The sequence below is a fragment of the Microbacterium sp. NPDC056057 genome (genome assembly GCF_042266945.1).
Classification (GTDB): Bacteria; Actinomycetota; Actinomycetes; order Actinomycetales; family Microbacteriaceae; genus Microbacterium; species Microbacterium trichothecenolyticum_C.
The window spans coordinates 1-115,343 of sequence record NZ_JBHJWS010000001.1; the positions used below are offsets into that span (position 1 = coordinate 1).

At 70.4% G+C, this 115,343-nt stretch carries 89 protein-coding genes, 4 tRNA genes and 1 pseudogene (1 of these 94 running past the window's edge); 39 read left to right on the forward strand and 55 right to left on the reverse strand.

All coding sequences use genetic code 11. The features are described 5' to 3' along the window. Positions 1-463: 463 nt before the first annotated feature. Positions 464-554 (reverse strand) — tRNA-Ser (locus ACFC1K_RS00005). A gap of 57 nt (positions 555-611) precedes the next feature. Then, the gene (locus ACFC1K_RS00010) at positions 612-1,469 is read right to left on the reverse strand and encodes an LLM class F420-dependent oxidoreductase (RefSeq protein ID WP_375869903.1); all 858 of its coding nucleotides are present in this window, start codon (positions 1,467-1,469) and stop codon (positions 612-614) included. A gap of 258 nt (positions 1,470-1,727) precedes the next feature. Here ACFC1K_RS00010 and ACFC1K_RS00015 point away from each other — a divergent pair, with 258 nt between their 5' ends. The 3 genes from ACFC1K_RS00015 to radA all read left to right on the forward strand — a co-directional run bounded on the left by ACFC1K_RS00015 (position 1,728) and on the right by radA (position 5,631). Next, complete coding sequence (locus ACFC1K_RS00015; protein WP_375871135.1) at positions 1,728-3,089, forward strand: MFS transporter; 1,362 nt, start codon at positions 1,728-1,730, stop codon at positions 3,087-3,089. A gap of 112 nt (positions 3,090-3,201) precedes the next feature. After that, entirely contained in the window at positions 3,202-4,155 is a 954-nt protein-coding gene (locus ACFC1K_RS00020) for an L-lactate dehydrogenase (RefSeq protein ID WP_310292893.1), read from the forward strand. A gap of 105 nt (positions 4,156-4,260) precedes the next feature. Beyond that, on the forward strand, positions 4,261-5,631 hold the full coding sequence (gene radA, locus ACFC1K_RS00025; RefSeq protein ID WP_375869904.1) for a DNA repair protein RadA: 1,371 nt from the start codon (positions 4,261-4,263) through the stop codon (positions 5,629-5,631). 187 nt (positions 5,632-5,818) lie between these two features. Here the strand turns inward: radA and ACFC1K_RS00030 are convergent, their stop codons facing one another. Genes ACFC1K_RS00030 through ACFC1K_RS00055 form a run of 6 tightly spaced genes read right to left on the reverse strand, consistent with a single transcriptional unit; the run spans position 5,819 to position 11,225 of the window. Next, a complete protein-coding gene (locus ACFC1K_RS00030) occupies positions 5,819-6,226 on the reverse strand; it encodes a dehydrogenase (RefSeq protein ID WP_310292891.1) in 408 nt (135 codons plus the stop codon). 45 nt (positions 6,227-6,271) lie between these two features. Further along, the gene (locus tag ACFC1K_RS00035; RefSeq protein ID WP_375869905.1) at positions 6,272-6,988 is read right to left on the reverse strand and encodes a FadR/GntR family transcriptional regulator; all 717 of its coding nucleotides are present in this window, start codon (positions 6,986-6,988) and stop codon (positions 6,272-6,274) included. Positions 6,989-6,997: 9 nt separating this feature from the next. Beyond that, the gene (locus tag ACFC1K_RS00040) at positions 6,998-7,771 is read right to left on the reverse strand and encodes a 3-oxoacyl-ACP reductase (RefSeq protein WP_310292887.1); all 774 of its coding nucleotides are present in this window, start codon (positions 7,769-7,771) and stop codon (positions 6,998-7,000) included. Between the two features lie 10 nt (positions 7,772-7,781). Next, on the reverse strand, positions 7,782-9,137 hold the full coding sequence (locus ACFC1K_RS00045; RefSeq protein WP_375869906.1) for an aldehyde dehydrogenase family protein: 1,356 nt from the start codon (positions 9,135-9,137) through the stop codon (positions 7,782-7,784). Further along, positions 9,134-9,856: a gamma-glutamyl-gamma-aminobutyrate hydrolase family protein gene (locus tag ACFC1K_RS00050; protein WP_375869907.1), complete on the reverse strand. Its 723-nt coding sequence runs from the start codon at positions 9,854-9,856 to the stop codon at positions 9,134-9,136. The genes ACFC1K_RS00045 and ACFC1K_RS00050 overlap by 4 nt, the downstream gene beginning before the upstream one ends. Before the next feature lie 7 nt (positions 9,857-9,863). Continuing rightward, the gene (locus ACFC1K_RS00055; RefSeq protein ID WP_375869908.1) at positions 9,864-11,225 is read right to left on the reverse strand and encodes a glutamine synthetase family protein; all 1,362 of its coding nucleotides are present in this window, start codon (positions 11,223-11,225) and stop codon (positions 9,864-9,866) included. 179 nt (positions 11,226-11,404) lie between these two features. Between ACFC1K_RS00055 and ACFC1K_RS00060 the strand changes: the two genes are divergently transcribed. Next, positions 11,405-12,964 (forward strand): amino acid permease, encoded by a 1,560-nt coding sequence (locus ACFC1K_RS00060; protein ID WP_375869909.1) that lies wholly within the window; start codon positions 11,405-11,407, stop codon positions 12,962-12,964. Between the two features lie 137 nt (positions 12,965-13,101). Here ACFC1K_RS00060 and ACFC1K_RS00065 read toward each other — a convergent pair whose 3' ends face one another. The 3 genes from ACFC1K_RS00065 to ACFC1K_RS00075 all read right to left on the reverse strand — a co-directional run bounded on the left by ACFC1K_RS00065 (position 13,102) and on the right by ACFC1K_RS00075 (position 16,999). Further along, positions 13,102-13,797, reverse strand: a complete 696-nt coding sequence (locus ACFC1K_RS00065) for a hypothetical protein (RefSeq protein ID WP_375869910.1) — start codon at positions 13,795-13,797, stop codon at positions 13,102-13,104. A gap of 78 nt (positions 13,798-13,875) precedes the next feature. Further along, entirely contained in the window at positions 13,876-14,379 is a 504-nt protein-coding gene (locus ACFC1K_RS00070) for an amino-acid N-acetyltransferase (RefSeq protein WP_375869911.1), read from the reverse strand. Between the two features lie 94 nt (positions 14,380-14,473). Continuing rightward, complete coding sequence (locus ACFC1K_RS00075; RefSeq protein ID WP_310292875.1) at positions 14,474-16,999, reverse strand: ATP-dependent Clp protease ATP-binding subunit; 2,526 nt, start codon at positions 16,997-16,999, stop codon at positions 14,474-14,476. 212 nt (positions 17,000-17,211) lie between these two features. Here ACFC1K_RS00075 and ACFC1K_RS00080 point away from each other — a divergent pair, with 212 nt between their 5' ends. Beyond that, positions 17,212-17,835, forward strand: a complete 624-nt coding sequence (locus ACFC1K_RS00080) for a hypothetical protein (RefSeq protein WP_375869912.1) — start codon at positions 17,212-17,214, stop codon at positions 17,833-17,835. After that, positions 17,832-18,062, forward strand: coding sequence for a helix-turn-helix domain-containing protein (locus ACFC1K_RS00085; protein WP_375869913.1), 231 nt, complete (start codon positions 17,832-17,834; stop codon positions 18,060-18,062). Before ACFC1K_RS00080 ends, ACFC1K_RS00085 begins: the two co-directional genes overlap by 4 nt. A 117-nt stretch (positions 18,063-18,179) precedes the next feature. Here ACFC1K_RS00085 and ACFC1K_RS00090 read toward each other — a convergent pair whose 3' ends face one another. From ACFC1K_RS00090 to ACFC1K_RS00105, 4 genes are all read right to left on the reverse strand, one after another. After that, the gene (locus ACFC1K_RS00090; RefSeq protein WP_375869914.1) at positions 18,180-18,935 is read right to left on the reverse strand and encodes an endonuclease domain-containing protein; all 756 of its coding nucleotides are present in this window, start codon (positions 18,933-18,935) and stop codon (positions 18,180-18,182) included. 589 nt (positions 18,936-19,524) lie between these two features. Next, positions 19,525-20,262 carry a hypothetical protein gene (locus tag ACFC1K_RS00095; protein WP_375869915.1) on the reverse strand — a complete coding sequence of 246 codons (738 nt, stop codon included), beginning with the start codon at positions 20,260-20,262 and terminating at the stop codon, positions 19,525-19,527. A 126-nt stretch (positions 20,263-20,388) separates the two neighbouring features. Next, on the reverse strand, positions 20,389-21,855 hold the full coding sequence (cls, locus tag ACFC1K_RS00100) for a cardiolipin synthase (RefSeq protein ID WP_310292864.1): 1,467 nt from the start codon (positions 21,853-21,855) through the stop codon (positions 20,389-20,391). 160 nt (positions 21,856-22,015) lie between these two features. Further along, positions 22,016-22,210 (reverse strand): hypothetical protein, encoded by a 195-nt coding sequence (locus ACFC1K_RS00105; RefSeq protein WP_056372494.1) that lies wholly within the window; start codon positions 22,208-22,210, stop codon positions 22,016-22,018. A gap of 189 nt (positions 22,211-22,399) precedes the next feature. Here ACFC1K_RS00105 and ACFC1K_RS00110 point away from each other — a divergent pair, with 189 nt between their 5' ends. Then, positions 22,400-23,707, forward strand: a complete 1,308-nt coding sequence (locus tag ACFC1K_RS00110; protein WP_375869916.1) for a DUF4192 family protein — start codon at positions 22,400-22,402, stop codon at positions 23,705-23,707. A gap of 29 nt (positions 23,708-23,736) precedes the next feature. Here ACFC1K_RS00110 and lysS read toward each other — a convergent pair whose 3' ends face one another. Beyond that, positions 23,737-25,251: a lysine--tRNA ligase gene (gene lysS, locus ACFC1K_RS00115; RefSeq protein ID WP_375869917.1), complete on the reverse strand. Its 1,515-nt coding sequence runs from the start codon at positions 25,249-25,251 to the stop codon at positions 23,737-23,739. 128 nt (positions 25,252-25,379) lie between these two features. Between lysS and ACFC1K_RS00120 the strand changes: the two genes are divergently transcribed. Further along, positions 25,380-26,612 carry an MFS transporter gene (locus tag ACFC1K_RS00120; protein WP_375869918.1) on the forward strand — a complete coding sequence of 411 codons (1,233 nt, stop codon included), beginning with the start codon at positions 25,380-25,382 and terminating at the stop codon, positions 26,610-26,612. 27 nt (positions 26,613-26,639) lie between these two features. Here the strand turns inward: ACFC1K_RS00120 and ACFC1K_RS00125 are convergent, their stop codons facing one another. Genes ACFC1K_RS00125 through ftsH form a run of 11 tightly spaced genes read right to left on the reverse strand, consistent with a single transcriptional unit; the run spans position 26,640 to position 36,252 of the window. Beyond that, a complete protein-coding gene (locus ACFC1K_RS00125; RefSeq protein WP_375869919.1) occupies positions 26,640-27,434 on the reverse strand; it encodes an MBL fold metallo-hydrolase in 795 nt (264 codons plus the stop codon). 28 nt (positions 27,435-27,462) lie between these two features. Then, the gene (gene panC, locus ACFC1K_RS00130; RefSeq protein WP_375869920.1) at positions 27,463-28,308 is read right to left on the reverse strand and encodes a pantoate--beta-alanine ligase; all 846 of its coding nucleotides are present in this window, start codon (positions 28,306-28,308) and stop codon (positions 27,463-27,465) included. Continuing rightward, positions 28,305-29,018 carry a DUF2520 domain-containing protein gene (locus ACFC1K_RS00135; RefSeq protein WP_310292849.1) on the reverse strand — a complete coding sequence of 238 codons (714 nt, stop codon included), beginning with the start codon at positions 29,016-29,018 and terminating at the stop codon, positions 28,305-28,307. The genes panC and ACFC1K_RS00135 overlap by 4 nt, the downstream gene beginning before the upstream one ends. Beyond that, entirely contained in the window at positions 29,015-30,859 is a 1,845-nt protein-coding gene (locus tag ACFC1K_RS00140) for a PH domain-containing protein (protein ID WP_375869921.1), read from the reverse strand. The genes ACFC1K_RS00135 and ACFC1K_RS00140 overlap by 4 nt, the downstream gene beginning before the upstream one ends. Beyond that, positions 30,856-31,434 (reverse strand): PH domain-containing protein, encoded by a 579-nt coding sequence (locus ACFC1K_RS00145; protein WP_375869922.1) that lies wholly within the window; start codon positions 31,432-31,434, stop codon positions 30,856-30,858. Before ACFC1K_RS00145 ends, ACFC1K_RS00140 begins: the two co-directional genes overlap by 4 nt. Continuing rightward, entirely contained in the window at positions 31,379-31,873 is a 495-nt protein-coding gene (locus tag ACFC1K_RS00150) for a DUF3180 domain-containing protein (protein WP_375869923.1), read from the reverse strand. Before ACFC1K_RS00150 ends, ACFC1K_RS00145 begins: the two co-directional genes overlap by 56 nt. Then, the gene (folK, locus tag ACFC1K_RS00155) at positions 31,870-32,427 is read right to left on the reverse strand and encodes a 2-amino-4-hydroxy-6-hydroxymethyldihydropteridine diphosphokinase (RefSeq protein ID WP_375869924.1); all 558 of its coding nucleotides are present in this window, start codon (positions 32,425-32,427) and stop codon (positions 31,870-31,872) included. Before folK ends, ACFC1K_RS00150 begins: the two co-directional genes overlap by 4 nt. Then, positions 32,424-32,819: a dihydroneopterin aldolase gene (folB, locus tag ACFC1K_RS00160; protein WP_375869925.1), complete on the reverse strand. Its 396-nt coding sequence runs from the start codon at positions 32,817-32,819 to the stop codon at positions 32,424-32,426. Before folB ends, folK begins: the two co-directional genes overlap by 4 nt. Beyond that, positions 32,819-33,646: a dihydropteroate synthase gene (gene folP / locus ACFC1K_RS00165; RefSeq protein WP_375869926.1), complete on the reverse strand. Its 828-nt coding sequence runs from the start codon at positions 33,644-33,646 to the stop codon at positions 32,819-32,821. Before folP ends, folB begins: the two co-directional genes overlap by 1 nt. After that, a complete protein-coding gene (gene folE / locus ACFC1K_RS00170; RefSeq protein ID WP_375869927.1) occupies positions 33,643-34,233 on the reverse strand; it encodes a GTP cyclohydrolase I in 591 nt (196 codons plus the stop codon). The genes folP and folE overlap by 4 nt, the downstream gene beginning before the upstream one ends. A 9-nt stretch (positions 34,234-34,242) precedes the next feature. Further along, a complete protein-coding gene (gene ftsH / locus ACFC1K_RS00175) occupies positions 34,243-36,252 on the reverse strand; it encodes an ATP-dependent zinc metalloprotease FtsH (RefSeq protein ID WP_375869928.1) in 2,010 nt (669 codons plus the stop codon). 187 nt (positions 36,253-36,439) lie between these two features. Between ftsH and ACFC1K_RS00180 the strand changes: the two genes are divergently transcribed. After that, entirely contained in the window at positions 36,440-37,480 is a 1,041-nt protein-coding gene (locus ACFC1K_RS00180) for a hypothetical protein (RefSeq protein ID WP_375869929.1), read from the forward strand. Positions 37,481-37,486: 6 nt separating this feature from the next. On the opposite strand, the gene hpt is transcribed toward ACFC1K_RS00180, so the two are convergent. Next, the gene (hpt, locus tag ACFC1K_RS00185; protein WP_056372524.1) at positions 37,487-38,038 is read right to left on the reverse strand and encodes a hypoxanthine phosphoribosyltransferase; all 552 of its coding nucleotides are present in this window, start codon (positions 38,036-38,038) and stop codon (positions 37,487-37,489) included. 23 nt (positions 38,039-38,061) lie between these two features. Next, on the reverse strand, positions 38,062-39,057 hold the full coding sequence (tilS, locus tag ACFC1K_RS00190) for a tRNA lysidine(34) synthetase TilS (protein ID WP_375869930.1): 996 nt from the start codon (positions 39,055-39,057) through the stop codon (positions 38,062-38,064). A 73-nt stretch (positions 39,058-39,130) separates the two neighbouring features. On the opposite strand from tilS, the gene ppa reads away from it, so the two are divergent. Continuing rightward, complete coding sequence (gene ppa, locus ACFC1K_RS00195) at positions 39,131-39,664, forward strand: inorganic diphosphatase (RefSeq protein ID WP_310292821.1); 534 nt, start codon at positions 39,131-39,133, stop codon at positions 39,662-39,664. A gap of 66 nt (positions 39,665-39,730) precedes the next feature. Here ppa and ACFC1K_RS00200 read toward each other — a convergent pair whose 3' ends face one another. Further along, on the reverse strand, positions 39,731-41,140 hold the full coding sequence (locus tag ACFC1K_RS00200) for a peptidoglycan DD-metalloendopeptidase family protein (RefSeq protein WP_310292819.1): 1,410 nt from the start codon (positions 41,138-41,140) through the stop codon (positions 39,731-39,733). 219 nt (positions 41,141-41,359) lie between these two features. On the opposite strand from ACFC1K_RS00200, the gene ACFC1K_RS00205 reads away from it, so the two are divergent. From ACFC1K_RS00205 to ACFC1K_RS00215, 3 genes are all read left to right on the forward strand, one after another. After that, a tRNA-Glu gene (locus ACFC1K_RS00205) sits at positions 41,360-41,432 on the forward strand. Between the two features lie 20 nt (positions 41,433-41,452). After that, positions 41,453-41,526: transfer RNA gene (locus tag ACFC1K_RS00210), tRNA-Asp, on the forward strand. 77 nt (positions 41,527-41,603) lie between these two features. Continuing rightward, positions 41,604-41,676 (forward strand) — tRNA-Phe (locus tag ACFC1K_RS00215). Positions 41,677-41,746: 70 nt separating this feature from the next. Here the strand turns inward: ACFC1K_RS00215 and ACFC1K_RS00220 are convergent. Continuing rightward, positions 41,747-42,304, reverse strand: coding sequence for a dihydrofolate reductase family protein (locus tag ACFC1K_RS00220; RefSeq protein ID WP_375869931.1), 558 nt, complete (start codon positions 42,302-42,304; stop codon positions 41,747-41,749). Positions 42,305-42,452: 148 nt separating this feature from the next. Here ACFC1K_RS00220 and ACFC1K_RS00225 point away from each other — a divergent pair, with 148 nt between their 5' ends. From ACFC1K_RS00225 to ACFC1K_RS00235, 3 genes are read left to right on the forward strand one after another with little or no spacing between them, the layout of a single operon-like run. Continuing rightward, on the forward strand, positions 42,453-42,929 hold the full coding sequence (locus ACFC1K_RS00225; RefSeq protein WP_375869932.1) for a DUF2975 domain-containing protein: 477 nt from the start codon (positions 42,453-42,455) through the stop codon (positions 42,927-42,929). Then, entirely contained in the window at positions 42,929-43,177 is a 249-nt protein-coding gene (locus ACFC1K_RS00230; protein WP_375869933.1) for a helix-turn-helix domain-containing protein, read from the forward strand. Before ACFC1K_RS00225 ends, ACFC1K_RS00230 begins: the two co-directional genes overlap by 1 nt. Beyond that, a complete protein-coding gene (locus ACFC1K_RS00235) occupies positions 43,174-47,007 on the forward strand; it encodes an SCO7613 C-terminal domain-containing membrane protein (RefSeq protein WP_375869934.1) in 3,834 nt (1,277 codons plus the stop codon). The genes ACFC1K_RS00230 and ACFC1K_RS00235 overlap by 4 nt, the downstream gene beginning before the upstream one ends. A 9-nt stretch (positions 47,008-47,016) precedes the next feature. Here ACFC1K_RS00235 and ACFC1K_RS00240 read toward each other — a convergent pair whose 3' ends face one another. Then, the gene (locus ACFC1K_RS00240) at positions 47,017-47,532 is read right to left on the reverse strand and encodes a glycine cleavage system protein R (protein WP_375869935.1); all 516 of its coding nucleotides are present in this window, start codon (positions 47,530-47,532) and stop codon (positions 47,017-47,019) included. A gap of 34 nt (positions 47,533-47,566) precedes the next feature. Beyond that, positions 47,567-48,223 (reverse strand): DUF305 domain-containing protein, encoded by a 657-nt coding sequence (locus tag ACFC1K_RS00245; RefSeq protein WP_375869936.1) that lies wholly within the window; start codon positions 48,221-48,223, stop codon positions 47,567-47,569. Positions 48,224-48,404: 181 nt separating this feature from the next. On the opposite strand from ACFC1K_RS00245, the gene ACFC1K_RS00250 reads away from it, so the two are divergent. Then, positions 48,405-50,207 carry an LVIVD repeat-containing protein gene (locus tag ACFC1K_RS00250; RefSeq protein WP_375869937.1) on the forward strand — a complete coding sequence of 601 codons (1,803 nt, stop codon included), beginning with the start codon at positions 48,405-48,407 and terminating at the stop codon, positions 50,205-50,207. Between the two features lie 88 nt (positions 50,208-50,295). Here ACFC1K_RS00250 and ACFC1K_RS00255 read toward each other — a convergent pair whose 3' ends face one another. Next, positions 50,296-50,655 carry a hypothetical protein gene (locus tag ACFC1K_RS00255; RefSeq protein WP_375869938.1) on the reverse strand — a complete coding sequence of 120 codons (360 nt, stop codon included), beginning with the start codon at positions 50,653-50,655 and terminating at the stop codon, positions 50,296-50,298. 148 nt (positions 50,656-50,803) lie between these two features. Here ACFC1K_RS00255 and ACFC1K_RS00260 point away from each other — a divergent pair, with 148 nt between their 5' ends. Together ACFC1K_RS00260 and ACFC1K_RS00265 are read left to right on the forward strand one after the other, a co-directional pair. After that, complete coding sequence (locus tag ACFC1K_RS00260; RefSeq protein WP_375869939.1) at positions 50,804-51,967, forward strand: polysaccharide deacetylase family protein; 1,164 nt, start codon at positions 50,804-50,806, stop codon at positions 51,965-51,967. A gap of 247 nt (positions 51,968-52,214) precedes the next feature. Next, the gene (locus ACFC1K_RS00265; protein ID WP_375869940.1) at positions 52,215-53,789 is read left to right on the forward strand and encodes a sugar transferase; all 1,575 of its coding nucleotides are present in this window, start codon (positions 52,215-52,217) and stop codon (positions 53,787-53,789) included. Between the two features lie 243 nt (positions 53,790-54,032). Here ACFC1K_RS00265 and ACFC1K_RS00270 read toward each other — a convergent pair whose 3' ends face one another. Both ACFC1K_RS00270 and ACFC1K_RS00275 read right to left on the reverse strand, forming a co-directional pair. After that, positions 54,033-55,583 carry a glycerophosphodiester phosphodiesterase gene (locus tag ACFC1K_RS00270; protein WP_375869941.1) on the reverse strand — a complete coding sequence of 517 codons (1,551 nt, stop codon included), beginning with the start codon at positions 55,581-55,583 and terminating at the stop codon, positions 54,033-54,035. 24 nt (positions 55,584-55,607) lie between these two features. Further along, entirely contained in the window at positions 55,608-61,625 is a 6,018-nt protein-coding gene (locus tag ACFC1K_RS00275; RefSeq protein ID WP_375869942.1) for a DNRLRE domain-containing protein, read from the reverse strand. Between the two features lie 503 nt (positions 61,626-62,128). Between ACFC1K_RS00275 and ACFC1K_RS00280 the strand changes: the two genes are divergently transcribed. Further along, positions 62,129-63,499, forward strand: coding sequence for a glycosyltransferase (locus ACFC1K_RS00280; RefSeq protein ID WP_375869943.1), 1,371 nt, complete (start codon positions 62,129-62,131; stop codon positions 63,497-63,499). 60 nt (positions 63,500-63,559) lie between these two features. Here ACFC1K_RS00280 and ACFC1K_RS00285 read toward each other — a convergent pair whose 3' ends face one another. Beyond that, positions 63,560-67,129: a LamG-like jellyroll fold domain-containing protein gene (locus ACFC1K_RS00285; protein WP_375869944.1), complete on the reverse strand. Its 3,570-nt coding sequence runs from the start codon at positions 67,127-67,129 to the stop codon at positions 63,560-63,562. 441 nt (positions 67,130-67,570) lie between these two features. Here ACFC1K_RS00285 and ACFC1K_RS00290 point away from each other — a divergent pair, with 441 nt between their 5' ends. Further along, positions 67,571-68,260: a CDP-alcohol phosphatidyltransferase family protein gene (locus ACFC1K_RS00290; RefSeq protein ID WP_375869945.1), complete on the forward strand. Its 690-nt coding sequence runs from the start codon at positions 67,571-67,573 to the stop codon at positions 68,258-68,260. A gap of 9 nt (positions 68,261-68,269) precedes the next feature. Here the strand turns inward: ACFC1K_RS00290 and ACFC1K_RS00295 are convergent, their stop codons facing one another. Both ACFC1K_RS00295 and ACFC1K_RS00300 read right to left on the reverse strand, forming a co-directional pair. Next, complete coding sequence (locus ACFC1K_RS00295) at positions 68,270-69,472, reverse strand: hypothetical protein (RefSeq protein WP_375869946.1); 1,203 nt, start codon at positions 69,470-69,472, stop codon at positions 68,270-68,272. Next, a complete protein-coding gene (locus tag ACFC1K_RS00300; protein ID WP_375869947.1) occupies positions 69,469-70,608 on the reverse strand; it encodes a glycosyltransferase family 4 protein in 1,140 nt (379 codons plus the stop codon). Before ACFC1K_RS00300 ends, ACFC1K_RS00295 begins: the two co-directional genes overlap by 4 nt. A gap of 117 nt (positions 70,609-70,725) precedes the next feature. Between ACFC1K_RS00300 and ACFC1K_RS00305 the strand changes: the two genes are divergently transcribed. Both ACFC1K_RS00305 and ACFC1K_RS00310 read left to right on the forward strand, forming a co-directional pair. Further along, entirely contained in the window at positions 70,726-71,280 is a 555-nt protein-coding gene (locus ACFC1K_RS00305; protein WP_375869948.1) for a DapH/DapD/GlmU-related protein, read from the forward strand. Continuing rightward, the gene (locus ACFC1K_RS00310) at positions 71,277-72,380 is read left to right on the forward strand and encodes a glycosyltransferase (RefSeq protein ID WP_375869949.1); all 1,104 of its coding nucleotides are present in this window, start codon (positions 71,277-71,279) and stop codon (positions 72,378-72,380) included. The genes ACFC1K_RS00305 and ACFC1K_RS00310 overlap by 4 nt, the downstream gene beginning before the upstream one ends. Here the strand turns inward: ACFC1K_RS00310 and ACFC1K_RS00315 are convergent. Beyond that, the gene (locus ACFC1K_RS00315) at positions 72,371-73,831 is read right to left on the reverse strand and encodes a hypothetical protein (protein ID WP_375869950.1); all 1,461 of its coding nucleotides are present in this window, start codon (positions 73,829-73,831) and stop codon (positions 72,371-72,373) included. The genes ACFC1K_RS00310 and ACFC1K_RS00315 overlap by 10 nt on opposite strands. Before the next feature lie 190 nt (positions 73,832-74,021). Between ACFC1K_RS00315 and ACFC1K_RS00320 the strand changes: the two genes are divergently transcribed. Both ACFC1K_RS00320 and ACFC1K_RS00325 read left to right on the forward strand, forming a co-directional pair. Then, on the forward strand, positions 74,022-75,656 hold the full coding sequence (locus tag ACFC1K_RS00320; RefSeq protein WP_375869951.1) for a polysaccharide biosynthesis tyrosine autokinase: 1,635 nt from the start codon (positions 74,022-74,024) through the stop codon (positions 75,654-75,656). Positions 75,657-75,665: 9 nt separating this feature from the next. Then, a complete protein-coding gene (locus ACFC1K_RS00325) occupies positions 75,666-76,229 on the forward strand; it encodes a hypothetical protein (protein ID WP_375869952.1) in 564 nt (187 codons plus the stop codon). 9 nt (positions 76,230-76,238) lie between these two features. On the opposite strand, the gene ACFC1K_RS00330 is transcribed toward ACFC1K_RS00325, so the two are convergent. Further along, positions 76,239-78,131, reverse strand: a complete 1,893-nt coding sequence (locus ACFC1K_RS00330; RefSeq protein ID WP_375869953.1) for an endo-1,3-alpha-glucanase family glycosylhydrolase — start codon at positions 78,129-78,131, stop codon at positions 76,239-76,241. A 375-nt stretch (positions 78,132-78,506) separates the two neighbouring features. On the opposite strand from ACFC1K_RS00330, the gene ACFC1K_RS00335 reads away from it, so the two are divergent. Next, positions 78,507-79,244: an SGNH/GDSL hydrolase family protein gene (locus tag ACFC1K_RS00335; protein WP_375869954.1), complete on the forward strand. Its 738-nt coding sequence runs from the start codon at positions 78,507-78,509 to the stop codon at positions 79,242-79,244. A 132-nt stretch (positions 79,245-79,376) separates the two neighbouring features. Continuing rightward, positions 79,377-79,850: an adenylyltransferase/cytidyltransferase family protein gene (locus tag ACFC1K_RS00340; RefSeq protein WP_310292758.1), complete on the forward strand. Its 474-nt coding sequence runs from the start codon at positions 79,377-79,379 to the stop codon at positions 79,848-79,850. A 38-nt stretch (positions 79,851-79,888) separates the two neighbouring features. Here the strand turns inward: ACFC1K_RS00340 and ACFC1K_RS00345 are convergent, their stop codons facing one another. Beyond that, entirely contained in the window at positions 79,889-81,037 is a 1,149-nt protein-coding gene (locus ACFC1K_RS00345; protein ID WP_375869955.1) for a glycosyltransferase, read from the reverse strand. Positions 81,038-81,196: 159 nt separating this feature from the next. On the opposite strand from ACFC1K_RS00345, the gene ACFC1K_RS00350 reads away from it, so the two are divergent. The 8 genes from ACFC1K_RS00350 (at position 81,197) to ACFC1K_RS00385 (ending at position 91,218) form a co-directional block, all read left to right on the forward strand. Further along, entirely contained in the window at positions 81,197-82,657 is a 1,461-nt protein-coding gene (locus tag ACFC1K_RS00350) for a M1 family metallopeptidase (RefSeq protein ID WP_375869956.1), read from the forward strand. A 57-nt stretch (positions 82,658-82,714) separates the two neighbouring features. Continuing rightward, a complete protein-coding gene (locus ACFC1K_RS00355) occupies positions 82,715-82,987 on the forward strand; it encodes a glutaredoxin domain-containing protein (RefSeq protein ID WP_375869957.1) in 273 nt (90 codons plus the stop codon). Positions 82,988-83,054: 67 nt separating this feature from the next. Next, the gene (kynA, locus tag ACFC1K_RS00360; protein WP_375869958.1) at positions 83,055-83,903 is read left to right on the forward strand and encodes a tryptophan 2,3-dioxygenase; all 849 of its coding nucleotides are present in this window, start codon (positions 83,055-83,057) and stop codon (positions 83,901-83,903) included. Continuing rightward, positions 83,903-84,883 carry a hypothetical protein gene (locus ACFC1K_RS00365; protein ID WP_375869959.1) on the forward strand — a complete coding sequence of 327 codons (981 nt, stop codon included), beginning with the start codon at positions 83,903-83,905 and terminating at the stop codon, positions 84,881-84,883. The genes kynA and ACFC1K_RS00365 overlap by 1 nt, the downstream gene beginning before the upstream one ends. Next, positions 84,870-86,135 (forward strand): kynureninase, encoded by a 1,266-nt coding sequence (locus ACFC1K_RS00370; RefSeq protein ID WP_375869960.1) that lies wholly within the window; start codon positions 84,870-84,872, stop codon positions 86,133-86,135. The genes ACFC1K_RS00365 and ACFC1K_RS00370 overlap by 14 nt, the downstream gene beginning before the upstream one ends. Positions 86,136-86,195: 60 nt before the next feature. Then, the gene (locus ACFC1K_RS00375; protein WP_375869961.1) at positions 86,196-87,716 is read left to right on the forward strand and encodes an MFS transporter; all 1,521 of its coding nucleotides are present in this window, start codon (positions 86,196-86,198) and stop codon (positions 87,714-87,716) included. A gap of 89 nt (positions 87,717-87,805) precedes the next feature. Further along, positions 87,806-89,575, forward strand: a complete 1,770-nt coding sequence (locus ACFC1K_RS00380; protein WP_375869962.1) for an aldehyde dehydrogenase family protein — start codon at positions 87,806-87,808, stop codon at positions 89,573-89,575. Further along, on the forward strand, positions 89,572-91,218 hold the full coding sequence (locus ACFC1K_RS00385) for a GMC family oxidoreductase (RefSeq protein ID WP_375869963.1): 1,647 nt from the start codon (positions 89,572-89,574) through the stop codon (positions 91,216-91,218). Before ACFC1K_RS00380 ends, ACFC1K_RS00385 begins: the two co-directional genes overlap by 4 nt. Positions 91,219-91,502: 284 nt before the next feature. On the opposite strand, the gene ACFC1K_RS00390 is transcribed toward ACFC1K_RS00385, so the two are convergent. Next, positions 91,503-92,747: an FAD-dependent monooxygenase gene (locus ACFC1K_RS00390; protein WP_375869964.1), complete on the reverse strand. Its 1,245-nt coding sequence runs from the start codon at positions 92,745-92,747 to the stop codon at positions 91,503-91,505. Positions 92,748-92,850: 103 nt separating this feature from the next. Here ACFC1K_RS00390 and ACFC1K_RS00395 point away from each other — a divergent pair, with 103 nt between their 5' ends. After that, entirely contained in the window at positions 92,851-93,456 is a 606-nt protein-coding gene (locus tag ACFC1K_RS00395; RefSeq protein WP_310287611.1) for a TetR family transcriptional regulator, read from the forward strand. A 367-nt stretch (positions 93,457-93,823) separates the two neighbouring features. On the opposite strand, the gene ACFC1K_RS00400 is transcribed toward ACFC1K_RS00395, so the two are convergent. The 3 genes and pseudogenes from ACFC1K_RS00400 to ACFC1K_RS00410 form a co-directional block, all read right to left on the reverse strand. Beyond that, positions 93,824-95,398 carry a DEAD/DEAH box helicase gene (locus ACFC1K_RS00400; protein ID WP_375869965.1) on the reverse strand — a complete coding sequence of 525 codons (1,575 nt, stop codon included), beginning with the start codon at positions 95,396-95,398 and terminating at the stop codon, positions 93,824-93,826. Between the two features lie 643 nt (positions 95,399-96,041). Beyond that, a pseudogene (pip, locus tag ACFC1K_RS00405) lies at positions 96,042-97,016 on the reverse strand (prolyl aminopeptidase); the annotation flags it as partial. After that, positions 97,013-97,882, reverse strand: coding sequence for a neutral zinc metallopeptidase (locus tag ACFC1K_RS00410; RefSeq protein WP_375869966.1), 870 nt, complete (start codon positions 97,880-97,882; stop codon positions 97,013-97,015). The gene ACFC1K_RS00410 and the pseudogene pip, both read right to left, overlap by 4 nt. Before the next feature lie 93 nt (positions 97,883-97,975). Between ACFC1K_RS00410 and ACFC1K_RS00415 the strand changes: the two genes are divergently transcribed. The 3 genes from ACFC1K_RS00415 (at position 97,976) to ACFC1K_RS00425 (ending at position 101,470) form a co-directional block, all read left to right on the forward strand. Further along, the gene (locus ACFC1K_RS00415; protein ID WP_375869967.1) at positions 97,976-98,998 is read left to right on the forward strand and encodes a malate dehydrogenase; all 1,023 of its coding nucleotides are present in this window, start codon (positions 97,976-97,978) and stop codon (positions 98,996-98,998) included. 54 nt (positions 98,999-99,052) lie between these two features. After that, the gene (locus tag ACFC1K_RS00420; RefSeq protein WP_375869968.1) at positions 99,053-100,825 is read left to right on the forward strand and encodes a cation:proton antiporter; all 1,773 of its coding nucleotides are present in this window, start codon (positions 99,053-99,055) and stop codon (positions 100,823-100,825) included. A gap of 153 nt (positions 100,826-100,978) precedes the next feature. Beyond that, complete coding sequence (locus tag ACFC1K_RS00425; protein WP_375869969.1) at positions 100,979-101,470, forward strand: recombinase family protein; 492 nt, start codon at positions 100,979-100,981, stop codon at positions 101,468-101,470. A 35-nt stretch (positions 101,471-101,505) separates the two neighbouring features. Here the strand turns inward: ACFC1K_RS00425 and ACFC1K_RS00430 are convergent, their stop codons facing one another. The 9 genes in view from ACFC1K_RS00430 to ACFC1K_RS00470 are tightly spaced (at most 38 nt apart) and all read right to left on the reverse strand, a layout consistent with a single transcriptional unit that may run on beyond the window. Beyond that, positions 101,506-102,258, reverse strand: a complete 753-nt coding sequence (locus ACFC1K_RS00430; protein WP_375869970.1) for a hypothetical protein — start codon at positions 102,256-102,258, stop codon at positions 101,506-101,508. Then, a complete protein-coding gene (locus ACFC1K_RS00435; RefSeq protein ID WP_375869971.1) occupies positions 102,246-103,871 on the reverse strand; it encodes a serine/threonine-protein kinase in 1,626 nt (541 codons plus the stop codon). The genes ACFC1K_RS00430 and ACFC1K_RS00435 overlap by 13 nt, the downstream gene beginning before the upstream one ends. Then, the gene (locus ACFC1K_RS00440) at positions 103,868-105,265 is read right to left on the reverse strand and encodes an FHA domain-containing protein (RefSeq protein ID WP_375869972.1); all 1,398 of its coding nucleotides are present in this window, start codon (positions 105,263-105,265) and stop codon (positions 103,868-103,870) included. Before ACFC1K_RS00440 ends, ACFC1K_RS00435 begins: the two co-directional genes overlap by 4 nt. Continuing rightward, positions 105,265-106,122, reverse strand: coding sequence for a PP2C family protein-serine/threonine phosphatase (locus ACFC1K_RS00445; RefSeq protein WP_375869973.1), 858 nt, complete (start codon positions 106,120-106,122; stop codon positions 105,265-105,267). The genes ACFC1K_RS00440 and ACFC1K_RS00445 overlap by 1 nt, the downstream gene beginning before the upstream one ends. Next, positions 106,119-107,351, reverse strand: a complete 1,233-nt coding sequence (locus tag ACFC1K_RS00450; RefSeq protein WP_375869974.1) for an RDD family protein — start codon at positions 107,349-107,351, stop codon at positions 106,119-106,121. Before ACFC1K_RS00450 ends, ACFC1K_RS00445 begins: the two co-directional genes overlap by 4 nt. After that, on the reverse strand, positions 107,348-109,876 hold the full coding sequence (locus tag ACFC1K_RS00455; protein WP_375869975.1) for a transglutaminaseTgpA domain-containing protein: 2,529 nt from the start codon (positions 109,874-109,876) through the stop codon (positions 107,348-107,350). Before ACFC1K_RS00455 ends, ACFC1K_RS00450 begins: the two co-directional genes overlap by 4 nt. Next, entirely contained in the window at positions 109,873-111,135 is a 1,263-nt protein-coding gene (locus ACFC1K_RS00460) for a DUF58 domain-containing protein (protein ID WP_375869976.1), read from the reverse strand. The genes ACFC1K_RS00455 and ACFC1K_RS00460 overlap by 4 nt, the downstream gene beginning before the upstream one ends. Next, on the reverse strand, positions 111,135-112,106 hold the full coding sequence (locus tag ACFC1K_RS00465) for an AAA family ATPase (protein WP_375869977.1): 972 nt from the start codon (positions 112,104-112,106) through the stop codon (positions 111,135-111,137). Before ACFC1K_RS00465 ends, ACFC1K_RS00460 begins: the two co-directional genes overlap by 1 nt. A gap of 38 nt (positions 112,107-112,144) precedes the next feature. Further along, a protein-coding gene (locus tag ACFC1K_RS00470) for an Ig-like domain-containing protein (RefSeq protein WP_375869978.1) crosses the window boundary here: on the reverse strand, positions 112,145-115,343 show its 3' portion. It continues 2,801 nt past the right edge of the window; the window shows 3,199 of its 6,000 coding nt (coding positions 2,802-6,000); the start codon falls outside the window, past its right edge; its stop codon occupies positions 112,145-112,147.

The following is a 115,343-nucleotide window of genomic DNA, read 5'->3' on the forward strand; positions in this document are numbered from 1 at the left end:
AAAAGACCCCCACCAACCAGCAAAACTGGTCGACAGAGAAAAAAATTGGCATTTGACAAGTGCACGCTGTTGAGTTCTCAAAGATCGGACGCACCCACGCTCCGGCTTCACAACCATCACCGCAGGGCAACTTCACTATCTTATCCCATCGAAGCTGTCCGTCAGACCGACCGGAGCGCTTCGAGCGGGAAACCCATCGTCCAGCACGCGGAGCGTCTTGGAGGTGATGGGGCGGTTCGTTACTTGAGGGGAGCCAGACCCTGAGGCCTTCCGCTCTACCCTTTGGGGCGAACAAGAAGACTCTACCCCGCGATTGCGCTTTCGTCCAAATCGACGTCCCAGACGGCTGCTCGGCCCCCGCGGAGACCCCGCGGAGACCCCGCCGGACGCCCGATCGCGTCGCGATGGAACCTGCCCCAAACGCAGATCAGCCCCGCACGAAGCGGGGCTGATCCGGTGAAGATGGCGGTGACGGTGGGATTTGAACCCACGGTAGGGGGTTACCCTACACAACTTTTCGAGAGTTGCACCTTCGGCCGCTCGGACACGTCACCGCCGACAAGCTTACGACACGTCGGCGGATGCTGCGAATCGAGCCCTCTCCCGCGGTCTCAGCCGAGTTCGATCGCCCCGCGGATCACGTCCACCACACGCTCCGGCTCGTCGATCCCGACGGCGAACACGTACGTCGCCGTGAAGCCGATGCCTGCGAGCGACTCCGCGATCCCCGCCAGGTCCGCAGGCGTCGACTCGGGCGTGATCGCCACCATCGCGGTCTTCTCGATGTCGTCGTAGTCACGTCCGACGTCGTCGCAATGGCCGCGGAGCACATCGAGCTTGTGCGTCGGCAGCTCGCCGCGCACGCCGAGGTTGCATGCATCCGCGTATTGCGCCACCAGCCGGAGGGTCTTCTTCTCGCCGCCACCGCCGATCAGCAGATACGGATGCGGGCGCGTGATGCTCTGCGGGGAGTTCAGCGTCCGCTCGATCTGCCAGATCGCACCTTCGTAGGGCTCGTCCGAGTCCGACCACATCTGCAGGCAGATCTGCAGCGTCTCCTCGAGCTCACGGAACCTTCGGCCGACCGGCGGGAACGGGAAGCCGAGCCCCCGGCACTCCTCCTCGTTCCACGCCGCGCCGAGCCCGAGGCCGAAGCGACCGCCCGACAGCACGTCGAGCGTCGTCACCTGCTTCGCCAGCAGGGCGGGGTGCCGGTAGATCACCCCGGTGACGAGGGCATGGAGCATCGCCTTCTCTGTGTGGGCGGCGATGAACCCGAGCGTCGCGTACGCCTCGAGCATCTCGTGCTCCACCGGGCCGAGACCGGGCAGTTGCCAGAAATGATCCATGACCGTGATGCGACGGATGCCGGCGTCCTCGGCATTGCGCACATGCCGGGCGAGCGCCGGGCCGAGCTGCGCGGCGCCGCTGCGCCAGGTGAAGTCCGCGATGTGAAGCCCGAAGTCCATCGGCATCTCCTGTTTCCGTCGACCGGATCGGCTGCATCGTCAGGCTAATCGCCGCCAGGGCCCCGAGGGCCGTCGGCGCGAATCCCCTTCGACAGGTCAACCGCGCTTCCACAGGACCGATCCACCCGAATTCTCCTGCAGAGGCCCGGTTGACCTGTCGAATCGGATGGCGCCGCCCCGGTGTCGCCGGGCAGGTCTAGCGTGGGGATCGTGACCGACGAGCACCCGGGCGAGGCGTCGACAGCCGTCACGGGCCGCATGGCCACGACGCAGCGGTATGTGCTGTGGATCGCGGTGCTCGCGTCGTTCGTGGCCTTCCTCGACGGCACGATCGTGAACGTCGCCCTGCCGGCGATCAGCGAGGAGCTCGGCGGCGGCATCACGACGCAGCAGTGGGTCGTCGACGCGTACCTCATCACCCTCGGTGCGCTGATCCTCGTGGCGGGATCCGTGAGCGATGCATACGGGCGGGTGCTGGTGCTGCGCATCGGGCTCATCGGGTTCGGCATCGCCTCCCTCGCGATCGCCGCCGCCCCGACCGCGGAGTTCCTCATCGTCGCGCGGGGGTTCCAGGGCGCGGCCGGTGCGTTCCTCGTGCCGAGCTCGCTCGCGCTCATCACGTCGAACTTCAGCGGCTCGGCGCAGAGCCGCGCCATCGGCATCTGGACCGCCATGACCACGTCCGCCATGATCGTCGGCCCGCTGCTCGGCGGCATCCTGGTCGACTTCGCATCGTGGCGGTGGGCCTTCCTCATCAACGTCGTCCCGATCGGCGTCACCCTCGTGCTGCTGGCGCGCGGCGGCTTCCGCGATACGCGGCATCCGGGTGCCTCGATCGACTGGGTCGGCGCGACGCTGTGCACCCTCGGTCTCGGCGGCATGGTCTATGCCCTCATCGAGCAGCCCAACCAGGGCTGGGGGTCCCCCGCGATCTGGCTGCCGCTCGTCCTCGGCGCGGTGCTGTTCATCGCTTTCGTGCTGCGCCAGCGCACGGTGCGGCATCCGATCCTGCCGCTCGATCTCTTCCGGGTGCGTAACTTCTGGACGGGCAACGTCGCGACCACCTTCATCTACGGGGCACTGGCCCTCAACGGACTCGTCGTGGTCGTGTACCTGCAGGAGGGCGCGGGACTCCCCGCGACGCTGGCCGGGCTGGCCAGCCTGCCGATGACGATCCTGATGATCCTCTTCAGCTCGCGCGTCGGGGCGCTCAGCGGGCGGTGGGGTCCGCGATTCTTCATGACCGTCGGACCGATCACGATGGGGATCGGCGCTCTGCTCCTCCTCACCGTCGGCACGGACTTCTCCTACTGGTGGCAGGTGCTGCCGAGCATGATCGTGATGGGCGCGGGCCTCGCGCTCACGGTGGCTCCGCTCACGTCGGCGATCCTCGGGGCGATCGGCCCCGAGCGCTCGGGCATCGCCTCCGCCGTCAACAACGCAGTGGCTCGCGTCGCAGGGCTGATCGCCATCGCCCTGCTCGCCACCATCGTCGGCGGCGCGCTCGACCTCGACGGCTTCCACCGGTCGGCCATCGTCACGGCGGTGCTGATGATCGCCGGCGGGATCACGTCGTTCTTCGGGATCCGGAATCCGCAGCGCTCACCCGACGAGGCATAGACCCGGCGATCCACGCTGGCTTGCAGCTGGGCCCACGCGGCCAGAGGCTCCGCGCGACGCGTCAGCGGCGCGTGGAGGAGCCGTGGGGACCGCTCACTGCAAGACTGGCCGCATGGCCGTCATCGAGAACTCGAAAGTCACCATCGTCGGAGCCGGCAGCGTCGGCTCGAGCGCCGCGTATGCCGCGCTCATCCGCGGTTCCGCCCGCCACGTCGCCCTCTACGACATCGCCACGCAGAAGGTCGAGGCCGAAGTCCTCGACCTCGCGCACGGCACGCAGTTCACCGGGACGAGCGACATCATCGGCGGCAGTGACCTGTCGGTGGTCGAGGGCTCGCACGTCGTCGTGATCACGGCAGGCGCCAAGCAGAACCCGGGTCAGACCCGCATCGAGCTCGCCGGCGTGAACGCCGGGATCATGAAGAAGATGATGCCGCAGCTGCTGAGCGTCGCACCGGACGCCGTCTACGTCATCGTCACCAACCCCTGCGACGTGCTCACGGTCCTCGCTCAGGAGGAGACCGGCCTGCCGCCCGAGCGCATCTTCGCGTCGGGCACCGTGCTCGACACGTCGCGTCTGCGCTGGAAGCTCGCCGAGCGCGCGGGCGTCTCGACCTCGAGCGTGCACGCGTACATCGTGGGCGAGCACGGCGACACCGAGTTTCCGCTGTGGTCGAAGGCGACGATCGGCACGGTCCCGATCCTCGAGTGGGTCACGCCCGCCGGCGACCGCATGTCGGTCGAGGAGCTCGACCAGATTGCGATCGACGTGCGCGACGCCGCCTACAAGGTGATCCAGGGCAAGGGCGCGACGAACTACGCGATCGGCCTGTCGAGCGCGCGCATCATCGAGGCCATCCTCAACGACGAGCGTGCGGTCATGCCCGTCTCGCCGGTGCTGCGCGACTTCCACGGCGTCGACGGCGTGGCGCTCTCGGTGCCGTCGGTCGTGAGCGCGGCCGGCGCCGTGCCGATCCGCGAAACGCAGTTCGATCACCAGGAGCTCGAACTGTTCCACGCCTCCGCCGCGGCACTGAAGGAGGTCGCCGACTCCCTGCGCGGCTGAGCCCGGCTGACACCGGCGGTTCGGATGCTGCGGGCCGCACGCATCAGCGACGGCACCCGCGCGGGGCTCTCGGGCGATGTCGCGGGCTGGACGTAGGCTCATCGCATGCCCGCTGCCCGACGCCCGACGCAGACAGCCCCCTACCGGTGCACCGAGTGCGGCTGGACCACGCTCAAGTGGGTGGGGCGCTGCGGCGAGTGCCAGCAGTGGGGCACCGTGGTCGAGGCCGCCGAGCAGACCGGCATCCTCCGCTCGGTGACTCCGGTCTCCCCCGGCGCCGGGCGCGCGGCGCAGCCGATCACGCGCATCGACACGTCCGACGCGCCGCGGCGAACCACCGGCGTCGGCGAGTTCGACCGCGTCCTCGGGGGCGGTCTCGTGCCGGGCGCCGCGATCCTGCTCTCGGGCGAACCGGGCGTCGGCAAGTCCACCCTGCTGCTCGAGGTCGCCGCGCAGTCGGCCCAGGCGGGGCGGCGCGTTCTCTATGCGAGCGCCGAGGAGTCCACCGCCCAGGTTCGGCTGCGGGCCGAGCGCACCGGCGCCCTCCACGACGAGCTGTACCTGGCGAGCGAGACCGACCTCGCGACGATCCTCGGGCACGTCGACGAGGTCAAGCCCGACCTGCTGATCGTCGACTCGGTGCAGACCGTGTCGTCCGCGATGTCGGAGGGCATGGCGGGGCATCCGTCGCAGGTGCGCGAGGTCGCCGCGACGCTCATCCGGGTCGCGAAGGATCGCGGACTGCCGACGATCATCGTCGGCCACGTCACGAAGGACGGCTCGATCGCAGGTCCTCGCATCCTCGAGCACCTGGTCGACGTGGTGTGCCAGTTCGAAGGCGATCGGCAGACGTCGCTCCGGTTCGTGCGCGCGCTCAAGAACCGCTTCGGGCCGACCGACGAAGTCGGATGCTTCGACATGACCGGCGCCGGCATCGCCGAGGTGCCCGACCCCAGTGCGCTGTTCCTCGGTCACGGCAGCACCGAGCCCGGCACGTGCGTGTCGATCGCGCTCGAGGGTCGCCGGGCGCTGCCCGTCGAGGTGCAGGCGCTCACGATCGACAGCAAGTCGGGCAACCCGCGGCGCATCGTGAACGGCGTCGATGCGGCGCGCGTCGCGACGGTGCTCGCGGTGCTCGAGAAGCGGATGAAGATCAAGACCTCCGACCAGGACGTCTACGTCTCGACCGTCGGCGGTGTGAGGTTCGCCGAACCCGCAGCGGATCTGGCCATCGCACTCGCGGTCGCGAGCGCGGTCGAGGGCTGGACGATCCCCCGGCACATCGCCGTCGTCGGCGAGCTGAGCCTGGCGGGCGAGGTGCGGCCCGTCACCCAGGCCGCGCAGCGGCGCAGCGAAGGCGCGCGTCTCGGCTATCGCGACGTCATCGACCACCGGTCGGGATCCCTCGGAGGCGCCGTCAGCGACGTGAGGGTGCGCTCGAAGGGCCGACCCGGCGAGGACATCCCCGAGTTCTGAGCCGCGGGCGACGCGCTCAGCGACCGGGAGGCCGCCGGCGTCGCCCAGGATCGGCGAGCCCCAGCACGATGGGGATCACCAGTCCGGCCGCGCAGACGATTCCGACGAGCAGGTACTCCACCCGGTGAGTCTGCCCCGCGGCGTCGCGCCCCCGCGGACTTTCGCGCGGAGTGTCCGACTTCCGCGATCAGGCGTCGAGCGCGGCGATGAGGTCGGTGGGCGAGGCCTGCAGCGGGTGCGGACCGGCGATGTCGAAGAAGACCGTGGTGATCTCGTCCTCGTGCGCGCCGAGGAAGGCGCGCAGCCACGTCGGCGACTGCAGCGCAACGCCCGGAGGCAGTGTCTCGGGCTTGTGGGCGGCGTCGCTGAACAGCAGCAGCGCGATGTCGCCGGTCTTCGCGTCGCGGTAGGTCCACACCTCGCCGACATCGAGCGGGTTGTCACGGTGACCGGGCCGCATCAGCGGCACGACGGTGGGGCCGTGACGCAGCGCGAAGGCGACCGCTGCCATGTCTTGCGTCTGGAGCGCGTCGCCGAGCTGAGGATTGCGGAAGTCCGCCGCTCCGGCCTTCTTCACGCGCTTCTTGCCTGCCACCCGTCCAGCGTAATCGCCCCGAAGTCACGGTGACGCGGCGGGCCGTCAGGCGAGGAAGCCGCGCAACAGGGCCTCGGAACCGGCGAGGTGTTCGAGGATGGCCGCTTCCGCAGCATCCGGTCGCCCCGCGAGGATCGCGGTCACGACGCGCTCGTGCTGCACGTTGGAGTGCTCGATGTTGCGTGGCAGCAGCGGGAAGGTGTCGAGCCACTCGTTCACGCGCGCCCGGTTCTCGGCGGCGAGCGCGACGAGCGACGGGATGGCGGCGAGCTCGGCGATCGTCAGGTGGAGCAGGGTGTCGAGCCGGCGATAGTCGGCTTCGGATGCCTCGGCCACGACCTCGTAGCGAGCCCACAGCTCGTCGCGGGCCGCGGCGTCGAGCGTGCGCCCGGCAGCGGCGCGGGCCGCGCCCGCCTCGAGCACGCGGCGAAGCCCCAGGACGTCCTCGAGCTCGGCGGCCGTGACGTCGCGCGGGTGCGGCGGCTGCGGCAGCGGGTCGGCGACGAACGTGCCGCCGTAGCGGCCCCGCCGGCGCACGAGGTAGCCGGTGTCGGCGAGCTCACGGATCGCCTCGCGCACCGTGTCGCGGCTCACGGCGTAGAGCACGGCGAGCTCACGCTCGGACGGGAGCGACTCCCCCGGCGCGACCACCCCCAGCCGGATCGTCTGCACCAGGCGCGCGACGGTGTCTTCGAGCGCGTTGCCCTCGCGCACCGGCCGGTAGACGGCCCTGCGCACCTCCTGCAGTGGGGCATCGGTCATGGCGAGACCTTACAGCGGGGTGACATACGCGTTCGTGATGCCGCCGTCGACGACGAACGTGCTCGCGGTGATGAACGACGCGTCGTCCGACGCCAGGAAGGCGACCGCGGCCGCGAGCTCCTCGGGCTCGGCGAAGCGACCCATCGGCACGTGCACGAGCCGGCGCTGCGCGCGCTCGGGGTCCTTCGCGAAGAGCTCCTGCAGCAGCGGGGTGTTCACCGGACCCGGGCACAGTGCGTTCACGCGCACGCCTTGCCGCGCGAACTGCACGCCGAGTTCGCGGGTCATCGCGAGCACGCCGCCCTTGGACGCGGTGTACGAGATCTGCGACGTCGCCGAACCGAGCAGCGCCACGAACGAGGCGGTGTTGATGATCGATCCCTTGCCCGCCGGCACCATGTGCCGCAGCGCCGCTCGCGAGCACAGGTACACGCTTTTGAGGTTGACGTCCTGCACGCGGTCCCACGCCGGCAGCTCGGTCGTCTCGATCGAGTCGTCGTCGGCGGGTGAGATGCCGGCGTTGTTGAAGGCGATGTCGAGGCGCCCGAGGTCGCCCGCGACCGAGTCGAAGAGCATGTTGACGGATGCCTCGTCCGCGACGTCCACGAGCCGGAACAGGCCGTCCACCTCCGCGGCGGCACGTTCGCCCGTCGCGGGGTCGAGGTCGGCGATCACGACGCGTGCGCCCTCGGCGGCGAACCGCCGTGCGGTCGCGAGGCCGATGCCGGATGCCCCGCCCGTGATGACGGCCACCCGGTCCTTGAGCCGCTGGGTCAGATCCATGCTTTTCCCTTCAGTCCGTCGCGAAGAAGACGTTCTTGGTCTCGGTGAAGTGCTCGGCGGCGTCGGGGCCCAGCTCGCGGCCGAGGCCCGAAGCCTTCATGCCGCCGAACGGGGTCCAGTACCGGACCGAGGAGTGCGAGTTGACCGAGAGCACGCCGCTCTTCACACCCCGTGAGACGCGCACGGCACGGCCGAGGTTCTCGGTCCAGATCGAGCCGGCGAGACCGTAGACCGTGTCGTTCGCGAGACGGATGGCATCGGCCTCGTCGTCGAACGGGAGCACCGCGACGACGGGTCCGAAGACCTCCTCACGTGCGATGCGGTCGGCGGGGCCGGCCAGCACCACGGTGGGCGCGAACCAGAAGCCGTCGCCGGACGGCGCCGACCCGCGGAACGCGACGTCCGCACCGTCGAGGAATCCCTCAACGGCGGAGCGATGCGAAGCCGAGATCAGCGGCCCCATCTCCGTCGCCTCGTCCGCGGGGTCGCCGACCCGCCAGGCCTGCACCGCGGGCTCGAGGAGCGCGAGGAACCTGTCGTACACCGACCGCTCGACCAGGATGCGGCTGCGGGCGCAGCAGTCCTGCCCGGCGTTGTCGAACACTGCCCCCGGCGCCGACGCCGCGGCCTTCTCGAGGTCGGCGTCGGCGAACACGATGTTGGCGCTCTTGCCGCCGAGCTCGAGGGTGACGGGCTTGAGCTCGCGCGCGCAGCCCGCCGCGACATCCGTCCCCACCGATGTCGAGCCGGTGAAGACGACCTTGCGCACCTCCGGGTGCGAGACGAATCGCTGCCCGACGACCGAGCCCGACCCGGTGACGACCTCGAACAGCCCCTCGGGCAGTCCGGCGAGAAGGGCGAGCTCCCCCAGCCGGATCGCCGTGAGCGGAGTCAGCTCGGCGGGCTTCAGCACGACGGCGTTGCCCGCGGCGAGCGCCGGAGCGAACCCCCATGACGCGATCGTCATCGGGAAGTTCCACGGCACGATGATGCCCACGACCCCGTACGGCTCGTGGAACGTCACGTCGAGCCCACCCGAGACCGGGATCTGCTGCCCCGACAGCCGCTCGGGCGCCCCGGCGTAGAAGTTCAGCACCTGTGCGACGTGCGACGCCTCCCAGCGGGCCGACCCGATGGGGTGACCGGAGTTCAGCACCTCCAGCTGCGCGAGCTCCTCGATGTGCGCCTCGACCACGCGCGCGAACGACCGCAGCGCGTCGGCGCGCGCGACGGGCGGCAGCGATGCCCACGAACGCTGCGCGACGACGGCGCGCGAGATCGCAGCATCCGTCTCGTCCACGCTCGCACGCGCGACCTCACGGATCGGCAGCGCGGTCGCCGGGTTGATGACGGTGAACACGCTCATGCGCTCGGCACTCCTCGCGATGCATAGACGGATGCCTCGGCCACGAGCCCCGCGAACAGCCGGCGGTCCTCCTGGTTCTGCTCGGGGTGCCACTGCACACCGAGCACGTAGCCCTCGCCGTCCGACTCGAACGCCTGCACGAGCCCGTCCGTGTGGGCGGTCGCGACAAGTCCGTCGCCGAGGCGGTCGACGCCCTGGTGGTGGTAGCTGTGCACCTCGAGTGCACCGGGTCCGACGAGCTCCGCCAGGCGCGACCCCTCGTCGACGATGACGTCGTTCGTCGCGAAGACGCCCCCGCCGACTCGGAACCGCTCGGTGCCGAGCGCCTCGGGCAGATGCTGATGCAGCGTACCGCCGCGCGCCACGTTCACGAGCTGCAGGCCGCGGCAGATCGCGAGGACCGGCAGGCGTCGCTCCTCCGCGCCGCGGAAGAGGGCGAGCTCCCACGCATCGCGATCGGGCCGGGCCTCGTCGGTGCGCGGATGCCGGTCGGCGCCGTACAGCTCCGGCTGCACGTCGAGCCCGCCGGTGAGGATCAGGCCGTCGAGTCCGTCGAGCACCGCGTCCGCCGCGATCTCGGGGTCCGGTTGCGGCGGCAGCAGCACGGCCACGCCGCCCGACGCCGTCACCGAGTCGAAGTAGACCTGCGGGAGGAACGCCGCGCGGACGTCCCATACGCCCTGCTTCGCCTGCTCGAGGTAGGTCGTCAGACCGATCACAGGCTTCTTAGAGCCGCTCGAAGCCACGGACCCTCTCCCAATCGGTCACGGCGGCGTCGTAGGTCTCGACCTCGATGCGCGCCTGGTTCAGGTAGTGCTCGACCATGTCGTCGCCGAACGCCGCCCGGGCGACGGCCGACTCGTCGAAGAGCAGCGCCGCTTCGCGCAGCGTGGTCGGCAGGTGCTCGACGCCGGCCGTGTAGGCATTGCCCTCCAGCCGGTCGGGCAACGGCAGCTCGTGCTCGATGCCGTGCAGGCCGCCCGCGATGATGGCGGCGATGCCGAGATACGGATTGACGTCGCCGCCCGGCACCCGGTTCTCGACGCGCAGCGACGAGCCGTGGCCGACCACGCGCAGCGCGCACGTGCGGTTGTCGACGCCCCACGCGACGCCGGTCGGGGCGAACGAGCCCTTCGCGAAGCGCTTGTACGAGTTGATGTTGGGCGCGTAGAGAAGCGTGAACTCTCGGAGGGTCGCCAGGACGCCGGCGATCCAGTGCTCCATGAGCGGGCTGAAGCCATGCGCGCCGTCGCCGGCCATGACGGGGTCCCCCGTCGCCGAGCGCACCGACAGGTGGATGTGGCAGCTGTTGCCCTCCCGCTCGTTGAATTTGGCCATGAACGTGAGCGATTTGCCGTGATGTCCCGCGATCGCCTTCGCGCCGTTCTTGTAGATCGCGTGCTGGTCCGCCGTCTGCTGCACCTCGGCGAACCGGAACGCGATCTCCTGCTGACCCAGGTTGCACTCGCCCTTGACGCCCTCGGTGTAGAAGCCGGCCCCGTCCATCGACAGCCGGATGTCGCGCAGGAGAGGTTCGAGGCGGCCCGAGGCGAGCAGGTCGTAGTCGACGTTGTAGTCGGTGGACGGTGTGAGATCGCGGTAGCCCTTGGCCCAGGCATCCCGATACGTGTCGTCGAAGACGATGAACTCGAGCTCCGTCCCGGAGAACGCCACGAGACCGCGGTCGGCGAGCCGCTCGCGCTGGCGGTTCAGGATTTCGCGCGGCGACTGCACCACCGGGTCGCCGTTCTCCCACGTGAGATCGGCCATGACCATCGCGGATCCGGGCAGCCACGGGACGCGTCGGAGGGTGGAGACGTCGGGCCGCAGCATCATGTCGCCGTAGCCGGTCTCCCAGCTCGACATCGCGTAGCCGTCGACGGTGTTCATGTCGACGTCCACCGACAGCAGGTAGTTGCACGCCTCCGCACCGTGCGGCAGCACCTCTTCCTGGAAGAGCCGCGCTGACACCCGCTTGCCGACCAGCCTGCCCTGGGCGTCGGCGAACGCGACGATGACGGTGTCGATGTCGCCCGCGGCGATCCCGGCGTCGAGATCGGAAACGCTGAGAGGGGCCTGGGCCGTCATGAGTCCTCCATTGGTGGGCCGCGCGTCCTTTTCACCCCGCCAAAGCCACCGTATCGGGCCTCGCGCGGGACGAAGTTGCTTCTAAAGGTAGACACGAAGTACCTTTCGCGCCATTCTCTTGCCAAGAGGCGATACATCCGTAGAATCGCGCGCGCTTTCCCGAGAGCGAGGAGCCCGTCATGTCAGATTCCCGATCCGTCGGCGGCGTCACCTACACGCAGGCCGGCAGCGAGTACTTCCAGAAACGCCAACTCACCCGGGCAGCCGGATTCTGGGGCCTGTGGGGCCTCGGTGTCGCGGCGGTCGTCTCGGGCGACTTCTCGGGCTGGAACTTCGGCCTCGGAGCCGCAGGCTGGGGCGGGCTGCTGGTCGCGACGCTGATCATCATCGTCATGTACTTCGGCATGCTCTTCTCGATCGGCGAGATGTCGGCGGCGCTCCCCCATACCGGCGGCGCGTACTCGTTCGCCCGATCGGCGATGGGCCCGTGGGGCGGCTTCATCACCGGCTTCGCCGAGACCATCGAGTACGTCTTCACCACGGGCGTGATCGTGCTCTTCTCCGCCGACTACCTGAACGGCATCTTCTCGATCCTCAGCGGCGGGGCGTTCGATCTGAAGGCGGCGGGACTCCAGTGGGTCTGGTGGATCGTCCTCTACGCGGTGTTCATCGGTCTCAACACGGCGGGGGCGGCGATCTCCTTCCGTTTCGCCGTCGTCGTGTCGATCCTGACCATCGGCATCCTCGTGCTCTTCGGCGTGCTCGCGTTCGCGAACGGCGCCGTCGACTTCTCCCGTGTGTGGGACATCGCGCCCGATGACTCCGTCGCCGGATCGTCGGAGTTCCTGCCCTTTGGCGGCATGGGCATCCTGTTCGCCCTCCCGTTCGCGATGTGGTTCTTCCTCGGGATCGAAGAGCTCCCCCTCGCGGCGGAAGAGGCGCACAACCCTCAGAAGGACATCCCCCGCGCGGGCATCTGGGGCCTCTTGACGCTCATCTTCACCGGCGCCATCGTGCTGTTCCTCAACCCGGCGGTCACCGGCTCGGCCGCGATCGCGGCGAGCGGCGAGCCGCTGCTCGACGGCTTCCGCGCGTTCCTGCCGCCCCAGCTGGCCGCGGTGCTCGCCCTGTTCGCCCTGATCGGCCTCCTCGCCTCGCTGCAGGGCATCATGTTCGCGTACGGACGCAACATGTACTCCCTGTCCCGCGCGGGCTACTATCCCAAGTTCCTGTCGCTCACCGGCAAGCGCCAGACGCCGTGGGTGGCTCTCCTCACGGGCGCGATCATCGGCTTCGTCGTACTGGTCGGCGTCGACCTCATCACGAAGGCCAACGAGGACATCGGCGCCGTCTCGAACGCGATCGTGCTCAACATCGCGGTGTGGGGCGCGGTCATCTCCTACCTGCTGCAGATGGTGTCGTACATCGTGCTCAAGGTGAAGCTGCCGAACGTCGCGCGCCCGTACCGCAGCCCGGTGGGCATCACGGGCGCCGCCATCGCCGGCGTCATCGCCCTCGCGACGTTCATCGGCCAGTTCATCAACCCCGGATACACCGCCGCGATCATCGCGATCGGGGTGCTCTACGTCATCGGCCTCGTCATCTTCGCCCTCGTCGGCCGCCACCGCCTCGTGCTCTCTCCGGAAGAGGAGTACGCGCTGTCAGGTGGCCAGCACCGCGACCCGCAGGCGGAGGGCTACGACGCGATGGAGAAGGAAGTCTTCGACAACAAGCCCTAGGTGTTCGGCCAAAACACCTTGTGCAGGGGAAGAGGAGCGGGGCGGCCTGGGGGACGCCCCGCTCCACTGCGTCACACGGACGATCTGGAAGACGGATGCTGCGGCCCGCGGCATCCGTTATCGGTCCGAGGTGCGCGTCAGTAGAGCAGGAACTGCTTCGGCTCGGTCGACGGGATGCCGCCGATCTCGACCGACAGGTGGTACGAGGCGCCCCCGCCGGGAGCCATCGGGCGGTTGCCGTCGGCGCAGGTGCCGACCGCGGAGCGCGTGCGATCCCACGAGAGGGCCGTCGCGCTCGACACCGTCTGCCCGGCGGCGATCAGCACGATCATGTCGCTGGGCTCGCTTTGGCAGTCGGTCGAGCGCCACCAGATGTCGTCGCCGCTCGTGACCGTGAACGACTGGGCGCTCGTGCCGACATTCATCGTGCAGTCGGGCCCGTTGTTGGTGAGCGTGATGGTGAACTGCGGCTGCTGGTCGCCCGCATAGGTGTCGGCGCTGGTGACCGGCTCGACCGTGATCTCGCTCGCAACACAGGGCTGCGCGGTGGGAGTGGCGCCGGGCGTGGGGGTCTGCCCTTCGACGACCGCGCCCTCGACGGCCCCGGTGTCTGTTCCCCCGGTCGTCGCCTGCGACGACGGCACCGGCAGAGACTCGGCCGTGTTCTTCGCCGGGGGCTTCTCGTCGGACGAGGTCGTCGCCGCCCCCGCCCACGGCTGCGCGATGAGCAGCCAGACCACGGCCGCGATGACCAGCAGCCCGACGATCAGCACGAGCCGCCGGCGACGGTAGACCGCCTTGGAAGGGCGACGTCGGGGGCTGGTGCCGGTCATGCTCAACAGGCTAACCGCGGGCGTCGCCATCTCCCGTCGGCGCGCCCCGGATGCCGCGACCCGGCGGTCGCGGCAGCGTCAGAGACGCTTGATCATGCGGGTGTTGCCGAGGGTGTTCGGCTTCACGTGCGCGAGGTCGAGGAACTCCGCGACGCCCTCGTCAGGAGAACGGATGAGCTGCGAGTAGACGTCGGGGTCGACGACCTGTTCGCCGATCTGCTCGAACCCGCGACGCGTGAAGAAGTCGACCTCGAACGTCAGGCAGAACAGGCGCGAGAGGCCGAGCGTGCGGGCGTTCGTCTCGAGGCGCTCGACGATCGCGCGGCCGACGCCGTGGTGCAGCCAGCCGTCGGCGACGATGAGAGTGCGGACCTCGCCGAGGTCCTCCCACATCACGTGCAGCGCGCCGCAGCCGATCAGGTCGCCGTTCGCATCCTCGGCGACGAGGAACTGCTGTGTCGCCTCGTAGAGCACCACGAGGTCCTTGCCGAGGAGGATCCGCCGCTGCACGAACGGCTCGAGGAGCGCCTGGATGCGGCGGACGTCGCTCGTGCGTGCGGGTCTGACCGTGAACTCTGCCACCCGTCCAGCGTAAGACCCTCCGCTCGCCGACGAACGCACCCATGAACGACGAAGAGCGGATGCCGCAGCATCCGCTCTTCGTTTCGATCAGGGGTTACGCGTTCGCAGCGAGATCCGGCGTCGCGGTGATCTCGCCGTTGTGGACGATGCCGACCGCGACCTTGTCGCCGCGCGGGCCGTGCTCGAACACGAACTCGCCGTTCTGCGCGTCGACCTTCACGTGGTCGCCCGCGTCGAGCTCGCCGTGCAGGATCTTCTCCGACAGGCGGTCCTCGACCTCACGCTGCATGGCGCGACGCAGCGGGCGGGCGCCGAGCGCGGGGTCGAAGCCGATGTCGATCAGCTTGTCCTTCGCGGCATCCGTCAGCTCGATCGTCATGTCGCGGTCGAGCAGTCGCTCGCCGAGGCGCTTCGTGAACAGACCCACGATCTGGCGCAGCTCGTCCTTGTCGAGCTGCGGGAAGACGATGATGTCGTCGACGCGGTTCAGGAACTCGGGCTTGAAGTTGCGCTTCAGCTCCTCGTTGACCTTGCCCTTCATCCGCTCGTAGGTCGTGCCGCTGTTGCCCTCGACCTGGAAGCCCACCGGGCCACCGGCGATCGCCGACGAACCGAGGTTCGTCGTCATGATGATCACCGTGTTCTTGAAGTCGATCACGCGGCCCTGACCGTCGGTCAGGCGACCCTCTTCGAGGATCTGCAGGAGCGAGTTGAAGATGTCGGGGTGGGCCTTCTCGATCTCGTCGAAGAGCACGACCGAGAACGGCTTGCGGCGCACCTTCTCGGTGAGCTGGCCGCCCTCTTCGAACCCGACGAACCCGGGAGGGGCGCCGAACAGACGCGAGACGGTGTGCTTCTCACCGAACTCCGACATGTCGAGCGAGATGAGCGCGTGCTCGTCGTCGAAGAGGAACTCGGCGAGCGCCTTGGCGAGCTCGGTCTTTCCGACGCCGGTGGGGCCGGCGAAGATGAACGAGCCCGACGGGCGCTTGGGGTCCTTGAGGCCCGCGCGCTGGCGGCGGATCGTCTTCGAGAGGGCGGCGATCGCCTCCTCCTGGCCGATGACGCGCTGGTGCAGCGCCTTCTCCATGAAGACGAGTCGGCTCGACTCCTCCTCGGTGAGCTTGAACACCGGGATGCCGGTCGCCTGGGCGAGCACCTCGGCGATCAGGCCCTCGTCGACGACCGCGTGAGACGCGACGTCACCCGAGCGCCACTGCTTCTCGAGGCGCAGACGCTCGGCGAGGAGGGACTTCTCCTCGTCGCGCAGCGATGCGGCCTTCTCGAAGTCCTGGTCCTCGGAGGCGCGCTCCTTGTCTTCACGGACCTTGGCGATCTTCTCGTCGAACTCGCGCAGCTCCGGCGGGCTCGACAGGATCGACAGACGCAGGCGGGCGCCGGCCTCGTCGATCAGGTCGATGGCCTTGTCGGGGAGGAACCGGTCCGAGATGTAGCGGTCGGCGAGGTTCGCCGCCGCGACGATCGCGCCGTCGGTGATCTGCACCTTGTGGTGCGCCTCGTAACGGTCGCGCAGCCCCTTCAGGATGTTGATCGCGTGGGGCAGGCTCGGCTCGGCGACCTGGATCGGCTGGAAGCGGCGCTCGAGCGCAGCATCCTTCTCGAAGTGCTTGCGGTACTCGTCGAGCGTGGTGGCACCGATCGTCTGGAGCTCGCCACGCGCGAGGAGCGGCTTCAGGATCGACGCGGCGTCGATCGCGCCCTCGGCGGCACCCGCACCCACGAGGGTGTGGATCTCGTCGATGAAGACGATGATGTCGCCACGCGTGCGGATCTCCTTCGTGACCTTCTTCAGGCGCTCCTCGAAGTCACCGCGGTAGCGGGAACCGGCGATCAGCGAACCGAGGTCGAGCGAGTAGAGCTGCTTGTCCTTGAGCGTCTCGGGCACGTCGCCCTTGACGATCGCCTGAGCGAGCCCTTCGACGACAGCGGTCTTGCCGACACCCGGCTCGCCGATCAGCACGGGGTTGTTCTTGGAGCGGCGCGACAGGATCTGCATCACGCGCTCGATCTCCTTTTCGCGCCCGATGACCGGGTCCAGCTTGTTGTCGCGCGCGGCCTGCGTGAGGTTGCGACCGAACTGGTCGAGCACCTGCGAGCCGCCCTGCGTGGTGCCCTGGGTCTGCTCGCCGGCGCCGCTCGCGACACCCGCGGGCTCCTTGCCCTGGTAACCCGACAGCAGCTGGATGACCTGCTGGCGCACCTTGTTGAGGTCTGCGCCGAGCTTGACGAGCACCTGGGCGGCGACGCCCTCGCCCTCACGGATGAGGCCGAGAAGGATGTGCTCGGTGCCGATGTAGTTGTGGCCGAGCTGCAGCGCCTCGCGGAGGCTGAGCTCGAGCACCTTCTTGGCGCGGGGTGTGAAGGGGATGTGGCCGGTCGGCTGCTGCTGCCCCTGGCCGATGATGTCCTGCACCTGCTCGCGCACGGCGTCGAGCGAGATGCCCAGGCTTTCGAGGGCCTTGGCGGCGACCCCTTCGCCCTCGTGGATGAGACCGAGCAGGATGTGCTCGGTGCCGATGTAGTTGTGGTTCAGCATCTTCGCCTCTTCCTGGGCGAGGACGACCACACGACGGGCACGGTCGGTGAATCTCTCGAACATCGTTCACTCCTCCAGGGCGGTGCGGGTCTGCTGAGCCCACCTCGCCTTACATCGAGGGTAGCCAGCGGGTCGGGAGCGCACGGCCGTGTTCGCCGTGGGCATAGCGAGCGGGGGCGGGCCTTGACCTGACACGGATGCCTTGCGGCGCAGCATCCGTCGGGTTTATCGTTTTTCGATAACAACGTTTATCGATATGCAACGAGGAGTCGAACATGATCGACAGCACGGTCGACACGCTTCCCGATCGCGCGGACCGCATCACGATGCGGGTCATCGGCGGACTGGCTGCCGCCATGGCCGTCGTGCTCGCCGCGGGTCAGGCGACCATCGTGGCGACCTTCGCGTGGGCCGACGCGGTGACCCTGTCGCTGCTCGCCGACCACTCGTTGCCCGTCGAGGGCGGTGAGGGCGTGAGCGAGGCCGCCGTCGAGACCGTCGCGCTCACCACCGACGCGCTCGCGGCGGGAACGCGTGCACTCTTCGCGGGCGGTGCCGCGCTGCTCGGCATCACGGCGGCGATCGTCGGGTTCGCACTGGCGCTGCTGATGTTCGCGACGGCCTCGGGCCGGCCGTTCCGCCCCGCGCTCTACCGGTTCAGCCTCGTGGCGGGACTGGTGCTCATCCTCGGGCCGCTGCTGGCGACGGCGCTCACGGGGTTCGCCTCGATGCAGGCGGCCTTCGAGCTGAACGCTGCCGTGAACGGCATCCTGGTCCCCGGGTTCGCCCTGTCGTCGTGGGGCCTCACGATCCCCGTCGTCGGCCTCGGTGTGATCGCCCTGGCGTATCTTCTGCGCCGGATGGAAGGCCTCCAGCGCGAGACAGCAGGTCTCGTATGACCCCCGCCGACGACGATGGCCCGTCCGGGGTCCACTGCCGGCTCGACGAGCTCCTCGAGGACCGTGGCATGACTCTCACGCGGCTCTCCGAGCTGGTGGGGGTGTCGGTGGTGAACCTCTCGATCCTGAAGAACGACCGCGCCCGCGCGATCCGCTACTCGACCCTCTCAGCGATCTGCCGGGCGCTCGATTGCGAGATCGGCGACCTGCTGGTGCGGGCGGATTGAGGATTCTGGCCGCCCACCGCCGCAGCATCCGTCCCCGCTCCGCAGTCACGTTTGGTCAGCTCCCGGTGGGGCGACCCGCCCGAAGCGACTGCGGAGCGGTGGTGGCGGAGGTCGCCGTCAGCGACGGTAACGGATTGCCGACCGCACGCGGCGGACGAGGCCCGCCCGACCGTCGAACACGTCGTTCCTCGTGACTCGGATCACGAACCAGCCGGCGCTGGCCAGCACCTCGTAGCGAGCGATGTCCTTCGCCCATTGCCCGGGATCGCGCAGATGATGCTCCCCCTCGTACTCGATGGCGATCCTCAGCTCGGGGTATGCGAGGTCGACGACTCCGATGAGTCCCCCGACGGAATCGAAAACCGCATGATTCAGCAGCGGCTCCGGCAGACCCGCGTCGACGATGATCAGCCTGCAGCGCGTCTCCATGCGCGACGCCGAACGGGTGCGCACATGGGGCAATGCCTCCCTCAACGCCCTGATGCCCACCCTGCGGCCAGACCGCACCGCCGATTCGAGCTCGGAGAGAGTGCCGAGCGGCTGCGCGTCCCCCGAGAACATCTGCTCGCGGACGACCCCGTCGGCGAGCGCCACGAGGTCATACTCGTCGCGCACGACCGCCGCCAGCATCACCCACGTGAATGCGGGACTCGTCAGCAGAACGCCGTGGGTTGCGTGATCGACGACCGCGACGCTTCGCTGCTTGACCTGGTGGCCGAGAACTCCGTCGTGCCGCGGATGCCGCAGCGGAGCCCGCACCGCGACGTCGAGCATCCGGGGACGTCCGAACGCATCGGTCAGGATGCGAGACGGGAGTGGCAGCTCCCACAACACCGCAGCGGTCACGTGCGAGAAGAACTGATTCGCGGGCATCACCCGCGCATAGAGGAGGGCACGTGCGCGAATGGCTGCGGTCGCCGCCTCCGCCTTGGACCGCGTTCCCGGCGACGCGGGGCCTGCGTCGCACACCACGCGGAGCCCGCGGAACGGCGTGTCGAGATCGAGAGCCCGTAGCCTCGACCTCGGGACACCGGCGCTCCTCGCCTCCGCGATCGTGAAGACCCTCCCGAGACCGTCCGGCAACGGCATTCTGCGCATGCCGCCCGATCCTGACCGCGCGGTCGCTCGCGGTGGCGCTCGGTTCAGCCTTCTGTGGACGACGGCACCGTTCGCCGCTCCTGGGGAGGAACCCCGCCTGCCGCTCCGCAGTCAGAAAGGGCCGGTCCGGAGCCTCGGAACGCACCAAAAGTGACTGCGGAACTAAAGGTGCCGGGCGCCGGCGTACTCGGCCCCGCCCACGGCGTTCCGCAGTCGGAAAGGGCGGGACCCGAGGCTCGGAACGCGCCAAAAGTGACCGCGGAGCAATGAGGCGAGCGGGCGCGAGGGGGCGGGCGAGGCGGCAGCAGGCGGGGAGGGCTGACTGAGGGATGGACGGATGCCGCGGCATCCGTCCATCCGCGGGTCAGTTGGGGTAGATCGGGATGCGGATGTTGTCGAACTCGCCGCCGGTGAGGATGGCGAAGGTCTCGGCGTCCTCGTCCTCGAGGCCGTTGACCGCCGTCACGACGCCGCGCGGGGCCATGTCCATGGTGCAGACCTGGTCGGCCGGCGGGGTCACGAAGGTCACGGTGACCTCGGTCGCGCTGGTCGGCTCGGTGTTCTCGATCGTGGGAGCGCACGAGGACGAGCCCCACGACAGGATCACGAACTGGCCGTCGACGTCGGTCCAGCCCGCACTCGGCAGGTAGTCGGTCTCGCCGCCCGCCTTCAGGCCTTCGACGCCGTCGAGGTCGGTGTCGCCGTGCCAGCCGTCGCCGGTCACCTCGATCTCGACGCCCTTCGCGGGGTCGACCCCGTCGGGAACGCCCACCAACGTCACGCGCGGCACGAGGTCGGCGGTGCACGCCTTGTCGCCCTCGGCGTCGACCAGCGTAACCTTCATCACGCCGTCTTCGAACGTCGCCTCCTCGGCGACCGGGATGCACGTCGAGCTGCCCTGGGTGACGATGCCGACCATGCGGCCGCCGTCGAGCCAGGCCGCGCCGACCTCCTGCTCGTTGCTGTCGTCGCTCTTGCCGGTCGCGGCCGGCGAGGGGGTGGTGCCGCCGCTGCCGGCGGGCGTCGCGCAGGCGGTCAGGAGTCCTGCGGTGAGCAGCGCCAGGCCGAGCCCGGCGAGCAATGAACGGGAGCGAACGGGCATGCGAGGCCTCCTGGAGTTCCGCGGACGCCATCCCCCGCGGCATCCGTCACCCATATCGTGTCGCAAAACGCCCCGGAATCTCAGCAGTCCGGTCACGTCAAGGTCACGATCCGCCGGGAGAACGCCTTACTGCAACGCCGAAGTCAGACGTGCGAGATTGTCGAGCACTGTCGAGCGCAGCGGCTGCTTCTCCCACTCCTCGAGCGTGAGCTCCCGCGAGAGCGAGCGGTACTTGTCTTCCACGATGCGCATCTGGCGCACGAACTCCTCGCCGCGCACCAGCATCGAGATCTCCATGTTGAGACCGAACGAGCGCATGTCCATGTTGCTCGAGCCGACGATGGCGACCTCGTCATCGATGGTGAGGCTCTTCGTGTGCAGGATGAACGGCTTCTTGTACATCCAGATCTTCACGCCCGCGCGCAGCAGCGCCTCGTAGTAGCTGCGCTGCGCATGGTAGACGATCGCCTGGTCGCCCTCCTCCGACACGAACAGCTCGACGTGGATGCCGCGCTGACACGCTGTCGTGATCGCCAGGAGCATCGCCTCGTCGGGCACGAAGTAGGGGCTCACCACGATGATCTTGCGCTGCGCCGCGTAGAGCAGACCGGCGAAGAGCTTGAGATTGTTCTGGAATTCGAAGCCCGGCCCGGAGGGGATGATCTGGCAGTCGAGATCGCCCGGCCCGCTGGTCACGTCGAACAGGTCGATCTGCTCGGTGAGCACTTCGTCGGTCTCGCTGTACCAGTCGCTCAAGAAGACCGCATTGACGGATGCCACGACCGGGCCTTCGATCCGCGCCATGAGGTCGACCCAGTGCAGGCCGCGCTTGATGTTCTTGCGCAGATTGTACGTCGAGGCTGTGACGTTCTGCGAGCCGGTGAACGCGACGCGTCCGTCGACGACGAGGAGCTTGCGGTGGTTGCGCAGGTCGGGCCGCTGGTACTTGCCGCGCAGCGGCTGCACCGGGAGCATGAGGTGCCACTGCGCGCCCATCCCGGTCAGGCGCTTGAGCGTGCGCTTGTAGAACGGCTTGCCGCGGTTCGCCCAGTGATCGAGCAGCACACGCACGGTCACCCCGCGCGCCGCCACCTCTTCGAGCGCGCGGAAGAAGTTGTCGGTCGCGGCATCCGCCTGGAGGATGTAGAACTCGACGTGCACGAACCGCTCGGCTTCGCGGATGGCGTCCGCCATCGCGTCGAGGCTCTCCTGGTAGTCGGGGATCAGGTGTGCGGCGTTGTCGCCCGCCAGGGGCATCGCTCCGAGATTGCGGTTGAGCGTCACGAGCGACGTGAACCAGCTCGGCGCGTGCGGGCGCAGCGTTCCGAAGTCCAGCGACGCGCTGGTGTCGTGGATGTAGTCGTTGATGCGCTCCTGCTTGCGACGGCGCTTGCGCGGAAGCCGCGGGTTCCCGATCAGCAGGAACAGGAAGACGCCGATGATCGGGATGAAGTAGATCGCCAGCAGCCACGCCATCGCCGCGGTCGGTCGGCGGTTGCGCGGAACCACGATGATCGCCGTGACGCGGATGACGATGTCGACGATGAAGACGAGCACCACCCACCACGTCGCGTCGAACGTGACGGTGATCATCGAGCGGAGCCTCTCCCCGGCGTCGGGCGGACCGACTCGATCGGGCACGCCGATCGAGCGGTGTGCCCCACACTATCGGGGGCGGCGGACGCGGCCCGCATCCGGGCGAGGTCGGCGGGTGCCGCGCGTGATCGGCCCGCGGCGTCGCCGCCGGCGCCGATCAGGCGTCGGTGGAGGCGGTGCCGGGCGCCACCGGCGGCAGCCCGCGCTTGGCGCGCTCTTCGGCCTCGATCTTCGCGTAGACACGACGCTCGGTGCGGTCGGCGCGGACGATGCTGCGCAGCACGAAGAAGAAGATCAGCGACACGAGGACGGTCGGCAGGAGCGTCCAGAGCGCCGCGACCCAGTAATCCATGTCTTCAAGGATACGCGGTGCGGGTATCGCCTCCTCCCCAGTGGCCTGGATGGTCGTCTGGTACGTGAAGTGTCCACAGGAGCGTCGAGGCTCCTCCCCCATTCCCGCCGCGGTGGGGATTTCGCGAGAACTCCACATCGGCCGAGACCGGCCCCGGGTATGCGCGACGATATCGCCAGAGTCGCCTTCATGACCCCCACCATCGTGAAAGCCGCGGATGCCGCGCAGTTCCTCTCCTTCGTCCCCCGCATGCTCGGCTACCACCCGACGCAGAGCCTCGTGGTGATCCCGTTCCACGGGGCCCGCAGCCTGGGCGCGATGCGCTTCGACCTCCCCGACGGCGACGAGGATGCCGTCGGCAGGATCGCCGCGACCGTCACGGGCATGGTGTGCCGGCTCCCCGAGGCCGATGCCGTCGCCGCGATCGCGTACACCGGAGCACGGTTCCAGGACGAAGGACGGATGCCGCATCGCGACCTCCTCGCCGCGCTCGAGCGCCGCGCGGATGCGTGCGGCCTGCGGGTCACCGATCTGCTGTGCGTCGGCGCCGACGGGTGGGGCTCGTTCCTCGACGCGGAGTGTCCCGCCACGGGGAGATCGCTCGGCGACCTGGAGTGGATCGGCTCCGGAGACATCCCGGAGCCGGACGGCGATCAGTCGACGGGCGCCGACCTGCCGGAGTGCTCGCCCGAGGAGCGGGAGCGGGTCGCGAAGGCGATGACGGCGCTCGACACGGCGGTGGCGGTGCTGTGCGGACCACAGGCGGACGGCGGGACTGCGGCGCGCACCGCGCGATCTGCCCGCACCGCGTGCGACGACGCGGTGACGGGCTCCGCCCGCGGAACGGAGGGCGCGACGAGCGCGGCGCTGCCGAGCGCGCGGGTGAGCGACCTCGGCCCCGTTCCGGCGCCGGTGTCGGGTGCGGCGGAGGCTGCGGCATCCGTTACCGACGAGGCAGCGCGGGTCGACCCGCAGGCGCTCGCGGCGGTCTGCCGGTTCGACGATCTGCCCGGGTTCTTCGAGGACGCCCTCGCACGGCCGCGCGATGCGGCGGACGCGTACGACGTCGCCGCCCTCGTGTGGTGCCTCGCGCGCCCGTCGCTGCGGGATGTCGCGCTCGTGCAGTGGAGCGGCAACCTGGCACAGGGCGACGAGGCGTTCGATGCGCAGCTGCGGTGGGAGTCGGGAGAGGAGTATCCGGCGCATCTCGCGATGCGCATGTGGGGAGAGGGCGACCGGCCGCAGGTGCCGCGGCTCGAGACCGCTCTGCAGCTGTCGCGTCGGGCCGCCGCCGTCGCGCCGCGGGACGCGCAGCCGGGTCCGCTCGCGATGTGCGCATGGCTGTCGTGGGCTCTCGGTCGCTCGACCCATGCGGCGGCATACGCGGACCGCGCGTGCGAGATCGAGCCCGAGCACGGGCTGTCGCAGATCGTGCTGTCGTTCGTGAACGCCGGGCACCTGCCGGACTGGGCGTTCCAGAGGGCGAGCGCCCGGTGATCCGCGCGCGGGAGGATCCCGCCGGCGGACTACTTGACGAGCGGGAAGAGGATCGTCTCGCGGATGCCGAGCCCGGTCACCGCCATGAGCAGCCGGTCGATGCCCATGCCCATGCCACCGGTCGGGGGCATGCCGTGCTCGAGCGCGCGCAGGAACTCCTCGTCGATCCGCATCGCCTCGAGGTCGCCCTTCGCGGCGAGCTTGGCCTGTTCGACGAAGCGCTCCCGCTGGATGACCGGGTCGATGAGCTCGGAGTAGCCGGTCGCGAGCTCGAAGCCGCGCACGTAGAGGTCCCACTTCTCCACGACGCCGGCGATCGAGCGGTGCTCGCGCACGAGCGGGCTCGTGTCGATCGGGAAGTCCATGACGAAGGTGGGGCGCACGAGGCCCGGCTTCACGAAGTGCTCCCACAGCTCTTCGACGAGCTTGCCGTGGATCGCGTGCGGCGGCAGGTCGACGCCCTCGGCCTCGGCGAGCGCGACCAGGTCCTCGAACGGCGTCTCGGGCGTGATCGAGCGGCCCGCCGCCTCCGACAGCGACTCGTACATCGACAGGCGGTCCCACTGTCCGCCCAGGTCGTACTCGGTGCCGTCTGCCCAGATCACCGTGGTCGAGCCCGAGATCGCGACGGCCGCGTTCTGGATCAGCTCCTGCGTGAGGTCGGCGATGCCGTTGTAGTCGCTGTACGCCTGGTACGCCTCGAGCATCGCGAACTCGGGGCTGTGGGTCGAGTCGGCGCCCTCGTTGCGGAAGTTGCGGTTGATCTCGAAGACGCGGTCGATGCCGCCGACCACGGCGCGCTTGAGGAACAGCTCGGGCGCGATGCGGAGGTACAGGTCGGTGTCGAACGCGTTGGAGTGCGTGATGAACGGGCGTGCCGACGCTCCACCGTGCTGCACCTGCAGCATCGGGGTCTCGACTTCGATGAAGTCGTGCGACGCGAACGTCTGTCGCAGGCTGGCGTTGACCTTCGCGCGTGCGAGGACCGTGTCGCGCGCGCGGTCGCGCACGATGAGGTCGAGGAAGCGGCTGCGGACGCGACTCTCTTCGCTGAGCTCGGAGTGCAGGTTCGGCAGCGGGAGCACGGCCTTCGACGCGATGCGCCACTGCGACACCATGATCGACAGCTCGCCGCGGCGGCTCGAGATGACCTCACCCGAGACGAAGACGTGGTCTCCGAGGTCGATGAGCTCCTTCCAGGCCTGCAGCGACTCGTCGCCGACGGCCGCGAGCGACACCATGGCCTGGATGCGGCTGCCGTCACCCGCCTGCAGCGAGGCGAAGCAGAGCTTTCCGGTGTTGCGGCTGAAGACGATGCGTCCGGCGACCGCGGCGGTCACGCCGGTCTCGGCGCCCGCCTCGAGGTCGGCGAACCGATCGCGCAGGGCCGGGATGGTGTCGGTGATCGGCAGGCTGACCGGGTAGGCCCCACCCGCGGCATCCGCACGCTCCGCGATCAGACGCTCGCGCTTGGCCAGCCGCACGGCCTTCTGCTCGAAGACTTCTTCTTCGGTCGGCTCGTCGGGCGCGGTCGCGTCGGTCACGGGGTGGGCTCCTCGGTGGGGTGTTCTCCGCAGAACGCGGACCCCCAAGTCTACCGAGGTGCTCAAGGGTGCGAGTAAGGTCGGGGCCGGTCCTTCGAACGCCCACCTCGACACGATCGGACGACGCGATGTCGCAAGCTCGTCGCACGATGTCGGATCTCGCCGGGTTCTGGGTCGTCGCGACCGCCTTCACGAGCGTCACCGCCTACGCCACGGTCCCGACGCCGCTGTACCCGCTGTACCAGGCGGCCGACGACTTCCCCGTTCCGGTCGTGACGTTCATCTTCGCCGCGTTCGCGGTGGGGGTCGTCTTCAGCCTGTTCCTGATCGGCCACATCAGCGACTGGGCGGGACGACGCCGGATGGCGGTGATCGCGGTCCTCGTCTCGGCGCTCGCAGCGGTCGTCTTCATCGTGTGGAACTCGGTCCCGGGCCTCATCGTCGCGCGATTCGTCGACGGCGTCAGCGTGGGCATGCTCAGCGCCGCGGCCACCGCTCACCTCGCCGAGCTGCGCGCGAGGGCGCGCCCCGCAGAGACCGCGGTCGTCGCGGCGTCGGTGGCCGGAGCCGCCAACCTCGGCGGACTCGCGCTCGGACCACTCGTGGGCGGCCTGTTCGCCGAGTTCGCCCCCGACCCCCTCGAGCTGCCGCACATCGTCTTCCTCGTGCTCTTCATCGCCGCGGCGTTCGTGCTGCGCCACGTGCCCGAGACGGTCGACACGTCGGCGCGGCATCCGGCCTACCGACCGCAGCGGCTCGCATTCCCCGCCGGATCCGGCGCGGCCTTCGCTGCGGCGGGCACCGGCGCGGCCGCCTCGTTCGCGCTGTTCGCGCTGTTCACGTCGCTGGCGCCGACATTCCTCCACGACACGTTCCACGTGTCCGACCACCTCGTGGACGGGGCCACCGTCTTCGCCGTCTTCGGCGCCGCAGCGCTCGCGCAGCTGCTGCTGGTCCGCGTCGCCCAGCGGGCGCAGCTCCTCATCGCCATGCTGTGCTTCGTCGTCGGACTCGTGTCCATCGCCGCGGGTGCCCTGATCCCCGCCCTCGCGCTGTTCATCACGGGCGGGATCGTCGCCGGGTCCGGCGCCGGCATCATGTTCCGCTCGGCGATCGCCGCGGCCGGGGCCCTCTCGGCGCCCGACCGCCGGGGCGAGACTCTCGCACTCCTCTTCCTCATCGCGTACGGGGGCCTCGTCGCACCGGTGCTGCTCGTCGGACTGAGCCTTCCCTTCGTGGGCGAGACGACAGTGCTCCTCGTCTTCTCCGCCGTCGTGCTCCTCGCGACGTTCGGCGCGGGTGTCGCGATGCGGCGTCACTCTCTCCCGGCACGCACGCAGTCGGACGACCGGGCAGGGTGATCCCGGCCGCAGCCTCCGCGGATCGCCTCAGGGCAGGTCGACCGCAACGCCGAGCGGCGCCCAGCGGATCCGTTCCCGCACCGGCCCCGGGGCGGCGTCGAAGACCGCCGCGGCGGCCTCCTCCTGCTGCGAGAAGTGGCTCCAACCCTCGACGTGGATCGGCACGGCCACGTCGGGCTGGGCGAGCCCGACGAGCTCGACCGCGTCGTCGGCGTCCATCGTGTACGAGAGCGGCCCGGTGCGGGGGAACTTCACCGCGCCGATGTGCACGAGCGCCACCTCAGGCCGCAGCCCGGTCGCCGCGCGCCGCAGGCCGCCGTACATCACGGTGTCGCCCGTCATCCACAGGCCGGGCCGTCCCGCGCCCCCGAGCGAGAGCGCGAACCCGACGACGGGTCCGACGATCGGCCCGGTGAGCGGAGCCCCGTGCCGGCAGGGGGTCGCGGTGACGAGGAGGTCGCGCTTGCCCTCGGCGGTCAGCGTGACGGCATCTCCGGCGGCGAGGCCTCGGGCGTCGGGATGCGCGCCGTCCTTCGTCAGCGCCTTCGCGCCCGCGACCGTGGTCAGCACGGTCCGCGCCGCCGACAGTCCCGCCCGACCCGCGTCGTCGAGGTTGTCGGCGTGATGATGGTGGCTCAGCAGCACCACGTCGACCGCGCCGATCTCCTCGAGCGGGATGGCGGGGCCGGTGGTCTTGCGCGATGACGTGCCCAGAGCGAAGGAGTACGTACGGCCGGGCGGGTCGAACGTGGGATCCGTGAGGATCCGCCAGCCTTCCCATTCGACGAGGGCGGTCGGACCGCCGATCCGTGTGACGCGCATGTCGCCTCCCAGCCCTCGTACCCGGGCGTCAGCCCAGGTAGATCTCGGCGTTGTCGATGAATCGGTGCCCCGCCACCGAGGCGGCGATGAGGGCGAGGGCGGGGCCGCTGCTGCCCTCGTCGACGGGGAGGAACGTCGCCGGGTCGACGACGCTCAGGTACTCGAGCCGGATCCGCGGCTCCCCCATCAGCGTCGACTGTGCGGCGGCGATGCATGCGTCGACGCCGCGGTCCGCGTTCGCTGCCGCCGCGTCGAGCGCAGCCGGAAGGAGCGCAGCGGCCACGAGGTCGCGGTCCTCGAGCATGCCGACCCGCGTCGACACCGGCAGGCCGTCGTCGCCCCGCACGGTATCGACGGTCGCCACCTCGACGTCGAAGAACAGGTCGCGGATCATGCGGCGCACGAGGAACACCCGCTGCCGGTCCCGGTCGCCGTACACGGCGACGTCGGGCCGGACGATATGGAACAGCTTGGCCTCGATCGTCAGGAGCCCGTCGAAGTAGAACGGGCGGGCACGCCCTTCGTACCGGAGGCCGAGGTCGCCCGCGGTCACCTTCGTCGTCGCCGCGCCGTCCGGGAGCAGCTCGCTCGCCTCCGGTGCGAACACGACGTCGACGCCGAGCGATTCGAGCAGGCGCTCGTCCTCGTCGGGGGTCCGGGGGTAGGCGGCGAACTCGGTCGGCGAGGCGAAGCGCAGCGGGTTGACGAACACCGATACGACGACGACGTCGGCCACCTCGCGCGCGCGGTGCACGAGATCGATGTGCCCGTCGTGGAGCGAGCCGATGCTGGAGATGAGCGCGATGCGCGCCCCTGGGGCGGCGGTGCGGACCTCGGCGAGCCGAGCGCGCAGCTCGTCGACGGTGCTGATCATCCTTGGATCGTAGCGGGGGGCTCGGCTCCGGGCCCGGAACCCGCCTCCGCCAGCGCGTGGTCGATGGTCGTGTGCGCGAGGGCCGACAGGAACGAGCCCGGGTGCGGCACGCCCGCTTCGGCGAGGAGGGTTGTCGCCTGCCGCACGATCGAGCGCGAGAAGTCGCGTGCCGTCGCGATCGCCTCGGCGTACGCGGGGCGAGCCGACTCGTCGACCACGACGGGCTCGCAGCCGAGCTCGACGGCCAGCGCCTGCGCGATCGGCAGCACCGGAGCGGGTGCGGTGACGGCGGCGTAGGCGCTCGCGAGCGCACGCAGATCCATCGATGTTCCGCTGAACTCGATCGCGGGGTGCACGGCGAGCGGGATCGCCCCCTTCGCGACGGCGGCCGACAGGATGCCGGTGCCGAAGGCCGGATCCGTGTGCAGCACGAGCTGCCCCGGCTGCCACGCGCCGACCTCCGCCAGACCGCCGACGAGTCCTTCGAGCTGGTCGTGCGGCACCGCGACGATCACCAGCTCGCTCCGGCGGGCGACCTCGGTGGCGTCCAGGACGGGAACCCCGGGCAGGATCGCCTCGACATGCTCGGGGTCGGAGCCCTGGGTGATCCCCACGAGCGCGTGCCCCGCTCCGGCGAGTGCCGCGCCCAGGACGGGGCCGACCCGGCCCGCGCCGATGATCCCGACGCCCAGGCGACCGTCGCGGCTCACGCGCGGTCCTCCCTCGGCTCGGGAGCGATCGTGTAGCCCGCAGGCGGCGGGGGCACGGATGCTGCCGCTTGAGCATCTGCACGGGCGGCAGGTGGAACGGCCGCCGCAGCGACGGGCACGTACGCCTCGGAGGCCGGGCCCACGGCGGCCTCAGCTGGGCCCACGCGCCCGGAGGCTCCGGGCGACGCGCCAGCGGCGCCTGGAGGGGGCGTGGGGACCATGTCGTCCTGGGCCCAGCGGTGGGTGCGGTCGGCCATCGCCGCGCGCACCGAACCGTGGGCGACGTCGTCGAACAGCGCCAGGGCGGCGTCGCGGTCGACGGCCGCGAGGAACGGCGAGACAGGGCCGGTGACGACGTGCGCGCGCACGTTGGTCACGCGCGTCGCCCGGTCGAGAGGGCCCTGGTGCAGTGCGAAGCTCTGCAGGCGTGCGAGCGGCAGGACCACGAGCTTGCGCCACACCACGCCGCGGCGCATCAGGAGCACGTCCTCGGTGAGGCGGAAGCCGTTGCGGCGGTACGAGAACGGCCGGATCCACCACGCGCGCTTCGGCGTGTTCGTGAAGGTGTCGTCGTCGGTCGGCCCGAACATGCCCTGCTGCACGATGAGCGCCCGCTCGTCGTCGGGCAGCGAGGGCTGGAGGAGGCGCAGCACCCGCTCGACGTCCGCCGCGGTGCCGACCGGCAGCACGGTCGTGAACTGATCCGTCGTGCTGTCGGCGGCGCTGCGGCCGGTGAGGCGGTTGATGCGGATCGTCCACCATCCGGCGGGGCGCCAGAAGACCCCCTGCGTCACCTCGACGGCATGCACCCGGCCGGGCGGGACGATCTCGGTGATCGTCGTGAAGAGTCCGAACGTGATGCGCACGCCGTCGGGCGTCGGCGCGATCGAGTAGCGCAGCGAGCGCACGATCGAGCGCACCCAGTACGCGCCGAAACCGATGATCGCCGGTACGAAGCCCAACAGCAGCCAGGTCACGCCCTGACTGACGCCGATCACGATGGCGACGATGGCGAACAGCAGTCCGAGCGTCGACGCGCTGAGGACATGGGATGCCACGAGCCGGCCGACCGGGATGTGCACGACGGATTCCCGCTCGGCCACCGGCGCCTCGGGCCCCTCGATGAGGCCCGTGATCTCGCGTCCGACGGTCTGGCTGAGGGAAGCCACCCTGCCGGACTGTCGCGGCGCGGCCGCACCGGCGGGGCCGGCGGCCATCGCGAGGCGGCGCCCCGACGCGAGACGGAGGATGTCGGCGCGGACCGCTTCGGCATTGGCGGTCGAGAGGTACTCGAGCTTGACGTTCGCGTCGGTGCCCGCGCCCACGACCTCGAGTTTGGCCATACCCAGCAGCCGCGCGATCATCGGCCGCGTGAGGTTGACGCCCTGCACGCGGTCGAGGGGCGCACGCCGCTGCGTGCGGAACAGGATGCCGCTGCGAACCTCGACGTCGTCGTCGGTGATGCGGAAGGTGTGGAAGCGCCACGACGTGTAGAACACCGTCACGAGAACGATGAGAACCGCGAGGACGGCGACGCCGGCCAGCACGTAGAGATTGTTCGCGATGATGAAGTCGATCGGGTCGCCGCCGACCTGCTCCCACTCCACGACCTCGTCCCCCACCCCGGGGGCGAGCCACGGCAGGAAGATGTACAGCAGCCGGTCGCGCAGGTTCGCGAAGATGATGCCGATGACGACGATGAGGAACAGTCCGCCGCGCAGCAGCGGGGTCAGCGGATGCAGACGATGCCACTCGCCGTCGCTCAGCGGTGATCGCACCAGCTGCGGCGGCGGCACGCCGGGGCCGGCAGGCGTCGGCTCAGCAGGGGGAACCGTGCTCATAGCCCTGTGCGCCGGCTCTCGGCGACCTCCACGAGGTGGTCGCGGAGCGTCTCGGCGGTGGACTGCGCCAGCCCCGGGATCACGACGCCGGTCGCGGCGGCGGCCGTCACGAACTTGAGCTGCGCGATGCCGAAGCCCCGGTCCAGCGGACCGTGCGTGATGTCGATGAGCTGCATGCGGCCGTAGGGCACAGCGACGAAGCGCTGCCACAGGATGCCGCGGCGGAAGACGAGATCGTCGTCGCGGAGCTGGTACCCGATCGCCCGCGCCTGGCGCGGAAGGATGGCGAGGGTCCACGCGAGGATCACGGTCATGATGCCGCCGGGGATCCACGCCCACAGCTGGTGCATCAGGAGCGTGAGCACGAGCGTCGCGGCGATGACCACGAGCAGGAACGACCCCGTCGAGATCAGCTGCACCGTCACGTACTTCGGCGAGATCTGGTGCCACACCCCGCCCGCGAGCGCGAGACGGTTCTCGGACCGCGGCTCGACGAGCCGCTCGAACTCCGGGGCCGACTCAGTGGTCGTGGATGCGGGGTTCGAGTCCGGAATCTTCTCCGGGCTGTTCGTCATCGTCGTCCTTCCGGATGGTGCACAGGTGCTCCGCGACCAGGCCCGCGGCGACCAGCAGGGCGCCGCACACGGTCGTCGCGATGACCGTTCCCAACGAGCCTAGCGAGGGCGTGACCGGCCGGGTCGACAGGAAGATCCACAGGCCTGCACCCAGGCCGCCGATCGCGGCGCCCACGATGCTGGACGCCTTCGCGAGCATCGCGATGCGCACGGCGCGGAACGGGTCGACCTTCGCCTGGGTGATGCCGTATGTGGCGCGACGGATCGGGATCGCCAGAGCGATCACGACCACCCCGAGCAGCACGAGGAGGATGGGCAGGGTCACCGCGGGAGTGAACGTGGGGCTTCCTGCCGAGGTCAGCAGCTGGTCCACGAGGAAGCCCGCCGCGACCCCGAGGACCGCGGCGATGATCAGCACGCCCGCACCCGTGCGCTTCATCGGCCCTCCGTCCGCAGCCGGCGCAGCGCCTCGTCGACCCGGCCGATGCCCGGGAGCACCGCGTCGGGATCGACGGCCAGCCAGGGCCCGAGAACGAAGTCGCGCTCGGCCGCGCGCGGATGCGGCAGCAGCAGGCGCGGATCGTCGCTGACGACGTCGCCGTAGGCGATCAGGTCGAGGTCGAGGGTGCGGTCCTCCCAGCCACCCTCGCGCGCGGAACGCGCACCCGACCGTACCCGGCCGTGCCGCTGCTCGATCGCGTGGAGGTAGCCGAGCAGCACCGAGGGCGCCAGGCGTGTGGTGAGGATCGCCACGGCGTTCAGGTACGCCGGGGCGGAGGCATCCGGTCCCTCCGGCTTCAGCGCGACCGACTCGATCGGCTCCGACACGCGGACCGCGTCGACGAGCGGCACGCGGGCGAGGTCCTTGATGGCCGCGGTCACCGTCTCGGCGCGGTCGCCGAGGTTGGCGCCGAGCGCCACGACGGCTTCGACCGCCTCCCGCGGATGACGTGCGGCGTCGCCGTCGAAGCCCTGCGCGAGTCGACGGTTCACGAGCCCACCGTCCACGCCGGCTCGACGGGGCGGCCGCGGCGGATGGTGACCGCCACATCGGAGAACGGAACCGTGATCGGGGCCTGCGGCTTGTGCACCGTGACCGCGACCATGCGCACGAGGTCGTACGTGAGGAGGTCGTCGGCGATGCGCGCCGCGACGCCCTCGATGAGGTTCAGCGGCTCGCCGCCGACCATCGCGACGATGCGCTCGGCGACCTCGCCGTAGTGCACGGTGTCGGCCACGTCGTCGGTCTCGGCCGCCTCGGCGGTGCTGAGGGACAGGGTCACGTCGACGACGAACTCCTGACCTTCTCGGCGCTCGTCCTCGAACACCCCGTGATACCCGTAGGCGCGCACGCCGGTGAGCGTGATCTCGTCGATGAAGTCCATCAGCCCTCCTGGCCGCCTGTTCGATCCGCACCGGCCCAGCGGTCGGCGACCACCAGAGCATCCCGTGTGGCGCCGACATCGTGTACGCGCACCGCCCACACGCCCGCCCGCGCCGCGAGGGCGCTTGTCACCGCCGTCGCCAGGTCGCGGCGGGCCTCGGAGGCGTCGGCGGGATCCTCCGCGAGCGCGTCCGCGAGGAACCGCTTGCGGCTGGTGCCGATCAGCACCCGCTGCCCCATCGCGACGAAGCGGTCGAGACCTCGCAAGGTCTGCCAGTTCTGCTCTCCGCGCTTGCCGAAGCCGATGCCGGGGTCGACGATGATCCGCGCGGGATCGATGCCCGCCTGCGCGGCGGCCTCGATCCTGGCGGTGAGTTCGCGCGTCACCTCGGCCACGACGTCGTCGTAGACGGCGCGCGCGTACATGTCGGCGGAATGGCCGCGCCAGTGCTGCAGCACCACGTCCGCGTCGGTCGGGGCGACGGCCGCCAGCATCCCGGGGTCGGCCATGCCTCCCGAGACGTCGTTCACGATCCGCGCGCCCGCCTGGACCGCCAGGGCGGCGGTCGAGGCGTTCATCGTGTCGATGCTGACGACGACCCCCGCATTCGAGAGGGCGCGCACGACGGGGATCACCCGCTCCTGCTCGACCTCCGGCGGCACGCGCTCAGCGCCCGGCCGGGTCGACTCACCGCCGATGTCGAGGATGTCCGCGCCCTGCGCCCGCAACAGCAGTCCGTGGGCGACGGCGGCCTCGGCATCCACGTACCGCCCGCCGTCGCTGAACGAATCGGGCGTCACATTGACGACGCCCATGATGAGGGTCATGAGCGGCCGGCCCCGATCAGCGCGACCAGCTCGGCGCGCGCGGCCGGTTCGGCGAGCTCCCCGCGGGCGGCGATCGTCACCGTCGAGGCATCCGGCTGGCGTCCGCCGCGCATCGTCACGCACTCGTGCGAGGCGTCGAGCACCACGAGCACGCCGCGGGCGTCGAGGGAACCGGCGATCACGTCGGCGATCTGCTCGCCCAGGCGCTCCTGCACCTGCGGCCGCGACGACAGGATGTCGACGACCTTGGGCAGTGCGCCGAGGCCGACGACCTGCTCGCCGGGGAGATAGGCGAGGTGCGCGTGCCCGCGGAAGGGCAGGAGGTGGTGCTCGCACACCGAGCGGAAGATGATGTCGCGCAGGATCACCGCTCCGGAGGGGAGCGTGTCGGGAGCGGGGCCGCGCGACACCGAGATCGTGTGCGCGAGCGGGGCGGCAGCATCCGCCCCCACTCCCGCGAAGAACTCGGCGTACGCGTCGGCGACCCGCTCGGGTGTCTGCTTCAGTCCGGGGCGATCGGGGTCTTCGCCGATCGCCTCGAGCAGCTCGCGCACGAGCGCGGCGACGCGCTCACGATCGACGGCCATAGGCCGAGCCTACGCGGTCGCCGGGCGCGCCTGTCCGGTGGGGCGCCGCTTGGTCGCCTTCTCGGCGGCCGGCAGCTCGTCGGCCTCGACGCTCGCGGCGAGTCCTGCCTCGCCGCGACGCTGCGGGACCTCGACGGGAGGCAGCTCCGAGACGGGGCGCTGCTCGCTCGACAGCCACTGCGGGCGCGGCGGGAGGCGCTTGACGTCCTTGAAGATCTCGGCGAGCTCGAGGTGGTCGAGCGTCTCCTTCTCGAGGAGTTCGAGCGCGAGCTTGTCGAGCACGTCGCGGTTGGCGTTGATGACCTCGTAGGCCTCGTTGTGCGCCTGCTCGATGAGGTCGCGCACCTGGACGTCGACCCGCTCGGCCACGCGCTCCGAGAACTCGCGCCCGTGGCCCATGTCGCGGCCCATGAAGACCTCGCCCGAGGACTGGCCGAGCTTGACAGGGCCGATGTCGCCGGTCATGCCGTACTCGGTAACCATCTTGCGGGCGATGTTCGTCGCCTTCTCGATGTCGTTGGAGGCGCCGGTGGTCGGGTCGTGGAACACGATCTCCTCCGCGACGCGCCCGCCCATCGCGTATGTGAGCTGGTCCTGCAGCTCGTTGCGCGTGACGGAGTACTTGTCGTCGAGCGGCAGCACCATCGTGTAGCCGAGGGCCTTGCCGCGCGGGAGGATCGTGACCTTCGTGACGGGGTCGGTGTGGTTCATCGCCGCCGCCGCGAGCGCGTGACCGCCCTCGTGGTACGCCGTGATGAGCTTCTCCTTGTCCTTCATCACGCGCGTGCGGCGCTGCGGGCCGGCGATCACGCGGTCGATGGCCTCGTCGAGGGCGCGGTTGTCGATCAGCTGGGCATTCGAGCGGGCGGTCAGGAGCGCGGCCTCGTTCAGCACGTTGGCGAGGTCGGCACCGGTGAAGCCGGGTGTCTTGCGGGCGACGACCTCGAGGTCGACGCCGTCCGCGAGCGGCTTGCCGCGGCCGTGCACCTCGAGGATCTTCGTGCGGCCCTTGAGGTCGGGGGCGTCGACGCCGATCTGACGGTCGAAGCGGCCGGGGCGCAGCAGCGCCGGGTCGAGGATGTCGGGGCGGTTCGTCGCCGCGATCACGATGACGTTGGCCTTGGGGTCGAACCCGTCCATCTCGACGAGCATCTGGTTGAGCGTCTGCTCCCGCTCGTCGTGACCGCCGCCCATGCCGGCGCCGCGGTGGCGGCCGACGGCGTCGATCTCGTCGATGAAGATGATGGCCGGCGCGTTCTCCTTGGCGTTGCTGAAGAGGTCGCGCACGCGGCTCGCGCCGACGCCGACGAACATCTCGACGAAGTCCGAACCCGAGATCGAGTAGAAGGGCACGCCCGCCTCACCCGCGACAGCGCGGGCGAGGAGCGTCTTGCCCGTTCCGGGAGGGCCGTACAGCAGCACGCCCTTCGGGATGCGGGCGCCGACCGCCTGGAACTTCGAGGGGTCCTTGAGGAAGTCCTTGATCTCTTCGAGCTCTTCGATCGCCTCATCGGAGCCCGCGACGTCCTGGAAGGTGACCTGCGGCATCTCCTTCGTCACGAGCTTCGCGCGCGACTTGCCGAACTGCATCACCTTGCTGCCGCCGCCCTGGGCGCTCGAGAGCAGGAACCAGAAGAGGAGGCCGAGCAGCAGGATCGGCAGGAGGAGCGAGATGAAGCCGTCGAACCATGTGGCACGCGGGACGGCGTCGTTGAAGCCGTCCTTGGGGTTCGCGTCGTTGATCGCGGTGACGACTTCGTCAGCGCGCGCCGACACGTAATAGAACTGCACGTCGGAGGCGCCCTCGTACTCCTTCGAGAGCTTCATGTCGACCCGCTGGTCGCCGTCGGTGTTGACGACCTCGGTGACCGTGTCGCCCGAGAGCAGCTCGAGACCCTCCTGCGTGGAGATCTGCTTCGCGCCGCCCAGGCTCGAGATGAGCGAGAAACCCACGATGAGGAAGACCCCGATCAGCAGGACGTAGAAGAGCGGGTTGCGGGTGATCTTCTTGAAGTCCATGGCGCGGGCGCGAGCCCGACCCCTTTCGTCGACATGCCGCCGCGGACGGGAAAACCCCCGTCGACGGTTGAATCAGGGTATCGCGCGATTCCTAGGCGCCGTCTGTGCATTCGCCCCGGGCGTAATCACAGTCCGCCCGATAGCGTGGGGGCGAAGCGCCGCACGAGCCCACGACGAGGAGGACCCCGTGCCCCGCATCCACCCCTCGCTCATCGTCCTCGCCGCAGCGGCCGTCGCCCTGACCGGCTGCGCGTCCGCTCCGCAGGTGCCGGCGCCCTCCGAGATCGTCGCCGAGATCTCGTGCGCGGGCATGGATCCCCTGGGCGGCGACCCCGGCGGAGCCGGCCCCATGCCCGATGACTTCGAGCCCGTCGCCGCCGTCCGCTGCGTGCCCTTCCAGACCGTCGAGGACGACGAGGGCATCTGGTCCGTCGTCCTCCGTGAGCGGCTCGAGGGCGATCTCACGGCGCTCCTGCGCGCTCAGGCCGAGCCCGACGACGCGCGCTCGCTGGGCCCGTGCGCGGCGATCGCCATGATCGCCCCGCAGATCTGGCTGACGGATGCTGCGGGCCGAGGCATCCGTCTCCGCTATCCGGCAGACGGCTGCAGCCAGCCGAAGCTCGACCTGATCGGCGACGCGCTGGCCGAGCTGGCCGTCGTGCAGACCGACGAGGAGCAGCGCACGCTCGCGCAGCCGCGCGCGGCGCTCGACGCCGGATGCGCGCCGACGTGGTCGGCCCGGCCGCTGCAGATCGCCTCGCCGGAGGATCTCGAGGAATGGGAGGGGACGCTCGACGCGCCCTCCCCCGCGCCGACGTCGACGGGCATCCAGACCGTGCCGTGGGCGTCGCCGCGGACGCCCGCACCCGGCGAGGTCGAGGCGCTCCGGCTCTGCGCGTACTCCACCGACGATGCCGCGAACCCCTCGGCGACGCCCGCGCCCGGCGCGACGACCTGGGCCACCATCGACGTGGAGGGCACCGCGTGGTTCACCGGCAGCCGTCGGCTCGACGCCGCCGAGACGCGCGCAGTGCTCGAGGCGGCAGCATCCGCTCAGCCGCTGCCGGAGCCGTGCGACGACGTCCCCGGTTCCCTGGTCGTGCTCGACGCGAACGATGAGGGGAAGGCGCCGATGACGGTGGAGCTGGACGGCTGCCGCCGGCTCATCGTCGACATGGTCTCGACGTACGCCGCGCCGCCCGCCCTCGTGGAGATGCTCGCGGGCTGAGCGGATTCAGGAGTAGACGTGCGGCGCGAGCACGGCCACGTCGCGCAGGTTGCGGTACTTCTCCGCATAGTCCAGGCCGTATCCGACGACGAACTCCGTCGGGATGTCGAAGCCGACGTACCGGCAGTGCACCTCGACCTTGGCGGCCTCGGGCTTGCGCAGCAGCGCGAAGACCTCGACGGATGCCGCACCACGGGCCGCGAAGTTCTCCAGCAGCCAGCTGAGGGTCAGACCCGAGTCGATGATGTCCTCGACGATGAGCACGTGCTTGCCGAGGATGTCGGTGTCGAGGTCCTTGCGGATCTGCACGACACCGCTGGACTTCGTGCCGGCGCCGTAGGACGAGACCGCCATCCAGTCCATCGTCACGTGCTTCTTGAGCGCGCGCGAGAAGTCGGCCATGACCATGATCGCGCCCTTGAGGACGCCGACCAGCAGAAGGTCTTCGTCGGCGTAGTCCTCGGCGACCTGCGCCGCGATCTCGTCGAGCTTGGCTCGGATCTCCTCCTCGGTGACGAGGACTTCGGTGATGTCGCTGGAAACGTCGGCCGCGCGCATGCGACGAGTCTAGAGGGGCACGCTCAACGGGCGGTGAACTCGACGCGCCCGCCGACGCGGCGTGCGCGGCAGCCGGGAAGGTCGATCGGGCCCTGACCCGACCAGTCCGTGACCAGGCGCGCCACCTCGAGCGTCTGCGTCCGCGTGAGGCTCTCGTGGAACTCGCTGGCCACGACGTGGCGGATGATCCGGTTGCGCAGCGCCGCCGGGTTGGCGGCGAGCGCCGCCGCCGACACCGAGATGCCGGCCTCGGCGTGCTCGACGATGTCCTCGATCGTCTCATCGATCATCTCGTCGAACGCCTCGGCGTCTTCGCGCAGCTGCGCTGCCGTGCGGGCGAGCGCCTCGGCGATCCCCGGGCCGAGTTCGGATTCGAGCACCGGCAGCACCGTCGCGCGCACGCGCACGCGCGCGAACCGCGGGTCGGCGTTGTGGGGATCGTCCCAGGGCTCGAGCGCCTCGGCCGCGCACGCGGTGCGGGTCGTGTCGCGGCGCACGCCCAGCAGCGGGCGCAGCAGCGGGATGCCCGCGAGGACGGATGCCTCGGCCATGCCCTGCAGGCTGGTCGCGCCCGCGCCGCGGGCGAGGCCGAGCAGCACCGTCTCAGCCTGGTCGTCGAGCGTGTGTCCGGTGAGGATCGCGGCCGCCCCGATCGCCCGGGCACCGTCCGCGAGGGCGCGGTAGCGCGCCTCGCGCGCGGCCGCCTCCGGACCGCCGGCTGCCCCGACCTCGACGCGCTCCACGCGGGCCTCGAGCCCGAGCGCCTCGGACGTCTTCGCGGCGGAGGCCGCAGCATCCGTCGATCCGTCCTGGAGGCCGTGGTCGACGGTCAGCGACGCGGCGCGGAGGCCGAGCTTCGGAGCCTCGAAGGCCGTCGCCGCGGCCAGCGCCAGGGAGTCCGCCCCACCCGACAGGGCCACGAGCACCGTCCCTCCGGGTTCGAGGTCGGCGAGCGCGCGGCGTACGGCGAGCCGCACCTCGGCGACGGCGGGGTCGAGTCCGGGTCTGCGCTCCTCCACCCGCCCACCGTACCCGCGACGCGCCGCGACTAGGCTGGTCGCGGCAATCCACAGTCTTCGAAGGAGCACCACTATGGGCGCGTACGACGCCGTCATCGAGATCCCGCGCGGCAGCCGCGTGAAGTACGAGGTCGACCACGGCACGGGCCGCGTCTTCCTCGACCGCATCCTCTACACGCCCATGGGCTACCCGACCAACTACGGGTTCTTCGAGAACACCCTCGGTGAGGACGGCGACCCGCTCGACGTGCTCGTGATCCTCGACGTCGACCTGGCTCCCGGCATCCTCGCCAGCGTCCGTCCCGTCGGCGTGCTCAAGATGAGCGACGAGGCCGGCGGCGACGACAAGGTCGTGGCCGTGCTCGCCAAGGACCCGCGCTGGGCGCACATCCAGGATGTCGGCGACATCTCCGAGTACCTGCAGAAGGAGATCACGCACTTCTTCGAGCACTACAAGGACCTCGAGCCCAACAAGTGGGTCAAGGTCGACGAGTGGGCGAACGCGGCGGAGGCCGAGCGTCTGGTCGACGAGGCGTTCGCGCGCTTCGCCCAGCACGAGGGCCAGACCGCGACCCAGGGCGAGGGCGTCGCGCCCAGCACGCTCTGACACGTCTTCACGCGAGAACCGGATGCCTCGGCATCCGGTTCTCGTCGTTTCCGGAGTGGATGCGGGTCAGACCGAGATGCCGCGATCGGCCATGAAGTAGATCGGGTTGACCGGGGAGCCGTTCACGTACGTCTCGAAGTGCACGTGGCAGCCGAACGAGTTGCCGGTGTTGCCCTCGCTCGCAATGAGCTGGCCGGCGTTGACCCACTGCCCGACGCCCACGAAGATGCCGCCGTTTCGGATGTGGCCGTAGCCCGAGCCGATGCCGCCGCCGTGGTCGATCTTGACGTAGTTGCCGTAGCCGCCGTTCCAGCCGGCGTACACGACGCGTCCGGCCGACGCGGCGTAGATGCCGGAGCCACAGCCCGCGGCGAGATCGACACCGTAGTGGAAGCCGCTGGAGCAGTAGCTGTTGCCGCACTGCACGGTACGCGGGCCGTAGCCGGAGCTGCGCCAGCCGGATGACGGACGGGCCCAGCCGGAGCCGACGACGGCTCCACCGCCGCCGCTGCCGCCACCTCCGCCGCCTCCGCCGCCCTGGTTCTGCTGGGCGAGGCGGTCGGCCTCTGCCTTCGCGGCGGCTGCAGCCGCCGCAGCGGCCGCGGCAGCCGCCGCGGCGCGGACGCGCTCACCCTCCTGGTAGTCCGCGACGGTCTTCGCCGTGGCGTCCTGCAGGGCTGCGAGCTGCGCCTCGAGCTCGCCGCGCTTGGCGTTCTGCGCGTCGAGGGCGGCCTGCGCCTCGTCGGCGGCCTTCTGCGCGGCGACCATCTTCTCTTCGGCGATCTTCTGCAGCCGGTCGCGCTCCGCGCGCTGCACACCCGCCTGGTCGCTGAGGCTCTGCGCGGAGTCGCGGGCGGTGACGGCCTGGGCGTACACGTCCTGGTTGCGCTGGACGAGCTTGTCCATCGTGCCCAGACGTGCCAGCAGGTCGTCGGCACCGGCAGCCGACCCCGCGAAGAACAGCTCGAGGGACGTGTCGTCGCCGCCGTTGCGGTACAACTGCGCCGCGACGCGGCCGGCCTTGTTCGCCGCGTCGATCGCGGCGGCGGCCTGCTCGTCGGCCTGCTGCTGCAGCTGGTCGGCGCGGAGCGCGGCGTCGAAGTACGCCTGCTGCGCGACGTAGAACTCGTCGGCCATCTGCTGCGCGACCTGCTGCTTCGCGGCGACGTCGGCTTCGAGCCCGGCGATGAGCTCTTGGATCTTGGTGATCTCGGCGGCCTTGGCCGCCTCGTTGTTCTTCGCGGCGACGACGTCGTCCCACGACGGGTAGTCGGCGGCGAATGCCGGGGCGACGAGCGGACCGAGCGTTCCGCCGGCTGCGCCGAGCGCGGCGACGCCGAGGATTCCGAGCCCGAGCGCGGTGCGCCGGTTCATCGAGGGCCACAGCCGCCGCTGCTCGCGAGCGGACGGCGCGCACCCGCAGTCCACGGAGGCGTCGTCGGACGCGGCCTGATCAGTGACGTTTTCGGGCTGCACCGGATCCCTCCCTCACGGCGTCAACTCGTTTCACACTAGCAACATCAGTAACATGTGCAACCCCCCAGAGGTGCACGGCGACCGCCGCCTCGGGAAGCGGTCACCCGGTCAGTGTGCGCCTCGCGAACGCGTTGCACAAGGGCGGCGCGCGCTCGATTCGCGTTTTCGCGAGGAGTTACGTATGCTTGGTCCTCGGCAGTGAGCCCCAAAGGTTCACCCGGCCCCATCGTTTAGCGGCCTAGGACGCCGCCCTTTCACGGCGGTAGCACGGGTTCGAATCCCGTTGGGGTCACTCCACAATTAAACAAGCATGGCCCTGTAGCGCAGTTGGTTAGCGTGCCGCCCTGTCACGGCGGAGGTCGCGGGTTCAAGTCCCGTCAGGGTCGCTCCGAGCGACGGGCCCTTTTTTCGAAGAGGGCCTTTCGTCTAGGACGCGGCAGGTCTTGTATGAGAGATGCCGTGCGGCTCTGTAGCTCAGTTGGTAGAGCGTTCGACTGAAAATCGAAAGGTCACCGGATCGATGCCGGTCGGAGCCACAAGGGTGATCGTTACAGTCACCCCAGGAACCCCCGCGTAGCTTCTACATCGCGGGGGTTTCGTCTTTCTTCAGCGCCTGACGCGGTAGCCGAGATACACCGACCCGTTCGCGAAGCGGCGCTCGTCGATGAGTTCCAGGTCGAGACGCAGCCCCTCGTCGAGGAAGCGGATGCCGCCCCCGACGATCGCAGGCGCGATCACGACGTGCACCTCGTCGAGCACGCCGGCGCGAGCGGCAACCGAGGCGAGCCGACCGCCGCCGATCGCGATCGGGGTGGCGGAGGCATCCATCATCCGTCTCACCTCGTCGGGCTCGAAGGACCTGCGCACCTCGGTGCGGCGGGTCGTGACGGAGTCGAGGGTCGACGAGTACACCACCTTGTCGAGGTCGCGCCACTGCAGCGCGAACTCGCGCTCCGCCGGCGGAAGGTCGTCGAGAGGGAAGTCTTCCCACGCCTTCATCACCTCGTAGACCCGACGCCCGTAGAGGTGCGTCTTCGCAGGGGCGAAGAGCTCGTTGACGAACGAGTGCACCTCGGCGTCGGGCGTGGCCCAGTCCCAGCGGCCGTCCGGACCGGCGATGTAGCCGTCGAGCGAGGCGGAGTTGAAGTAGATGAGCGAGCCCATGCGTCGGCACGCTACTCGGCACGCCGTTCGCGGGCCAGCGTCTTCGCGTTGCCAGCGAATCGTCAGCAACGACCACTTGCGGTCGGGACGGATGCTACGGCTATTGTTTCTCGATAGGTACATACCGTTTATCGATAGGCAGGTTGGCATGCAACGCACCACGATCGTCGTCCTGAAAGTCCTCATCGCGGCGCTGCTCGCGCTGCTGCTGTGCTGCCAGGTGTTCGTGGTCCCGGCCGTCGCCGCGCAGTCGGCGGTGCGCTACTCCGAGATCTCGTACTTCGAGGTCCCGGGCACGATCGTCGGCATCCTCTTCCTCCTGTGCGTGCAGGTGGTGCTCGTGTGCGTGTGGCGCCTGCTGTCGCTCGTCCGCGAAGACAGCATCTTCAGCGAGAGCGCGTTCCCCGACGTCGACGTCAGCCTGGCCGCGGTCGCGTTCGCGACGTTCCTCGTGCTCGTCGCGCTCATCGCACTGAGCCTCACGGGATTCATGACGCCGTCCATCACCCTGCTCCTGCTGCTCGGCGTCGTGGTCGGCGCCGGCCTGTCGCTCCTGATCGTGGTGCTCCGGGGCCTGCTGCGGAAGGCCTCGCAGCTCGAGCGCGACCTCTCGGAGGTGGTGTGATGCCGATCATCATCAACCTGGACGTGCAGCTGGCGAAGAAGAAGATGTCGGTCACCGACTTCGCCGCCGCGATCGACATCACCCCTGCGAACGTCTCGGTGCTCAAGAACGGCCGCGCGAAGGCGGTGCGTTTCACGACGCTCGACGCGATCTGCCGGGTGCTCGAATGCCAGCCCGGCGACATCCTCGAGTGGGTGCCCGACGACCACCCTGCCGCGATCGCCGCGGCGGCGGAGGGCGAGGCATGACCGCAGCGACCGCGGGGGGCAGAACGGCGCCGGCGTGGAGCTCGACGGCGATCGCCGAGCTGCTCGACGTCGTGCGCTGCGCGGTGTGCGGCTCGGGCATCGTCGCCGAGCGGCGCTGCCCCGCCTGCGGCGCGGACTTCCGCGGCGCGATCGGCCGCGATCTGTGGGCGGCGTCGCAGGACGCCGTCGATGCGCTCACAGCGCGACAGCTCGCGCTCGAGCGCGTGCCGATCGTCCCGGTCGAGGCACCGAGCGCCGCCGTCGCTGCGGAACCCGTCGTCGCCCACCACCCTCCGGCTCCGTCGGCGACACCCTCGCCGGCGGCGGGACCTTCCGCGACCGTGCAATCCGTGCTCGCGGTCGCGGGAGCCGGGCTCGTCGCGGTGGCCGCGGTGGTGTTCACGTTCTTCAACCCCGACCTCGCCGATCCGCTGCCGCGCGCGGCGATCATCGGAGCCATCGCCGCGGCGTTCCTCGGCGGATCGGCGTTCCTCGCGCGCCGCGGCCTGCGCTTCTCCGCCGAGGCGATCGGCGCCCTCGGCGTGGTGTTCCTGGCCCTCACCATCGCGACCGCGCTCGCGCTGCTTCCGTCCGGCCTGGACGGATGGATCTTCACCGCTCTGACGACGCTGGTCGCCGGCGGCGCCCTCGCCGGGCTCGCCCCGCGTGCCGGCATCCGCGCGTGGCTCTGGAGCGGTCTCGTGGCTCTGGCCTTCGTCCCGCTGATGCTCGGCCTCGCGACCCCTTCGGCGCTCGCGACGACAGCCGGCTGCCTGGCCTCCGCCGCCGCGGCGAGCGCCCTGGTCGCCTTCGCGTCCCGCGGGTCGGCCGGCTTCGCCCGCCCGCTCACCGCGGAAGTCGTGACCCTCACCGTGGTCCAGTTCGGCTTCGTGGCCGCCGCGCTCGTGACGGTGCGGGGAACGGATGCCTCCACCGGCGTCTCCCCCGCGTACCTCGCGAGCGCGGCCTTGGTCGCGATCGCCGCCCTGGCCGCGGCATCCTCCCGGCACCTCGCGGGAGCGCTGTGGAGCGGTGTCGCCGGTGCGGCGATCGTGGCTGCCGCGGCGGTGCTGCCCCTCACCGCGGCGGGTCTCGGCAACTGGCTTGCGGCGTTCCCCGTCGCCGCCGGCCTCGGGCTCGTCGTCGCGGGTGCGCTCAGCCCCCTGCATCGCGTGGTCGCGCGCGGTGCCTTCTTCGCCGGAGCCGTCGCGGTCGTCGCGGCCGTCGCCGCGATCCCGACGCTCACCGCCTTCCTGACGCTGGCGGGTGTCATCGCCAGCCCGAGCACCGCCCTCCCGTCGGCAACCGGGCTCGCGCTCACGGTGGGGCTGGCTGCCCTGGCCTTGTCGCTCGCGTCGTTCGCGGCGATCACGACCCCGCACGGCGTCGCACTCGCCGGTGCGGTCGGGGACGAGGCATCCGTCCCCCTTGCCCCCGGGTTCGGGGCGGACGCCGTGCCTTCGGGGCGCGCGCCGTACGCCCCGAGCGCACCCGATGCGCCCCGAATCCCGGACGCCGAAGCCGACCCGCTCGAGTCGTGGCGGCCGCCGGCCATCGGGACCCGGTGGCTCGGATTCCTCGGCGCGTGGTACGCGGTGCTCGCGTTCCTGACGGTGCTCGCGCTGCCGGACCCCGAGGTGTGGGCGCGCATCGCGATCGGGCTCGTCGCCGCTGTTGTCACCGGTGCCGTGTCGACGACGCGGCTGCGGGATGCCTCGGCCGCCGTCCGCATGCCGCTCGTGGTGGGTGCGCACGCGGCCGTCGCCTTCGCCGCGGTGCTGTCGTGGCGCGACGACGACCTCACGGTGTGGGCGGGCGCCGCCGTCGTCGCCACCCTCGGCGTGCTCGCGCTCACGGTCCCGCGTGCGGCGCGGTTCGTGCACGTGGGAGTCGGATTCGCTTACGCGCTGGTGGTGCTCGCGACGGCGCTCGCCCGTGCGGGCGCCGACCCGCTCGTGGTGGTCTGCCTCACCACCTGTGCCGCCGGCGCGGTCGCCATCTCGGTCACGTTCGCCCGGCGGGTTCCGTCGCGCGAGTGGTATGCCGTGCTCGTCGTGACGGCCGTGCCCTTCGCCATCGGCGTCCTGCAGGTGGTGTTCGAGCGCAGCGGCTGGACCGCCTTGTCGACCGCGGTGATCTTCTGCCTCGCGCTGACACTCGTCACGACGACGCGACCCGGGCTCGGCGTCGTCGTGCGCACGCTCGCCGCCGCGACCCTCGTGCCCGCCGTCGCGGTGGTCGCGGTGTGCCTCGGCGCGCAGCTGCTGCCGATGAGCGGCTCGCCGATCGTGCTCCCCGTCATCGCGGCGGTCGTCGCCGGCGTGCTGGCGTCGGCGGACCTCCTCGCCGCCGCGCTCTCGCGACGCCTGCCGGCGGCACACGTGCGAGCCGCCGGGCTCGCGGTCGAGGCATCCGCTCTCCTCACGGCGGTGATCGCCGTCGGGCTTTCACTGGTTCGCCCGTCGGCGGGGCTGCCGACCACGCTGCTCGTGCTCGTGATCCTGGGCATCGGGTTCGTCGCGACCGCCCTCTTCTCGCCGCGCCGCTACGCGTGGCCGCTCGCCGGCGCGGCATTCACGGGCGCCCTGTGGAGCGCGTGGGGCATCGTCGGCGTCACGGGCCTCGAGCCGTACCTGCTGCCGCCCGCCCTGGGCATCGCGATCGTCGCTGCCTGGCTGACCGCGCGCGGGCGTCCGGCGGTCGGCCTGTACTCCGTGGGCCTCGCCGTCGCGGTGGTCCCCGTGCTGATCGCGCTCGCGCTGGACGGCACGGATGCGGCGATGGCGGCCCTCGCGATCGACGCCGGCTTTCCCGCCCGGGCATACGCGCTCGTGGGCGCATCGTGGGCGTTGGTGGCAGCATCCGTCATCGTGTCCCGCGTGTCCGCGCCACGTGTGCGCCGCCTGCGACTGCTGCGCGCGCCGACGCTCGCGGTCGCGATCGCCGCGGCCGCTGCCGCGGCGGTGCAGGGAATGCGGTGGGGTACGGGGCTCGACGCCGCACCCACGGACCCGCTCATCGTCGCGGCGCTCGCGTTCGGACTCGTCGGCGCCGGGGCAGCGGCGAGCGCCGGACGATTGCTCCACGTCGGGGCGACGCCGGAGACGCCGCTCTCCCGGACGCGCTGGCTCGGCGCCCCCGCCGTGCTGATCCTCGGGGTCGCGGCGTGGCCGGCGATCGAGCGGGACTGGTTCGTCATCTGGACGATGTGGGCGCTGCTGCTGGCGCTGCTCACGCTCATGGTGGCCGTCGCCGCGCGCGGCCTTCGCGCGCCGACCGCGCTGCCACCGGTGTGGTTCCTGTTCGCGGTGTCGTTCACGACCGCGGTGGTCGCGTGGAGTCCTCGCGACCTGCGCGTCGAGTGGTTCTCGCTGCCGCTCGGGCTCTTCGTCCTCACGGCCGGGGCGCTCGCGCTGCGCCGGCCGGCACCGTTCGCGCCCCCGCGGTCGTTCGAGGCGTGGCCCGCCGGCTGGACCGGGTCGTGGCCGCTCCTCGCACCCGGGCTCGTGACGATGCTGAGCGCGTCGGTCGCGGCGACCTACACCGACCCGCGCACGTGGCGCGCGATCCTCGTGATGGCGATCGCACTGGTCGCGATCCTGGTGGGCGCCACCCGGCGCCTCGCGGCGCCGTTCCTCATCGGGATCGTCGTGCTGCCGGTCGAGAACGTGCTGGCGTTCATGGTGCAGATCGGCCGGGGCATCGAAGCGATGCCGTGGTGGATCACACTGTCGGTGGTGGGAGCGGTGCTGCTCATCATCGCGGTCGGCTACGAACGGAGGGCCGGCGACGGCACCGGGCTCGCGGCGCGGCTGCGCGACCTCGCCTGATCGGGCGGCTCAGGACCCGAAGGTGACGTCGACCTGTATCTCGGTCGCGAGCCGCTCGAGCTCCTGGGTGAGGGCGGCGAGATCGACGGATGCCGGGATCCGGGCCGTCACCGTCGCCTCGAAGAGCCGACCGCCGTACATGGCCGCCTCACGCGTCTCGGTGGTCATGCGGTCGATGCTGATGTCGTGGGAGCGCAGGACCGTCGTCATCTCCCTGACGATGCCCGGATGGTCGTTGCCGATCACCTGGAGGGTGAGCGGACGCATGGCGGCTGCCTCCGCGGAGGGCTCGGAGCCGGTGCTGACCGTGACGGACAGCAGCCCGTCGAGCACCGACAGCGACTCCCGGAGCTCGTCCGCGCGCGCCGGGAGGACGGAGACCTCGACGACCCCGGCGAACACCCCCGACAGCTCGGCGAGCTGGCTGTTCTCCCAGTTCCCGCCGTGGCGGTCGACCACATCGGCGACGGCCGCGACGAGACCGGCCCGATCGCCTCCGACAAGCGTGAGCACGAGGATCGTCATGGCTCACAGCGTACCCATGGGGCGTCCCGCGGGGTCAGCCGGATCGCTCGGCGAGCATCGAGGTCATGCGCGAGATCTCGATGCGCTGGTCGGAGTCGAAGTGGTTGGCGAGCTGCGCGAGCTCCGCCTCCGCACCGTCGGCGCTGCCGAAGAGCTCCGTGATCATCACGAGCGCACCCTGATGGTGCTGGATCATCGACTGCAGGAACAGCGTGTCGAAGTCCTCCCCCTCGGCGGCCTCGAGCGCCTCCATCTGCTCGGGGGTCAGCATCCCGGGCATGAGCGTGTGCTCGTCGTGCGCAGCATCCGGATCCCTCACCGGCTCGCCGCGGTTCTGCAGCCACGTCTCGAGCTGGACCATCTCGTCTTCCTGGCTGATCCGCATGCGCTCCGCGAGGAGACGGATGTCGCGGTCAGAGGTGCGGTCCTCGACGTACCCCGTCATCTCCAGCGCCTGTGCGTGGTGGTGCAGCATGTCGCGCACGAAGACGACGTCCGTCTGGGTGTGCGCTTCCGGCGTGACCTCGAGCTCCTCGCCCGGCGCGAGCGTACGGCCATCCTCGCCGGGCGCGCCCAGCTGGACGACGGGGGCAGTCGAGGTCGGGCGAGGTTCGGGCGGCGTCGCGGTGCATCCGGTGAGCGCGAGCGCGATGACGAGCACAACGCTCACCCGAGCGACGACTGGGGTCACAGAACGCTCCTCCGACACCGATGACGGGAACTGAAGTGCCCGAATCGATCCTAGCCAGGAGACATAGAAGACCGATAGATTCCGAGCATCGGCCTCCCCCAGGGCCTGGTTCGGGCACGCTGTCGTGCGCGGGCTCCTGCCGGAGGCATCCGTTTTCAGCGCAGTGAGAGGGGCACGTCCGATGAAGAACTCCCGATCCGCGCGATGGCGCAGACGCACGCTCGCCGCAGCAGGAGCCCTCCTGCTCGGTATGTCGGTGCTGACCGCCACCGCCGCATCCGCCGAGAGCGACCCCCGCGAGGGCGCCCCTCCCGGCTACCTCGATGTCCCAGAGATCACGAGCAACATCGAGCTGCTCGCGAGCCTCCCGCGCGTCGCGCCGTTCGACGCCCCTCCCGGCAACTTCGGCTTCGTCAACTCCGACCTCGCCTTCAGCGGCGACAACGCCATCGTCGGCAACTTCAACGGCTTCCAGGTGTACGACGTGTCGGATCCTGCGGCTCCCACGCTGCGCGCGTCGTTCGTGTGTCCGGGAGGCCAGGGCGACGTCTCGGTGTACGGGAACCTCCTGTTCATGTCGGTCGAGGAGACACGCGGCCGCATCGACTGCGGCACTCAGGGCGCCAGCGGTGCCGTGAACCTCGAGCGGTTCCGCGGCGTGCGCATCTTCGACATCACCGACATCGACCACCCGGTGCAGCTGTCCGGCGTGCAGACGTGCCGCGGCTCGCACACGCACACCCTGGTGACCGACCCCGACGACCCGGCGAACATATACATCTACAACTCGGGGACGTCGGGCGTCCGCCCGGCCGCGGAGCTCGCCGGCTGCGAGAACGTCTCGTCGAACACCCAGAACCCGGTCACCACCGGCAACCCCACGCAGTGGCGCATCGACGTCATCAAGGTGCCGCTGGCGGCACCCGGGACGGCGGCGGTCGTGAGCCAGCCGCGCATCTTCACCGATCCTGCGACGGGCGCCTACAACGGCCTGCAGAACACCCTCCAGGGCACGCTGCACCCGTCGGGCGCTGCGTACAGCCCGGTGCCCAACACCAACACGTGTCATGACATCACGGCGTACCCCGAGATCGGCCTGGCCGCCGGCGCCTGCCAGGGCAACGGCATCCTGCTCGACATCTCCGACCCGGCGAACCCGGTGCGACTGGACGCGGTCTCCGACCCGAACTTCTCGTACTGGCACTCGGCGACGTTCAACAACGACGGCACGAAGGTGATCTTCACCGACGAGTGGGGCGGCGGCACGTCGGCCCGCTGCCGCGCGACGGACAAGCCCGAGTGGGGCGCGGACGCCCTGTTCGACATCGTGGGCGGCAAGCTGCAGTTCGCGAGCTACTACAAGCTGCCCGCGGTGCAGACGGCGCAGGAGAACTGCGTCGCCCACAACGGGTCGATCGTGCCGGTGCCCGGTCGTGACGTCATGGTGCAGGCCTGGTACCAGGGCGGGCTGTCGGTGATCGACTTCACCGACACCAAGAACCCGAAGGAGATCGCGTATCTCGACCGGGGCCCGATCAACACGCCGAACCCCAACGGGCTCAACCTGGGCGGGTACTGGTCGACGTACTGGTACAACGGCAACGTCCTCGGCAGTGAGATCGCGCGCGGCTTCGAGACGCTCGGGCTCACGCCGAGCCAGTGGATGTCGGCCAACGAGATCGAGGCCGCCGGAGAGATCCACCAGGCCGAGTTCAACGCCCAGCTGCAGACGAGGCTCGAGCACGCACCGAGCTTCGCGGTGGTCGGGGCGTACGTCGATCAGGCGGAGCGCGCCGGGTCGCTGACACCGAAGGCGATCCAGCAGGTGCGCAAACACCTGGCGGAGGCCGAGGTGCTCTCGGGCGACGGCAGCGCGAACCGCGCGGTCGCCGCGCAGCTCGACAACGCCGCTCGCAAGTCTGGCGCCGCGCCCGGCTCCGACGTGGCCGAGTCGATCGCCGCCCTGAGGGCGCTGTACAGCTGACACGACGCCGATCGCAGTCCCGGTGCCCGGCGGTCTTCGGACCGTCGGGCACCGGTCGTCAGGGACGCCTCGGTGTGCGGCGCCGGTCTCAGCGCGGGACGAGCTCTGAAGTCACCGGGAACGGCAGCCGGAAGCGCTCGGGATCGGCGCCGACCGCGGATGCCGCGCCATACTCGTCCGCGACGACCGTGACGCCGCGGACGCTCGCCTCGGCGATCCGCACCGGTCGCTCGGTGCCGTCCGCGAGGCGAAGGGTCCATCGGTCGGCGAGATAGCCGATGCCGAGCTCTTCGAGCAGCTCCTCGGCGGCGAGCCACTCGAGGTCGCCGTCGGGTGTGCGCTCGCGGCCGAGCAGGTCGAAGACGCGGAAGCCGTCGCCGGAGGCCAGCATCCATCCCAGGATCTCGCCGTCGGCGCGGCGGTGTTCGAGCCAGTCCGCAGGCAGCATGGGAAACGAGCGTACCGACACCGACGCCGACAAGCGACGCGGATCATCCACAACCCGCGCCGTGGTCGGGCTGTCGGCCGCAGCATCCGGGTAGCATCCCCTTCAGAGATCGCACGTGGGGATGCGCGGTCCGGACGCGGGGAGTCGTATGGCCACCTTCGGCACACCTCCCGCCCGACGGCCGTCGGCGCGGGTGCGTCGCCGGCGCCTGTTCGCAGGCATTGCGGGCGTTGTCGTGCTGCTCGCCGTGATCGGCGGAACGGTCGCGGCGATCGGATTCGCACGCGCGGGCGCCGACGACCAGGAGACGGATGCCGCACCCGCCCCGAGCGCGTCGGCTGCGCCCACGCCCTCGCCGACGCCGCTGACGCCGGAAGAGCAGCTGCTCGCCTCCACCACCGACCCGGCGGCATGCGCGGTGAGCTTCACCGGCGACGGCATCGCCGACGCGCCCATGCTGCAGACGCAGGGCGCACTGTACGCAGGCTTGCCGATCCCGTCACGCGACGGGCTCGTGTTCGCGGGCTGGTACGCGACGCCGGCGGATGCCGCGGCCTTCGCGATCCCCGGACGCGTCAACGGCTCCGAACCCGTCGTGTGCGCCGATCAGCGCGTGACGCTGCACGGCGCGTGGATGAGTCCCGAGCAGAACGCGGCCGAGAACGCCCGCATCCCGATCCTGATGTACCACCAGTTCACCGCGAACCCCCAGGGCGAGAGCGGCTGGCTGCGCGGGAACTACGCCTACATCGGCGACTTCGACGCGCACATGAACCACATCGCGACGACGGGCTTCTATCTGCCGACGTGGGACGAGCTGTCGGCCTTCATCGACGGCCGCCTCTTCCTGCCGAACCACTCGGTGATCGTCACCGACGACGATGCCGATCAGACCTGGTTCGACCTCGCGGCGCCGGTGGTGGACAAGTACAAGGTGCTCACGACCTCGTTCATGATTACGGCCTACCGGCAGGATCCGCCGCCGAACGTCTACGTGCTGCGACGCTCGCACACGCACGACATGCACCGCGCGGGCGCGAACGGCGACGGGCTCATCACGAACCTCTCCGTGCCGGAGATCGTCGCCGACATGGAGGCGTCGTACGGCGTGCTCGGGGTCAAGGAGATCATGGCGTACCCGTTCGGGCACTACAACGACACCGCGAAAGAGGGGCTGCGCCAGGCCGGCTGGGAGATGGCCCGCACCATCGAGCCCGGCTACGTCACGATCGGCACCGACAAGCTCGCGCTGCCGACGGTGCGTATCAACTACGGCATGGGACTGGACGCGCTGATCAACCTCATCGGTTGACGCCCGCACACCACACCTGAGGCCCAATACCGGTTTCCCTTAAGGTGTGTCAAGTTTTCCGAGGAAAACTCTTCCGGTCAGGCCGTCGCCGCAGTACATTTACATCGCGCAGGGGGGCGCGGTACCCGAAACCAACGTTCCTCTCGACCCGACAACCCGGCCGGGTCTGCGCACTGGGGTTGGCCTGCACGACGATGTCGTCGTGCCGTCCGACGGGGAAGTACATGTCTGCTAAGGACGCGTCGTTGTGCGCGCGGTGGACCGCGGTCTGAAGCCGACCGCGATCAACGCGGCGCCCACGGGCGCCGGAGGAGTGACCCGAACGCTCCTCCGACGTCCACCCCTGACGCGCCCGATTCTCGACGCGCTTCCCGACGCGATCGCCCCTCGCGTACAGCCGTCGCTGGAGCGCCGCCATCTCTGGGAGCGGCGCTACCGGCGACGGTTGGTCGCGACCGATGCGGCGTGCGTCACCGCTGCGGCCATAGCCGCGATGGTCTTCGAGACACGCGAGGTCGTGCCCCTCGCCGCGCTCATCGAGCCGGCACGTATCGGAGCCTTCGTCGTCTGCGCCTGGATGATCCTGCTCTGGCTCGCCCGCACTCGCGAGCCTTCCGTACTCGGTGCGGGAGCGGCCGAATACATGCGAATCGGGCATGCCACGGGCTTCGCCTTCGGCATCCTGTCGACGGTGTTCATCCTCGCCCAGCTGCCGGGACTCCGCGCCCAGCTCATCGTCGCGCTGCCCTGCGGGCTCGTCGCCCTCGTGCTCAGCCGCCGATTGTGGCGCAAGTGGCTGATCCACGAGCGCGAGCGGGGCGAATGCGTCTCGCGCGTCATCGTCGCGGGTACCCGCGACGATGTGGAGTACGTCATCGACAAGCTCACCCACGACCCCCATCACGCGTACATGGTCATCGGCGCGACGACGACGGACGGGGTGTTCGACCCGATCGACATCGAGGACCAGCACTACCCGGTGATCGGGTCGATCCGCCTGACCGCGGCATACGGACGCGCGGCCGGCGCGGACGCCATCGTCGTCGCCAGCACGCCCGAGAACGACCGCGATTTCGTGCGGCGGCTGGGGTGGGAGCTGGAGGGCAGCGCGGCCGAGCTCGTGCTGTGCAACCGGCTCACGGACGTGGCCGGGCCCCGCCTGTCACTTCGGCCCCTCGACGGACTTCCTCTCGTGCAGGTCAAGATCCCCGAGTTCGAAGGGGGTGTCCACGCCATCAAGCGCGGCATGGATGTCGTGCTGTCGCTGATCGCGCTCGTGCCGATCGCGATCATCGCACCGTTCGTCGCGATCGCGATCAAGCTCGACTCGCGAGGGCCCGTGCTGTTCCACCAGTTGCGCGTGGGGCGCGACGGCCGGCAGTTCTGGATGTGGAAGTTCCGCACGATGGTGGCCGATGCCGAGTTGCGGCGTGCCGAGCTGCTCGCCGACGATGAGGGCGCCGGCCCTCTCTTCAAAGTGAAGAGCGACCCACGCGTCACGCGCGTGGGCGCCGTACTGCGACGGTTCTCCATCGACGAGCTGCCGCAGTTCGTGAACGTGCTGCGCGGCGATATGAGCATCGTCGGACCGCGCCCGCCGCTTCCGTCGGAGGTGACGTCGTACGACGGCACCGTCTCTCGCCGCCTGTACATCAAACCCGGCATCACCGGACTCTGGCAGATCAGCGGACGCAGCGACCTGACGTGGGCCGACAGCGTCCGGCTCGACCTGCGCTACGTCGAGAACTGGTCGATCGCGACCGACCTGATGATCATGTGGCGCACCGCGCACGTCATGATCGCCCCCAAGGGGGCTTACTGATGTCCCTTCACAAGACTTGGCCGGCGACAACGGCGTCGCCGGCCGCCAAGAACCGGATCCGCGGTCACACACCGGTCGCTCTTCGCCGGGTGCGAACCCGCGCTTGATGCGCAACGGTGGGCCCGTCCCCCCAAACGGGCGTGGCCGCGGGTCCCTGGGACATCCGCGCGGGGGATTCATTCCCGCACCGGAATATGTGCGGGAAGTTCTTGAGGGCCGACGCCTCCGGATCCCTCGCCCCGCCTACGCCCAGACGACTCGCACGTCGGAGAATTCGACGGCCTGTTCCGTCTTGTAGTCCTTGAACAGGCGGAGCCATGGTCCTCGCTGGGCCGAGGCTGCGAGCGGTGCGACGATCGGGTCGCCGTCGCCCGCGGTCATGCGGATCTCATCGTCACCGACGTCGATCCGGAGGTGCACGGCGGTACCTGCGGCGGGCGCGTCCACGGCGCCTGAGGCAGCCGCATCGCCCGTGACCCCCTCCTCGTACGGAGCGATCTGGATCGCGCCGTCGACGCCCAGCGTCAGCTGAAAGCCGGTAGCGTCGCCCCGCCGGCCCTGTCCCCCCGGCGCGTCGCCGGTCAACGCGAACATCACGCCCACGGCCCCTTTCGGCGGGATGGCCTCCGGCCACGCGATGGTCACGTCCAGACGGTGGAGCCGTCTGGACGCGGCGGCGAGCGAACCCATCAGGTAACTGGTCGCCTCCGTGCCCTGAATGCGTAGGGACTTCCTCGACGGGACGAAGGTGGGCTGCGAGGACCAGCCGAGGGTGTCGATCCCCGAAGGCAGATCCCCGGGCGCTCTCCGGCCGCTCGCGAAGGCGTCACGATCCGCGGGCCTCCCGTCGATGAGGTAGGCGACATTGGAGCACATGATCCCCTTGATGCCGAGGCCGGCGAGCCGCTCGACCTCATCGTGGAAGCGCACCTCCCAGCACATCACTGGAACGCCCGTGCCGACCACCTTCCGGATGAGCTCATCCGAAGACGAGGTGGGCACGCCGAGGATGTCGAATGTCGCCGCGAACTCGTCGAGCCGGTCGAGCTGCTCCTCGTCGAAGTAGCCCCACGCCCGATAGCCCCTCTCCTTGGCAGCGCGCACTTGCGCTGCAGGCGCCCATTGCTTCCAGACGAAGCGCTCGGTCGAGCGCGCCTGGGTATCCAGGATGTCGAGGATCGGCATCGTGTTGGTCCCCTGCTTGTCCTCGATGAAGACGAGCACATCCGGGCCGAGCTCCCGCAGGACGTCGTCGAGCCTCGACACCGGCTCCAGCGGGGTGTTGATGCCGAGCCAGCTCCGCGCGTCCACCTCGAGGGCGCTCACCTCGCTCCACGTCATGTCGCCGATCGCTTTGTCGACGCCGAGGACGCGCTGGGCGGACAGGTCGTGATGACAGATGAGGACGCCGTCGGACGTCGAGCAGACCGAGATCTCCACCGCGTCGGCGCCGGCGAGTGAGGCGTTCCGATACGCCGTGAGGGTGTGCTCAGGCCAGTTGTCGCCGCTGCCGCGGTGGGCGACGGCGAACCTCGGCTGCGCGAGGAGCTCGGCGACGGAGGACGGTGCCGGTGGGCGCGAAGGCGTGGGCGACGGTGTGGGACTGGGCGACGGCGACGGGCTCGAGGGCGCGGTGTTCGGGGTGGCGCGCGGCCCCGGCCGCGCCGTGCAGCCCGCGAGGACCACGGCGGACAGCCCCACGACGAGGAAGCCGCGACGCGAGATGGGGGTCGGTGTCACTGCGTCTCCCCCTTTTCCTCGTCGGTCTCGGATGCCTCCTCCGCGAGGAGGCATCCGCCGTGCGACGATCTCCGCGATCTACGGCACCGCCGTGTAGGTGAGGGTGAGGGTCGGGCGATACGCCGCGGTGGTCGCCTCTCGCGACCAGATCCGGACGTTGTCGGTCCCGGCGAGGCTCGACATGCGCAGAGTCACGGTCTGACCTGCGAGCGCGGCGAGATCCGCAGCGCTGAGCGTCGCGGTGTAGGCGGTGCTGGTGGCCGCTGCGCCGGACAGTTGTCCGATGGGACCCGACGCCGTCTGCGTGATGCGGCTGTTCCACGTCATCGTCGCCTCGTCCCATGTGCCCGACATCACGTGGAAGACGTGGGTGTCGGCGGATGCGGCTGTGGCATCGGTCGAGGTGCGCACCGCGAGCGAGACGGACGTCAGCTGCATCCCGGCCGGCGCCGCCGGGAGCGGGAACGACATGAACGATTCGATCGCCGTGTTGAACCGCGACGACAGCTGGTTGGTCGTTCCGTACACCCCCGCAGCGTTGCTGGCGGCCACCATCGTGTCGGCGCTGGTCACGACCGTCTGGACCACGGGCGGTACGACCGGCGGCGTGATGGTGGCGGAGGCCGCCGCCGAAGCCGCGCTCACGTTGCCTGCGGCATCCCGCGCGGTCACCTTGTAGTACCAGGTGCCCGTGGGGCGCCCGCTGTCGCCGTAGGACGTGGTCGTCACATCGGCGAGCTTGGACGAGTCATCGGCAGTGAAGCCGGCCGCGGTGCCGCGGTAGACCGTGTATCCGGTCACTCCGGTGTTGTCGGTGGAGGCGGACCACGTGAGGGTGACGTCGGCGTTGTTGACGACGGACGTGGCGAGGCCGGAAGGCACCGACGGCGCTTCGATGTCGGGGCCGGCCACGGGTGTGAACGTCAGCTTCACCGACGGCCGATATGTCGCCGAGGTCGCTTCCGCAGACCACAGCCGCACGTTGTCGCCGCCGGCGCTCGACATCCGGAGTGTCACCGTCTGGCCGAGCGTCGACGCGAACGGCGCGGGGCTCAGTGCGACGGTGTACGGCGTATTGAGCGCCGCCGCACCCGTGAGACTTCCGAGCAGTCCCGTGGTCGTCGTCTGCGGACGGTTGTTCCAGTTGACCGCAGCCTCGGTCCAGGCCCCCGACACGAGCCGGAAGTCATGGGCGTCCGCGGACGCGGCCGTGCTGTCCGTCGAGGTGCGCACCGAGAGGGCCACGCCGGTCAGCTGGGTGCCCGCGGGAGCCGCCGGCAGCGGCACGGCGAGGAACGACTCGATCGTCCCTCCGGTCCCACGGGACGACAGCTGGTTCGACGTGCCATAGAGAGTGGTGGGAGACGACTGCGCGACCATGGCGTCATCCGTGATCGGCACGGTGATCTCCACGGGCGTGCCGCCGTTGGCGAGGATGGTGGCGAAGGCGCTCGCCGAGGCGGCGCTCACGTTGTTCTCCGCGTCCCTCGCCGTCACCTTGTAGTACCAGACGCCCTGTGTCCGGCCGGTGTCGGTGTACGACGGCGCCGTCACGTCCGCGATCTTCGAGGTCGCGTCGGCCGTGAAGCCGGCGGTCGTCCCTCGGTAGACCGCGTAGCCGGTGACCGCGGTGTTGTCCGTCGAAGGCGACCATGTCACGGTCACGTCCGCGTTGTTCGCGACGGAGGTCGCGAGCCCGGTCGGCACGGTCGGCGCCTGGGTGTCGGGACCGGAGACGGGCGTGAACGTCAGCCGCAGGGACGGACGGGAGGCCGCGGAAGTCGCCTCCGCCGACCACAGGCGAACGTTGTCACCGGTGGTGCCCGACATCCGCAGCGTCACGGTCTGTCCGAGGAAGGCGGTCAGTCCGTCCGCGCCGAGCGCGACGGTGTAGGGCGCGTTGAGCGCTGTCGCACCCGTCAGGGTACCGAGCACGCCGGTCGCGGTCACCGTCGGGCGGTTGTTCCAGTTGACGGCGTCCTCGCTCCACGCGCCCGTGACCAGCCCGAACTGCGGCGAGTCGGTCGTGGCGGCGGTGCTGTCGTTCGATGTGCGGACGGACAGCACCGCACTCGTGAGGACCGTCCCCGCGGGCGCCGCCGGGAGCTGCAGCCGGATGAACGACTCGATCGTGCCGCCCGTGCCGCGTGCCGACAGCTGGTTGGACGAGCCGTACAGCGTCGTCGGGGCGGACTGCGCCACCATCGCGTCCTCGGTGGGCGTGAGGGTCACGTCGACCGGCTGCGACGGCGGCTGGACGGTCACCGACGCAGACGACGCGGTGCTGATGTTCCCCGCGGCATCCTGCGCCGTCACCTTGTAGTACCAGGTGCCGGCGGCGCGGCCGGTGTCGACGTGTCCCGGTGTCGTGACTTCGGCGATGCGGTTGCCCGCTCCCGGCGTGAAGTCCGACGCGAGGCTCCGGTACAGGACGTAGGAGCTGACGCCGCGGTCGTCGGTCGAGGCATCCCACGTGAGCGTGACGTTGGTTCCGGTCGACAGCGTCGCGGTGAAGTTGCCGGGCGCGCTCGGAGCGGTCACATCCGGCGCGACGATCGTCACCACCGCCGTGTCCGACGCCGAGCTCGCGTTGCCTGCCGCATCACGTGCGATGACGCGGTAGTACTTCGCCCCCGCGGGGAGTCCGCTCTCGCTGAACGACGTGCCGCCGACCGTCCCGACGAGCGTTCCGTCGACGATCGCGAAGCCCGAGGTCGGGCCACGGTAGACCGCATACTCGGTCACGTCGACGTTGTCGGCCGAGGGCGCCCACGTGACGGTCACGCCGTCCGCCCCCGTCTGGACAGCCGCCGCGCTGGCGGGTGCGGTGGGTGCGTCGATGTCCGTGACGTCGAGCTGCTTCGCCGCGGACGGCGCGCTCTCGTTCTCAGCGGCGTCGACCGCGACCACCCGGTAGTAATAGGTGCCGATGGCCGGGGCCACCTCGTGATACGAGGTCGTCGCGGTCGCCGTGAGGAACGAATCCGCGTCGGCCGTGAAGTCGACTGCCGTCCCCCGGTAGACGCGGTACTCGAGCACGCGGGTGTTGTCCGTCGACGCCGTCCACGACACGTCCACGCCACCGGCGCCGTGTGTCGCGGTGAGCCCGGTCGGGCTGCTCGGCGGGGCGACGTCCTGCACACCGAGCGCATAGTGCCGCGCGATCTCGGTGGCGGTCAGCCCGGAGCTGTAGAGCGAGAACTCGTCCAGCGCCCCACGGAAGTAGGAGTTCGACGTGGCGCTCGGCCAGTTGCTGAGGTTGCCTCCGCCGATGCGCCAGTACCCGTTGGAGGTCTCGGCTCCCGTGGTGCTGCTCTGTGCGACGAGCGCGCCATCGACGTAGAGCTTGCGGCCGGACGAATCCAGAACGCCCACGGCCTGGTGCCAGCCGCCGTCGGCATAGCCCAGCGGGCTGGTCACGACCGCGTTGGTGGAGCCGACCCGCGAGCCGAAGACGAGGTTGCCGCCCGAGGTCATGTACAAGTGCTTGTCATAGCTCGTGCCGTTGCCGGTCTGCGCGTTCTCGAACCCGAACAGCTTGCCGCCGGGGGTCGTGGTGTTGAACCAGATCTCACCCGTGAAGGTCGTCGTCGGAGTGAGCGAGGCCTGGGTCGCGACGGTGCCCAGGTTGGTGCCGGGGGTCGTCACCGCCGTGTTGCCGGGGATGATGCCGGGCTGGCCCTTGGTGACACCCGTCCGGTACGCGCCGGGGTAGGTGCCGAAGCGCGCCGAATCGGCGGCGGTCGTTCCCGATGCCTCGCCGAGACGCCAGAAGAGGGTCGGGTCGGCGGCGAAGACGCGTGTGCCGTAGGCGTCGGCCGGCGCCTGGTTAAGGCCCAGGTTTCTGCCCGCGGCCTGGTAGTGGTCCGCCACGGCGCCTGCGCTGAGCGCGGTCGGGTAGACGGCCGCCTCGTCGATCAGGCCCGAGAAGAAGTTGCTCGTCGGGCGGTTCGGCCACCCGGAGAGGTTGTCCCCGCCCACGTGCCACACGCCCCAGTACGCCTGAGCGACCGTGTTCGTGTTCTGTGCGACGCGGACGCCGTCGACGTAGAGCGCCATGCCGGCGGCGCCCTGCGTGCCGACGATGTGGTGCCACGATCCGTCGTTCAATGCCCCGGGCGACGTCAGCGTGACCGTCGACCCCGTGTAGGCCCCGAACAACACGCGGCCGGTGTTGGTCATATAGAGATGCCGGTCGTAGCTGCCGCTGAGCACCGTCGCACCGGTGTCGGTGCGTGGACGCCCGCTTCCGAAGCCGATGATCTTCCCACCGCGGGTGGTCGTCGTCTTGATCCAGGTCTCGACGCTGTACGTCGTCGGCGCCGGGGCGATGCCCTGGTGCCAGACGTAGTCGTCGGAACCGTCGAAGAGGAGTGATCCACTCGGGTCGCCGGTGACGGGGGCGTCGGTCGCATGCAGGGCGCCGTTCTCGACGACTCCGGGTTCGCGACTGGTGTTCGTGGTCGACGCTGAACCGTCCTGCAGCCACGATCCCGTGACATCGCCCGGCCAGTAGATCGCCGGTGCGCTGGCGCGGACGGATGCTGCGTAGTCGGAGGCCGGAGCGACCGCCGTGGCGGTCGCCACCTGCGAGAGGACGGACGTGTTCGTTCCGTCTGTCGCACGAACGCGGTAGGTGTAGGTCGTTCCCGCGGATACGCCGGCGTCGACGAACGTCACCTGCGGGCGATTCCACCAGACGGACGAGGACGTACCGCTCCAGATCGGGGTGGGCGAGTTGTTGCGGAACACCTGATAGGTCAGGTCGGAGTCGTCGTCGTCGAGGGAGGTGCGGATCCGCACCTGGATCGCGCCGCTGCTCTGCGCGATCGCTGCGACGGTCGGCGCCGGTGGATTGCCGGTGTCGGTGGTCCCGAAGCGAGTGAGGTGATCCTGGGGGTTGCCGTTGATCGTGGTGAAGTCGCCGCCGCTCCACATGTACTGCTGGCCGCCGGACCTCCCGGTCGCCACGACGAGCGCCCGCGGTCCGATGTTCTCGCCGATGCCGTCGTTCGTCTTGGGGTCCCACGCGAAATGCGAGCCGTCGACGGTGCTCTGCGCGAGGAAGTAGTGACGCGTGCCGTCCTGCTGGGCGTGCACAGAATCACAGTTGTGGCCGTGGCTCACCGAGTACAGAGTGGTTTGGAACTGCAGCGTCATCTGCGTTGCACCCAGGCACGTGTCGCGCCAGAGCTGATCGCCGGTGGCCCACGAGAACGCCGCCCGCCCGTCGAAGACTCCTCCACCGGTGCCCTCGTTGGAGATGTAGAAATTGCCGTCGCTGCCGCTGAAGATGTGCTTGGTGACCGAGGTGTTCGGGATGAATCCGGCGGGGTAGGTACGGATGTTCGCGCCCGTGACCGCGTCGACGATGGCGATCGAGTGCGAATACGCGCCGTTGATATTGAAGAAGTCCCCGCCGATCGCGACCTTCGATCCATCGGGCGACACGCCGATGCCCCGGCCGATGTCATCGGCGTTCGCGGTCCACGGAAGCAGGGCGCCGGTCGTCACATCGACGGCTGCGAAGCGCTGACGCGGCTCTCCGCCCACTGTGAGGAACATGCCGCCGAAGTACATCGTCGCGCCCTTCACGGCGATCGTGTGCACGATCGACGAGATGGCGGGCAGACGGAGACTCATGACCGTGCACGTACGGACGTCGATCTGAGCGATGCGGCCCGTGGACACACCGCCCACGTTCGAGAAGTTGCCGCCGATGTAGACACTGTTGCCGTCGGGCGCCGTGGTCGCTGCGTAGATCGCCGGGGTCCCGCCGACCAGCGAGAGACTCAGCTGGCAGCCGTCGGGGTTGCCCGTCTCGGCGTCGAGGATCGCGAGACCGTTCGCGGCGATCGGCGTGCCGGATCCGCCCTCCGGCGGACGAAGCTGGCTGAACGTGCCGCCGGCAACGACCCTGCCGGCCGATTGCGCGAGCGCGTACACCGTGCCGTCCGTCTGCCACGTCGGTAGGTCGTCGGCGGTGAACTGTACGCCTGGCGACAGCGCCGAGGCCTGTTGGGGAGGTGTGACCGCCACGAAGCCGACCACGAGCGCCAGCGCTGCACCAACACTTACCCAGATTCGTGAGACCACAGGTCACACCCCCAACGCCCACGGTCGGGTCCGCGGGCCTCCCAGTAGCACCGCCGGGTTCCCTGTCGCGGGCTCTGACACTCTCCCCAAAGAGTGCGGCACTCGGCATTCGGGACGATGCTACGCACACTGTACAACGCAGTCCGCATTTTGTCTCCCCAGGATTTGTATTCCAGTACCCGCCTGTGATATGCGCCATTCATCCCTGGTGGAGACGGTGGACGGGGCGGGACCGAACGGCGTATTCCGCGCGACGCCGTCGCGCTGTATGGTGTGCCCGAAGACACGCACCCCTTGCCGTGAGGCGAGGGGCTGTCGGTCGACGAACCCGAAACCGTCGACCGGCTCACCCGACGGTCGACGCACCCGAAACCGACGACCGGCGTAGCCGCGATCCACGGTCGGCGTGCCCGGAATCGAGGGGTCGAGGAAGGACTGCGCTCGAGAGCGCTCTCCGGGAGATGCGTCGCGACGACGACGTCGCGCGCATGCTGGGAGGACAGATGGCTGGGCAACCGACGGTTCTGAAGCGGCGGCGAGCCCCGCGGGTGCTGTTCATCGGGATCAACTACGCACCCGAACCCACCGGGATCGCGCCCTACACCGCCGGCATGGCACAGGCCCTTGCGGGACGCGGATGGCAGGTGGGCGTCATCACCACCCACCCGCACTACCCGTGGTGGAAGATCCAGGACGGCTTCGGCGGCTGGACCCGCGTCGAGAAGCAGGATCGCGTCGACGTCACGCGCCTGAGCCACTACGTGCCCCGCCGCCACACCATGGCGGATCGGGCACTCTCCGAGCTGACGTTCGGTGTGCGGGCCGACTTCGCCCATTGGCAGCATCCGGATGCCGTCGTCCTGGTCAGCCCGGCGATGATCTCCTCGAGGATGGCCGCCGCCCGGGCCGCGCTGTCGGGCATCCCGACGGTCGTCTGGGTCCAGGACATCTACACTCTCGGTGCCCGTGAGACGGGCGCCGTGTCCCGGCGTGCGGAGGCGATAGCGGCGCTCGAGCGCGGGCTGGTGAGGTCAGCCGACCGCGTCGTGGTGATCCACGACCGGTTCCGCCGCGTCCTGCGTGAGGAACTGTCGGTCACCACGCCCGTCGACGTCGTGCGGAACTGGTCGCACGTGAGAACCGATGACCGCGGACGCGACGAGGTCCTCCGCGGAGAGCTCGGCTGGGCGGCGGACGACATCGTCGTGCTGCACGCCGGCAACATCGGCGCCAAGCAGGGGCTGGAGAACGTGGTCCATGCCGCACGCGAGGCTGACCGCCGTGGATCGCACGTGAAGTTCGTGCTCCTGGGCGATGGGAATCAGCGGCCCGCCCTCGAGGCGATGGGCGGGTGCGCGCGACTGCAGTTCCTCGATCCTCTGCCCGACGGCCTCTTCGAGCGCGCGCTGGCGTCCGCCGACATCCTTCTCGTCAACGAGCTCCCGGGGCTCACCGAGATGGCCGTCCCCAGCAAGCTGACGACGTACTTCGCGACAGGACTTCCAGTGATCGCGGCCGTCGACTCGTCGAGCATCACGCACGACGAGGTCTGCGCCGCAGGCGCCGGGCCGTGCGTTCCGGCCGGCGACCCCGGCGCCCTGGTCGAGGCCGCAGAGCGGCTGGCGGCAGATCCCGCCGCCGCCCACCTGTTCGGCGAGTCGGGCCGGAGCTTCCGGGATCTGCATCTCGACGTCGAGGCCTCGGTGGCGTCCTTCGAGACGACGCTGAAGGCGGCGATGGCCTCCGGCCGGCGCGCGCCCGTCCCCGCCCTCGCCGCCTCGGTGAGCCGGGGAATCGGGCGGATCATCCACCACGGATCGATCGAGACCGCCGCGACGCACCGCCCGCTCGCGGGCGGTCACCGCCACCCCTGACGCAGGGCGGCAGTCCTGACGGCGGGACTCGCGTGCCCCGCCGTCAGGCCATCCCCCGCCTCAGGGTGTCGTGTACACGAGGGTGAGGGTGGGCCGGTAGGCCACCGGTCCTGCCTCACGAGACCACAGCCGGACGTTGTCGCTGCCCACGGCGCTCGAGAGCCTCAACGTGATCGAGGTGCCGGCGAGCGGTGCGAGGTCGGCTGCGGAGAGGGTGGCGGTGTACGGCGTGTCGACGGCCGTCGCCCCCGTGAGCTGCCCCAGCACAGCCGCACCCACCGTGGTCGGGCGGTTGTTCCAGGTGATCGTGCTCTCCTGCCACGTACCGCTGACGAGGCGGAACTCGTGGGTGTCGGTCGATCCGGCCGTCTGATCGTTAGACGTCCGCAAGGAGATCGTCGCCGACGTGAGAACCTGTCCCGGCGGTGCGGCCGGCAGGTCGAAACGCAGGAACGACTCGATGGTGGTGTTGAACCGCGACGAGAGCTGGTTCGTCGCCCCGTAGGCGAACGTCGGATTGATGAGTGCTGCCATCGCGTCGGCGGACGTCACGATCGTCTGCGTCGTCGGCGGCGCGGGCGGCGTGGTGACGACCGCGCTGGCGACAGCCGACGCCGCACTCACGTTCGACGACGCATCCGTGGCAGCGACCTTGTAGTACCACGTTCCCTGCGGCCGGGCGCCGTCCGTGAAGGTCGTGTCGATGGCGTTCCCGATACGGGAGGCGTCGTCCGCAGTGAACCCCGGGGTCGTCCCGCGATAGACCAGGTACCCGGTGACGCCGACGTTGTCGATCGAAGCGTTCCAGTTCAGCTCGACGTTGTTCGCCCCCTCGACGGTCGCGGTGAGGCCTGTGGGCGCACCGGGCGGCGTGTTGTCCGGAGCCACGATGACGACCGATGCCGCGCCCGACGCGCCGGAGACGTTCCCCGCGGCGTCGCGGGCGGTCACCTTGTAGTACCACGTGCCCTCGGAAAGCGGCGCGTCGTGATACGAGGTGCCCACCACGTTCGGCTGGATGAGGGTGTCCATGCTGGGCACGAACGCCGAGTCCGAGCCCCGGTACAGGGCGTAGCCCGTCACCGCCGCGTTGTCGGTCGACGCCGTCCAGGAGATGTCAGCCGCCTGGCCTGCGGCCACCGCGTTCACCCCGGTCGGCACGCTCGGCGGCACGCCGTCGACGACGGTGACCGGTGCCGAGGCGCCGGAGGCCGTGCTCGCGTTGTTCGCACCGTCGAACGCCACCACCTTGTAGTAGAAGGTCCCCGGCGGCGGCGCCACGTCTTCGAACGTCGTTCCGCCTGCGGTGCCTCGCAGCGTGTCGGCCGCAGGTGTGAACCCGGCGGTCGTCCCGCGATAGACCCGATACCCGGCGACGCCGATGTTGTCGGTCGACGCCGTCCACGTCACGTCCACATTCGCCCCGTCGAAGGACGCACCCACGCCCTGCGGAGTGCTCGGCACGGCCGTGTCGACGAATCCCGTTCCGACGTTGAAGTGGTTCTGGGCCTGCTGCGGCGACAGCACTTGGTAGTACACCGCCGTCTCGTCGAGCTGGCCGTCGAAGTAGCGATTCACCTGAGCGTTGCCCACGGTCGGGTAGCCATTGAGGTTGTCGCCGCCGACGTGCCACGTGCCGTTGTAGGTGCCGTTGCCTGTCGTGGCGTTCTGTGCCTGCAGCACGCCGTCTACGTACAGCCGCATGCCGCCGGGCCCTTGCGTGCCGACCACGTGGTGCCACTGCCCGTTGTTGAGCGCGGCGAGACTGCGCAGCGTGGTCGTGCCGAAGCCAGCGCGCACGCCGAAACGGAGGAATCCGGTCCCGTTCTCCATGTACACGACGCGGTCGACGGTGCCGCTGGTGCGATCCGTCCCGTTGTCGGTGCGGGGACGCCCGTTCGAGGATCCATAGTTGACGAGGGCTCCGCCGGTGGTGGATGTCGTGCGGAACCAGGTCTCCACCGAGTACGCGGTGGGACCGGGCAGGATGACGTCATTCCAGATGTACTGCGGGAGCCCGCTCGGCTGCGTATCGGTGAACGTCGCACTCCGGCTCGGGTCGTTCGGGATCGCACCGGCAGCCGCGCGGTCCACGCCGTTCTGTGCGAGGCCGTTGAGTCCGACGACCGTCTGGCCGGCGCTGTCGACGACCCACTGCGCATTCGCAGTGTCGTCGTAGCGGTAGAACAGCCGAGGCTGGTCTGCGACGACAGTCGAGGCGTACACCGACCCCGCCGCCGAGGCGGTCGCCGTGACCGTCCCCGATAGGGCGCTCTGGTTGTTCGCCCGGTCGATCGCTCGCACGCGGTACGTGTAACTCGTCCCGGGTACGACGTCGGTGTCGACGAAGGTCGCCTGGTATCGATACCAGTGCTTGGACTGCGCGACGCCCGTCCAGACGGGGGTCGTCGTATTGTTCCCGCGATAGACGGCATACGTGATGTCGGAGTCGTCCGGGTCGTAAACGCCGCGGATGTTGACCTGCACCGCGTTCGGGGTGATGGCGCGCGCCGCGACCGTCGGGACCGGCGGAGCGCCGGTGTCGGTGGGGCTGAATCGCGTGAGCCCCTGCTGGTTGGTGCCGTTGACGCGAGTGAACTCGCCGCCGACCCACAGGTACGGCGTGCCGTTCGTCCCCGGTCCGATCGCGATCGAGCGCGGACCGATGCCCTCCCCCGTGCCGTCGTTCAGCTCGGGAAGCCACCCGATCTGCAACTGGGTCGGGTCAGCGGCGTGGGACACCGACAGGAATGTGCGCCGGCCGTCCGGGAACATCCCCATCGCCCCGCAGTCGTGGTGGTGGTGCGCCTCGAAGAGCAGACCCTGGTACGGCACGATGGTCTGTGTTGCGCCGGCGCAGTTGTCGCGCCACGCCTGGCTGTAATCCGACCAGTTGTAGGCGAGCGCACCGTCGAATCCGGCGAATCCCTCTTGGGCGATGAAGAACCGCACGCCGTCCGAGCTGATCGTCTTCGTCCTCGAGGTGTTGCCGACGGTGTTGGCCGGCCACGTGCGCAGCACCGCTCCGGTCGTCGAATCCACGACGGCGAAGCTGTGGGACGCCGACCCGTTGATGTTGAACCAGTCACCCCCGATCGCAAGCCGGGTGCCATCCGGGGAGAGCTGGAGCGCGTCGCCGCGGGCGTTCTTGTCGGGGACGACGGTGTTGCTGTACAGCTCCTCTGTCGCGCCGGAGGCGTTCGCGATGAAGGCGGTCTGCAGAGCTCCTGCACGATTGACCTTCGCGAAGCTTCGCCTCGTCTGTCCGGCGACCGTCTGGAAGACGCCGCCGAAGTAGACGAAGTCGTTGGAGGGCTCGATCTCGAGCACGTAGTTGGAGATGCCCGTCACCCGGAACGGCGTGACCGTGCAGGTCGCGACATTGATCTCGGCGAGCCGGCTCACCGCGACGCCGCCGACGCTCGTGAACTGGCCGCCGACGAAGACGGTGTTGCCATCGGGCGCGGCCTTCACCGCGTACACCGCTGCCGTGCCGCCGTTGAAAGCGACCGGCAGCTGACACGAGTCCGGCTCACCCGTCGCGGCGTTCAGGATGGCGAGACTCTGGATGTTTCGAGCGGCCCCCGTCTGTCCTGCGCCGGGGCGGATCTGACTGAAGGTTCCCCCCACGACTGCTCTGCCGCGGGAGATGGCGACTTGCCAGACGACGCCGTTGGTCTGCCACGTCGGCAGAGCATCGGCACTGAACGGTAGGTCGGGCGAGAGCGCTTTCGCCTGTTGTGCCGGTGGTAAAGCGATGATTCCGATGGCGAGCGCCGCGACTGCGGCGACGCTCGCGAAAAAGCGAGTACGCACGTGAACCCCGTTCCCAGATATTCGAGACCGGTCGCTGCACTTTCCCCAGTGGAACACCGGTCGCCCACAGGCTCCCCGTCCGCGGGCACACGTGCTGTTGCTGCGCTTCGGCATCATCGTCGGGTGCAACTTGCCAGTACGCTTGACCCCGGAGTTTACACGAACACGCGTCAAGCGCCAGTGTGGAGTCCGACACCCGCACTATGCTGTGCGGGGGCATGGGGGAACATGTCCGGCCTGACCTTTCGCGAAGCCATGGGTTCACTGTCGAGCTCGCAGAAGAGTCGCGCAGGCGTCTCGCTGTATTCGCGCTACATCAACCGTCCCGTCGGACGGGTCTTCGCAGCGGCGGCCGCCTCCATCGGGATCTCCCCGAACGGAGTGACCGCCGTCTCGGCGCTCTGCAGCGCCCTCGGCCTGATCGTGCTCGTGATCTGGCCCGCCGGCTGGGCGACCGGTCTGGTTGTCGCGATCCTGCTGGTGCTCGGATTCGCCCTGGATTCCGCCGACGGCCAGGTGGCGCGGCTGACCGGACACGGCAGCCTCGCCGGAGAATGGCTCGACCACGTCGTCGATTCGGGCAAGATGGTCGCCGTTCACGCCTGCGTGCTCGTCGCGGCAGCGACCCAGGGACTCTTGACGGGGGCATGGCTGCTGATCCCGCTGGGTTACATGCTCGTCGCAGTCGTGCTCTTCTCGGGAATGACCATCTTCGAACTTCTCCGCCGCACTCAGCCACGCCAAGCCGATCCGCCCCGATCCCCGTCGACGATCCGTGCGATCGGCCTGTTGCCGGCGGACTACGGCGTCCTTGCCCTCGCCTTCCTGCTGTGGGGCGCATCGCAGACCTTCTTCGTCGTCTACGCCGCACTCGGAGGCATGACCGCCTTCGTCACGGTCGCCCTGCTCCTCAAGTGGTTCCGAGTCCTGAAGCGGGCCGACTGACCGACAGGACTAGGGCGCCTCGCGCGTGTCTCGCCGGTAGTGGAACAGTGCGACGGGGACGAACAGGAGCGGTGCCGAGATCGCGTTCGCGCCGAACCCGAGGATGAGACTCCACTCGTCACCGCCGAGCGCGTAGCCGACGAGGAACCCCGCGGTCGTAGCCGCGGCGATGCCGATGCGGACCAGGGTGACGGCGGACTGGTGATCCAGAACGCGGAGCACGATGCCGTGGATACCCGACCAGCCCGTCAGGATGGTCGACACCCCGACCAGGACGAGGCCGAGCAGGAGGTCCGCCCGCTCGACTCCCGCGGGCGCCCAGCCGCTGAACCAGATGACGGCCACGAGAAGCGCGACGACGGCGGTCGCCAGGATTCCGAGCCTGATGCTGGCGCGCCAGCCGCGCGCGATCACCGTCGACGCCTGCCGGTAGTCGACGTGCGTGGCGCCGTCGGCGACGATGTTCGTCGTCGTCGCCGCGAAGGCCAGGTTCAGCGGTCCGAGCAGCGTCTGCGCGAGCCGGACTCCGCCGATGAGGTCATCGGCGCCGGAGCCCGCGAGCACGAGGAGCGGCACCGAGACGATGAACTGCCCGACGACGAAGTCGAGTGTCTGCCACGCCGCCGAGGAGCGGTAGCGGACGTACGGGTAGGACCCGACGCGGAGTGGGACCTGAGGCAGCACCACCGCAGCCGCGATCGCGCACGAGACGCCGATGACGAGCATGAACGGCAGCGGTGTGGCGGTGACCACGGGCAGTGCCGTCGCCGAGACGAGCACCAGCCGCACACCATCGCCCGCCGCAACGGCCCACCGCCGGCTCGAACCGATGGCGCGGTACCGGACCCAGTCGTAGAACACCGGAACAGCGCCGGCGATCCCGACGATCGTCGCTTCGCCAGGCGCGGCTCCTGTCGAGCTGATCGCGATCGCGGCCACTGCGAGAGCGGAGAGCGAGGAGACGACCAGCATGTACCGCGCCGGCACCAGCGATGCGGAGTCCGTTCGCTGGAAGATCAGTGCCGGCTGGAAGAGGGCCGCTCGAGACCCTCCGACCGCGAGCACGCTGGCCAGCGTGATGATAGAGAACGAGGTGAAGGCCGCCGGGTCCATCCGGACCGCGGCGATCAGCATCGGCACCGCCCCCGCAGCGCTCGAGAGGATCTGCGCGATCGTCAGCGGGCGAGGAAGCCTGAGCCGGCGCGGGCTCATCGCGCAGCCGCTCGGATCGCGGCCTCGAGGTTGGCGCCGACGGCGTCGACGCTGAACCGGTCTGGCGACGCGGACGCGATCTCCAGCTGCCTCGCGAGATTCGCATCGTCTTCCAGGAAGCCTGCGAGGACCCTGGCCAGCGCCCGTGCGTCGAGGGGGTCGACGGCGACGGCGGCAGCCCCCGACTCGATGATCTCCTCGGCGGCGCCGTCCCTCGTCGACAGCACCACGGGCCGGCGGGCGTTCACTGCCTCGAAGCCGGCGAGCGAGCGATAGTCGCCTTGCGTCGGACACACGACGACGTGCGCGCGTGCGTAGTCGACGGCCACCTCGTCGTGGCTTCTCCGCCCGTGGAAGCGGACCCTCTCCGTCAGCCCCAGCTCGGCGACCTGCCGTTCGAGTGCCGCCCGCTCCGGTCCGTCTCCGACGACATCGAGTGTCCAGTCGCGTGAGTGCTGGGGGAGGTCGGCGAGCGCTGCGAGCAGGAGATGCAGCCCTTTCCTGCGCTGGAGGCTGTTCAGGAACAGAAAGCGGACGGGGCCTCCGTCGTCCGAGCCGGTCGAGGGCTCCCCCGGCTGGGAGGTCAGGTACGGCCCGACGCGCAACCGCTCGGCACGGACGCCGAGACGCTCCCGCGCATAGCGTGCCGTCCGATCGTTGCTTACCAACACGACGTGCGACCGACGCGCAAGCGCCTTCTTCACCGCCGTCGCGACTCGGTCGTCACGGCCACCGCGGAACGACGGGTCGGATTCGATCAGTTGGACCACGCGGCGTCGCCGCAGGTGCGCGACCGCCGCCGAGACCATGGCCGTCGGCGTGAACTCCACGATCACGAGCACATCGGTCGGGCGCCGCAGCATTCGCCAGGCCGCTCGCGGCGTGGGGATCCGCAGGTTGCCCGTGTAGGTGAACTCCCCTACCGAGCGATCGCGCCGGCGCACCCAGAAACGCAGATCGGGTGCGAGCGGGAGCTCGGGGTAGCGCTCGAGGGGATAGTCCTCCCTGACAAGGACCGCGCCCTCGGGAAACCTCCGCGCGAATTCTCCCAGCACCTCGCGGAAGTAGGCCAGATCGTCGCCGAATCCGAACGCGCCGCTCGCCCACACCACTCGCAGGTGATCGGACCCTGTCACCCGGGCCTCCCTCGACGGAGTGTTGATCGACCGCACGGCAGTGAGTGGTCGGCGAGGCGCGCAGGAGTGATCATAACCGCTGACCTGCGAAAACCCGGCGTGGCTAGGATGTGGCCCATGGGCGGACGACGGAGTCTGGCCGGCTTCACCGGCGACGGTTACGACAAGGGACGCGGCATCGCCTGGCAGGCGGCGTGGCAGCTGGCCTCCAGCCTTCTCGTCATGCCCTGGTTCGCGCCTGCCAAGCTCCGAGTCAAAGTGCTCCGAGCCTTCGGCGCAAGAATCGGCGACGGCGTGAACTTCCGCTCCGGCGTCCGCGTCCACTGGCCCTGGAAGCTCACGATCGGCGACAACACGTGGATCGGTGAACGCGCGTGGATCCTCAACCTCGAGCCGGTGACCATCGGCAGCGACGTCTGCATCTCGCAGAGTGTGTTCCTCTGCACGGGGAGCCACGATCGACGCTCCCCCACCTTCGAGTTCGACAACGCCCCGATCACGATCGAGGACGGCGTGTGGGTCGCGGCGCGTGCGACCGTCCTGCGGGGTGTGACTGTGGGCAGGGATGCCGTCGTGGGTGCGACGGCGCTGGTCACATCGGACGTAGAGCCGGGATCAATCGTCCTCGCTCCGCGCGCGTCTGTCCGCGGCAGCACTGAGCCGGCCGCATGAAGATCCTCGGGGTGGTCACGCTCGTCAGCCCCCTGGGTGAGTACGGCGGACCTACTCGGGTCGCGATCAATCAACTGCTCTCCCTTCGGGCGCGGGGGCATCAGGTCGTCCTCGCCGGGACGCAGCGGGGGTTCGACGGCCACGTCCCCACCGAGATCGAAGGCGTGCCCGCCAAGCTCTTCCCGGCCCGCACGCTGCTGCCCGGGAGCGGATTCGCGGGACTCGGCTCCCCTGAACTGTGGATGGCGGTCCACCGTCACGCCCGCGAATTCGACGTCGTCCACGTCCACGCCGCGCGCGATCTCGTGACGTTGCCATCCGCGCTCATCGCACTCCGACGCCGCGTCCCGGTCGTCGTTCAGACGCACGGCATGATCGATGAGACGACCCACCCGCTTGCCGTGCCCCTCGATCTGGCACTGACCCGGCCCGTGCTCAATCGCGCCCGGCTCGTCGCCTACCTCACCGCCCGGGAGCGGGCCTCGCTGGAGGTCGTCTCCCGCGGCGGCGCACGACTCGAGGAGCTTCGCAACGGGGTCCCTCTCGAGGCCCCGGCTGTCGCCGCCGGCCTGACGGGCATTCTGTATCTGGCGCGTCTCGCCCCGCGGAAGCACCCTGTCGCCTTCGTCGAGGCCGCAGCGCGCATCGCGCCGGAGTTCCCCGAAGCCGACTTCGCGCTCGTCGGACCCGACGAAGGCGAGGGCGCTTCGGTGCGGGGGGCGATCGCCTCGTCAGGGCTTGGCGATCGCATCCGGTGGGAGGGTCCCGTCGACATGAGCGGGGCGGTGGAACGGATGCGGCGGGCGACCGTATACGTCCTGCCCAGCGTGGACGAGCCCTACCCCATGTCGGTGCTGGAGGCGATGTCCGTCGGTTTGCCCGTCGTCATCACCGAGACCTGCGGCCTCGCGCCGTTCGTCAGAGACCATGGCGCGGGCATCGTGACGGACGGCACCGTCGATGGCCTCGCGGACGCCCTGCGCACCCTGCTCACCGATCCCGCTCTGGCGGCCGCCACGGGCGCGCGGGGCAGGGACGCCGTGCGATCCGAATGCAACATGGCCGCCATCGCCGAACGTCTGGAGTCGTTCTACGGATAGCGGCTCGGGGAGGGCGGGACCGCGCGCAGCGGGCCCGGGCTGGACGGCGCCACCGATCCGCTGACCACGAGGATGCAGACAATGGTCAGGAAGAGCGGGCCGGTCGCCTGCAGCAGCGAGCCGCGCAAGAGGATCGTCATGAAGACGGGCAGGATCGCGCCGGCGATCGCCCACACTCCGCCCGCCCGCAGTGCGGGGACGATCCGGCTGTCCATCGCGCGCAGGACCAGTCCGACGAGGAGGAACGCGATCACGACCGCCACCACCCCACCATTCACGAGCGCTTCTGCCCACGCCGGCGCCGACAGATTGTCGAACTCGTATCCGCGGTACTCCGCCAGGAGTATGCCAGTATCGGTCGGTTTGTTCTCCCAGAGGGCACGGGGCACCCAGAAGAGGACGCTCCCGGCGAACTGGTTCAGCGGCGCGACAAGGCCGTCCAGCCAGTAGGAGAGCGCGTTGGCGACCTGCCAGAACGCGTCGTAGTCCGGGTTCGACAGGTATTCCTCGAAGAACCCGGAGCGCGTGCCGGCCGCCGCCCCCACACGTCTGAACGCATCGGCGATCGGAAAGACGAACAGGAACCCGGCGATCGCTGCGAGCATCGTGATCCTCGCGCGTCTGCGCGTCGCGACGGCGCCGGCGTACACGGCCAGGGCGAAGGCCACAGTCCCGAATGAATACCTCGCACTCGTCACCGGATTCACGATGAGGAGGAGCACCGCGCCTCCCACGAAAGCTCCCATGAGGGCCAGGCGCCGACTCTGCGGATTGCTGGCGGTGCGGCGAAGCTGGGCCAGGGCGCCGACCGAGACGAGCAGAGGGTAGATCCCGCTCGCGAAGACGACGCTGCGCACTGCGGGGTCCGGCCAAGCCGCCACGCGCGCCGCGGACGCGGCGTCGCGACTGCCGAGCAGAGCGATCGCTCCCAGGCGGTACAGGACGTACCCGCTCAGCGCCAGTGAGACGACGAACAGCGCCACAGTGCGCCAGCTGCTCACCGGACGCACGGTCAAGCGCCGTCCCTCGATGTGTCGATGGCTCTCACGCAGCATCCACAGAAGGCGCCCGACTTCGTAGCAGACGACACCGAGCACGACCACGCCAGCCGTCGGCACGTCCAACCCAGGGTCGACCCCCGGCGTCGTGGTCGAGGTCAGTCCGGACAGGATCTGGGCCGTCGGCGCGATCCCCATGAAGATGTACACGAAGAGCCAGAAGAAGAAGTCGAACAGCCGCGGCGTCCCCCTCACCCAGAGGAAGGAGAGCCGGGCGCCGGCCCACACCATGAGCCCGAGCGTCACGATCCACGCGTCGCTGCGCGGCAGGTCCGCGACATCGGCGACGAGGAATGCCGGAAGGCCGACCGAGAGGCTCGCCAGGGAGACGACCAGGAACAGCATGCGCAGTCCGCGTCGTAACTCGTCGCCCTCGACATCGGTGGCGCGCACCCCGGCCCGCGCGGGCCGGGGGCCAGGTTGCGGAAACTGGTCGATTCGCGTCATCGAGCGCCGTCCAGAAGAGGTTCGCGGGGCTGAGCAGTCAGTCCGGGTTGTAGCTTTCTCAGCGGTTGGGGGGAATTATATGGGGATGGGGGAAATTGCGGTCAGGTTCCATCGCTCCGCGTGACAGGTCGAGAGCATGGAAGCCAGAAGTTTGCTGCGGCTCATTCGTCACCACTGGGCGGTCGTGGTCGCCTGCGTGATGCTGGGTGTCGTCGGAGGGTGGGCGCTCGTCGTCGCGACGCCGCGCGAGTACACGGCGAGCGCTGACGTCTTCGTCACAGTCACCGGCGGGGCGAGCACGGGCGAGCTCGCGCAGTCGTCGAACTTCTCGCAGCTCCAGGCCCGCAATTTCAGCGCGATCGCAACCCGCGAGGTGGTGCTCGGACCGGTCATCGACTCACTCGACCTCGACAGCACCATCGCTCAGCTGCGCCGCCATGTCTCGACCTCGGTACCCCTGAACACGAGTGTCATCACGATCTCCGCCACGGACGAATCGCCCGCTCGCGCCGCCGCCATCGCCAACTCGGTGTCGACCTTCCTCGCAGAGGTCGTCCCGTCGCTCACCCCTCGAGTCGACGGTCAGTCACCCGTCCGTCTGCAGGTCATCGAGTCTGCGAAGGCGCCGACGGCGCCTTCCTCCCCCAACATTCCGCTCCTGCTGCTCACGGGGCTGCTCGCCGGGCTCGTCGCAGCAACCGTCGTCGTGGTGGTGCGCGGAGTGGTCGATGCCCGGGTGCGTGACAAGGAACAGGTGGCCGAGATCACGGGGCTGCCGTTGCTGGGCGTCATCTCCTTCGATCGGCGCGCGGAGCGGGATCCCATCGCCGTCGTCAAGAGCGGATCTCGACGCGGCGAGGAATACCGGCAGCTGCGCGCCAACCTCCGATTCCTGCAACCAGGGGAACTCCACAAGGTGTTCTCGATCACTTCCTCGCGCCCCGGGGAAGGCAAGAGCGCGACCGCGGCGAACATCGCGGCCGCCCTGGCCGCATCCGGCCTCGAGGTCTGCCTCGTCGAGGCCGATCTGCGTCGGCCGACGCTCAGCGATGTGCTGGATCTCCCTGAGTACGCCGGCTTCACGGATGTGCTGACCGGGGACGTCACGCTCGACGACGCCATCGTCAGCTGGGGCCCAGACGATCTCAAGGTTCTCCTCGCCGGGTCACGGCCGCCCAACCCGAGCGAGCTGCTCGAATCCGCCGGGGCGAAGGAAACGCTCCAGCGCATCCGCGAACGCTTCGACGTCACGATCATCGACTGTCCGCCGCTCAACCCGGTCTCCGACGGCGCGGTGCTGGCTCAGATGCTCGGCGGCGTCATCTTCGTCATCGGCGCCCGGGTGCTCCGCGTCCGTGAACTCCGGCGGGCCGTGGAGCGACTGACCGCCATGGGCGCGTCGGTCGAGGGCGCCGTGTTCAACATGTCCCGCTCGCGCGAGGACCATCGCTATGGCTATGCGCCGAGGAAGGCGCCCGCTCGTCCCATCCCCCGAGACGAGGCGGATGTCCCGTCCGACGCGACGTTCGGCGGGGGCGCACCGGACGACGGCCCGCAGCCGGACACCGATACGCCGCCTGCCCGCGGCGCGCTGGACCCCAGCGGGTTCGAGCCCGCTGACGCCGAGAGCTTCTCCGGCGGCAGACAGGGCATCGACGACCTCGACTGGCCGACCGACGACGCCACCGACGCGGCGGCGCACCGTCGTCGCTCGACGCGCCACGCCGGGGTTCCGCCGCTCAGTGAGGCCGGCTCGCCGCACGACGCTTAGAGTCGCATCGTGACCGACGACCTGGGCTCGATCCTCTTCGTCTGCACGGGGAACGTCTGCCGGTCTCCGTACTTGGAGTGGGGACTGCGGGGTGCGCTCGTGTCGACGGGTTCGCCAGTCGTCCACGTGGCATCGGCGGGTGTCGCTCCGCTCGCCGGTCATCCCATGAGCCGCTTCTTCCTCGAACGGTTGGGGAGCCGGGGCATCGACGCGTCGGAGTTCAGGGCAAGGGCGCTGAACGAGCGACAGATCGACCAGGCCGACATCGTGCTGACCGCGACCCGGGCACACCGGCAGTTCGTCGTGCGTCGCCTGACCTCCGCGGCGACTCGCACCTTCACCGTGTTGCAGTTCGCACGGCTCTTGCGAGCGTTCCCCGCACCGCCGGGTGGCGTCCCCGATCTGCCGACATTGGCGGCACGGGCTCACGCGGCGCGCGGCTCAGCCGGGGCATCGACCGAGCACGATGACATCCGCGACCCGTGGCGGCGATCCCGCCGAGTCCATCTGAAGGCCGCCCGGCAAATGGATGAGGTGCTCGAGGAGATCCTCGAGCACCTCATCCCGCGATGAATCGCTGTCTTACCAGCTGCTCACCGCGTAGTACTGCAGGTCCTGCACGTAAGGGGTGGAGACCACCGTGTAGGGGGACGTGACGGATTCCGCCGTTGCGCCCGACCGCACGATCTTGGCCGACACGCTGCCGAGCTTGAGAGGCACCGTGTACGCGGAGACCCCGGCCGGCGCCGAGAAACTCGTCGTCGTGCCACCGACGGTGATCTGCACGGTCGCGGCGGAGGGCAGCCACACGAGGGCCTCCACCATGTCGCGAGCGGCGGTAGCCGTACCGTCGAGTGCAGGCGCACCCATCAGCTGCTGCGAGTACGAAGGCTTGGCGCTCACGAACTGCGTGCGGTGCGTCAGCACGATGGCATCGGAGGTGATCGCCGGCTGAGCCCCTGTGTGGAACCACGAGGTGTAGTACCGCGTGAGATCCAGGAACGCCGACCCGTGGTCCTGCGACGGCGCGATCTGGGTCGACTCGCTGTAGTCGTTCCACGTCACCAGCTGGACGAAGTCCGCCTTCTGCGTGATCGCCTTGCTCCACTGCGCCCTCACAGACGCGGTGTTGTTGGCCTCAGCCCAGGAGAGCGAGCGGTACCGCACGTCCTGAACCGCGACCGGCGACATCCAGGTCTTGCCGAGTGCGTGGGCACGAGCCACGTTGTCGGCGCCGTTCAACGTGGTGCGCTCCGTGCGCGTACCCCAGTTGCCGAAGCCGTCGGCGATCGGGGCGAAGGCCTTGAGGTTGGCATCGCTCGCGTTGTTGAAGACGGCCTGGAACGAGATGGGCAGGCCGTACTTGGTTTCGAGCAGGTTGATGACCTGAGTCCACCACGAGACCGACGCGCCCTCCGCCTTGAAGCTGGAGAGGAGGTACTCACCGTCGTCCTTGTACGCGGAGGAGTACTTGTAGAGCTGGCTGAGGAGCGAAGCCGCCGTCTCAGGAGTGGCGGAGGCGAAGCCGGACGACCCGTCCACCATCGGCACTACGGCGAACCCGCCGACCTGCGCGGCGGCCTTCATGAGGTTGACCGAGGCATCCCAGTTCTGTCCGCTCGTGCTCATGAGGTTGAGCGTGAAGCCGTCGATGCCTGCGGACTTGGCCTGCTGCACCTCGGTGGCGAAGTTGCTCACGCGCCAGTCGGTCGAGGTCGAGACCCCGGGATAGACGGGCCGGTCGCGGAGCAGACCCCCCACAGAGGCGAACTTACCGTTCTCACCGTCGGGGCTGAGGTAGTGGCGCGTGTAGTAATCGGCCGACTCGGTCTTGTTGTCGATCGACCGCGGGTACGGCACGAAGTAGTGCGCGAAGACGAGCGGGCCATCACCCGAGTTGCCCGCGGGCGGCGTCGGGGTCGGCGTCGGGGTCGGCGTCGGGGTCGGCGTCGGCGTCGGCGTCGTGGCCGGCGCAGTGGTCACCTCGATACGGGGCACGTCGCTATTGAAGCGCTCCATACGGAGCTGGATGTACCGCTGGCTGTAGTTCAGAGCCACGGCGAAGTCGCCGGTCGTCGAAACCGAGCGCACGTCGAGGGGGATGCGCAGCGTCTGCCCCTTCACCGCCGTCACGCTCGACTGCGACACGGCGGAGCCGGTCGGTCCCGGCTGGTTCTGGTGCGTCAGCGAGGACGACTTCCAGGAGGCCGAGGTGGGGTAGGCGACGAGCCCGGGAGCCGTCGCGGTCGTGCTGTTCACCTTGACGACGAGCGTCGCGGCCGTCACCACCTGACCCGCCAGCGAGTCGCCGCGGAACTTGAGGTAGGTGCGATCCGACGTGGCGGTCGCGCTGAGCAGACCGGACTGCGGGGTCGACGGCTCACGCGACGTCGTCCACGCCGTGTCTACGGCGGTCAGCACCACCTTGTCGGACGTGGCGGCGGCTGCACGGTCGACACCCGCCGTGAAGGGCATCACCGCAACCGCGACGATCGCGGCGAGGATGAGGGCGAGCAGCGTGTGGACGCGGCGAGGGGCTTGGAGGCGGATACCGGGGGAGGTTGGGCGTTGTTCAGTATGGGGATGTCTCACGAGTCAGTTCTGTCCTTGTTGCGTTCATTCGGCCTGGCCATGCGACGACCCCCATCGGCGCACGTTGTCCCAGACGACTAGGTCACGTTAGCCGGAGAGCGATTGCCCCTCCTAATTGAGAGCGTGTATATTAGGCGATTCTCAGAAACTGGCGGGTGTGCGACACGGCGCATCGGCGACATCTGCGCCTGTTTTCGCTAGCATTGCCTCGTCGGCCGGGGACCCGACCCAGGCCGGGTCTGTCTGCTGGGGACGACCATGAAGGTGCTTCGTAGAGAAGTCGGCGGTATGCCGCTGTGGGCGATCGCGCTGGTGATCATCGCGACGCTCGTCATGGCGGCGTTCCTGAGCAGTGCTTCCGCTACGCGAGGGAAGGCCCCCGGCTATACGCCCACCAGTGATGCCTCGGCGCCGACGATTCCCGCACCCATGCCGCTCGCCGTCTTCATCGGCGACTCGTACACCCAGGGGGCGGGTGGCAACGGCGTCAAATGGCCCACGCTCGTCGGCGAAGCACGCGGATGGGACGTCGACAACCTGGGTCTCGGTGGAACCGGGTACATGAAGACATCCGACGTGAACGGCTGTGGGAGGACCTTCTGCGGCGCATACAGCGATGTGGTCGACGAGATCGTCGGAACGCCGTCGTACATCTTCGTCGCCGGGGGCCGCAACGACTTGAGCCTTCCCCTCCCCGACATCGCCGCGGCGGCCGATGCGCTGTTCGGTGAGCTTCGCGAGCGCTACCCGCAGACGAAGATCTTCGTGATCTCCCCGTGGTTCGACGACGATGCACCGCCGACGGAACTCGGCGCAGCCGCGGCAGCGATCCAGGCGGCGGCGCTCCAGAACAAGGTGGTGTACCTCGACACCGGGCAGCCGCTCCAGGGGCGCCCCGACCTGATCTCCGAGGATGGCGTCCACCCGAACGCCGACGGCTATCGAGCGCTCGCGGCGGCCGTCCAGACCGCGCTCGATCCTGCGCTGGCGCCATAGACGGGCATCGCTTCTCGCCCGCGTGGCCGGAGCCGCGGATCGATCCCCCTCTGTCCGAGCGCTCGGGTCTGTTGTAAGGTGCCGCCAACAGACCCGGTGCGTGGGACACCGAGGGATTCACATGGGGGAATCATGGCTGTACGGATCGGGTATGCCGCTGGGGCTTTCGACCTCTTTCACGTCGGACACCTCAACATCCTTCGACATGCGAAGGAGAACTGCGACTTCCTGATCGCCGGCGTCGTCAGCGACGAGATGCTCAGACTCGTGAAGCACGTCGAGCCCGTCATCCCGACGGCGGAGCGCGTCGAGATCGTCCGGAGCATCACGTACGTCGATGACGTCCACATCGAGGATGTCCCCGACAAGCTCGAGACGTGGCGACAGCTGCACTTCACGCACTTCTTCAAGGGCGACGACTGGCGCGGCACGAAGAAGGGGGCACGACTCGAAAGGGAGTTCGCGGCGGTGGGCGTCGAAGTCGTGTACTTCCCGTACACGGTGCACACGTCCAGCACCGCCCTGCGGCACGCCCTCGAGCTGATGGCCGCGTCGCACCCGCATGATGAGACGCTCACCGACGGACTCATCGCCACGAACGGCTGAGACCGCGACGGATGCCTCGGGCCGAGGCATCCGCTTCCCTACAGCTCGCCGGGCTGGACGGCCTCGCGGTCGAGGTCCTCGACGAAGCGGCGGGCGGGGCTGACCTCGGCGCCGGCCTTGCGGGGCGCGTAGACGACCAGCGAGTGGAAGAGGAAGCGGACGAAGAACGCGACGACGAGGGTGATCGCCGTCGCCACGACCGCTGAGATGTGCCCGGTCGAGACCATCATCGCGACGATCGGGATGCGGATCACAGCCTCGGCGTTGTTGAACGTGAACGACTTCGCGAAGCGTAGCCAGACGCCGGAGGCGCTCTCGCGCATGTCCTGGAAGACGAAGCGCTCCTGCAGCAGGAAGTTGCCGATGATCGTCACCTCGGCGGCGACGATCGCGGCGACGATGTAGTCGACGCCCCAGTGGGTGAGCGCCCAGACGATCGCGACGTTGGCCACGGCGCCGAGCCCGCCGATCACGGCGAACAGCGACATCTTGCCGAAGCGCAGCGCGGTCAGCTGCGTGAGGAAGTGCAGTCCCTGACGCACCGACGCCTTCGATTCGCCCGCATGGCGGTCCGCGAAGTCGAAGGGGATCTCGGCCACGCGCATCGGGCGGCGCGCGAGGATCTCGAGCAGGATCTTGAAGCCGCGCGGGCGCAGCTGCTCGGCGTCGATCGTGCGGCGATCCACGAGGAAGAACCCCGTCATCGGGTCGGAGACATCCTTCAGCCGGATGGGGAACATCGCGCGCGTCACCGCCGTCGACGCCTTCGAGACCATCACCCGCGTGCGGTCCGCGAGTCCGCCGGCGGTGCCTCCGCCGGCATAGCGCGAGGCGATCACGACATCCACGTCGCCGCGCGAGTAACGGTGCCAGAGCTCAGGGATCTCTTCGGGCGGATGCTGCAGATCGGCGTCCATGACGAGGCAGGCGTTCGCCTCGGCCGCGGCGAACCCCTCCATGACCGCTCCCCCGAGACCGCCGACGGGTCGGTTCCGGTGGATCAGCCGGACCGGCAGGGAAGCGGATGCGGCGACCTCGCGGATCACGTCGGGGGTGGCATCGGTGCTGTCGTCGACGAAGATGATCTCGGCGTCGAGACGGTTCTGGACCGCGGCGGTGATACGCCGGACGAGCTCCGCGATATTCGGAGCCTCGTTGTACGTCGGAACCACGATCGACAACAGCATCGCGGGCTATCCTCCCATGCGCCGGCGAATCCGACTCGGGCGGTTCAGCAGACGCATGGGAGACCCTCGGTCAACGCACGGCGGCGAATCGCCCCTCGACACGCGTGCGCAACCCGAGGATGCTGGGCGAAAACCCTCGCCGACCCCCCGGAGGCTGCCATGCCCGCACGTCCGTCCCATCGCCCGTCGACGAGGATCGCGAGATCGATCGCCCTCGGCTCGCTCGCCACCGGACTCATCGTCGCCTCGCTCGCCGGCGCCGCCGGGGCGAACGCGGCACCCGGCGGCACGCCCGGCCCCCGCTACGCACCGGGGTCGGAGGGCGCGGGCGACCCGTACTTCCCGTTCGCCGGCAACGGCGGCATCGACGTCCAGCACTACGCCCTCGATCTCGACTACACGCCGCCGGCGCCCGCGCCCGCTCCCTTGGAAGGGCACCTGGCGGGGGTGGCGACCATCGACCTGGTCGCGACGGCCGACATCGACCGCTTCAACCTGGACCTGCGGGGGCTCACCGCGTCGTCGGTCGTGGTGAACGGAAAGAGCATGGCGTTCACGCAGGGCGCTGGAGAGCTCGTCGTCACCCCCCGCCCGAAGCTCAAGACCGGGCAGTCCGCGACGGTGGTCGTGACCTACGGCGGCACCACCGGTCGTCCGACCGACATCGAGGACGCCCTCTACGGGTGGGTGACCACGCGCGACGGTGCGATGGTGGTGAGTGAGCCCGACGGCTCGTCGACCTGGTTCCCGGTGAGCGACCACCCGACCGACAAGGCGACCTACTCGTACGAGATCACCGTGCCCGAAGGGCGCGTCGCCGTCGCCAACGGACTCCTCGAGGGATCGGAGACCGCAGACGGCAGAACCACGTGGCGTTGGAACGCGCCCGACCCGATGGCCGCGTACCTCGCGACCGCGACGGTCGGCGACTTCCGGCTCGAGCAGTACACGGCCGCGAACGGGACGCCGATCATCGACGCGATCGACAAGTCGCGGCAGCCGGCCCAGTACGCGAACCTCGCCAGGACCAGCGACATGCTCACCTTCTTCGAGGGCCTGTATGGCGACTATCCCTTCGTCTCGTACGGCGCCATCGTCGACAACGACTCCGTGTCGTACGCGCTCGAGACGCAGACCCGGTCGTTCTTCTCGAGCTCGGCGGGGCTGGGCACCGTCGCCCACGAGCTCGCACACCAGTGGATGGGCAACCAGGTGAGCCCGGGCCGCTGGGCCGACATCTGGCTCAACGAGGGCTGGGCTACCTATTCCGAGTGGATGTGGACCGAGCACAACGGCGGTCAGACCGCCGACGCACGGTTCAACGCGCTGATGAGCTCGAGTTCGCAGGCCGCGTGGAACACCGTGCTCGCCGACCCGGGCCCGTTCGGCCTGTTCGGCACGCCGGTGTACAACCGCGGCGCGGCGCTGCTGCACGCGCTGCGCGAGAAGGTCGGCGACGAGGTGTTCTTCGACATCGCGAAGCAATGGGTCGCACGCTTCGGCGGCGGAACCGCGACCACCGCAGACTTCATCGCACTCTCGGAAGAGGTCTCCCATCAGGACCTCACCACGTTCTTCGACGTGTGGGCCTATCAGCCGCCGAAGCCGACGAGCTGGTGACGATCCTGGGTGGGCGCCGCGTGCGGCGCCCACCCAGGATCCATCCCTGAGAATGGAATGGTGACTTCCCCGGCTTCCTCCCCCTCCACCATCACGATGTTCGGCGCCGACTGGTGCCGCGACTGCATCCGCACCAAGAAGCAGTTCGACGAGCTCGGCATCTCGTACACCTACGTCGACCTCGTCGCCGACCCCGCCGCCGCGGACGTCGCCCGCGACATCTCGGGCCGCACCAACATCCCTGTCGTCGTGTACCCGGATGCCTCGCACCACGTCGAGCCGTCGAACGCCGACGTCGAGTCGAAGCTGCGGGAGCTCTCCCTCATCTGAGGTCTGGTTCGACCCGGTTCGCGGTCGGGTCTGACGCGGCGGACCCCCGCCGAATTAGGCTGAGGCCGTGAGCGTCGAACGCAATACCCGGGCGATCGAGGGATCCGTCGTCACCGACTTCGAGGACCGCATGAGCTATGGCGGCTATCTCGATCTCGCCACCCTGCTGTCGGCCCAGCGGCCGCTGAGCAACCCCGAGCACCACGACGAGCTGCTGTTCATCGTGCAGCACCAGACCACGGAGCTGTGGCTGAAGCTCGTGCTGCACGAACTCGGCGCCGCGTGCCGGCTGCTGCGCGAGGACCAGCTGGCCCCCGCACTCAAGTGCATCGCGCGCGTCAAGCACATCCAGAAGACCCTCACCGAGCAGTGGTCGGTGCTCGCGACGCTGACGCCCGCCGAGTACGGGCAGTTCCGCGGCGTGCTGGGCAACGCCAGCGGATTCCAATCGGCGCAGTACCGCGCCGTCGAGTTCACGCTCGGCAACAAGAACGCCGCCATGCTGCGGGTGTTCGCCTCCGACCCCGCCGCCCACGCCCTCGTCGCGGCGGCGCTCGAGGCGCCGAGCCTCTACGACGAGTTCCTCGCGATGCTCGCCCGCTCGGGCTACCCGATCCCCGCCGAGGTGCTCGACCGCGATGTCACGAAGGCGTGGACGTACACTCCGGAGCTCGTACCGGTGCTCACCGAGATCTACCGCGACCCGGAGGCGCACTGGGCGGCCTACGAGACGTGCGAGGAGCTCGTCGACCTCGAGGACAACTTCCAGCTCTGGCGCTTCCGCCATCTCAAGACGGTCGAGCGCATCATCGGCCTGAAGACGGGCACCGGCGGTTCGAGCGGCGTGCCGTTCCTGCAGCGCGCGCTGGACCTCACGTTCTTCCCCGAGCTGTACGCCGTGCGGACGGAGCTGTGATGTCGCACGATCCCGACGCCCTGCGCGAACTCCTCGGTGCCGATGCGACTCTCTGCCGCCGGGCGATCACCGGCGAGCACGGTGTCTCGCTGCCCCCGTTCACCGACCACCACGTGCACCTGCACCTCATCGACGAGAGCGGTCTGGCCGCAGGCGGCATCGCCGGCGTCGTCGATCTCGGCGGCGACCCGGTGGCGCTGGCACGGCGGGGGAACCACAGCATTCCGCGCGTGACTTATGCCGGCGCGTTCCTCACCGCGGTCGGCGGATACCCGGTCGGCCGGCCCTGGGCACCCGCGGAGATCGCGCGCGAGATCGCGGATGCGTCGACCCACCCCGGCGTCGCCGGCGGCGCGGCGACCGCGGTCGACGAGCAGGCGTCCTTCGGGGCATCCGTCATCAAGGCGTCGCTCAACAGCGTCGCGGGTCCCGTGCTCGACGCGCAGGCGCTGGCCGCGATCGTGGAGGTCGCGCGTGAGCGCGGGCTGCCCGTCGTCGCACATGCGGAGGGCGAAGGGATGCCGCAGCTCGCGCTCGACGCGGGCGTCGACGGTTTCGCGCACACGCCGTTCACCGAGTTCGTCGGACGCCACTTCACCGCGCACGCGGTCGCCGCCGGCCAGGTGTGGATCTCGACCCTCGCGATCCACCGCGAAGACGACGAGGCGGCCGAGTTCGCGCGGGTGAACCTCGCGGGCTTCGCCGCCGCGGGCGGACGCGTGCTCTACGGCACGGACCTCGGCAACGGCGAGCAGCCGGTGGGCGTCAACCCCGATGAGGTCGCGGCGCTCGACCGCGCGGGAGTCCGCGGTGCGGCGCTCATCTCGGCGCTGGCCGATCCGTGGCCGCTCCCCGACCCGCCCTCGGGTGTCTGCACCTTCGTCCCCGGCCCCCCGCCGAAGGCACTCGACGAGGTCGCCGAGTGGCTGCGGGGCGCGACCGTCGTCCCGACCGAGGAGCTGATCCATGACGACCACTGACCCGACGGAGGCGCCGGTGGCGGAGCGACTCGAGGACGAGGCATCCGTTCTCGACGCCGCCGACCCGTTGCGCGCGCACCGCGACGCATTCGTCGGAGCCGAGACGTCCCTCGCGTACTTCGACGGCAACTCGCTCGGGCGCCCCCTGCGCGCGAGCGTCGAGCGGCTCGCCGCGTTCGCCCGGGACGAGTGGGGCGGGCGCCTCATCCGCGGCTGGGACGAGTCGTGGATGCAGCTGCCCTTCGACATCGGCGACGCCGTCGGCCGCGCGGCGATCGGCGCCGCGGCGGGCCAGACGGTGATCGGCGACTCCACCACGGTGCTGCTGTACAAGCTGCTGCGGGCGGCGTTCGACGCCGCCGTCGCCGCGGATCCGGCACGCGTCGAGATCGTCGTCGACCGCGACAACTTCCCCACCGACCGCTACCTGGTCGAGGGCATCGCCGCGGAACGCGGCGGGCGCATCAGGTGGATCGACGTCGACCTCGACGGCGGTGTGTCCGCTGACGCGCTCCGCGCGGCGGTCGGCCCCGAGACGGCGGTCGTGCTCCTGTCGCACGTCGCGTACCGGTCGGGATATCTGACGGATGCCGCGGCCCTCACCCGCATCGCGCACGACGCGGGCGCGCTCATCCTCTGGGATCTGTGCCACTCCGCCGGCTCCGTGCCGGTCGAGGCCGACGCGTGGGGATTCGACCTCGCGGTGGGCTGCACCTACAAGTACCTCAACGGCGGTCCCGGTTCGCCGGCTTTCGCCTACGTCGCCGCACGGCTGCAGGATCGGCTCGCACAGCCCATCCAGGGGTGGATGGGCACGGCCGACGTCTTCGCGATGGGCCCGGAGTACCGCCCGGCCGACGGCATGCGGCGCTTCCTGTCGGGCACACCGCCCATCGTCGGCATGCTCGCGATGCAGGACACCCTCGACCTGCTCGAAGGGGTCGGCATCGAGGCCGTGCGCGCCAAGTCGGTCGCACTCACGGAGTTCGCCGTGCGCGTGGCCGACGAACTGCTCGCTCCACTCGAGGTCACGGTCGCCTCGCCGCGGAACCCCGCCGAGCGCGGCGGACACGTGACGCTGTCGCACCCGTCGATGCGCGCGGTCACGGCCCGCCTGTGGACGCAGGACGTGATCCCCGACTACCGCGACCCCGGCGGCCTCCGCATCGGCCTCTCGCCGCTCTCGACGTCGTTCGCCGAGACCCTCGCCGGACTCCGGGCGGTCGAGGCCGCCGTCCGCGCCGAGTCCTGACCGCGGGCCGGTGTCCACAGGGGAACCGATCGACCGACACGGCTGACCTACACTGGCGCGATGAGCAATGAGGCTCCGCCGGCGACTGGGGTTCCGGCATCCACCTCCGCCCGTCTCAGCCGGGGCACGATCGCGCGGTACGCGACCGGCTCGCTCGGCACGGGCGGCTTCGCGACCCTGCCCGGCCTGGTGCTGACCTACTACCTCACCGACTCGCTCGGAGTCGCCGCGCTCGCGGCCGGCGCGGTCATCACGGTCGCGAAGGTGTGGGACGTCGTCATCGATCCGGTCATCGGGGCACTCACTGACCGCGACCTCGCCCGCCACGGCAGCCGCCGGCGCCTGATGCTGATCGGCGCGCTCGCGCTGCCGGTGCTGTTCGCGCTGACGTTCGCGGTGCCGCCGTCGCTCGGGCCTGTGGTCGCCGGCATCTGGGTGCTGCTCGCGTTCACGCTCACGGCGACGGCGTTCAGCCTCTTCCAGGTGCCCTACATCGCGCTTCCCGCCGAGCTCACGCCGCGCTACGACGAGCGCACGCGGCTGCTGACATGGCGCGTGGTCGTGCTCACGCTCGCGATCCTGCTGTTCGGCGCCGGGGGGCCGGCGCTGCGTCGCGTGTCGGAGGACCCGTTCGTCCAATACCTCGTGATGGGCGTGGTCTGCGGTGTGGTCATCGGACTGGGGATGCTGGTGGCGACGGGCGTGGCCAAGCGCGCAGCCGGGCCCACGCGCCCGGAGGCTCCGGCCGCCGCCCCCCAGCAGATCCGCGAGAGTGCACCTGGTCGCCGAGAGGCAGGGAACGAACCAGCGTCTCGGCGACCAGCTGTACTCTCGCCGGAGGACGGAGCGACGGATGCGCCGGCCGCCGGGATGCGGGCGCACTTCGCCGAGGGGATCGGTGCACTCAGGCGCAGCAGGGCGTTCCGGTTGCTGCTGGGCACGTTCGTGCTGCAGGCGCTGGCCACCGGGCTGATGCTCGCCGGCGCGCAGTACGTCGCGACCTGGGTGCTGCACTCGCAGGCCGCGGTCGAGCTGCTGTTCGTCGCGCTGATCGCCCCGGCACTGCTCGCCGCCCCCGCGTGGGGGGTGGTCGCGCGCCGCATCGGCAAGGAGCGCGCGTTCACGATCGCGAGCGTCGTCTTCGCGATCGCGGCGCTGTCGATCCTCGGCATGCTGTGGGCGCCGGGCGACTGGATCTACGTGCCGGTCGGCATCGCGGGCATCGCGTACGCCGGCATGCAGTCGCTCCCGATGGCGATGCTCCCCGACGTCATCTCGCACGACGAGCGCACGCACGGACCCGGCCGCGCCGGATCGTTCAGCGGCGTCTGGACCGCAGGAGAAACGGTGGGCTTCGCGCTCGGCGCGACGACGCTCGCGGTGATCCTGGCGGTGACGGGATACGTCTCGTCGACGGGCACGCAGGTGGTGGAGCAGCCGGATGCCGCGATCACGGGCATCGTCGTGAGCTTCAGCCTCGCGCCGGCCGTGCTGATCGCGCTGAGCCTGCTCACGCTCGCCCGCTACCCGCTGCGCCGCGCCGACATCGACCGCCACGACACCGAGTCGCAGCCCACCTGAGACCGAGTGCCGTCGCACAGGCACGGTGACATAGGATGCCCGGTGACGGACTCACGAGCGGGAGTCGCCGCGAGTTCGAAGGAGAACACATGTCCCCCACCTCGTCCGCGACGCCGGCGAAGCCGCGCAAGGCGCCGGCGAAGCGCACGCCGAAGTCCGACCTTCCGGCTGACGAGCGCGCGGCGCTCGACGCCGACATCGATCGGCTCGAAGCGGGCGCGAAGGTGTGGGTCGCGCTCACCCTCGACCAGCGGGCCCGCCTGCTCGGCCGCGTCCGCGACGCCGTCGGCGTCGTCGCACAGGAGTGGGCCGACGCCGCGACGATGTCGAAGGGCCTGGAGCCGGGGCATCCGCTGTCGGGCGAAGAGTGGCTCGGGGGGCCCTACGCCATCATCGGACTGCTCGACGCGCTGCGCGAGACGCTCGAGGCGCTCGCGAAGGGCCGCAGCCCGCTCGACGGCGTCACGCTCGACGAGGCTCCTGGCGGGCGCCTGCGCGCGAACACCTTCCCCCTGAACGGCACCGAGAAGTTCCTGCTGTCGGGCTTCACCGGCGAGGTCTGGTTCGAGCCGGGCGTCTCCGCGATCGAGGCGACCCGCGCGGCGGGCCTCGCCCAGCTGACCCCGACCGTGTCGGGTGGCGTCGGCCTCGTGCTGGGCGCAGGCAACGTGAGCTCCATCCCCGTCGCCGACGTGCTGTACGAACTCTTCGCGCACAATCGCGTGGCGCTGCTCAAGGTCAACCCGACGCAGGACGCGCTCGTGCCGGTGTTCGAGCGCGCACTCGCCCCGCTGATCGAGCCCGGCTTCGTGCGCATCGTGCGCGGCGGGGCCGCGACCGGCGCCTACCTGACCTCGCACCCGCGCTTCGCGCACGTGCACATCACCGGCTCGGCGGTCACATTCGACGCGATCGTGTGGGGCACCGGAAGGGATGCTGCGGCAGCACGCGCGTCGGGAAGCCCGAAGCTGCAGGTTCCGATCACCGCCGAGCTCGGCGGCGTCTCGCCCATCATCGTGGTGCCGGGAAGGTGGTCGGCGGCGGACCTGAAGTATCAGGCCGAGCACGTCGCGACCATGCGCCTCGTGAACGCCGGGCACAACTGCATCGCCGGCCAGGTCGTCATCGTGAGCTCCGACTGGCCGCAGCGCGCCGAGTTCCTGCGGGAGCTGCATACGGCGTACGACGCAGCGCCGGAGCGCCCGGTCTGGTACCCCCGCAGCGAAGAGCGGCTGGAGGCCGCAGCATCCGCGTATCCCGATGCCGTGTGGAGCGCCGACCGCACGCGCGCGATCGTCGAGGCCGGCGAGGGCGACGACTCGGTCGAGACGGTCGAGTACTTCGCGCCGATCCTCGGGGTCGCCCTGGTGGGCGGCACCGGCCAGGAGTTCCTCGACGCCGCGGTGGCGCACGCGAACGACAGGCTCACCGGCACGCTCGGCGCCAACGTGATCATCGACCCGGCCACCGAGGAGGCGCTGGGCGAAGGGTTCGAGCGCGCGCTCGCCGACCTGCGTTACGGCGACATCGCGATCAACACGTGGACGGCCTTCAACTTCCTCACCGCACGCCTCACATGGGGCGGCTTCCCCGGAGCGACGCTCGACGACGTGTCGAGCGGCATCGGCGTCGTGCACAACGCCCTGCTGCTGGACCGCGTCGAGCGGTCGGTCGCCCGTGGCCCGTTCCGCCCGTTCCCGCGTTCGGTCGGCAAGGGCGTGTTCACGATCCTGCCGACGCCGCCGTGGTTCGTGAGTTCGCGCACCGGCGCCGAGGTCAGCGCCGGGCTCACGCGGTATCTCGTCGACGGGAAGCTTCCCGGGCTCGTGAAGACTCTGACCAAGGCCATGCAGGCGTGACCGCCGACTTCGGCTCCGACGGGCTCGAGGCCGATTACATCGTCGTCGGCGCGGGCTCGGCCGGCGCGGCGCTCGCGGCCCGGCTGAGCGAGGACCCGAATGTCTCAGTGCTGCTGCTCGAGGCCGGCGGCCCCGACAAGGCGCTCGAGCTGCACGTGCCCGCCGCCTTCTCGAAGCTGTTCCGCGGCGCCTATGACTGGAACTACGACACCGTTCCGCAACCGGGCCTCGAGGGCCGCACCGTGTACTGGCCGCGCGGCAAGACCCTGGGCGGATCGTCGTCGCTCAATGCGATGATGTGGGTGCGCGGCTTCGCCGCCGACTACGACGAATGGGCGGATGCCGCCGGCCCGACGTGGTCGTGGGACGCGCTGGTCCCCTACTTCCAGCGCGTGGAGCGCACGTCCGACCCGGTGGATGCGACCCAGGGCGCGCACGGCCCCCAAGCCGTCGAGCACCAGCGCGACCCGCGGCCGCACACGGCCGCGTTCCTGGCGGCGGCGCGCGAGGCGGGGCATCCTGTCACTCCCGCGAATCTGCCCGAGGGCCAGGGGTTCTCGCAGACGATGGTGAGCGAGCACCGCGGCGCGCGCGCGTCGACGGCCGATGCGTACTTGCGTCCCGCGAAGGGCCGGCGCAACCTGCGGGTGACGACGGGTGCGCACGTGCGCCGGATCACGTTCACCGCTGCCGAGGAGGACGGCGAGCCCCGCGCCACCGGCGCGTACGTCGACATCGACGGGATCACGCGCCACGTGCGCGCCCGGCGCGAGATCGTGCTGTCGGGCGGCGCGGTGAACACGCCCCAGGTGCTCATGCTGAGCGGCATCGGCCCTGCCGCGCATCTCGCCGAGCACGGCATCGAGGTCGTCGTGGACGCCCCCGATGTCGGGGCGAACCTGCAGGACCACCTCGTGGCGGGCCTCGCCCCGGCCGCGAAGGGCGGGACGCTGTACGACGCCGAGAAGCCCGCCGAGCTCGCGAGGTACCTCACCGCTCGAAGGGGCATGCTGACCTCCAACGTCGCCGAGGCCTACGGGTTCGTGCGCACCGAGGTCGCCGAGCGCACGGGCGCGCCGGCGGGACTCCCCGACATCGAGATCATCTTCGCGCCCGTCCCGTACGTCGGCGAGGGCCTGGTGCCGACGCCGGCGCACGGGCTGACGGTGGGTGCGATCCTCCTGCGCCCGCGCAGCCGGGGCACGATCCGGCTCGCGTCGTCCGACCCGTCGGCGGCGCCGCTCATCGACCCCGCGTACCTGTCGGATCCCGAGGGCGTCGACGCCGAGACGATGCTCGCGGGGCTCGCCGAGTGCGAGCGCCTCATCGACACCGAGGCGCTCCGCGCCCTCACGACCGGCGGCTGGGTGCAGCCCGACGGCGGGGAGCGCATGACACCGGCCGAACGCGCGGAGCTGTCTCTCCGCCGCTACTCGCACACCCTGTATCACCCGGTCGGCACGGCGCGGATGGGGACGGACGCCGCGTCCGTCGTCGACCCCGAGCTGCGCGTCCGCGGGGTCGCCGGACTCCGCGTGGCCGACGCATCCGTCATGCCCACGGTGATCCGCGGCCACACCAACGCCCCCGCGATCGTGATCGGCGAGGTGGCCGCCGACCTCATCCTCGGCCGCCGAGTCTGACGGTGTCGGCCGGGCTCTGGGCCGCGGGCTGGGGTGGCGCAACACGCCGGGTCGCAGCGGCGATGCCGCGTGTCGTGACCCCCGAACGCGACCGCGCCGCCTCGGGTGGCGCAACACGCGGGGTCCTGCGGGCCGGCCCGCGCGTCGTGACACCTGAACCCGCCACCGTGCACCTGACCTGCCGGGGCACCCTGCCCCGCGGCATCGCGACCCCGCCGCCTCGGGTGGCGCAACACGCGGGGTCCTGCGGGCCGGCCCGCGCGTTGTGACACCTGAGCCGCGCGTCAGCGGAGCGATGCCGGCACCGCGGTCTCGGGGAGGGGGAGCGGCGTGCCGCCGGCGAACATGCGGCGGACCAACGGCAGCGCGGCGCGCGAGAACATCACGCGGGTCAGCGCCCGCGACGTCGCCGCCTCGAGCCGGGTCGCCGGGACCATCCGCTTGATGCCGCCACCCGGGATCTCCTTCCCCTTCTCGGCGAACGGCGCGATGTCGGCCGAGTACGCGCGCAACGCCCCGGGCGCATCGCCGGGCGTCGCCGCGAGCCGCGCCGCCAGCAGGTACGCGCCGATGAGCGCGACGGCGGTCCCCTGTCCCGTCATCGGCGAGCCGCACGACGCGGCGTCCCCGAGCAGCACCACCCGGCCGTTCGCGACGTCGCGCACGTCGATGCGCACCAGCTCGTCGAAGTACAGATCGGATGCCTCGCCCAGCGCTTTGAGCACTGCCGGGGCGTGCCATCCGGCACCGGCGATGCGCTCACGGATCAGCGACTCCTGCGCGGCTCGGTCGCCACGCAGTGCGGGGTCGCGGTCCATGCGGAACGTGAGGATCGCCTTGGAGGTCGCCGGATCGCGGTCGGGCCGGATGCCGAAGGTCGCTCCGGGCACGAACCGCATCGCGAACCAGTTCTCTTCGAGGTCGGCGGGCGTCGGCATCGTGAAGAACGCGGCGTAGCCGCCGAGGTAGGTCGCGAACTGCTCCTCCGGCCCGAAGGCGAGCCGCCGAGTGAGGGAGTGCACGCCGTCGGCGCCGACGACGACGTCGAATCGTTCGGGTCCGGCGTGCTCGAACCGGACGTCGACGCCGGTCTCGTCCTGAGCGAGTGCCGTGAGACGGTCGCCGTACCGGACGTCGAGCAGCCCGGGTGACTCGTCGGAGGCGGCGCGCAGCGCGTCGAGCAGCACCTGCGCGAGGTCACCGCGCGCGATCTCGATCTCGGCGACCGCACCCTCCCCGTCGAAGTCCGCCATCGACATGCGGCCGAAGACCCTGCCCTCGCCGTCGACATACGACATGCCTTCCTCGCGTACGCGGAGGCGACCGATTCCGGGCATGATGCCCATGCGCTCGGCGACCTCGCGACTCGCACCGCGCAGGTCGACCGCCTGCCCGCCGGGACGCGGGGCCGCCGCCCGCTCCACGACGGTGGTGCGGATACCCGACCGCACGAGTTGCAGGGCGAGGGCGAGACCGGCGATCCCGGCACCGGACACGAGGACGTGAGGCGTCCCGTCGAAGTTGTCCATGAGGCATCCCATCTCTTAGACGTTTGTATGAGACGTATGTCTAACAGATGGGTTGCACGTTTGTCTAGCACGTTCGTCTAAGACGGATCGGTACCATGGCCCCATGGGCAATCGCGAAGATCTCCTGGCCGGCGCACGACAAGTGATCCTCGAGCGCGGCGTCGCCAAGGCCACCGCACGAGACATCGCCGCTGCCGCGGGCGTGAGCCTCGCCGCGATCGGCTACCACTTCGGCTCGAAGGACGAGCTCATCAGCGCCGCGCTCACCGAATCCCTCGGCAGCGGCATCGGCGACGCGATGGAAGCCATCGTCGACGAGACGGCCGCGCTCCCCCTGATCGACGGCTTCGCCACGCTCTTCGACCGCATGCCCGAGATCTTCGCGGCCAACCGCGAGGCCCTGGTCGCGAGCCTCGAGAACTCCGTCCGCGTGTCGCGCGACGCCGGCGCGAGCCGTGCGCTGGCGGATGCCACCGAGCAGGCGCACCTCGGCATCGTCGAGGTGCTGCGCTCCGCGCGCCCCGACCTCGGCGCCGCTGACCTCGATGCGATCGCCAAGCTCGAGTTCGTCCTCGTGCAGAGCCTCGGCCTGCTGTGGATCATCAGCCCGGATTCCCTGCCGACCGGCGACGAGCTCGCCCGCGCGGTCGCGGCGATCGCCGGGGATGGCGCGGGCGCTGCCCAGACCCGGCCCTCCTCCACCCCGTAAACAGGTCAACCGCGGTTCCACAGGACGGGCCCCCGCGCACGCGTCCTGCAGAAGCCCGGTTGACCTGTCGGGGGATGGGGGGATGGATGCTTCGAGCCCGGCCGCGGCGCGTACACAACGAAGACGCCCCGCCGCGGCGAGCGGGGGCCTCGAGCAAACGTGACTCGGCTCGCGATCCCCGCATACCCCGTCAACAGGTCAACCGCGGTTCCACAGGACCGATCTCCGCGCTCGTGTCCCGCGGAAGCCCGGTTGACCTGTTGGGGGATGGGGGGATGGATGCTGCGACCCCCGGCCGCGGCGCGTACACAACGAAGACGCCCCGCCGCGGGGAGCGACGGGGCGTCTGGGAAGCGTGCGCTGGGGGTCAGCGGCCGCCGCGGCGGTTGGTGCCGTTGGGGCGGACGACCGAGCCGACCATGAGCTTGCCGGAGCCGCCCGACGAGGCGCGACGGCCCGGGGTGCGGGGGTTGCCGGTGGGCTGGGCCGAACGCGAGTGGCCCGCGCTCTGGTCGTGACGCTGGTGCGAAGCCTTGTCGTGCGTGGTGGCGGCGTCGCGACGCTGGCCGCCGGCGGCCTGCTGGCGGCCGGTACCCTGCGCCGAACCACCCTGACCCGAACCGCCGCGGCGACGGCCGCCGCCGGAGCGGCCCGCGGTGGCGGCAGCATCCGTCTCACGTGCGTCGCGCGCAGCGCGCTTGCGCTGGGCGTTCGCGCCCTGGCTGGTGCCGCGCGGCATCTCGGCCACGGGGACCGGCTTGACGTACGGGGCGACCTTGCCGACGAGCTCGACCACCTCAGGCGAGGTCGCCGTGACGGCGACAGGCTCGACGGAGATGGCCGCCTTTCGCAGGAGCTGCGACACGTCGCGGCGCTGCTCGGGGAGCACGAGGGTGACCACTGCACCCTCGGCGCCGGCGCGAGCCGTGCGGCCGGAGCGGTGCAGGTACGCCTTGTGCTCCATCGGCGGGTCGACGTGGATGACGAGCTCGACGTCGTCGACGTGCACGCCGCGGGCCGCGACATCCGTCGCCACGAGCACCTTGACGGCGCCGGACGAGAACGCCGCGAGGTTGCGGTCGCGCGCGGCCTGCGACAGGTTGCCGTGCAGGTCGACGGCCGGGATGCCCTGCCCGGTGAGCTGCTTCGCGAGCTTCTTCGCCTGGTGCTTGGTGCGCATGAACAGGATGCGGCGACCCATGCCCGAGGCGAGGGCCTTGACGACGTCCTTCTTGGCGTCGGCGTCGGCCAGCGTGAAGACGTGGTGCGTCATCGCGGCGACGGGCGAGTGCGCCTCGTCGACGGAGTGCAGCACCTCGTTCTGCAGGAAGCGGTTCACGAGCTTGTCGACCCCGTTGTCGAGGGTCGCGCTGAACAGCAGGCGCTGGCCGCCGGACGGCGTCGCGTTGAGGATGCGCGTGACACCCGGCAGGAAGCCGAGGTCGGCCATGTGGTCGGCCTCGTCGATGACGGTCACCTCGACGGCGTCGAGGTGCACGAAGCCCTGCTTCATGAGGTCTTCGAGACGCCCCGGGCAGGCGACGACGATGTCGACGCCGGCGTTGAGCGCGTTCACCTGACGGTTCTGGTTCACGCCGCCGAAGATCGTGGTGGTCGTGAGGCCGTAAGCCTTGGCGAGCGGCGCGAGGGTCGCGTCGATCTGCGTCGCCAGCTCGCGGGTCGGCGCGAGCACGAGGCCGAGCGGACGGCCCTTGCGGCGGGTGCCGCCGGCGAGCTTACCGCCGAGGCGCGCGGCCATCGGGATCGAGAAGGCCAGGGTCTTGCCCGAGCCGGTCTTGCCGCGGCCCAGCACGTCGCGGCCGGCGAGCGTGTCGGGGAGCGTGTCGACCTGGATCGGGAACGCGGTGGTCTTGCCGCCCGCGGCGAGCGCGTCGACAAGGGGCTGCGGCACGCCGAGCGCGCCGAACGAGGTTTCGGTCATGAGGAGAGTTCTCTGGGCACGCGGGTGCCCTGTCGGTGGCCGGGGCGGATTTCGCCCACGGGTCGCCGTACGAAAGATGTCAGCGCGGTTCTTCGGATCGGGGTCCGGATGCCGGCGCGAGGGAAGCGTTCTACGACGCGAGAAGCGCAAGAATGCGCTGCAAGGGTTTCCACCCTACCAGTGGGTGGCTGGGCGTTCCCCGGCGCGGTCAGAGGTCGGCGGTGTCCTTGCGCTTCTTCGACCGCTTGCGGCTGCGTTCCCGGCGGAGTTCCGGCTCGGCGTGCGGCACGGCCTCGGGATCAGGGTCGCCCTCAGGGTCGTCGGCCTCGCGGTCGGCCTCGGGCACGGAGGACTCCCCTTCCGGCTCCGGCTCGTCGGACTTGTCCGTCGCCGACTCGGACTCGTCTGACTCGTCCGTCTGCTCCCCCTCAGGGTCGCCCGACTCAGACACGTCCTCGGACTCCGCGTCGGCTTCGTCATCGTCAGGCCCGTCGGCCGGCGCCTCCGGCTGCTCCGCGGGCGCCTCCGACTCGTCCACCGAATCCTCGGCCCCCTCCGCAGGCGCTTCCGCCTCCTCCGCAGGCGCCTCCGCCTCCTCCGCAGGCGCCTCCGCCTCCTCCGCAGGCGCTTCCGCGTCCTCCGGCGCCCGCTCCGCGAATCGGTCGGTCGCGGCGCGGAGCGCGGACGCGATGCCCGGCTCGGACGCGGCGTGCGCAGCATCCGGGATCATCACGAAGTCGGCCTCGGGCCACGCGCGGTGGAGATCCCACGCGGTCATGGCAGGGGTGCAGACGTCGTAGCGGCCCTGCACGATGACGGCGGGGATGTCGCGGATGCGGCCGACGTTCGCGATCAACTGCTCGGGCTCGAACCAGCCGCCATGAAGGAAGTAGTGGTTCTCGATGCGCGCGAACGCCACCGCCGCGCGCGGTTCCGTCATCGCCTCGATGAGCTCGGCGTCGGGGAGCAGCGTGAGGTTCGCGGCCTCCCAGCGCGACCACGCGACCGCTGCCGGAACATGCACGGCGGGGTCGGGATCCGAGAGGCGGCGATGGTAGGCCTGCATGAGCTGCGAGCGTTCGAGGATCGGGATGGGGGCGATGAAGTCCTCCCACAGATCCGGGACGATGGATGCTGCGCCCCCCTCGTAGAACCACTCCAGCTCGTGGCGGCGCAGGGTGAAGATGCCGCGCAGCACGATTTCGGTGACGGCCTGCGGGTGTGCTTCGGCGTAGGCGAGTGCGAGCGCGCTCCCCCACGAGCCGCCGAACACCTGCCACCTCTCGATGCCGAGGTTCTTGCGCAGCAGCTCGATGTCGGCGACGAGGTGCCACGTCGTGTTGTGGCGGAGGTCGGCGTCGGGCTCGCTCGCGTGCGGAGTGGAACGGCCGCAGCCCCGCTGGTCGAGCAGGATGATGCGGTACCGCTCGGGGTCGAAGAATCGGCGGTGCCAGGGCGACGTGCCGGCGCCCGGACCGCCGTGGAGGAACACCACCGGCTTGCCCTCGGGGTTTCCGCTCTGCTCGTATGCGATGCGGTTGCCCTCGCCGGCGATGAGTGTGCCGGTGTCGTAGGGCTCGATGGGCGGATAGAGGATGTCGGCGAGGTGTTCGTTCATAGGCTTCCCCCCGGAACGGCGAAGGTGTCGCACGCGGAGGGACCGTTCCGGTAGCCGGTCTCGAACCAGCCCTGTCGCTGCTCGCTCGAGCCGTGGGTCCAGGATTCGGGGTTCACGGCGCCCCCGGACTCCTGCTGGATGTGATCGTCGCCCACAGCGCCGGCCGCGTTGATCGCGTCGGCGATCTGCTGCTGGGTGGGCTCCTTCAGATACGGTACGCCGTTCTCGTCGCGCTGGTCGGTCATGTCGCCGACCCACGCGCCCGCGAAGCAGTCCGCCTGCAGCTCGGTCCGCACGCCGTTGCTGTCGGGACCGGTGCCGTTGTCGGGGTGCTCGTTCATGATGCCGGTGATGCTCTGCACATGGTGCCCGTACTCGTGGGCGAGGACGTAGAGCTGGGCGAGGTCGCCCGCGGAGGCATCGAACTGCTGACGCAGCAGCCCGAAGAACGTCGGGTCGATGTAGACCTTCTCCTCGGGCGGGCAATAGAACGGGCCGGTCTGGTTGGATGCCGTCCCGCAGGCGGTGTCGGTCTGCTGATCGACGATGATCAGCTGCGGTGCACGGTAGCCCTGCACCTGCGACCCCCAGTACTGATCGAGAACGACGCTGCCGGCAGCGAGGCGGCACTCGTCGTTGGCGTTCGCGTCGGCACCCGTCTCGCACTGCTGGATCTCGGACTCCTGACCGGATCCGACCTGCGGCTGCGAGGGGATGACGCTCGACAGATCTTGTCCGGTGAACAGCTGGAACAGGATCACCGCGATCGCGCCGAGACCGGCGATGCCGCCGCCCGCCACCGCTATGCCCCCGCCTCGACGCCTCGCCGTGTTCCCCCCGACGTTGGCGTTCTCATTGAACGTCATGCCGTCACGGTACCCCGACAGTCCGATCCTCAGCAGGAACCATTCCCGAATCGCCAGGAATGAGTACAATGCCGCCGGTCTAGGCTCAGGGGCATGGCGAGCGAACCCACGACCGTGACCATCACCGGCGGCGGAGGCCAGATCGGCTACGCCCTGATGTTCCGCATCGCAGCGGGCGACATGCTCGGCCCGGATCGTCCGGTTCGGCTGCGCCTGCTCGAGATCCCCCAGGGCATGCGCGCGGCCGAGGGCGCGGCGCTCGAGCTGCAGGACTGCGCGTTCCCGCTGCTGGCCGACGTCGACGTCACCGACGACCCGCTCACGGCCTTCAACGGCACCCGCATCGCGATGCTCGTGGGCGCGCGGCCGCGCACCGCCGGCATGGAGCGTGGCGACCTGCTCGCCGCGAACGCCGGCATCTTCGGGCCGCAGGGCAACGCGATCGGCGCGGTGGCCGACGACAGCGTGCGTGTCGTCGTGGTGGGCAACCCCGCGAACACGAATGCGCTCATCGCGGCAGCATCCGCTTCGCCCGACATCCCGTCCGAGCGCTTCACCGCCCTCACGCGCCTCGACCACAACCGCGCCGTCGGCCAGCTCGCCGAGGCGCTCGGCGTCGCTCCCGGCGACATCGCCGACGTCGTGATCTGGGGAAACCACTCGGCGACCCAGTTCCCCGATGTGTCGCACGCGATCCTGCCCGACGGGATCCCGGTGCTGGAGGCCCTGGCCGAGCGCCTCGGCGGCCTGGCTGCCGCGACGGCATGGCTCGACGACGTCTTCATCCCGCGCGTCGCGAAGCGCGGCGCCGAGATCATCGAGGTGCGCAGGTCGTCGTCGGTGGCCTCCGCGGCGAACGCCGCCATCGATCACGTGCGCGACGAGCAGCTCGGCACCCGCCGCGGCATGACCTCGGCGGCGGTCGTCTCACGTGGCGAGTACGGGGTGCCCGAGGGGCTGGTGTGCTCGTTCCCGGTCACGTCGCGCGGCCACGACCACGGCTATCGCGTCGTCGAGGGACTCGCCCTCGACGATCGTGCACGCGCCAGGGTCGCGGCATCCGTCGACGAACTCGTCGCGGAGCGCGACGCCGTCCGGGCGCTCGGCGTGCTCTGACGCGCTCGACGGTTCGCCGGAGGACGGGACGGGCCCGGCAATAGGCTCTGAGTCGTGGAAGCCCTGATCGTCGTCATCATCGCGATCGTGGTGATCGCCCTCGCGACGGCGGTCGCACCCAAGCTCGGGATCGCGGGGCCGCTGATCCTCGTGCTCGTCGGCGGCGCGGTGAGCCTGCTGCCGTTCCTCGAGATCCCCGAGATCAACCCCGAGTTCATCCTCGTCGGCGTGCTGCCGCCGCTGCTGTACTCGGCGGCCGTCTCGCTCCCCGCGATCGAGTTCCGCCGTGACTTCGGACCGATCGCCGGCCTGTCGTTCCTCCTCGTCATCCTGAGCTCCGTGCTGCTCGGGTTCTTCTTCATGGCCGTGATCCCCGGCATCCATCCGGCCGTCGCCGTCGCCCTCGGGGCGATCCTCAGTCCCACGGATGCTGTGGCCACCTCCATCGTCAAACGCCTGGGTGTGTCGCGCCGCGTGGTGACGATGCTCGAGGGCGAGAGCCTGCTCAACGACGCGACGGCGCTGGTGCTGCTGCGGACCATGATCGCCTCGGTCGGACTCGCCACCGGCGTCAGCGGCGACACCCGTATCGGGTTCGGGTTCATCCCGGCGTTCGCGTGGGGAGTCGTCGTCGCGGTCGTGGTGGGCGCGATCGTCGGGTGGCTCAACCTGCGACTGCGGTCGCTCATCAAGAATTCCGCGGCGAACACCGCGATCGGCTTCGTGGTGCCCTTCATCGCGTACATCCCCACCGAGGAGCTCGGCGGATCCGGCCTCGTCGCCGCGGTGGTCGCGGGCATCGTGACCGGCCAGGGTGCGGCCCGGTGGTTCACACCCGAGCAGCGACGGTCCGACGAGCACAACTGGCACACCATCGAGCTCGTGCTCGAGGGCGCGGTCTTCCTCATCATGGGGCTCGAGCTCAGCGACATCGTCGAGCAGAACGTCGAGCAGCACAACGGCCTCGGCACCGGGCTCGGGATCGCGCTCGGCGCGCTGGCGATCATCATCGCGGCGCGCGCCGGGTACGTCTCGCTGCTGGTGTGGCTGCAGAGCCGACGCGCCCGCGGGCGGCAGCGCACGCGCCTCGAGGCAATGAACACCAGACTCGACCAGATCGCCGACGGCTCGGTCGTGCCGGACCCGCGATATCGCGGCCGTCGCGGCGAGACCTCGTTCGACGACCCGCGTGCGCAGCGGCGCCTTTCGTCGATGCGGTCTCGCGTCTCGCGGGCGCTCAGCGACCTCGATTACTACCAGGCGTCGCCGCTCGGCTGGAAGCACGGCGCGATCATCGTGTGGGCCGGCATGCGCGGCGTCGTGACGCTCGCCGCGGCCCAGACGATCTCGAGCGACGTCACCGACGACCGCGCGCTGCTGGTGTTCATCGCGTTCGCGGTCGCTGTGGGCAGCCTCATGCTGCAGGGCTTCACGCTGCCGTGGCTCGTCAGGGCGCTGCGGCTCGAACGGCCGGGCGACGACAGCCTCGACAAGGCCGAGCAGTCGGCACTCGACGACGAGCTGCGCGATGCCGCGATCGGCGCGCTGTCGAGCCCCGCGCTGCGCCGCCGCGACGGGTCCGCGTTCGACGACGAGCTCGTCGAACGGATCGGCAGCCGCATGGTCGACCCGCCCGACGACGCCGACGGGCTCCCGACCCGCGACCTGCTGGAGCTGCGGCTCGCGATGATCGAGGCGATGCGCGGGCGCCTGAACGAGCTGTCGTCGGGCGGCGAGTACTCGACGCCCGCCCTGCGCCACGCCCTGGCCGAGCTCGACGCCGACCAGCTCAGCCTCGAGCTGCGCCTCGACGACGAAGAGGACTGAGCGCGGCCCCTCCGCGACCGCTGCAGTTCCCGGCACCTGTTGCGTCGCGCGACGCAGCATGTGCCGGAAAGTGCAGCACTTGCCTCCGGAGGGCACCTCGTCGCCAGGTCACGGCGGTGTGGGGGACAATGGTCGAGAGCGAGGGGGCCTCACATGAGCGAGACGACGAAGACGCCGGATGCCGCGCACACGCACGCTGCGCCGACTCCGGGGTCGGTCGCGCCCGACACCGCGCCGCTGCATCTGCCGCACCAGGCGGCCGAGTGCCCCAAGTGCTTCACCGAGCTGCAGCAGAACCGCAACTGGTGGCTCGCCCAGCCCGCCGGCTCACGTCTCGTCGGACTCGTGATCGCACGCGACGACATGCCGTCCGTGGTCGAGCAGCGGGGCGACCTGACGCGCTTCGGCGTGCCGATCGAAGGCTTCCGCCACCCGGCTCCCGAGACCCTCGAGTCCTGGGAGGACCGGCTCGTCCGCCTGTTCGGCACGCTCGTCCGGGGCGACGTGCTCGTGGTCGCCAACGTGCACGCCCTCGGCCGCGACATCGACGAGGAGACCCGCACCGTCGCGGAGCTGCACCGCCGGGGTGTGGTGGTGAAGGTCGTCAGCCACGGCGGGCGCCACCTGTACGACGCCGGGCGCTGACGCGCCGCGCCGGGTGAGCCGACGAGCGGCGCGATTCAGGCCTCGTCCGCTTCAGGCTCGTCGCGGAGCGAGCTCTCGTGCTCGACGTCCAGGAGGGGGAGGTCGTCGCGCGTGACGAGGCGTGCCGCGATCGCGTGCTCGACGAGTCGCACGCGGCGGTTCGTGGCGTACGAGCGCACCCCGCCGCGCATGCCGGGCACGCCGGCGCGATCGAGCTTGTCGCACACGTTGTCGAGCTTGCGATTGAAGCGGGTGAGCGTCCAGCCGAGCCGTTCGGCGGCCTGCGCCGACGTCGGCAGTTCGCTCATGCCGGTGCCCTCGCGGCGCAGCACGGGTTCGGCGAGCGCGAGGATCATGACGCGCTGACTGTGCGTCAGCGGCACCTCGCCGATCGTCGAGAGGCCGTCGTCGTCGGCGGGCGGCTGCGTGTCGCGGAAGGTCGGCTCGGCCGCGTGGATGGTGAGCTCGTACGTCGTCGGGCCGGCACTGAAGATGACGGATGTCGCGGCGAAGACGAGCGGCAGCCGTGCACCCGGTGCGAGCCAGGCCTGCACTCGCCCGCCCGAGTCGGTGACCGTCGCCGACAGGCGCGAGCCGACGTTCGACAGCAGCCAGAGCCCTTCGACGTTCTGGATCGTGAGGAAGTTGCGGTGCAGGAACAGGTTGTCGTCGATGGCGAGGTCGCCCTCGCGGCCCACCGTGAACACGGTGCCGGGATCGACGGAGAACTCCTCGCCCGCGAACTCGACCCTGAGCTCGTCGACCTCTGCGGCCGTCACGGCGTGCACCCCCGGGTGGGCTCGTTCTGGAACTGCCCGTTCGCACGGACCAGCTCCACATCGACGCACGTCGGCCCCGAGGCGGCGGCGGGCACGACGATCTCGGCGACATCGACGGGCTCGGGTTCGGGGTCGCTGTCGCTCACCGACACAGGCGTGACGAGGTAGTGGTCGCCCTCCTGCGGGTCGGGGTTGGTCCAGGTGAAGCTCACTCCCCCCTCCACCGGCGATCCGACGACGTCCGTGACCGAGGGGATGACGGCCGAGATCGGATCCTGCGGCTTGGACGACTCGCTCGGCTTCGGCTGCTCCTGGGCGGTGCCCGACAGGATGCCCGGCAGCGACACCCCGACGATGACCGCGACGATCACGAGCGCGGCGGCGCCGAGCCCGATCCAGAGTCCCGTCCGGCGGCGACGCGGGGGCGCAGCATCCTCCTCCTGCTGGGGAGGGGCCGCGTCGAACGCGGGAGCGCGCACGATCGTCTCGTCGAGCGACACCGGCAGGTCGACCTGATCGCGCCGGACCGTCTGCTCGTACGCCGACGCGGGTGCGGGTGCGCGGCGGGCGACCGTCTCGGTCTCGAGGGGGGCGGGGTCGAACCGAGGCGCGACGGCGGCGGCGCTCGGCGCCGTGACCGCCGACGGGCGGGTCATGCCCGCCGCGGGGGTCGTCTCGGGGTTGATGCTGACGACGCCGCGGACGCGGGTGAGGCCGTCGTCCTCGTCCTCCTCGATGTCTTCGGGGACGTGGTCGTCGAGGATGTCGATCGGGGTGACCGAGTGCGACAGCTCGATCTGCACGGTCTGCAGCGCACGCGCGAGGGCGAGCGCGCTCTCGTAGCGGTCGACGGGCGCCTTCGCCATCGCGCGCTCGAGCACGCGCTGCAGCGACACCGGCACGTCGGCGCGACCGAGAGCGGGAAGCGGCAGCGTCTCGATGCGGTGGATGAGCTCGGCCGCGCCGTTGCGCTGCCCGGGCAGCTCGAACGGCGAGCGTCCGGCGAGGAGCGTGTAGGCGGTCGCGCCCAGCGCGTACACGTCGGAGCGCGGGTCGCTGCGGGGCACGTCGGCGAACGACTCCGGCGGCGACCACGGGATCGACAGGCCCGCCGACTCGGCGGCCGCGTTCGTGGTCGAGGCGATGCCGAAGTCGGTGAGCGCCGGGCGGTTGTACTCGGTGACGAGGATGTTCGCGGGCTTGATGTCACGGTGCAGCACGCCCGCACGGTGTGCCGTCTCGACGGCGGCCGCCACCTGCACACCGACGCGCAGCGACTCCGCGATCGAGAAGGGCTCGCGCCGGTACCGCACCTGCAGATTCGGCCGCGGGCAGTACTCCATCACGAGGTACGGGCGGCCGTCCTTCGCGACGCCGGCCTGGTAGATCGTGACGATCGCCGGGTGCGTCGACAGCATCGCCATGACGTTCGCCTCGGCGGTGAACTCCTCCACCGATCCGCTCGACATGCGGTCGGTGAGCAGCACCTTGACCGCGACGCGACGCTTGGGCAGCTGCTGCTCGTACAGGAAGACGTCGGCGAAGCCGCCCGAGCCGAGCAGGTCGACGTAGGTGAAGCCGGGAAGATCCGGCGGCGCCATGGGCGCGCGCTTGGCGCTCACGACAGCCCCTCGATCGCGACGGTGATGCCGTCGCCCAGGTCCAGCACATCGCCCGGTATGACCACCGTGCTCTCGCCCGGGTGCAGCCGCACGGGGTCGGCGCCCTGGCGCAGCAGCGTCGTGCCATTCGTGGTGCGCAGGTCGGTCGCGACGATGCTCTCCCCCTCGACCCGCAGCTCGACGTGGCTGCGCGAGATGTCCTGCTGGGGGCTGTCGACGGCCACGAGGTGCGGCAGATCGGTGCCGCTCACGCGCGTCGAGCGCGGGCGCCGGCCGATCACGACGGTGCGGTCGAGCGGCAGCACCTGCCCCGTCGACACCCGGACGCGTCCGGGGGCGGGCGGGCGCGGCGGCGCGAGCGGCGCGGGGGTCGAGTCGATGGGGACGGTCCCCGGTTCCCCCGCAGCCTCACGCAAGGCGCGGGCCTGGGCCAGCGAGATCGTGGCGCCGTCGTGGTCGCCGGCGGGCGGCGCGGCGGGAGCGGCCTCGACGTCCTCGCCGAGGCGGACCGGGCCGTCGTCGGCGGACCGGATCACCGTGGCACCCCAGACGTCGTCGAAGCCCGTGCCGAACTCGTCGTCGCCGGCCGGTGCCGGGCCGGCCGGCGGCAGCGACACCACGGGCGCGGCGGGCGGGGTGAGCGCCGAGTCGAGGGGAAGCAGGGTCTCGGCGTCGACGACCGACGGCACGGAGTTCGAGTCGATGAGGACCCCCATGACGCCCCCCGGGGCCGGTTCGGTCCCCGGGTCAGGTGCCACGGGAACGGACGGCGTCTCTTGCCGCCGCGGGTCCGGCGCGGCCTCGGCCGGAGCGGCCCCGACGGGGACGGCCTCGACCGGAGCGGCCTCGACGGGGACGGCCTCGACCGGAGCGGGCACAGCCGAAGGGGCCACAGCCGGGGCGGACGCGATGGGAACCGCCTGGGCCGGGACGGCGGCGGCCGCCGGCGACGGAGTCGGGGCCGCAGCATCCCATTCGATCCGGCTCGCCAGCACGATGCCGTCGGCGATCTCGAACTCGGCGGGCGCGTCGGAGCCCGCGGTCGTGAGCGCGACGCGCACGGCGCCCGGGATGACGCGCTCGGTCCACGTCGTGACGCCGGCGCCCGACACGCTCTCGGACGCCGCGCCGTCGATGTCGAACGCGAAGTCGCCGCGCACGGCGACGCGGACCCCGTCGCCGTCGGCGAGCGCGACCGCGAACGCGGGGATCGCGGTGAGAGATGCGCCGTACGCGCCGGTGAGCGCCTCGATGACGCCGCCGAGGCCACGGCCGTCGGCGAGCACCGACCGGATGCGGGTGAGCAGCGACGCCGAGGCGCCGGGCTCGAGCACGGCGAATCCGCGCGGGGTGACGGCGACCGGCGTGGTTCCCGGAGCGTAGAGCGTGGGCATCAGAATCCTCCCGCGAACACCGCGCGGGGCAGCGTGTCGCCGTCGATGTCGGCGTCGTCGGTGGTGGGGGCGGCGCTCACCGGCACCGTGTCGCGCTCGTGCGCGCGGCTGGTGCGGGTGCGCACCGCGAGGGCGTCCACGACGATCGCCGTGATGTTGTCGCGGCCGCCGCGCACCATCGCCTCGTGCACGAGCCGTGTCGCGGCCGCCTGCGGGTCGGCCTCGGCGAGGAGGATGCCATGGATCGCATCCTGCTCGAGCTCGCCCGAGAGTCCGTCGGAGCACACCAGGATGCGGTCGCCGTCCTCGGCGGGGATGAGCCAGTAGTCGGGCTCGGCGTCGCTGCCCGCCCCGATCGCGCGCGTGATCACGTTGCGGCGGGAGTCGCGCTGTGCGGCGTCGGCGGCGAGCTGTCCGCTGTCGACGAGCTCCTGCACGACCGAGTGGTCGACGCTCACCTGCTCGAAGTGGCCCTCGCTGAGGCGGTAGGTGCGCGAGTCGCCCAGGTTGAGGGCGAGCCAGTAGCCCTCGCCGTCGACGTCGGCGATGACGACACCCGCCAGGGTCGTGCCGGCACCCGCACCGGCGCCGGCCGGCAGCGCCGCGACGCGTCGGCGCGCGGCGACGACCGCCGCCTGCACGTCGTCGATGGTCAGGCTCTCGCGTCCCATGAGGCCCGAGAACTCCTGGATCACGGTCGCGCTGGCGATCTCGCCCGCGTTGTGACCGCCCATGCCATCGGCCACGAGGAACAGGGGCGACACCGCGAGGTACGAGTCCTCGTTGATGCGACGGCGCAGGCCCGCATCCGTCGATGCCCCGAACGCGACCGCGATGGGCGGGGTGGTCCCGGTCATCGCGCGAGCCCCACCGTCACGCGCCGGTCGCCGAACTCGAGCGTGTCACCGTCGCGCAGGTTCGTGCGCACGCCCGGGGTGAGCGGAATCCGTCCGCCGTCGCGGACGAGCGTCGTGCCGTTGGTCGAGTGGCGGTCGGCGATCCACGTGCCGGCGGTGTCGCCGCCGACCTCGAAGTGCGTCTTCGACAGCGACAGCGTCTCGTCTCGCACGGGGATCGCGACCGCGCCGTCCTCGCTCGCGGGGTTGCGGCCGTAGAGGGTGCGCCCGTAGACGGCCATCCGCGTGCCGTCATCCCACGTGAGCACCGCGAGCACCGGTGCACCGTCGTACAGCGCCGCCCGCTGGGCGGGCGGCGGCACGACGATGCGCGTGGACTCGACGTCCTCCTCCGCGAATGAGGGAGCCAAGGATGCTGCGAACGCGGGTGCTGCGGCAGGCGCGATGGCGGTGACGGTCGCGGTGGCGCCGAGCGGCTCGGTCGTCGTCGCGGCAGGGAACGGCATCGTGACGTCGGGGAAGGGCTCGGCCGCGCGCGTGAATGGAGGCTCGTGCGTGATCCACGGGACGTCGGCGATCACACCGGTCGGCACGGGAGCGGCGGGCCGTGTTGCGGCCGGGGCAGGCGCGCGCGTGAATCCCGGTGCGGGCAGCGGTGCGGGCTGCAGCGGCGGCGCGGGCGCCAGCGGTGCGGCGCCCGCCGGATGCGGCAGGTAAGGGTTCGCCGCGGTCATAGAGGCGAGGGCGGCCGCAGCATTCGCCTTCCGGACGTCGACGACCACGGCGCGCGATGCCATGTCGTGCCAGCCCTGGCGACGGCCGCTCGCGTCGAAGAGGGGCGTGAAGTAGCCGACCACGATCGACGCGGCGAGGCTGAACACGAGGTTGCGGAGGATAGCGCGCCAGAATCCGATCGGGGCGGCCGAAGAGGCGTCGTGCAGGCGCAGCCCGAGGATCCGCTGCCCGATCGACCCGCCGCGGCTGCCCTGCATCGCCGAGTAGACCAGCCACCAGGCGAACAGCAGGAGACCGATGCCGGCGTAGCTGAGCAGGATCATGACCGCCAGGCCGTCGCGCTGCCAGGCCGGACCCACACCGAAGATGATGCCCACGACGATGCCGACCAGCGCGGCGCCGATCACCCAGGCGACGCCGATGTCGATCGCGAACGCCCCCACACGGCGTCCGATGGTCGCCGCGGGGGCGGCGCCTGGCGGGCTCACGGTCATTCGTTCTCCTGTGCGGGGTGGGCGGAGCGCTCGGGTGCGCTCCGGGTCTTGCTGCCGCGGCGCGAGCGCCGGGTCGACGTCTGGGCCGGAGCGGCGTCCGGCGCGTCGGGCTGCGCGTCGGCGACGGCGTCACGCGTCGGCGTCGGGCGCGGTGCCCGTGCCGGACGCGCAGGCAGGGCGAATCGCGTGCCCTCGAGGAGTGTACGGATGCTGAGCCTCGCGCCGAGACGCTGCCACACCGAGCGCCCCTTCCCCATGCCGCCGACGATCTCGTCGACCTGCATCCAGAAGGCCGCGATGTCGTCGGGCGACGGCTCGGTCGGACCGAACACCTCGAGGTCGGCGCGGGAGGCCAGGGTGGCGACCCGCGGCTCGGCGAACGCCGCGGTGAGCACGCCGGCGTCCTCCTGGCGCGTCGCGCCGGGGCGCACGGGCGCCCCGAAGTCCGAGGCGCGATCCACGAGCTCGTCCCACCCGCCGCTGATGCGGTCGGACGCGCGCTCGGCTTCGAGGCGCTTGCGGCGCCGCGTGGCCTTCAGGGCTCCGATCACGATGAACGGCGCGAGCAGCACCGCGAGGAGGCCCAGCAGGCCCGCGCCGATCGACACGATGGTCCACAGCAGGCCCGCGTCGAAGGCGTTCTCGTCTTCCGAGCCGCGGTCGTCGGCGACGGTCGGCGGCAGGTCGACGGGCTCGGCGGGCGGGGGCGGCGGCTGCAGCACCTGCGGCTTGGGGTCGGCCTTCGGCTTCGTCGTCTGGTCGCTCGGGACCTGGTCCTCGGGCGGCGTCGGGTCGAACGGCACCCATCCGGCGCCGTCGAACGCGACCTCGACCCACGCGTGGAGCGTCTCGCCCGTCGCGGTGTAGACCGGCGCGCCGGCGGCGTCCTCGTCGGGGTAGAACCCCATGACGACGCGCGCGGGGATGCCGACCTGGCCGGCGAGCAGGGCCATCGCCGTCGCGTACTGCTCGTCGTCGCCCACCATCTGCTCCGAGCCGAGCAGGGTCGCGATGCGCTCCGCGCCGTGGCCGGCGCGCGAGAGCGGCTGGCCGGCGAGACCGTGGCTGAAGTAGCCGCCCTCCGACAGCATCTGCTGCAGCGCGCGCACCTGCTCGACGGGCGTCTCGGCCTCGGCGACGGTCTTCGATGCGATGTCGGCCAGCGCCTCGGGCACACCGGTCTGTTTCGGCATCCGCAGCGGGGCGAAGCTCTGCTCGCCGAGTGCCTCATCGCTCGGCACCTCGGGGATCACGGCGTCGAGCGTGTACTCGTCGCCCTTCTCGAGTCCGACGGTGACGACCCCGGTCTCGGTCGCCTCGTTGTAGTGCGCGGTGCGACGGAGGTCGTCGGCGCGGTCGCCGTCGAACGTGACGCTGCGGACGGCACCGGCATCCGGCATCCACACGCTCTCGAGCTCCCCGATCTCGACGTGCACCGTCGCGGGTGTGCCCTCGGCGTCGGCCGACATGTTGGTGCGGGCGGGCGCGAAGGCACTGGACGAACCGCTGCCGTCGTCCGACACGTTGTACACGGTGCCGTTGTACGCGTCCATCGTCGCCAGTCGCATGCGGGCGCCCTCGGGCAGGCCGCTCACCGTGAAGAGAGGGTCGTCGGGGTGGTCGCGCACATAGGCGCGGAACGACTGCAGCGGGCTCGCGAACTCGCGGATGTCGAACGGCGGGATCACGACGTCACGCAGCACGTACCGAGGGGACGACGGTGCCGCGAATCCGCTGGTCGCGACGCCGACGACGGCGGCGATCGCGACGACGGCGGCGCCCATCAGCACGCGCCGCATGCCCGCGCCCGACTTCGCGGACCCCTCGCCGACCGCGATCGCGGCCGCCTGCGGCTGCCACGCCTGGCGCAGCGCCAGCCATACGACCGCGACGAGTCCGAACGCGACACCCTGCACCACCGGCACGAAGGGCTCCGACGTGCCGAGCGCGATCGCGATCGCGAGGAACGTGGCGGCCGGGATCAGCGCCCACGCGGCGCTGCGCAGACGCAGGGCGAGGGACGTCGTCAGCACCGCCGCGACGAGCGAAAGGATGAACGGAACGATCAGGTGGCCGTCGTCGGTCGCCACCGGAGCGATCGTGGTGAGGAGCTGCTTCCACGACATGACGGCGCCGAGCGCGAGCTGACGCAGCGTCTCGAGGGTGGGGATGACGCCCGCGACCGTGGTGTGCGGCAGCGCGAGCGCCCCGCCGACGAGGAAGTAGACGGCGATCGTGGCGGCCGTGAGCACCAGGATGCCCCAGCGGAAGAGCCGGCCGAGCACGCCCAGCCCCATGCCGAGCACGAGCCCGCCGAGAGCGGCGACCAGGTAGCTCGCGCCGTCGAACGTCGGCGCGAATCCGACGATCGGGATGAGCAGCAGCAGCGCGACGGCGCCGAGGTCGAGGATCCAGCGGCGGGCCGGGAGCGGGTCGACGCGCGGGACGCGGGGGCTGGATGCTGCCGCCCGCACGGGAGCGGCGGGCGCGGCGCGCGTCGGAAGCGGCGTGACCGGCGCGCTCATGCGAGCACCTTCCGGAGGGCGTTCGGGAGCTGGTCGAGCGCGCCGAGGGTCACGACATCCGCTTCGCCGATCCTCCGGAGCGACGGCGCGGTGTCACTGGGCGACGCGACCACGGCGAGCACGCGGGCGCCGAACGGCAGGCGACTGCACGCGGTGCGCAGAGCGTTGGAATCGACCTTGCTGCCGCACACCAGCACGACCACGCTCGCGAGCGGCAGCGTCGCGGCGACGACGCCGGCGAGCTCGACGACCGAGCCCGCCTTCGCCTTCGAGTGCCCGAGGCCCGAGAGCGAGTCGAGGAACTGCTTGCCCGTGCCGGACGGCAGCGCGCGCTCCTGCACGCGCACCTCGACGCGCTGCGAGTCGCGCAGGGCGCGCAGGCCGAGGGAGCCCGCGGCCGAGATCGCGAGTTCGAACTCGTCGTCGTCGCGGTAATCGCCGGGGCTCGTCGACAGCCCGATCACGAAGTGCGAGCGGCGGGTCTCCTCGAACTGGCGCACCATCATGTGGCCGGTGCGCGCGGTCGACTTCCAGTGCACGTGGCGGAGGTCGTCGCCGGGCTGGTACTCGCGCAGCGCGTGGAACGAGACGTCGTCCGGCGACAGGTCGGTGGCGGGAAGGCCCTCGAGGTCGCGGAGGAACCCGAGCGACTGCCCGTCGAACAGCACCGTGCGCGGGTGCACGAACAGGTCTACCGGCTCGTCGCGGCGGTGCACGCGCTCGAAGAGGCCGAGCGGATCGCCGCGCACGACGCTCACCGGGCCGACCTTGACCACCGCGCGACGCGACGTGGGGATGGCGAAGAGCTCCTCGGCGGATTCACCTGCGGCCAACCGGTTCACGTCGAAGACGCCACGCCCGCCTCCGACCGGCAGCAGCACACGCGAGGGGAGGATCGCGCGCGAGCCGGTGTTGGCGAGCGTCAGCGCGCCCACGGCCCGCTCCCCCACCACGACGCGCGTGCGGTTGAGGTCGAGCGACACGTCGTAGGCCGTGCGGCCGATGAGGAACAGCAGGCACAGCGCCAGCACGACGGTGATCGAGATCGCCGCGACGGTGAGCTCCCACCAGCCGAGCGACTGGCCGGCGATCCACAGCGTGAGCGCACCGGCGATGAGCACCCAGGCGACGGGGCGCACGACCCCGAACACGCGGCCGAGCACCGCGCCGACGCGCCGGAGCGCGCCGAGCATCAGCTGCCCGTACCAGGCGCGGCGGTCCGCGGTGGACGCCGTCTGCCCGAGTGCTTCGGTCGTCATCAGGCCGCGGACCTCGCCTGCGGTGCGGCCACCGACTCGAGGACGCGCCCGATGACGGTCTCGGCCGACGTGCCGGCGAACTCGGCCTCGGGATCGAGCACGATGCGGTGCGTCCACACCGGTGCGACGAGCGCCTTGACGTCGTCGGGCAGCACGAAGTGGCGGCCCTGGGCGGCGGCGTAGACCTTGGCGATGCGGATCATCGCGAGCGAACCGCGCACCGACACGCCCACGCGCGTGGCCGGGTCGTTGCGCGTGGCCTCGGCGAGCTGCGCGGTGTAGCGCAGCACGGCCGGGTCGACGTGCACGGTGCCGGCGAGGTCGGCCATGTCGGCGACCGCGCCGGTCGTGATGATCGCGGGCAGGTGCGCCGACGGGTTGCGGTCGGCCGCGCCGGCGAGGATGCGCTCGGCCACGGCGAGGTCGGGGTAGCCGATAGAGGTCTTCACGAGGAAGCGGTCGAGCTGCGCCTCGGGCAGCTTGTAGGTGCCCGCCTGCTCGATGGGGTTCTGCGTCGCGATCACGAGGAACGGGCGGCCGACGTCGTGAGTGACGCCGTCGACCGTGATCCGCGATTCCTCCATGACCTCCAGCAGCGCCGACTGGGTCTTCGGCGAGGCGCGGTTGATCTCGTCCGCCAGCACGATCGACGCGAACACCGGACCGCGGTGGAACTCGAAGCGGTGCGAGGCCTGGTCGTAGATCGTGACGCCCGTCACGTCGGAGGGCAGCAGGTCGGGCGTGAACTGGATGCGGCTGCTCGTGCCCTGCACCGTGGCCGCGAGCGCCTTGGCGAGGCTCGTCTTGCCCGTGCCCGGAGCATCCTCCAACAGCACGTGGCCTTCGGCGAGCATCGCCGAGAGCACCAGCGCCACGACCTCGCGCTTGCCCATGAGGGCCTGGTCGACGTTGTCGACCAGTCGCGTGAAGGTGCCCTGGAACCAGGCCGCCTGTTCTGGGGTCATCGTCATGGGTTTCTCGCTTCTCGTTGTGTCTTGTTCGTGGGCGGTCAGTACCAGGTGACCGGATCGGCGGTTCCCCAGCCGTCGATCGAGACCCACGCCCGGCGCCCCGGGTTGCCGTAGTAGCAGCTCAGCTGGACCGTGCCGTTCTCCGGCACGTAGTAAGTGCGCGACCCCCACGTGCCCGCAGCGTCGTCGTTGCAGCGCAGCACGTAGTTGCCGGCGGGGAAATTCGTCACGGTCACGGTCATGTACGCGCAGGAGTACGTCGTGCAGTAGCCGGGCCAGTTGCCCGACGCCCCCTTGCCCGTGACGGCCGTGGGCTTCGGAGCATCCACCGTCCGTGCCGAGTCCGACACGACCGCACTCCACTGCCCGGCGGCATCCTGTGCGCGCGCGTCGATCCGGTGCGTCTCGCTGTAGCCGTAGTTGGCCGACGTCGAGCCGTTGTTCGCCACGTTCTGCCAGCCGCCGCCGTCGATGCGGATCTGCATCTGCGTGATGGCGCGGCCGTTGGGCGACGGCGGGCTCCACGAGTACGTGATGGAACGTCCGTTGGCGTTCGCCTTGACCGTGGGGTTGCCGACCGGTCCGTAGGGTCTCACGGTGTTGGACGCGGCGGAGGGTGCACCGGGCTCGCTCGCACCGCTGACGGTCGACACCGCGCGGACGCGGACCGAGTAGTCCGTGCCGTTGGCCAGCCCGCCGATCACGCCGTTGCCGGCCAGGGCCTGCCAGCCGCCGTTGTTCACCGACGCCTGATAGCCGACCTCACCGGGGTTGGCGCCGTTGAGCGCCCCCGGCTGGTACGTGACGGTGAGCGAGCGGTCGCCCTCCTTCGCGCTGACGTTCGTCGGAGCGGCCGGCGCCGTGAAGGCGCGCTGCGGCGCGGAGTTCGGGCTGAACTGTCCCCAGCCGGCCTTGTTCTGCGCGCGGACGCGGAAGGTGTAGTCGGTCGTCGAGGTGTCGACCACGACGGCCTGGCTCGTCTGCCCCGCCGGAACCGGGATGGAGTTCACGAGGGCCGAACCCCGCAGGACGTCGAGCTGGTAGCCCGAGATCGCGTCGCCGTTGTCAGCCGGTGCATTCCATGCCACCTGCATCTGCGCCTGCGAACCCACCGGCTGCAGACGAGCGGTCGTCGGAGCGGCGGCCGCATCGGGGGCTCGCGCCGGGATCTCGCTCACGGACCACGTGCTCCAGCTCGAGGGCTCGGGCGCACGGTTGAGTGCCTGGACACGCACCTGGTAGGCGACGCCGTTCTGGAGGCCGTCCCACACGATCGAGTTGCCGACGACGTCTGTCTTCTGCCCGGCGCCCGACGACGGGGCCGGTGAGATCTCGAGGTTGTACTTCTCGACCGGCGAGCCCGGCGTCGTCGGCGTGACCCACGACACGGTCAGGCTGCGGTCGCCGAACACGAGGGTCGGCGCCGCCGGCGTGTCGGGACGTGCGTCGGGACGAGCCGTCTCGGACGGCGCCGACGGGTCGGACTCACCGACGCGGTTCTCGGCCACGACCGTGAAGTTGTACTCGACGTTGTTCGTCAACCCGTCGAGCGTGCACGTGGTCGCGAGGCACACCTTCTCGTAGTTGCCCGCGGTCGAGGTGACGAGGTAACGCTCGATCTCGGCGCCGTTGTTGGCCGGCGGCGTCCACGACAGCACGACGGTGCGATCCTGCACGCTCGAGACGATCGGCGTGCCCGGAGCGTCGGGCTTGCCCTGCACGGTCAGCCGGATGCGGCCCTCGACCTCGCGGTCGGGGTCACCCGTGGCATCCTGCACGCGGTAGCGGACGACCATCGTGCCGAAGAACTTCGCATCGGGAGTGACCCGCACCTGATCGCCGGCGACTTCGGTGTCACCCTGCCCGGTCTCGAGGACCGCGGTGGTGACCTTCAGCGCCTTGTCCGGGAACGGGTTGACGTCGTTGGCGAGCACCGGCACGGTGATCGTCTTTCCCTGGTGCGCCTCGGGCACGATGTCGTCATTGGCGGTGGGCAGCTCACGGGTCGACGCGATCACGCGGATCGCCACCGTGCCCTCGATCGGCTCGGTCGTGCCGTCCTCGATCTTCAGGCGGATCGTCGCCGCGGTGCCCTTCTTGGTGTCGGCCGCCGCGCTCACGCGCAGCTCGTCGCCCTCGATCGACGCCGTCATGCCGTCGGGCGACCCGCCCACGATCTGGTATTCGATGCGGCCCGCATCCTCGGGGTCGGGGTCCGTGGTCAGGCCGCCGAGGTCCAGCGTCGCCGGATCCTCGCCGGGCGCGACATCCATCTGCCCGTTCACGAACGTCGGCTGCTGGTTCTCAGGCGGCAGCACGGTGATCGGAATGGTCAGTGTCGCCTTCCGGCCTTCGGGGTCGTCGGGCCCCGTGCCGTCGGTCACCTCGAACGTGATGGCGTCCGGTCCGAAGTACCCCTGCGCCGACGTGTAGACGAGCGTCGTCTGGTCCTTGATCAGCGACGAGCCGTCGTTGTGGGCGGCGGTGACCTTGGCGGCCTCGGTGATGACGACCTTGCCGCCGCCCGCCGCACGCACGTACTTCGAGAGGGCCAGCTCGACCGTCTCACCGCTCTTGACCTCGACGGGCTCTGTCGAGACGAGGGTCGGAGGCAGCGAGGACAGCGACGGGACATGGATGAACGCGGATGCCGCGTTCCCGTCGCGGTCGGTGATCGTGTAGGTCACGAGCCGCCCGGCGTCGCCGAGGGTGACGCGCACCTTGCCGTCGGCGAGCACGCGCGAGTTCGTGTCGGCGACCTTCAGCTCGAGGTCGTCCACCGTGCCGTCGGGGTCCTCGTCGTTCGCGAGCACCTCGAGGTCGACGACGCCGTCCTCGACGTCGGCCGCACGCACGTAGTCGTCGCGTGCGATGGGCTTCTGGAGGGGGACGTCCTCCGCGACGGTGATCTGCAGCACCGCTTTCGCCTCGGCGCCGCGCGCATCGCGGATCGTGTACTGCAGCGAGGTCTCGACGGGCTGCGACGGCGACGTGACGACCACGCGGTTGCCCTCGACCTTGGCCTTGAGTCCCGCGACGTCGGGGAGGATCAGGCCGTTCTTGACGATGCCGAACTCGTCGCCGTCGGGGTCGGAGTCGTTCGCGAGCACCGGGACGGCGACCGAGCGCCCGGGGCGCATGATCACCGAGTCCTTGACGGCGTACGGCGCCTGGTTCACGCCCTCGGCGGGCGCGACGCCGACACGGATGGTCGCGGTCGCCTCGGCGCCGAGGCGG

Excerpts from the sequence above, each read along its gene's own strand:
- ACFC1K_RS00010 (WP_375869903.1), bottom strand. The coding sequence starts at position 1,469 with ATGGACTTCGGGCTTCACATCGCGGACTTCACCTGGCGCAGCGGCGCC.
- ACFC1K_RS00015 (WP_375871135.1), top strand. The coding sequence starts at position 1,728 with ATGGCCACGACGCAGCGGTATGTGCTGTGGATCGCGGTGCTCGCGTCG.
- ACFC1K_RS00020 (WP_310292893.1), top strand. The coding sequence starts at position 3,202 with ATGGCCGTCATCGAGAACTCGAAAGTCACCATCGTCGGAGCCGGCAGC.
- radA (WP_375869904.1), top strand. The coding sequence starts at position 4,261 with ATGCCCGCTGCCCGACGCCCGACGCAGACAGCCCCCTACCGGTGCACC.
- ACFC1K_RS00035 (WP_375869905.1), bottom strand. The coding sequence starts at position 6,988 with ATGACCGATGCCCCACTGCAGGAGGTGCGCAGGGCCGTCTACCGGCCG.
- ACFC1K_RS00040 (WP_310292887.1), bottom strand. The coding sequence starts at position 7,771 with ATGGATCTGACCCAGCGGCTCAAGGACCGGGTGGCCGTCATCACGGGC.
- ACFC1K_RS00045 (WP_375869906.1), bottom strand. The coding sequence starts at position 9,137 with ATGAGCGTGTTCACCGTCATCAACCCGGCGACCGCGCTGCCGATCCGT.
- ACFC1K_RS00055 (WP_375869908.1), bottom strand. The coding sequence starts at position 11,225 with ATGACGGCCCAGGCCCCTCTCAGCGTTTCCGATCTCGACGCCGGGATC.
- ACFC1K_RS00060 (WP_375869909.1), top strand. The coding sequence starts at position 11,405 with ATGTCAGATTCCCGATCCGTCGGCGGCGTCACCTACACGCAGGCCGGC.
- ACFC1K_RS00065 (WP_375869910.1), bottom strand. The coding sequence starts at position 13,797 with ATGACCGGCACCAGCCCCCGACGTCGCCCTTCCAAGGCGGTCTACCGT.
- ACFC1K_RS00075 (WP_310292875.1), bottom strand. The coding sequence starts at position 16,999 with ATGTTCGAGAGATTCACCGACCGTGCCCGTCGTGTGGTCGTCCTCGCC.
- ACFC1K_RS00080 (WP_375869912.1), top strand. The coding sequence starts at position 17,212 with ATGATCGACAGCACGGTCGACACGCTTCCCGATCGCGCGGACCGCATC.
- ACFC1K_RS00085 (WP_375869913.1), top strand. The coding sequence starts at position 17,832 with ATGACCCCCGCCGACGACGATGGCCCGTCCGGGGTCCACTGCCGGCTC.
- ACFC1K_RS00090 (WP_375869914.1), bottom strand. The coding sequence starts at position 18,935 with ATGCCCGCGAATCAGTTCTTCTCGCACGTGACCGCTGCGGTGTTGTGG.
- ACFC1K_RS00095 (WP_375869915.1), bottom strand. The coding sequence starts at position 20,262 with ATGCCCGTTCGCTCCCGTTCATTGCTCGCCGGGCTCGGCCTGGCGCTG.
- cls (WP_310292864.1), bottom strand. The coding sequence starts at position 21,855 with ATGATCACCGTCACGTTCGACGCGACGTGGTGGGTGGTGCTCGTCTTC.
- ACFC1K_RS00105 (WP_056372494.1), bottom strand. The coding sequence starts at position 22,210 with ATGGATTACTGGGTCGCGGCGCTCTGGACGCTCCTGCCGACCGTCCTC.
- ACFC1K_RS00110 (WP_375869916.1), top strand. The coding sequence starts at position 22,400 with ATGACCCCCACCATCGTGAAAGCCGCGGATGCCGCGCAGTTCCTCTCC.
- ACFC1K_RS00120 (WP_375869918.1), top strand. The coding sequence starts at position 25,380 with ATGTCGCAAGCTCGTCGCACGATGTCGGATCTCGCCGGGTTCTGGGTC.
- ACFC1K_RS00125 (WP_375869919.1), bottom strand. The coding sequence starts at position 27,434 with ATGCGCGTCACACGGATCGGCGGTCCGACCGCCCTCGTCGAATGGGAA.
- panC (WP_375869920.1), bottom strand. The coding sequence starts at position 28,308 with ATGATCAGCACCGTCGACGAGCTGCGCGCTCGGCTCGCCGAGGTCCGC.
- ACFC1K_RS00140 (WP_375869921.1), bottom strand. The coding sequence starts at position 30,859 with ATGAGCACGGTTCCCCCTGCTGAGCCGACGCCTGCCGGCCCCGGCGTG.
- ACFC1K_RS00145 (WP_375869922.1), bottom strand. The coding sequence starts at position 31,434 with ATGACGAACAGCCCGGAGAAGATTCCGGACTCGAACCCCGCATCCACG.
- ACFC1K_RS00150 (WP_375869923.1), bottom strand. The coding sequence starts at position 31,873 with ATGAAGCGCACGGGTGCGGGCGTGCTGATCATCGCCGCGGTCCTCGGG.
- folB (WP_375869925.1), bottom strand. The coding sequence starts at position 32,819 with ATGGACTTCATCGACGAGATCACGCTCACCGGCGTGCGCGCCTACGGG.
- folP (WP_375869926.1), bottom strand. The coding sequence starts at position 33,646 with ATGACCCTCATCATGGGCGTCGTCAATGTGACGCCCGATTCGTTCAGC.
- folE (WP_375869927.1), bottom strand. The coding sequence starts at position 34,233 with ATGGCCGTCGATCGTGAGCGCGTCGCCGCGCTCGTGCGCGAGCTGCTC.
- ftsH (WP_375869928.1), bottom strand. The coding sequence starts at position 36,252 with ATGGACTTCAAGAAGATCACCCGCAACCCGCTCTTCTACGTCCTGCTG.
- hpt (WP_056372524.1), bottom strand. The coding sequence starts at position 38,038 with ATGCGCGCGGCCGACGTTTCCAGCGACATCACCGAAGTCCTCGTCACC.
- ppa (WP_310292821.1), top strand. The coding sequence starts at position 39,131 with ATGGGCGCGTACGACGCCGTCATCGAGATCCCGCGCGGCAGCCGCGTG.
- ACFC1K_RS00220 (WP_375869931.1), bottom strand. The coding sequence starts at position 42,304 with ATGGGCTCGCTCATCTACTTCAACTCCGCCTCGCTCGACGGCTACATC.
- ACFC1K_RS00225 (WP_375869932.1), top strand. The coding sequence starts at position 42,453 with ATGCAACGCACCACGATCGTCGTCCTGAAAGTCCTCATCGCGGCGCTG.
- ACFC1K_RS00230 (WP_375869933.1), top strand. The coding sequence starts at position 42,929 with ATGCCGATCATCATCAACCTGGACGTGCAGCTGGCGAAGAAGAAGATG.
- ACFC1K_RS00235 (WP_375869934.1), top strand. The coding sequence starts at position 43,174 with ATGACCGCAGCGACCGCGGGGGGCAGAACGGCGCCGGCGTGGAGCTCG.
- ACFC1K_RS00240 (WP_375869935.1), bottom strand. The coding sequence starts at position 47,532 with ATGACGATCCTCGTGCTCACGCTTGTCGGAGGCGATCGGGCCGGTCTC.
- ACFC1K_RS00250 (WP_375869937.1), top strand. The coding sequence starts at position 48,405 with ATGAAGAACTCCCGATCCGCGCGATGGCGCAGACGCACGCTCGCCGCA.
- ACFC1K_RS00255 (WP_375869938.1), bottom strand. The coding sequence starts at position 50,655 with ATGCTGCCTGCGGACTGGCTCGAACACCGCCGCGCCGACGGCGAGATC.
- ACFC1K_RS00260 (WP_375869939.1), top strand. The coding sequence starts at position 50,804 with ATGGCCACCTTCGGCACACCTCCCGCCCGACGGCCGTCGGCGCGGGTG.
- ACFC1K_RS00270 (WP_375869941.1), bottom strand. The coding sequence starts at position 55,583 with ATGCCTCCTCGCGGAGGAGGCATCCGAGACCGACGAGGAAAAGGGGGA.
- ACFC1K_RS00280 (WP_375869943.1), top strand. The coding sequence starts at position 62,129 with ATGGCTGGGCAACCGACGGTTCTGAAGCGGCGGCGAGCCCCGCGGGTG.
- ACFC1K_RS00290 (WP_375869945.1), top strand. The coding sequence starts at position 67,571 with ATGGGTTCACTGTCGAGCTCGCAGAAGAGTCGCGCAGGCGTCTCGCTG.
- ACFC1K_RS00295 (WP_375869946.1), bottom strand. The coding sequence starts at position 69,472 with ATGAGCCCGCGCCGGCTCAGGCTTCCTCGCCCGCTGACGATCGCGCAG.
- ACFC1K_RS00305 (WP_375869948.1), top strand. The coding sequence starts at position 70,726 with ATGGGCGGACGACGGAGTCTGGCCGGCTTCACCGGCGACGGTTACGAC.
- ACFC1K_RS00310 (WP_375869949.1), top strand. The coding sequence starts at position 71,277 with ATGAAGATCCTCGGGGTGGTCACGCTCGTCAGCCCCCTGGGTGAGTAC.
- ACFC1K_RS00320 (WP_375869951.1), top strand. The coding sequence starts at position 74,022 with ATGGAAGCCAGAAGTTTGCTGCGGCTCATTCGTCACCACTGGGCGGTC.
- ACFC1K_RS00330 (WP_375869953.1), bottom strand. The coding sequence starts at position 78,131 with ATGCCCTTCACGGCGGGTGTCGACCGTGCAGCCGCCGCCACGTCCGAC.
- ACFC1K_RS00335 (WP_375869954.1), top strand. The coding sequence starts at position 78,507 with ATGAAGGTGCTTCGTAGAGAAGTCGGCGGTATGCCGCTGTGGGCGATC.
- ACFC1K_RS00340 (WP_310292758.1), top strand. The coding sequence starts at position 79,377 with ATGGCTGTACGGATCGGGTATGCCGCTGGGGCTTTCGACCTCTTTCAC.
- ACFC1K_RS00345 (WP_375869955.1), bottom strand. The coding sequence starts at position 81,037 with ATGCTGTTGTCGATCGTGGTTCCGACGTACAACGAGGCTCCGAATATC.
- ACFC1K_RS00350 (WP_375869956.1), top strand. The coding sequence starts at position 81,197 with ATGCCCGCACGTCCGTCCCATCGCCCGTCGACGAGGATCGCGAGATCG.
- ACFC1K_RS00355 (WP_375869957.1), top strand. The coding sequence starts at position 82,715 with ATGGTGACTTCCCCGGCTTCCTCCCCCTCCACCATCACGATGTTCGGC.
- ACFC1K_RS00365 (WP_375869959.1), top strand. The coding sequence starts at position 83,903 with ATGTCGCACGATCCCGACGCCCTGCGCGAACTCCTCGGTGCCGATGCG.
- ACFC1K_RS00370 (WP_375869960.1), top strand. The coding sequence starts at position 84,870 with ATGACGACCACTGACCCGACGGAGGCGCCGGTGGCGGAGCGACTCGAG.
- ACFC1K_RS00375 (WP_375869961.1), top strand. The coding sequence starts at position 86,196 with ATGAGCAATGAGGCTCCGCCGGCGACTGGGGTTCCGGCATCCACCTCC.
- ACFC1K_RS00380 (WP_375869962.1), top strand. The coding sequence starts at position 87,806 with ATGTCCCCCACCTCGTCCGCGACGCCGGCGAAGCCGCGCAAGGCGCCG.
- ACFC1K_RS00390 (WP_375869964.1), bottom strand. The coding sequence starts at position 92,747 with ATGGACAACTTCGACGGGACGCCTCACGTCCTCGTGTCCGGTGCCGGG.
- ACFC1K_RS00395 (WP_310287611.1), top strand. The coding sequence starts at position 92,851 with ATGGGCAATCGCGAAGATCTCCTGGCCGGCGCACGACAAGTGATCCTC.
- ACFC1K_RS00400 (WP_375869965.1), bottom strand. The coding sequence starts at position 95,398 with ATGACCGAAACCTCGTTCGGCGCGCTCGGCGTGCCGCAGCCCCTTGTC.
- ACFC1K_RS00410 (WP_375869966.1), bottom strand. The coding sequence starts at position 97,882 with ATGACGTTCAATGAGAACGCCAACGTCGGGGGGAACACGGCGAGGCGT.
- ACFC1K_RS00415 (WP_375869967.1), top strand. The coding sequence starts at position 97,976 with ATGGCGAGCGAACCCACGACCGTGACCATCACCGGCGGCGGAGGCCAG.
- ACFC1K_RS00425 (WP_375869969.1), top strand. The coding sequence starts at position 100,979 with ATGAGCGAGACGACGAAGACGCCGGATGCCGCGCACACGCACGCTGCG.
- ACFC1K_RS00440 (WP_375869972.1), bottom strand. The coding sequence starts at position 105,265 with ATGCCCACGCTCTACGCTCCGGGAACCACGCCGGTCGCCGTCACCCCG.
- ACFC1K_RS00445 (WP_375869973.1), bottom strand. The coding sequence starts at position 106,122 with ATGACCGGGACCACCCCGCCCATCGCGGTCGCGTTCGGGGCATCGACG.
- ACFC1K_RS00450 (WP_375869974.1), bottom strand. The coding sequence starts at position 107,351 with ATGACCGTGAGCCCGCCAGGCGCCGCCCCCGCGGCGACCATCGGACGC.
- ACFC1K_RS00455 (WP_375869975.1), bottom strand. The coding sequence starts at position 109,876 with ATGAGCGCGCCGGTCACGCCGCTTCCGACGCGCGCCGCGCCCGCCGCT.
- ACFC1K_RS00460 (WP_375869976.1), bottom strand. The coding sequence starts at position 111,135 with ATGACGACCGAAGCACTCGGGCAGACGGCGTCCACCGCGGACCGCCGC.
- ACFC1K_RS00465 (WP_375869977.1), bottom strand. The coding sequence starts at position 112,106 with ATGACGATGACCCCAGAACAGGCGGCCTGGTTCCAGGGCACCTTCACG.